Source organism: Methanoculleus thermophilus (genome assembly GCF_001571405.1).
GTDB lineage: Archaea > Halobacteriota > Methanomicrobia > Methanomicrobiales > Methanoculleaceae > Methanoculleus > Methanoculleus thermophilus.
On the sequence record NZ_BCNX01000006.1, the window covers coordinates 1 to 113,572 of the forward strand.

General features: G+C 60.9%; 105 protein-coding genes, 1 pseudogene and 1 CRISPR repeat array (1 of these 107 cut by a window edge). Of the genes and pseudogenes, 45 read left to right on the forward strand and 61 right to left on the reverse strand.

The genetic code is table 11. The features are described from left to right. The 8 genes and pseudogenes from MCUTH_RS03235 to MCUTH_RS03270 form a co-directional block, all read right to left on the reverse strand. Positions 1-463, reverse strand: a pseudogene (locus tag MCUTH_RS03235) (hypothetical protein); the annotation flags it as partial. A 7-nt stretch (positions 464-470) separates the two neighbouring features. After that, positions 471-1,934 (reverse strand): nucleotide sugar dehydrogenase, encoded by a 1,464-nt coding sequence (locus tag MCUTH_RS03240; RefSeq protein ID WP_066956864.1) that lies wholly within the window; start codon positions 1,932-1,934, stop codon positions 471-473. Between the two features lie 11 nt (positions 1,935-1,945). Continuing rightward, positions 1,946-3,001, reverse strand: coding sequence for a non-hydrolyzing UDP-N-acetylglucosamine 2-epimerase (gene wecB / locus MCUTH_RS03245; RefSeq protein ID WP_066955500.1), 1,056 nt, complete (start codon positions 2,999-3,001; stop codon positions 1,946-1,948). Further along, positions 2,998-3,912 carry a Gfo/Idh/MocA family protein gene (locus tag MCUTH_RS03250; protein ID WP_066955502.1) on the reverse strand — a complete coding sequence of 305 codons (915 nt, stop codon included), beginning with the start codon at positions 3,910-3,912 and terminating at the stop codon, positions 2,998-3,000. The genes wecB (MCUTH_RS03245) and MCUTH_RS03250 overlap by 4 nt, the downstream gene beginning before the upstream one ends. 2 nt (positions 3,913-3,914) lie before the next feature. Beyond that, on the reverse strand, positions 3,915-4,997 hold the full coding sequence (locus tag MCUTH_RS03255) for a DegT/DnrJ/EryC1/StrS family aminotransferase (protein ID WP_066955504.1): 1,083 nt from the start codon (positions 4,995-4,997) through the stop codon (positions 3,915-3,917). Between the two features lie 437 nt (positions 4,998-5,434). Then, positions 5,435-6,439, reverse strand: coding sequence for a glycosyltransferase family 2 protein (locus tag MCUTH_RS03260; RefSeq protein WP_083524747.1), 1,005 nt, complete (start codon positions 6,437-6,439; stop codon positions 5,435-5,437). A gap of 4 nt (positions 6,440-6,443) precedes the next feature. Beyond that, complete coding sequence (locus tag MCUTH_RS03265) at positions 6,444-7,700, reverse strand: polysaccharide pyruvyl transferase family protein (protein WP_066956867.1); 1,257 nt, start codon at positions 7,698-7,700, stop codon at positions 6,444-6,446. Further along, positions 7,693-9,012, reverse strand: a complete 1,320-nt coding sequence (locus MCUTH_RS03270; RefSeq protein ID WP_150468757.1) for a Coenzyme F420 hydrogenase/dehydrogenase, beta subunit C-terminal domain — start codon at positions 9,010-9,012, stop codon at positions 7,693-7,695. The genes MCUTH_RS03265 and MCUTH_RS03270 overlap by 8 nt, the downstream gene beginning before the upstream one ends. 84 nt (positions 9,013-9,096) lie before the next feature. On the opposite strand from MCUTH_RS03270, the gene MCUTH_RS03275 reads away from it, so the two are divergent. The 6 genes from MCUTH_RS03275 (at position 9,097) to MCUTH_RS03300 (ending at position 14,389) form a co-directional block, all read left to right on the forward strand. Further along, positions 9,097-10,671 (forward strand): lipopolysaccharide biosynthesis protein, encoded by a 1,575-nt coding sequence (locus MCUTH_RS03275; protein WP_150468756.1) that lies wholly within the window; start codon positions 9,097-9,099, stop codon positions 10,669-10,671. 11 nt (positions 10,672-10,682) lie between these two features. Further along, positions 10,683-11,786, forward strand: coding sequence for a glycosyltransferase family 2 protein (locus MCUTH_RS03280; protein ID WP_150468755.1), 1,104 nt, complete (start codon positions 10,683-10,685; stop codon positions 11,784-11,786). A 43-nt stretch (positions 11,787-11,829) separates the two neighbouring features. Next, positions 11,830-13,050: a BaiN/RdsA family NAD(P)/FAD-dependent oxidoreductase gene (locus MCUTH_RS03285; protein WP_150468754.1), complete on the forward strand. Its 1,221-nt coding sequence runs from the start codon at positions 11,830-11,832 to the stop codon at positions 13,048-13,050. 135 nt (positions 13,051-13,185) lie between these two features. Next, positions 13,186-13,734 (forward strand): transglutaminase-like domain-containing protein, encoded by a 549-nt coding sequence (locus MCUTH_RS03290; RefSeq protein ID WP_066955518.1) that lies wholly within the window; start codon positions 13,186-13,188, stop codon positions 13,732-13,734. A 46-nt stretch (positions 13,735-13,780) separates the two neighbouring features. Further along, positions 13,781-14,056 (forward strand): pro-sigmaK processing inhibitor BofA family protein, encoded by a 276-nt coding sequence (locus tag MCUTH_RS03295; protein WP_066955521.1) that lies wholly within the window; start codon positions 13,781-13,783, stop codon positions 14,054-14,056. A gap of 153 nt (positions 14,057-14,209) precedes the next feature. Further along, positions 14,210-14,389 carry a hypothetical protein gene (locus MCUTH_RS03300; RefSeq protein WP_066955523.1) on the forward strand — a complete coding sequence of 60 codons (180 nt, stop codon included), beginning with the start codon at positions 14,210-14,212 and terminating at the stop codon, positions 14,387-14,389. A gap of 1 nt (position 14,390) precedes the next feature. On the opposite strand, the gene MCUTH_RS03305 is transcribed toward MCUTH_RS03300, so the two are convergent. Beyond that, positions 14,391-15,332 (reverse strand): ketopantoate reductase family protein, encoded by a 942-nt coding sequence (locus MCUTH_RS03305; RefSeq protein ID WP_066956870.1) that lies wholly within the window; start codon positions 15,330-15,332, stop codon positions 14,391-14,393. A gap of 55 nt (positions 15,333-15,387) precedes the next feature. Between MCUTH_RS03305 and MCUTH_RS03310 the strand changes: the two genes are divergently transcribed. Further along, the gene (locus MCUTH_RS03310) at positions 15,388-16,281 is read left to right on the forward strand and encodes an ATP cone domain-containing protein (protein ID WP_224732839.1); all 894 of its coding nucleotides are present in this window, start codon (positions 15,388-15,390) and stop codon (positions 16,279-16,281) included. Here MCUTH_RS03310 and MCUTH_RS03315 read toward each other — a convergent pair. Genes MCUTH_RS03315 through MCUTH_RS03325 form a run of 3 tightly spaced genes read right to left on the reverse strand, consistent with a single transcriptional unit; the run spans position 16,261 to position 19,318 of the window. Beyond that, positions 16,261-17,631, reverse strand: a complete 1,371-nt coding sequence (locus MCUTH_RS03315; RefSeq protein WP_066955526.1) for an MFS transporter — start codon at positions 17,629-17,631, stop codon at positions 16,261-16,263. The two genes, MCUTH_RS03310 and MCUTH_RS03315, sit on opposite strands and share 21 nt — an antisense overlap. A 26-nt stretch (positions 17,632-17,657) precedes the next feature. Continuing rightward, entirely contained in the window at positions 17,658-18,590 is a 933-nt protein-coding gene (locus MCUTH_RS03320; RefSeq protein WP_224732838.1) for a metallophosphoesterase, read from the reverse strand. 59 nt (positions 18,591-18,649) lie between these two features. Next, complete coding sequence (locus MCUTH_RS03325; RefSeq protein ID WP_066955532.1) at positions 18,650-19,318, reverse strand: hypothetical protein; 669 nt, start codon at positions 19,316-19,318, stop codon at positions 18,650-18,652. Here MCUTH_RS03325 and MCUTH_RS03330 point away from each other — a divergent pair. Then, entirely contained in the window at positions 19,317-19,502 is a 186-nt protein-coding gene (locus MCUTH_RS03330) for a hypothetical protein (protein ID WP_066955534.1), read from the forward strand. The two genes, MCUTH_RS03325 and MCUTH_RS03330, sit on opposite strands and share 2 nt — an antisense overlap. Before the next feature lie 70 nt (positions 19,503-19,572). Further along, on the forward strand, positions 19,573-19,902 hold the full coding sequence (gene eif1A / locus MCUTH_RS03335; protein WP_083524748.1) for a translation initiation factor eIF-1A: 330 nt from the start codon (positions 19,573-19,575) through the stop codon (positions 19,900-19,902). Between the two features lie 117 nt (positions 19,903-20,019). Here eif1A and MCUTH_RS03340 read toward each other — a convergent pair whose 3' ends face one another. Genes MCUTH_RS03340 through MCUTH_RS03365 form a run of 6 tightly spaced genes read right to left on the reverse strand, consistent with a single transcriptional unit; the run spans position 20,020 to position 23,692 of the window. Continuing rightward, positions 20,020-20,769: a DUF7289 family protein gene (locus MCUTH_RS03340; protein WP_066955540.1), complete on the reverse strand. Its 750-nt coding sequence runs from the start codon at positions 20,767-20,769 to the stop codon at positions 20,020-20,022. Positions 20,770-20,784: 15 nt separating this feature from the next. Then, positions 20,785-21,207, reverse strand: a complete 423-nt coding sequence (locus MCUTH_RS03345; protein WP_066955544.1) for a hypothetical protein — start codon at positions 21,205-21,207, stop codon at positions 20,785-20,787. Between the two features lie 4 nt (positions 21,208-21,211). Next, positions 21,212-21,595 (reverse strand): hypothetical protein, encoded by a 384-nt coding sequence (locus tag MCUTH_RS03350; RefSeq protein ID WP_066955547.1) that lies wholly within the window; start codon positions 21,593-21,595, stop codon positions 21,212-21,214. Then, a complete protein-coding gene (locus MCUTH_RS03355; protein WP_066955550.1) occupies positions 21,583-22,101 on the reverse strand; it encodes a DUF7288 family protein in 519 nt (172 codons plus the stop codon). Before MCUTH_RS03355 ends, MCUTH_RS03350 begins: the two co-directional genes overlap by 13 nt. Next, positions 22,095-23,126 carry a hypothetical protein gene (locus MCUTH_RS03360; protein ID WP_169795895.1) on the reverse strand — a complete coding sequence of 344 codons (1,032 nt, stop codon included), beginning with the start codon at positions 23,124-23,126 and terminating at the stop codon, positions 22,095-22,097. Before MCUTH_RS03360 ends, MCUTH_RS03355 begins: the two co-directional genes overlap by 7 nt. Then, positions 23,123-23,692: a beta/alpha barrel domain-containing protein gene (locus MCUTH_RS03365; RefSeq protein ID WP_066955556.1), complete on the reverse strand. Its 570-nt coding sequence runs from the start codon at positions 23,690-23,692 to the stop codon at positions 23,123-23,125. Before MCUTH_RS03365 ends, MCUTH_RS03360 begins: the two co-directional genes overlap by 4 nt. Positions 23,693-23,900: 208 nt before the next feature. On the opposite strand from MCUTH_RS03365, the gene MCUTH_RS03370 reads away from it, so the two are divergent. Then, a complete protein-coding gene (locus MCUTH_RS03370) occupies positions 23,901-24,542 on the forward strand; it encodes an FmdE family protein (RefSeq protein WP_066955559.1) in 642 nt (213 codons plus the stop codon). 173 nt (positions 24,543-24,715) lie between these two features. On the opposite strand, the gene MCUTH_RS03375 is transcribed toward MCUTH_RS03370, so the two are convergent. Then, positions 24,716-25,981 carry a DUF1015 domain-containing protein gene (locus tag MCUTH_RS03375; protein WP_066955560.1) on the reverse strand — a complete coding sequence of 422 codons (1,266 nt, stop codon included), beginning with the start codon at positions 25,979-25,981 and terminating at the stop codon, positions 24,716-24,718. A gap of 88 nt (positions 25,982-26,069) precedes the next feature. Here MCUTH_RS03375 and rimI point away from each other — a divergent pair, with 88 nt between their 5' ends. Further along, positions 26,070-26,534, forward strand: coding sequence for a ribosomal protein S18-alanine N-acetyltransferase (gene rimI / locus MCUTH_RS03380; protein ID WP_066955563.1), 465 nt, complete (start codon positions 26,070-26,072; stop codon positions 26,532-26,534). Positions 26,535-26,719: 185 nt separating this feature from the next. On the opposite strand, the gene hmgA is transcribed toward rimI, so the two are convergent. Beyond that, positions 26,720-27,928, reverse strand: coding sequence for a hydroxymethylglutaryl-CoA reductase (NADPH) (gene hmgA, locus MCUTH_RS03385; protein ID WP_066955566.1), 1,209 nt, complete (start codon positions 27,926-27,928; stop codon positions 26,720-26,722). On the opposite strand from hmgA, the gene MCUTH_RS03390 reads away from it, so the two are divergent. After that, complete coding sequence (locus MCUTH_RS03390; RefSeq protein ID WP_236707430.1) at positions 27,927-28,886, forward strand: class I SAM-dependent methyltransferase; 960 nt, start codon at positions 27,927-27,929, stop codon at positions 28,884-28,886. The two genes, hmgA and MCUTH_RS03390, sit on opposite strands and share 2 nt — an antisense overlap. A 532-nt stretch (positions 28,887-29,418) precedes the next feature. Here MCUTH_RS03390 and MCUTH_RS03395 read toward each other — a convergent pair. From MCUTH_RS03395 to MCUTH_RS03410, 4 genes are read right to left on the reverse strand one after another with little or no spacing between them, the layout of a single operon-like run. Then, entirely contained in the window at positions 29,419-29,811 is a 393-nt protein-coding gene (locus MCUTH_RS03395) for a Zn-ribbon domain-containing OB-fold protein (RefSeq protein ID WP_066955569.1), read from the reverse strand. Positions 29,812-29,813: 2 nt separating this feature from the next. Then, positions 29,814-30,974, reverse strand: coding sequence for a thiolase domain-containing protein (locus MCUTH_RS03400; RefSeq protein ID WP_066955572.1), 1,161 nt, complete (start codon positions 30,972-30,974; stop codon positions 29,814-29,816). Beyond that, positions 30,971-32,023, reverse strand: coding sequence for a hydroxymethylglutaryl-CoA synthase (locus tag MCUTH_RS03405; RefSeq protein WP_066955575.1), 1,053 nt, complete (start codon positions 32,021-32,023; stop codon positions 30,971-30,973). The genes MCUTH_RS03400 and MCUTH_RS03405 overlap by 4 nt, the downstream gene beginning before the upstream one ends. Beyond that, entirely contained in the window at positions 32,017-32,727 is a 711-nt protein-coding gene (locus MCUTH_RS03410) for a helix-turn-helix domain-containing protein (protein ID WP_066955578.1), read from the reverse strand. The genes MCUTH_RS03405 and MCUTH_RS03410 overlap by 7 nt, the downstream gene beginning before the upstream one ends. Positions 32,728-32,848: 121 nt before the next feature. On the opposite strand from MCUTH_RS03410, the gene MCUTH_RS03415 reads away from it, so the two are divergent. The 3 genes from MCUTH_RS03415 to MCUTH_RS03425 all read left to right on the forward strand — a co-directional run bounded on the left by MCUTH_RS03415 (position 32,849) and on the right by MCUTH_RS03425 (position 34,996). Further along, entirely contained in the window at positions 32,849-33,517 is a 669-nt protein-coding gene (locus MCUTH_RS03415; RefSeq protein ID WP_066956879.1) for a DUF120 domain-containing protein, read from the forward strand. After that, the gene (gene ribB, locus MCUTH_RS03420) at positions 33,510-34,187 is read left to right on the forward strand and encodes a 3,4-dihydroxy-2-butanone-4-phosphate synthase (RefSeq protein ID WP_066955580.1); all 678 of its coding nucleotides are present in this window, start codon (positions 33,510-33,512) and stop codon (positions 34,185-34,187) included. The genes MCUTH_RS03415 and ribB overlap by 8 nt, the downstream gene beginning before the upstream one ends. A gap of 170 nt (positions 34,188-34,357) precedes the next feature. Next, complete coding sequence (locus MCUTH_RS03425) at positions 34,358-34,996, forward strand: recombinase family protein (protein WP_066955583.1); 639 nt, start codon at positions 34,358-34,360, stop codon at positions 34,994-34,996. Positions 34,997-35,011: 15 nt separating this feature from the next. Here MCUTH_RS03425 and MCUTH_RS03430 read toward each other — a convergent pair whose 3' ends face one another. Then, positions 35,012-36,292, reverse strand: a complete 1,281-nt coding sequence (locus tag MCUTH_RS03430) for an erythromycin esterase family protein (protein ID WP_066955586.1) — start codon at positions 36,290-36,292, stop codon at positions 35,012-35,014. 935 nt (positions 36,293-37,227) lie between these two features. On the opposite strand from MCUTH_RS03430, the gene MCUTH_RS03435 reads away from it, so the two are divergent. After that, entirely contained in the window at positions 37,228-37,659 is a 432-nt protein-coding gene (locus MCUTH_RS03435; RefSeq protein WP_150468753.1) for a hypothetical protein, read from the forward strand. Between the two features lie 87 nt (positions 37,660-37,746). Here MCUTH_RS03435 and MCUTH_RS03440 read toward each other — a convergent pair whose 3' ends face one another. Together MCUTH_RS03440 and MCUTH_RS03445 are read right to left on the reverse strand one after the other, a co-directional pair. Further along, positions 37,747-38,313 (reverse strand): RPA family protein, encoded by a 567-nt coding sequence (locus MCUTH_RS03440; protein ID WP_066955593.1) that lies wholly within the window; start codon positions 38,311-38,313, stop codon positions 37,747-37,749. Then, positions 38,310-39,536: a nucleotide-binding protein gene (locus MCUTH_RS03445; protein WP_066955596.1), complete on the reverse strand. Its 1,227-nt coding sequence runs from the start codon at positions 39,534-39,536 to the stop codon at positions 38,310-38,312. Before MCUTH_RS03445 ends, MCUTH_RS03440 begins: the two co-directional genes overlap by 4 nt. A gap of 338 nt (positions 39,537-39,874) precedes the next feature. Here MCUTH_RS03445 and MCUTH_RS03450 point away from each other — a divergent pair, with 338 nt between their 5' ends. Beyond that, a complete protein-coding gene (locus MCUTH_RS03450) occupies positions 39,875-40,069 on the forward strand; it encodes a DUF1858 domain-containing protein (RefSeq protein WP_066955599.1) in 195 nt (64 codons plus the stop codon). A gap of 2 nt (positions 40,070-40,071) precedes the next feature. Here MCUTH_RS03450 and MCUTH_RS03455 read toward each other — a convergent pair whose 3' ends face one another. From MCUTH_RS03455 to MCUTH_RS03475, 5 genes are all read right to left on the reverse strand, one after another. Beyond that, positions 40,072-40,962 (reverse strand): adenosylcobinamide amidohydrolase, encoded by an 891-nt coding sequence (locus tag MCUTH_RS03455; protein WP_066955602.1) that lies wholly within the window; start codon positions 40,960-40,962, stop codon positions 40,072-40,074. Then, entirely contained in the window at positions 40,959-41,321 is a 363-nt protein-coding gene (gene nrdD, locus MCUTH_RS03460; RefSeq protein WP_066955605.1) for an anaerobic ribonucleoside-triphosphate reductase, read from the reverse strand. Before nrdD ends, MCUTH_RS03455 begins: the two co-directional genes overlap by 4 nt. Before the next feature lie 115 nt (positions 41,322-41,436). Continuing rightward, positions 41,437-42,072 (reverse strand): orotidine-5'-phosphate decarboxylase, encoded by a 636-nt coding sequence (gene pyrF / locus MCUTH_RS03465; RefSeq protein ID WP_066955608.1) that lies wholly within the window; start codon positions 42,070-42,072, stop codon positions 41,437-41,439. Continuing rightward, positions 42,069-43,004, reverse strand: coding sequence for a deoxyhypusine synthase (locus MCUTH_RS03470; protein WP_066955612.1), 936 nt, complete (start codon positions 43,002-43,004; stop codon positions 42,069-42,071). Before MCUTH_RS03470 ends, pyrF begins: the two co-directional genes overlap by 4 nt. 482 nt (positions 43,005-43,486) lie before the next feature. Continuing rightward, positions 43,487-44,746: a tRNA(Ile)(2)-agmatinylcytidine synthase gene (locus MCUTH_RS03475; protein WP_066955614.1), complete on the reverse strand. Its 1,260-nt coding sequence runs from the start codon at positions 44,744-44,746 to the stop codon at positions 43,487-43,489. Between the two features lie 48 nt (positions 44,747-44,794). On the opposite strand from MCUTH_RS03475, the gene MCUTH_RS03480 reads away from it, so the two are divergent. The 5 genes from MCUTH_RS03480 (at position 44,795) to MCUTH_RS03500 (ending at position 53,547) form a co-directional block, all read left to right on the forward strand. Beyond that, positions 44,795-45,712: a transcriptional regulator gene (locus tag MCUTH_RS03480; RefSeq protein ID WP_066955617.1), complete on the forward strand. Its 918-nt coding sequence runs from the start codon at positions 44,795-44,797 to the stop codon at positions 45,710-45,712. Positions 45,713-45,766: 54 nt separating this feature from the next. Beyond that, the gene (thsA, locus tag MCUTH_RS03485) at positions 45,767-47,416 is read left to right on the forward strand and encodes a thermosome subunit alpha (RefSeq protein ID WP_066955620.1); all 1,650 of its coding nucleotides are present in this window, start codon (positions 45,767-45,769) and stop codon (positions 47,414-47,416) included. A 268-nt stretch (positions 47,417-47,684) separates the two neighbouring features. Further along, on the forward strand, positions 47,685-49,577 hold the full coding sequence (locus tag MCUTH_RS03490) for a sensor histidine kinase (RefSeq protein ID WP_066955623.1): 1,893 nt from the start codon (positions 47,685-47,687) through the stop codon (positions 49,575-49,577). Further along, the gene (locus MCUTH_RS03495) at positions 49,574-51,460 is read left to right on the forward strand and encodes a sensor histidine kinase (protein ID WP_066955627.1); all 1,887 of its coding nucleotides are present in this window, start codon (positions 49,574-49,576) and stop codon (positions 51,458-51,460) included. Before MCUTH_RS03490 ends, MCUTH_RS03495 begins: the two co-directional genes overlap by 4 nt. Positions 51,461-51,687: 227 nt before the next feature. Next, positions 51,688-53,547: a sensor histidine kinase gene (locus MCUTH_RS03500; protein ID WP_236707431.1), complete on the forward strand. Its 1,860-nt coding sequence runs from the start codon at positions 51,688-51,690 to the stop codon at positions 53,545-53,547. Between the two features lie 2 nt (positions 53,548-53,549). Here MCUTH_RS03500 and MCUTH_RS03505 read toward each other — a convergent pair whose 3' ends face one another. After that, on the reverse strand, positions 53,550-53,744 hold the full coding sequence (locus tag MCUTH_RS03505) for a YwbE family protein (protein ID WP_066955633.1): 195 nt from the start codon (positions 53,742-53,744) through the stop codon (positions 53,550-53,552). 16 nt (positions 53,745-53,760) lie between these two features. Then, positions 53,761-55,287: a lysine--tRNA ligase gene (lysS, locus tag MCUTH_RS03510; RefSeq protein WP_066955636.1), complete on the reverse strand. Its 1,527-nt coding sequence runs from the start codon at positions 55,285-55,287 to the stop codon at positions 53,761-53,763. A 252-nt stretch (positions 55,288-55,539) separates the two neighbouring features. Between lysS and udg the strand changes: the two genes are divergently transcribed. Together udg and MCUTH_RS03520 are read left to right on the forward strand one after the other, a co-directional pair. Beyond that, positions 55,540-56,157, forward strand: coding sequence for a type-4 uracil-DNA glycosylase (gene udg / locus MCUTH_RS03515; RefSeq protein WP_224732836.1), 618 nt, complete (start codon positions 55,540-55,542; stop codon positions 56,155-56,157). Positions 56,158-56,164: 7 nt separating this feature from the next. Beyond that, on the forward strand, positions 56,165-56,596 hold the full coding sequence (locus tag MCUTH_RS03520; protein ID WP_066955643.1) for a bis(5'-nucleosyl)-tetraphosphatase: 432 nt from the start codon (positions 56,165-56,167) through the stop codon (positions 56,594-56,596). A 5-nt stretch (positions 56,597-56,601) separates the two neighbouring features. Here MCUTH_RS03520 and MCUTH_RS03525 read toward each other — a convergent pair whose 3' ends face one another. The 4 genes from MCUTH_RS03525 to MCUTH_RS03540 are packed head-to-tail and all read right to left on the reverse strand — an operon-like array spanning position 56,602 to position 60,030. Then, the gene (locus tag MCUTH_RS03525; protein WP_066955646.1) at positions 56,602-56,934 is read right to left on the reverse strand and encodes a DUF1622 domain-containing protein; all 333 of its coding nucleotides are present in this window, start codon (positions 56,932-56,934) and stop codon (positions 56,602-56,604) included. 29 nt (positions 56,935-56,963) lie between these two features. Beyond that, a complete protein-coding gene (locus tag MCUTH_RS03530; RefSeq protein WP_066955649.1) occupies positions 56,964-57,740 on the reverse strand; it encodes an ABC transporter ATP-binding protein in 777 nt (258 codons plus the stop codon). After that, positions 57,737-58,849 (reverse strand): FecCD family ABC transporter permease, encoded by a 1,113-nt coding sequence (locus tag MCUTH_RS03535; RefSeq protein ID WP_066955652.1) that lies wholly within the window; start codon positions 58,847-58,849, stop codon positions 57,737-57,739. Before MCUTH_RS03535 ends, MCUTH_RS03530 begins: the two co-directional genes overlap by 4 nt. A gap of 26 nt (positions 58,850-58,875) precedes the next feature. Next, positions 58,876-60,030: an iron ABC transporter substrate-binding protein gene (locus MCUTH_RS03540; protein ID WP_066955655.1), complete on the reverse strand. Its 1,155-nt coding sequence runs from the start codon at positions 60,028-60,030 to the stop codon at positions 58,876-58,878. A 254-nt stretch (positions 60,031-60,284) separates the two neighbouring features. Here MCUTH_RS03540 and MCUTH_RS03545 point away from each other — a divergent pair, with 254 nt between their 5' ends. Together MCUTH_RS03545 and MCUTH_RS03550 are read left to right on the forward strand one after the other, a co-directional pair. Further along, positions 60,285-62,381: an acetate--CoA ligase family protein gene (locus tag MCUTH_RS03545; RefSeq protein ID WP_066955658.1), complete on the forward strand. Its 2,097-nt coding sequence runs from the start codon at positions 60,285-60,287 to the stop codon at positions 62,379-62,381. Between the two features lie 90 nt (positions 62,382-62,471). After that, positions 62,472-63,878, forward strand: coding sequence for an MBL fold metallo-hydrolase (locus MCUTH_RS03550; protein WP_236707432.1), 1,407 nt, complete (start codon positions 62,472-62,474; stop codon positions 63,876-63,878). An 81-nt stretch (positions 63,879-63,959) separates the two neighbouring features. Here MCUTH_RS03550 and MCUTH_RS03555 read toward each other — a convergent pair whose 3' ends face one another. Then, entirely contained in the window at positions 63,960-64,229 is a 270-nt protein-coding gene (locus tag MCUTH_RS03555; RefSeq protein ID WP_224732835.1) for a HepT-like ribonuclease domain-containing protein, read from the reverse strand. Positions 64,230-64,286: 57 nt separating this feature from the next. Beyond that, positions 64,287-64,589 (reverse strand): nucleotidyltransferase family protein, encoded by a 303-nt coding sequence (locus MCUTH_RS03560; protein ID WP_066955660.1) that lies wholly within the window; start codon positions 64,587-64,589, stop codon positions 64,287-64,289. A gap of 200 nt (positions 64,590-64,789) precedes the next feature. On the opposite strand from MCUTH_RS03560, the gene cas3 reads away from it, so the two are divergent. The 7 genes from cas3 to cas2 are packed head-to-tail and all read left to right on the forward strand — an operon-like array spanning position 64,790 to position 72,464. Further along, the gene (gene cas3 / locus MCUTH_RS03565) at positions 64,790-66,982 is read left to right on the forward strand and encodes a CRISPR-associated helicase Cas3' (RefSeq protein ID WP_224732834.1); all 2,193 of its coding nucleotides are present in this window, start codon (positions 64,790-64,792) and stop codon (positions 66,980-66,982) included. Between the two features lie 7 nt (positions 66,983-66,989). Continuing rightward, complete coding sequence (gene cas5c / locus MCUTH_RS03570; protein WP_083524751.1) at positions 66,990-67,655, forward strand: type I-C CRISPR-associated protein Cas5c; 666 nt, start codon at positions 66,990-66,992, stop codon at positions 67,653-67,655. Beyond that, a complete protein-coding gene (gene cas8c / locus MCUTH_RS03575; RefSeq protein ID WP_066955667.1) occupies positions 67,652-69,535 on the forward strand; it encodes a type I-C CRISPR-associated protein Cas8c/Csd1 in 1,884 nt (627 codons plus the stop codon). Before cas5c ends, cas8c begins: the two co-directional genes overlap by 4 nt. Then, positions 69,528-70,394, forward strand: coding sequence for a type I-C CRISPR-associated protein Cas7/Csd2 (gene cas7c / locus MCUTH_RS03580; protein WP_066955670.1), 867 nt, complete (start codon positions 69,528-69,530; stop codon positions 70,392-70,394). The genes cas8c and cas7c overlap by 8 nt, the downstream gene beginning before the upstream one ends. Continuing rightward, entirely contained in the window at positions 70,391-71,077 is a 687-nt protein-coding gene (gene cas4, locus MCUTH_RS03585) for a CRISPR-associated protein Cas4 (protein WP_201784936.1), read from the forward strand. The genes cas7c and cas4 overlap by 4 nt, the downstream gene beginning before the upstream one ends. Before the next feature lie 53 nt (positions 71,078-71,130). Then, positions 71,131-72,162, forward strand: coding sequence for a type I-C CRISPR-associated endonuclease Cas1c (gene cas1c, locus MCUTH_RS03590; RefSeq protein ID WP_066955673.1), 1,032 nt, complete (start codon positions 71,131-71,133; stop codon positions 72,160-72,162). Between the two features lie 11 nt (positions 72,163-72,173). Then, on the forward strand, positions 72,174-72,464 hold the full coding sequence (gene cas2, locus MCUTH_RS03595; RefSeq protein WP_066955676.1) for a CRISPR-associated endonuclease Cas2: 291 nt from the start codon (positions 72,174-72,176) through the stop codon (positions 72,462-72,464). Between the two features lie 293 nt (positions 72,465-72,757). Next, positions 72,758-78,072: direct repeats of the CRISPR family, unit length 32 nt; unit sequence GTCGCACCCTTCACGGGTGCGTGGATTGAAAT. Between the two features lie 135 nt (positions 78,073-78,207). Here the strand turns inward: cas2 and MCUTH_RS03600 are convergent. The 3 genes from MCUTH_RS03600 to MCUTH_RS03610 all read right to left on the reverse strand — a co-directional run bounded on the left by MCUTH_RS03600 (position 78,208) and on the right by MCUTH_RS03610 (position 81,359). Next, positions 78,208-78,729, reverse strand: coding sequence for an OsmC family protein (locus MCUTH_RS03600; RefSeq protein WP_066955679.1), 522 nt, complete (start codon positions 78,727-78,729; stop codon positions 78,208-78,210). Between the two features lie 15 nt (positions 78,730-78,744). Further along, positions 78,745-80,901, reverse strand: coding sequence for a thioredoxin domain-containing protein (locus MCUTH_RS03605; protein ID WP_066955682.1), 2,157 nt, complete (start codon positions 80,899-80,901; stop codon positions 78,745-78,747). Positions 80,902-81,056: 155 nt separating this feature from the next. Further along, on the reverse strand, positions 81,057-81,359 hold the full coding sequence (locus tag MCUTH_RS03610) for an Hsp20/alpha crystallin family protein (protein ID WP_066955685.1): 303 nt from the start codon (positions 81,357-81,359) through the stop codon (positions 81,057-81,059). Positions 81,360-81,518: 159 nt separating this feature from the next. Between MCUTH_RS03610 and MCUTH_RS03615 the strand changes: the two genes are divergently transcribed. Then, complete coding sequence (locus MCUTH_RS03615; RefSeq protein ID WP_066955688.1) at positions 81,519-81,953, forward strand: hypothetical protein; 435 nt, start codon at positions 81,519-81,521, stop codon at positions 81,951-81,953. Here the strand turns inward: MCUTH_RS03615 and MCUTH_RS03620 are convergent. The 6 genes from MCUTH_RS03620 to MCUTH_RS03645 all read right to left on the reverse strand — a co-directional run bounded on the left by MCUTH_RS03620 (position 81,928) and on the right by MCUTH_RS03645 (position 86,537). Beyond that, on the reverse strand, positions 81,928-82,173 hold the full coding sequence (locus MCUTH_RS03620; RefSeq protein WP_066955691.1) for a 4Fe-4S binding protein: 246 nt from the start codon (positions 82,171-82,173) through the stop codon (positions 81,928-81,930). The two genes, MCUTH_RS03615 and MCUTH_RS03620, sit on opposite strands and share 26 nt — an antisense overlap. Continuing rightward, the gene (locus tag MCUTH_RS03625; protein ID WP_066955694.1) at positions 82,170-82,697 is read right to left on the reverse strand and encodes a 2-oxoacid:acceptor oxidoreductase family protein; all 528 of its coding nucleotides are present in this window, start codon (positions 82,695-82,697) and stop codon (positions 82,170-82,172) included. The genes MCUTH_RS03620 and MCUTH_RS03625 overlap by 4 nt, the downstream gene beginning before the upstream one ends. Beyond that, positions 82,690-83,802 (reverse strand): transketolase C-terminal domain-containing protein, encoded by a 1,113-nt coding sequence (locus tag MCUTH_RS03630; protein WP_066955697.1) that lies wholly within the window; start codon positions 83,800-83,802, stop codon positions 82,690-82,692. The genes MCUTH_RS03625 and MCUTH_RS03630 overlap by 8 nt, the downstream gene beginning before the upstream one ends. Further along, complete coding sequence (locus tag MCUTH_RS03635; RefSeq protein ID WP_066955700.1) at positions 83,796-84,677, reverse strand: thiamine pyrophosphate-dependent enzyme; 882 nt, start codon at positions 84,675-84,677, stop codon at positions 83,796-83,798. Before MCUTH_RS03635 ends, MCUTH_RS03630 begins: the two co-directional genes overlap by 7 nt. A gap of 166 nt (positions 84,678-84,843) precedes the next feature. Then, positions 84,844-85,023 carry a hypothetical protein gene (locus tag MCUTH_RS03640; RefSeq protein ID WP_201784937.1) on the reverse strand — a complete coding sequence of 60 codons (180 nt, stop codon included), beginning with the start codon at positions 85,021-85,023 and terminating at the stop codon, positions 84,844-84,846. 95 nt (positions 85,024-85,118) lie between these two features. Beyond that, on the reverse strand, positions 85,119-86,537 hold the full coding sequence (locus MCUTH_RS03645; RefSeq protein WP_224732710.1) for a phenylacetate--CoA ligase family protein: 1,419 nt from the start codon (positions 86,535-86,537) through the stop codon (positions 85,119-85,121). 446 nt (positions 86,538-86,983) lie between these two features. Between MCUTH_RS03645 and MCUTH_RS03655 the strand changes: the two genes are divergently transcribed. After that, positions 86,984-88,000, forward strand: coding sequence for a GNAT family N-acetyltransferase (locus tag MCUTH_RS03655; RefSeq protein WP_066955710.1), 1,017 nt, complete (start codon positions 86,984-86,986; stop codon positions 87,998-88,000). A 146-nt stretch (positions 88,001-88,146) separates the two neighbouring features. Here the strand turns inward: MCUTH_RS03655 and MCUTH_RS03660 are convergent, their stop codons facing one another. Both MCUTH_RS03660 and MCUTH_RS03665 read right to left on the reverse strand, forming a co-directional pair. Next, complete coding sequence (locus MCUTH_RS03660; RefSeq protein ID WP_066955713.1) at positions 88,147-89,535, reverse strand: phenylacetate--CoA ligase family protein; 1,389 nt, start codon at positions 89,533-89,535, stop codon at positions 88,147-88,149. Positions 89,536-89,550: 15 nt separating this feature from the next. Then, positions 89,551-90,978 (reverse strand): phenylacetate--CoA ligase family protein, encoded by a 1,428-nt coding sequence (locus MCUTH_RS03665; protein ID WP_066955716.1) that lies wholly within the window; start codon positions 90,976-90,978, stop codon positions 89,551-89,553. Between the two features lie 589 nt (positions 90,979-91,567). Here MCUTH_RS03665 and MCUTH_RS03670 point away from each other — a divergent pair. Continuing rightward, on the forward strand, positions 91,568-92,650 hold the full coding sequence (locus MCUTH_RS03670; RefSeq protein ID WP_161937567.1) for an archaeosine biosynthesis radical SAM protein RaSEA: 1,083 nt from the start codon (positions 91,568-91,570) through the stop codon (positions 92,648-92,650). A 298-nt stretch (positions 92,651-92,948) separates the two neighbouring features. Here the strand turns inward: MCUTH_RS03670 and MCUTH_RS03675 are convergent, their stop codons facing one another. The 8 genes from MCUTH_RS03675 to MCUTH_RS03710 form a co-directional block, all read right to left on the reverse strand. Beyond that, a complete protein-coding gene (locus MCUTH_RS03675) occupies positions 92,949-95,096 on the reverse strand; it encodes a bi-domain-containing oxidoreductase (RefSeq protein ID WP_066955719.1) in 2,148 nt (715 codons plus the stop codon). Then, a complete protein-coding gene (locus tag MCUTH_RS03680) occupies positions 95,093-96,283 on the reverse strand; it encodes a prenyltransferase/squalene oxidase repeat-containing protein (RefSeq protein WP_066955723.1) in 1,191 nt (396 codons plus the stop codon). Before MCUTH_RS03680 ends, MCUTH_RS03675 begins: the two co-directional genes overlap by 4 nt. Continuing rightward, positions 96,268-97,476 (reverse strand): glycosyltransferase family 4 protein, encoded by a 1,209-nt coding sequence (locus MCUTH_RS03685; protein WP_066955725.1) that lies wholly within the window; start codon positions 97,474-97,476, stop codon positions 96,268-96,270. The genes MCUTH_RS03680 and MCUTH_RS03685 overlap by 16 nt, the downstream gene beginning before the upstream one ends. A gap of 73 nt (positions 97,477-97,549) precedes the next feature. Continuing rightward, positions 97,550-98,923, reverse strand: a complete 1,374-nt coding sequence (locus MCUTH_RS03690; RefSeq protein WP_066955728.1) for a nucleotide sugar dehydrogenase — start codon at positions 98,921-98,923, stop codon at positions 97,550-97,552. Positions 98,924-98,942: 19 nt separating this feature from the next. Next, the gene (gene wecB / locus MCUTH_RS03695; RefSeq protein ID WP_066955732.1) at positions 98,943-100,022 is read right to left on the reverse strand and encodes a non-hydrolyzing UDP-N-acetylglucosamine 2-epimerase; all 1,080 of its coding nucleotides are present in this window, start codon (positions 100,020-100,022) and stop codon (positions 98,943-98,945) included. Positions 100,023-100,059: 37 nt separating this feature from the next. Continuing rightward, a complete protein-coding gene (locus tag MCUTH_RS03700) occupies positions 100,060-101,103 on the reverse strand; it encodes a glycosyltransferase family 2 protein (protein WP_224732711.1) in 1,044 nt (347 codons plus the stop codon). A gap of 589 nt (positions 101,104-101,692) precedes the next feature. Continuing rightward, positions 101,693-102,487 (reverse strand): tRNA pseudouridine(38-40) synthase TruA, encoded by a 795-nt coding sequence (gene truA, locus MCUTH_RS03705; RefSeq protein WP_066955735.1) that lies wholly within the window; start codon positions 102,485-102,487, stop codon positions 101,693-101,695. Beyond that, positions 102,484-103,176 carry a CehA/McbA family metallohydrolase gene (locus tag MCUTH_RS03710; RefSeq protein ID WP_066955738.1) on the reverse strand — a complete coding sequence of 231 codons (693 nt, stop codon included), beginning with the start codon at positions 103,174-103,176 and terminating at the stop codon, positions 102,484-102,486. The genes truA and MCUTH_RS03710 overlap by 4 nt, the downstream gene beginning before the upstream one ends. Before the next feature lie 43 nt (positions 103,177-103,219). Here MCUTH_RS03710 and MCUTH_RS03715 point away from each other — a divergent pair, with 43 nt between their 5' ends. From MCUTH_RS03715 to MCUTH_RS03740, 6 genes are all read left to right on the forward strand, one after another. After that, positions 103,220-104,644: a dihydropteroate synthase-like protein gene (locus MCUTH_RS03715; protein WP_066955741.1), complete on the forward strand. Its 1,425-nt coding sequence runs from the start codon at positions 103,220-103,222 to the stop codon at positions 104,642-104,644. Between the two features lie 239 nt (positions 104,645-104,883). After that, entirely contained in the window at positions 104,884-106,083 is a 1,200-nt protein-coding gene (locus tag MCUTH_RS03720) for a fasciclin domain-containing protein (protein ID WP_083524752.1), read from the forward strand. 94 nt (positions 106,084-106,177) lie between these two features. After that, on the forward strand, positions 106,178-106,549 hold the full coding sequence (locus tag MCUTH_RS03725) for a Mov34/MPN/PAD-1 family protein (protein WP_066955743.1): 372 nt from the start codon (positions 106,178-106,180) through the stop codon (positions 106,547-106,549). Beyond that, positions 106,546-106,998: an adenylyltransferase/cytidyltransferase family protein gene (locus MCUTH_RS03730; protein ID WP_066955746.1), complete on the forward strand. Its 453-nt coding sequence runs from the start codon at positions 106,546-106,548 to the stop codon at positions 106,996-106,998. Before MCUTH_RS03725 ends, MCUTH_RS03730 begins: the two co-directional genes overlap by 4 nt. 33 nt (positions 106,999-107,031) lie before the next feature. After that, positions 107,032-107,703, forward strand: a complete 672-nt coding sequence (locus tag MCUTH_RS03735; protein WP_066955748.1) for a small multi-drug export protein — start codon at positions 107,032-107,034, stop codon at positions 107,701-107,703. 186 nt (positions 107,704-107,889) lie between these two features. Further along, positions 107,890-109,497, forward strand: coding sequence for a PAS domain-containing protein (locus tag MCUTH_RS03740; protein ID WP_066955751.1), 1,608 nt, complete (start codon positions 107,890-107,892; stop codon positions 109,495-109,497). Here the strand turns inward: MCUTH_RS03740 and MCUTH_RS03745 are convergent, their stop codons facing one another. Next, positions 109,498-110,178, reverse strand: coding sequence for a M48 family metallopeptidase (locus tag MCUTH_RS03745; protein ID WP_066955754.1), 681 nt, complete (start codon positions 110,176-110,178; stop codon positions 109,498-109,500). It lies immediately after the preceding gene. Between the two features lie 126 nt (positions 110,179-110,304). On the opposite strand from MCUTH_RS03745, the gene MCUTH_RS03750 reads away from it, so the two are divergent. After that, positions 110,305-110,883, forward strand: a complete 579-nt coding sequence (locus MCUTH_RS03750; RefSeq protein WP_066955757.1) for a hypothetical protein — start codon at positions 110,305-110,307, stop codon at positions 110,881-110,883. Positions 110,884-111,254: 371 nt separating this feature from the next. Here MCUTH_RS03750 and MCUTH_RS03755 read toward each other — a convergent pair whose 3' ends face one another. Next, on the reverse strand, positions 111,255-111,686 hold the full coding sequence (locus MCUTH_RS03755; protein WP_066955760.1) for a DUF61 family protein: 432 nt from the start codon (positions 111,684-111,686) through the stop codon (positions 111,255-111,257). 182 nt (positions 111,687-111,868) lie between these two features. Between MCUTH_RS03755 and MCUTH_RS03760 the strand changes: the two genes are divergently transcribed. Both MCUTH_RS03760 and MCUTH_RS03765 read left to right on the forward strand, forming a co-directional pair. Next, positions 111,869-112,849 (forward strand): M28 family metallopeptidase, encoded by a 981-nt coding sequence (locus MCUTH_RS03760; RefSeq protein WP_083524753.1) that lies wholly within the window; start codon positions 111,869-111,871, stop codon positions 112,847-112,849. Positions 112,850-112,855: 6 nt separating this feature from the next. Next, positions 112,856-113,572, forward strand: the 5' portion of a protein-coding gene (locus tag MCUTH_RS03765) for a M28 family metallopeptidase (RefSeq protein ID WP_066955766.1). 333 nt of this gene lie beyond the right edge of the window; 717 of the gene's 1,050 nt are visible here — the first part of the coding sequence; the start codon lies at positions 112,856-112,858; the stop codon falls past the right edge of the window.

Below are 113,572 nucleotides of genomic sequence, written 5' to 3' on the forward strand. Positions count from 1 at the left end.
ATCCTGACCCTGGTCCATGACCATCACCTGAAGGTCGCCGGAGCGGAGCGCGAGGGGGCCCAGACCCGGGAACCCCGCTACCGGGGGAGGCGGATCGCCGTGGTGGTCCCGGCGTACAACGAGGAAGCTTTGACCGGATCTCCCTGGCGCTCGCGAGGGCCTTTGCGAAGTCCCCGTTCTTTAAAGAGGAGAGGGTAGCGTACCCCTTGTAGAGAATGGATCGGTAGACCCAATCGACATCGTGGGTGAGGCAGACGGCGAAGGGCTGGCCGTCAGGGTACTCGGGGCGATAGCCCTGCTCGACGAGGTACCGGGAGGCCCGGGGCACAAAGGGCTCCCGGTGCCTGCTCATGTAGTGGGGAAACCGGTCGTAGCCGTCCCTGAACGTCTCTTCGTACTCCTCTGCGCAGGTGAAAAGGCGCCAGATCTCCGGGTCCCGCTGGAGGATCTCGTGCATCTGCATGGTTGCCTTAAGATGTCATTGGAGGCGTCGGTTTAAGATCGTGTCCATTCTTATCCCCTCTCCCAATCCCCCGGTACGCAAAACCCGCCTCGATCCACGCATCCGGGTCCACGAGGTTGCGCCCGTCCACGATTGCCGGGTGTGCACACCGCGAGAGCTCCTTCACCCGTGCGGGGGAAAGCCCGCGGTACTCCTTGTGCCCGGTAAAGATCACCACCGCGTCCGCGCCGGAAAGAACTCCTTCTAAGTCCCGCGAGAGCCCCGGCGGCGCGTCCGGCGATGTCGCCGGGTCCACCCAGGGGTCGTGGACGGAAACCTCCGCCCCGGCGGCGAGCGCCGCGTCGCGGAACGGCTCTGCCGGCGTGTTTCGCGCGTCGTCGGAGTCGTTGATGAACGCCCAGCCAAGCAACGCGATCTTTGAGCCCGAGAGACTCTTCCCGACCTGCACGAGCGCCGACTCGGTCAGGCGCAGCATGTGCTTTGGCATGAAGTCGTTGATGCCGCGGGCCAGGGTGTAGAGCGACTCCCGGCCGGGAGGATAGTCCAGTTCCCCGCCGATAACCTGCACCCCGCGCTCCAGGTGGTAGGTGTCCTTGGTCAGGCAGTGGCCGCCGACCCCGGCGCCCGGCCAGAGGATCGCCCGGGTGATTCCCTCGCCCTTGAGCGACGCAATACCTGCCCGGACGTCGTAGACGTTGACCCCCATCGCCTCGCAGTAGAGGGCGAGCTGGTTCGCGGCCGCGATCTGCAGATCGCGGAAGGTGTTCTCGGCGGTCTTTGTCACCTCGGCCGCGGTTGCGGTCATCGGGATCACGCGCCCGGTCGTGAGCACCGGCGAGTAGAGTTCCACCGCACGTCTCGTTGAGACCTCGTCGATCCCGCCGACGACCCGGTCGTGCTCCCGGATATTTCGAAGCAGCCGCCCGACCATCACCCGCTCGGGGGCGTGCGCAAGAGCGAAGTCCCTCCCGGCAACAAGCCCGGACTCCTCCTCGAGGATCTCGCGGGCCATCCCGGTCGTCGTCCCCGGGGTGATCGTCGACTCGAGCACCACGAGCATCCCGGGTGTCAGGTGCCGCCCGACGTTCCGGAGGCCCTCCACGAGCGGCGTAAAGTCCGGGAGGAGGTCTTTTTTGTCCTTAAACGGCGTCTGGATCGCAAGAGTCACCGCGTCGCACTCTGCGATCTTTGAAAAATCCGCAGTACATGTAAACTTCCCGGCGCTCACGATCTTTTTCAGTAACTCGGGAAGCCCCGGCTCCTCGCCCTTGAGCGGCGACTCCCCGCGGTTGAGCATTGCGATCTTGTATCCCGATGTGGGCGAGTCCCGCTGGAAGCCGTAGACATGCTTAAAGTGCGGCACGTCCGCAAAGAGCGCGGCCGCCGGGATGCCGACGTAGCCCATCCCGATGACCCCGACCGTCCGGATCGGGCCGCGTCTATCGATGAGTGCTGCAAGGTTCTCGGTCATTGTCTTCATCTCTATTGGTTTTCAGATTCATATTCACTGATGATCGTGGCAATCCGCTCCGCAGCGCGCCCGTCGCCGAACCGGGCCGCATGGCGGCCGCCGCAGCCCCTCGCGGCCGCGGCAACGATTCGATCTGCATCCGTGCCGACGAGGACGTTCCAGCTGTCCTCCAGGGTCTCGACCCACTCGGTGTTCTCCCGCAGGGTCACGCACGGCACTTTGAGGATGTAGGCCTCCTTCTGGACGCCGCCGGAGTCGGTCAGAACCGCCCGGGCGCCGGCGAGGGCGGCAAGCATGTCAAAGTAGGGGAGCGGCTCGATCACCTGGACATTCTCTGCAGGCACAATCCCGTACTCGGCAAGTTTCTTTCTCGTCCGGGGATGGACCGGAAAGATCACCGGTCCGTCCAGGCGCGAAAACGCGCTCATGATCGCCCGAAGTGCCGCAGGATCGTCGGTATTCCCCGCACGATGGACCGTGGCGAGATAGTACCCGCCCCGGGGGAGGTTCCAGCTCGAGCGCTCTTTTGCAAGAGCGAGGTTCTCCTCGAGGGCATCGACCATCACGTCCCCGGTGAGGCGGACGCCCCTCGTGATCCCCTCGGCCGCGAGGTTCTGCACAGCCGTCGCCGTCGGGCAGAAGAGGAGGTCCGATACGTGATCAGTGAGCACCCGGTTCACCTCTTCAGGCATCCGGCGGTCGAAACTCCTAAGCCCCGCCTCGACGTGCGCCACCGGTACGTGCATCTTTGCCGCCGCGAGAGCCCCGGCCAGGGTGGAGTTTGTGTCCCCGTAGACGAGAACGATCCCCGGCTCCTCTTTTGCGATCACCTCCTCGATCGCAGCAAGCATCCGGCCGGTCTGGACCCCGTGGCTCCCCGACCCGATCTCGAGGTGGTAGTCGGGCTCCGGGATCCCGAGATCCTTAAAGAAGACCTCAGAGAGGAGGTAGTCGTAGTGCTGCCCGGTGTGAACCAGGACTTCCTCGTGTCTTTTCCGGATCTCCCGCGAGACCGGGGCGCACTTGATGAACTGGGGCCGGGCCCCGACAACTGAGAGGACCTTCATGCCGCGAGCCTCTTGCAGATCTCCTCGCAGGCCCGGACGTTCGAGTAGCCCTCCTCCGGCGTCACCGGGAAGGGCTTTCCATCACGGGCGGCCCGGACGAATGTCGCTAACTCAATCTTCAAGGGCTCGACCTTGTTCACCAGGAGTTTCTCGATGATGTTCTCCTGGCGGTAGAGCCCGTTCTCCTGCCTGTAAGCCCCGGGTTTCCAGTAGACGTAGACCTCCTGGGTCATGAAGTCGCCCTCGATCGTCCGCTCCTCCTCCTCGATGTAGATCGAACGGATCTTCTTGGAGGCCTTGCGGGAGGTCGAGAGGTAGACCGGAGTCTGCCCGAAGGTCGCGAGCGCCGCAGCGACATCGCCGGTCCCGCTCGCACGGATCGTGCACTCCTGCCCCGGGAAGAGGACGTTGAACGCGACGTCGATGTCGTGGATCATGAGGTCCTCGACGACCGAGGACCCGGTCACCCGTGCCGATGCCGGGTTGTGCCGGTGGAAAGAGACGTAGAGCGGTTCCTTCACGATCCGTGCAATCTCCGTCACGACCGGGTTGAACCGCTCGATGTGCCCGACGCCGACCGTGAGATCCTCCGGGATGAGCCCGATCAACTCCTCGCACTCGGCGGCGGTGAGGCAGAGCGGCTTCTCGATCAGGGTATGCACCCCGGCGGCGACGACCTCTTTTGCTATCTTGAAGTGATATGGGGTCGGGACCACGACCGAGGCGCACTCCACTTTTTCGAGGAACTCCTCCATCGAGCGGCAGACCTCCGCCCCGGTGGCCGCGGCGACCTCCTCGGCGGCTTTGGTATTTAGATCGTAGACGTAGGTCGTCCCGACCTCCTTGAGCTCGGTGTAGACCCGGACGTGGTTCCTGCCCATCATCCCGGTGCCGATGACGCCTGCATCCATGCTCAGATCACCCCGTTGATCGTATCAGCAACATATGCCCGTCCCTCCTCCGTGACCCCCGGATGTACCGGGATCGAGACGACCGAGGCCGCGAGCGACTCCGCGATCGGGCAGGTCGCGGCCCCGGCGTAGAAGGGCTGCCGGGAGAGGGCGATCGGATAATGGACAGCGCAGCCGATCCCGTGCTCGCGGAGGTACGCCATGAACTCGTCCCGGGAGAGCGGGAAGTCTCCGGTGAGCCGGAGGGAATACTGGTGCCAGACGTGGGTCCGTCCGGACGCGACGGATGGGTGCACGAGTCCCGGGGCTGTGATGTGGCTGTTGTAATACGCAGCGTTCTCCTGCCGCCTGCGGTTGAAGCCGTCGAGTTTTGCTAGCTGCACCCGGCCGATCGCCGCGGCGATATCGGTCATGCGGTAGTTGTAGCCGAGTTCGGTATGGAGGTACTTCTCGCTCTGGCCGTGGTTGATGATCCGGCGGAGACGCTCATCGTACTCGTCCGAAGTCGTCGTCACCATCCCCCCTTCCCCTGTCGCCATGTTCTTTGTCGCGTAGAAGGAGAAGCAGGCGAGGTCGCCGAGCGCCCCCGTCCGTCTCCCACGGTACTCCGCCCCGTGGGCCTGGGCGGCGTCCTCGATGAAGACGAGCCCCTTATCGATGCAGATCTCGCGGATTGCCCCGGCGTCGCAGGGCTGGCCGTAGAGGTGGACGCCGATGATGGCCTTGGTCTTTGGGCCGACTTTTTCGAGGACATCGGCCGGGTCGATCGTGGCGGTCACCGGATCGACGTCGGCAAAGATGGGCCGGGCGCCGCACATCGAGACCGAGGAGGCGGTCGCGAAGAACGTAAACGCCGGGACGATCACCTCGTCCCCCGGCCCGACCCCGGCGGCGAGGAGCGCCGCGTGGAGGGCGGCGGTCCCGTTGTTGACGGCAACGGCGTGGGGGACGCCGCAGTAGGCAGCAAACTCCTCTTCGAAGGCGGCAGTGACCGGACCCTGTGCGATCGTGCCGGAGGCGAGGACGGCGAGAACCGCGGCACTTTCTTCGTTTCCAAGCGATGGCTGGGCGATGGGGATGTGCATGTCTCTCACATCACTATTTTCTTGGGTTTGATATACGGGTTTGCTTTTTAAACTGAATGATTTGGTGAAAATCCTTAACACAACCCGCATAAAGGCTGGATTGAGGATACATGAGCCGGTGTTTGGTGATGTTGGAATATCACTGACCCGGTGGTGAGATTGTCGATAATGACGTCGTAATCGCCTGTTAGGGTGTCTGCAAGGTTCGATCCGATGAAACTGACCCCCGGTGACGATGTAGCGCAGAAATGGTTATGGCGGTGGGGCGGTTTAGGGGTTCTGAATGGAATTTAGAAGCTTGGTGTGAGTCTCTCGAGATGCCCCTTTGAGGCTCTCCTTCCGATTTCTAAAATATTCATTGATATTTTCGCTGTTTTCCGAATCAATTCATCAGGAACCGCGAGCACTATACCGCAAAGGTGAGCCACCTGACCTTCTCACCCCTCCCTCCCCCGGGTGGCGGAGCGATCCAGCCCCCGCACCCTCTCCCGCCAGCCGTTATACCACTCGATCATCCCCTGGGGCTCAAGCGCCCTATAAGCGCCCGGGGGCAGGTAGGCCCAGAGGAGGGCCCAGTACTTCAGCTTCCAGAGCCGGCGCGTCCGACACCCCTTCAGGTTTGCCCGGGCGAGATCGGGTCTCCCCGCCTCCAGGTTCCGGAACGCTGTCTGGATCGATCGCGACGCAACGTACTCAAGCAGGTCCTCCCGCAGCGCCGGCGGCACCTCCCCGCCCTCTATCGCCCTCTTCGCCGTGGCCACAAAGACATGCTCCTCGATCGGCTCCCTCCTGCTGCAGGCCCGGTTTAAAGCCTCCTTGTGGTAGACCGCCGTGATCTTTCGGCTGAGGGCGACCGGGTAACGGAGGGCGATCCTGCCCCAGAGATCGACGTCCTCCCCGTACCACGCGGCGGTATTGAACCCCCCTAACTCCACGAGAACCTGCCGGGGGACGGCAACCGCCGATGTCATCACCGGCGGGTCCCCCCGGATCGCGGCCAGGAAGTAGTTCCGGATCAGTCCATCCCGGGGCGCCGGCGGGATCTCCGGGGAGAGCGACGCGACCCGGGTCTTCGATCCCTCCCTGATAGTGTAGCCCGTCGCGTACAGACCGGCGCAGGGATACCTCTCCCGGAGTCCCAGGATGACCTCAAGGTGCCGGGGCATCCACTCGTCGTCGGCGTCGAGGAACGCGACGAGATCGGATGACGCGGCCTCGATCCCGGCGTTTCGGGCGGCGGAGGCCCCCCGCCTTCCAGCGTGGATCATCCGTATCCGGGGGTCCCGAAACCCCCGGACAACCTCCGGGCCCTCGTCGGTCGAGCCCCCCTCGACGACGATGACCTCAACGTCCTCGACGGTCTGGGCGAGGACCGACCGGAGGGTTCCCCCGATGTGCGGACCCTTATTGAAGAGGGGGATGACGACGGAGACCGCGGGCATCTCCTCACACCTCCCCTATCCGGTGCCGAAGGAGCCGCCCGGCCTCGAGCGCCGCGGCCCTGATCCCGGGGAGCCTCTTTTGGAGCTCGTGCTCCACATCTTCCCGTCTCTCAAGAAGGGCCGAGATCTTCTCTACCGGGGCGCTCGTATCGTGCTCCTCGAACGTATGGACATACGACTCATGCCCGAAGATATCCCGGTTGATCCCCCGGGCCTTGATGCTGTAGGCAAAGCTCAAGGTAGGGACGCCCGAGGAGAGGGCCGCGATCGTTGCGTGGGTCCGTGCCCCGGCAAAGACTGCCATCCTGCCGATGATCCACTTCGTCTCTGCGGCGTTGTAGATCGGGGAGATCAGGGTGATATCCTTCTTCCTATCCTCGATCAGCGAGAGCACCCGCTGCATGAATGCATGGTCGTCGGTGTGGGGAATCGGAATTGTGACGTGCGGGATGAGGTAGATGGGGAGATCCGTCCTCTCCGCCACCTCGGCGATGATCCCGGCCGCCATCTTCGCCCATGCCTCGATATCTCCGCCTGTTGTGTACCTTGCCATAAGGGGACTGAGGTTTATCCCGATCGCCTCCCCGTCGATCCCGGGGTCGTTTCGGGGTTTTACGGGGTCCATCAGAAACGCCGGGTCTGCGACTGGATGGACGTTCTCGACAACTCCGATCCGGTTGAGGTACTCGACCGTCATCGACTCCCGGGCGAAGATCCCGGTGACTTCTCGAAGATGGCTGCTCATGTAGCGTTCATACTCGGGGATCGCACTGAACGGGCCGACCGAGGCACCCCAGATGATGATCGGTTTGTTCTTTCGGAGCACGACGTCGTCGAGGTCCGTATACCGCGTCGGGATCCCGTAATCGAGCGAGTAGTTGTCCCCGCCGACGGAGAGGACTGCGTCTGCATCGCCTAGGTAGGGGAGCATCTGCCGGTAGAGCCGGTACTTCAGGGCGTCGGGGCGAAAGATGCGGTCGCAGGCGTAGCCCCAGCAGGAGGGCCGCCAGATATTCTTGATAAACTCCGCCTTCGTCATCCGCCGGTAGGCGTGCAGGTGCGTGATCGCCCCGTCGGTCTCCTGGAGCGACTGCCTGCGGAAGAGTTCCCCATCCGGAAAGAAACTGAAGCAGACGAAACGGGGGTTGTTGAAGTGCTCCCGGAGGATCTTCGTCGTCCCCCGCACGATCGCCTCGCACCCCCGGTTCTCGTAGGGCCCGTTCCCGGCCAGGATGAAGAGGGGCCGCCCGTCGTCATCCACGCCGACCACCCCGGAGGGATTGTAGAGCACGGACCGGAACCCTGATCGCCCGCAAAGCCGCAAGCCGCGCAAGGTCCGGGCCCATTGCGGCCCGGAAGTCCGCCCAGCATCCCTCGAATTCGCGGCTGAACTCCTGCATCCGGTCTTTTGCGGCGATCTCCTGCCGGAGGATGGGGTTTTTCGGGCGTGCCGGTACAACCCGTTTTTCTGGCGCCCGCTCCCCGTTGAGGTGGAGCCGGTACGCCAGGTGCTCCCGCTTGACCGCGACGACCCCGGCCTGGCTCTGGATCAGGCGCTCGACCGGGATGGGTGCGAGAGCGATCCCCTCTTTGAGCGCCTCCCGGACCAGCGGTGATCGCACCAGCACAAGGCTCGTCCCCCGGCTGTCCTCTACGTACTCCGGGAGCCAGGCATCCATGCAGGTTGCATCCGCGCACTCGGCAAAGACGTCGTCGCAGTAGTTGCAGGCCTTGGGCGTGAACCACCGGTTCCCCCAGGCCTCGCCAATCCCCTCTCTCCAGAAGATCTTATGCTCTTCACCGTCTCTGGTCGCAAAAGAGAAGTAGAAGTTGCTCGCCGGCTGGTCCGGGCTCTTTCCCCGGTAGCGGACCCCCACCACCTCCCCCCGCACCCCGGCGAGAGCGGCGGCGTACTCCGTAAACCGCCTGCTCTTTAACTGCCCGCAGACGAGGCCGAGCGTGACGGCGACCCGCTCCCGGAGTTTCTTGTTCTGCTGCTGGGCTAGCCTTATCGCCTTGATAAAGCACGGGAGACCGGTGACGGCATACCGCCCCGGGACCGCGAGGACCTCCCGGATGACCCCCGAGAGCTCCACCGGGTAGTAGGCCGATCCGGCCCCGGTGCGGACCTCTTCGGGGCTCTCAAAGATCCGGAAAGCAAAGATCCTCTCCGGATCTCCGGTGGGGGCGACGCAGATGACGCGGTCGACGATCCCCTCTGAAAGCAGTCTCTCGAGGATCCAGGTCGCAACACCGCCCGAGGCGCTCCTTTGCCGGTGCTCCTCCGAGTAGCCGACGTACGAGGCGAGGTAGTAGCCGGTCTCGGGACGGTGCCGGATCCCCGGGATCGCCCCGTACAGCCGCTCCCCGAGCGTATCCTCGTTCTCCCCGGACCCCGCGAACGGACAGACCTTTGCGCAGAGGCCGCACCCTGTGGTACAGGGGTCCGCCTCCGCGGGGCTGTACTCGCCGTAGCGGTTCCACGCCATGGAGAGGGCCCTCTCCGGGCAGAGGGCGGCGCAGAGACCGCAGCCGATACAGAGGTTTTTGCCGGTCGTGACGGGAGATCCCATGGATGCGCCCATTATGCGGGCCAGGGGTATTATGCCTTCTGCTCCCCGGAGCCTCTAACCCTATATACGCGGAGGTGGTATCAGGTGCGTGTGTCTCCGGAGTTCGCCCACCCCCCGGATTTCAAGAGAGAGTTCTCGCGAAACCTCACATCGAACTTCGCGCTCTTTGCGGTGAACCTCCTCGTGGGGCTGCTCGTCGTACCGTTCTACATCGATACCCTGGGGTTAGCGGCATACGGGGTCATCCCCCTCGCAACATCCTTTACCAGCTACGTGATGCTGATCCTCGACTCCCTGAACGTGGCGATATCAAGGTATCTCACCATCAATATCCAGCGATCAGATCTCTCCGGCGCCACTCGGACGTTCAACACCGCGCTCGTCACGGTCGGGGCATTCGCCCTCCTCTTTGCCCCGGTCGCCGTCGGGATCGCGACCCTCACACCGGACTTCTTCCGGATCACGGATATCGAGCGGACCAGCGTATTCTTCCTCTTTGCGCTGGTCTTCCTCGGGGCCCTCATCACGGCGCTCCGAAGCCCCTTCTCCGCCGTGATGTATGCACACAACAAGATCCACTACAACAACTACATCTCCATCACCTACACGCTTGCGGCGATCGGGATCATCGTGGCGCTCTTTGCCATCGAGACCCCCTCCCTCTCCTATGTCGGGCTCGCCTATCTCATCGCCGCCCTCCTCTCGCTCATCCTCACCATCATCCTCTCGCGGGCCGTCTACAACCGGATCCCCATATCCGCCTCGCACTTCTCGAAATATGAGTTCTTTCGGATCACCGATCTCGCCCGGTGGATCCTCATTGACCAGATCGGAACCCTCCTTCTCCTCCAGCTCTCCCTCATCATCGTCAACCGCGCTTTCGGGACCGCGGCGGGCGGGGAGTACGCCATGGTGATGATCCTCTTCAACCTTCTCTGGTCGATCACGGGCCTGATCACCTCGGTCTTAAGCCCGGTCTACTACACCTACTACGCCCGGCGCTCGTTTGCCACAATCCACGACCTCTCGGTCGTCTCGGTCAAGTGCGTCGGTCTAGCGATGGCTCTTCCCATCGGGCTCATGTCGCTCTTCTCCCCCCAGATCCTCACCATCTGGGTGGGCGAAGAGTTCGCGCACCTCTCGCTCTTGATCTGGACGCTGCTTCTCCCATTGACAGCGATCGTCGCCGTCCGGCCGCTCATCATCAGTTATGCGGCCTACAACCGGGTCCGGGTCCCCGCACTCGTCACGATCGCCGCCGGGCTCCTCAACCTCGTCCTCGCCCTCGTTCTGCCGCGGATCTATGGCCTCGGCATGTACGGTGTGGCGATCGCCTTCATCCTCGCGCTCTGGCTGCGCAACGCCGTCTTCGTTCCCTGGTATGCGGCAAAGGTCCAGGGGGTCCCGGCGGCTGCGTTTTATATGCCGACTATCCCTGGGTTCCTCGGATACGCGGCGCTGGTCGCCGCTGGGTATCCCCTCATATCCATCCTCTCGGTCCCGGCCTCGATCGCCGATATCGCGCTCGTCTCCGCCGCGATATCGATCGTCTACCTCGCGGTAGTCGCCCGGGTCGTCCTCACCGGGCCGGAACGCGACCTCATTCGCTCGGTCCTCCCGTCCCCCATCTCACGGAGGGTCCCGTCCTGGCTCCTCTGACGGGGCGATGGGTGAGGCTTAATTACTCCCGCGATATACCAACCGACCGCTCCATGCGATCGTTTGAGGAGGGAAGGGTCAGCGTCCTTACCCCCTGCTACAACGGCGAAGCGTACCTCGACCGGTACTTCACCTCGCTCTCCCGGCAGACCTACGACGACCTGGAGATCATCGTCGTCAACGACGGCAGCACCGACGATACCGAGGCGGTCTGCCTCTCCTGGAAGGATGAACTCGAGGCGCGGGGGTATGCGTTCCGCTACATCCCGCTCGCGGCCAACCGGGGTGCGGCGGGGGCGATCAATGCGGGGCTCCCGTATGTCACCGGGGAGTACCTCATCTGGCCGGACTGCGACGATGCCCTGATGCCGACCTCCGTAGCAAAGCGGGTCGAGTTCCTGGAGAGCCACCCTGATTACGCGATGGTCCGCTCCGATTACGCGGCGGTCCGCGAGGAGAACCCCGGTGTGGTCGTACGCTATGGGTCTGAGGGGGCTGTTGTTCATAACGAGGATATCTTTGAGGACCTCCTCTTTGAGCGGACCTACTGCACGTCGGGGTGCTACATGGTCCGCTCTGCGGTCCTCTTTGAGCGGATCCCCGCATGCGGGATCTACTGGCAGAACCGGGCCGGGCAGAACTGGCAGCTGCTGATTCCTTGCGCCTACAGGAACAAAACAGGGTACATCGATGAACCGCTCTACATCTACTACATCCGCCCCGAGAGCCACTCGCACCGGATCGAGGGGGAGGAGTACTCCGGCCTGAGAGAGAGGACGTTCCTCCACCAGGAGCTCCAGCGCGAGGTCATCTCCGCCTTCTACCTTCTTGCCGAGGACGAGAAGGCCTGGTACCTCGCCCGGATCGATCGCAGGTACAGTATGAAGAGGCTCAAGTTCGCGCTCCGGTATAACCGGTTTGAGGATGCGACCGCGGAACTTCGGGCACTCAGGCGCCTGGGCGCCGACCCCGGCGCCGTATGGAGGGTGCTCTACCGGCTATGCCGCTTCGGTGCATCTGGAGCGGTCCTTCGGGGCCACTCGCTCCTCTATAGCCTCGCGGACCGTCTCCGCCAGCGGTCCCGGGGAGGAATCCTTTGCCCTGACGACCGGTAGCCCCACCCCAACGCTGATGCCTCCGGGGAATGCACGGTATAAGGTGGAGAGCACCGTCGTCATCATCGGAGGAGGGCCCGCCGGGCTCTTCTGCGGCCTGCAGGCGGCAGGAGTGGGCCGGAAGGTGATTGTTTTAGAAAAAAAGCCGCGACCAGGACGAAAACTCCTGATCACGGGCTCGGGCCAGTGCAACATCACCCACGACGGCGAGATCGCCGACTTCCTCTCCCGTTACGGTGACAACGGGAGGTTCCTCCGGCCCGCGCTGATGAACTTCACGAACCGCGATCTCATCAACTTCTTTGCCGGGCAGGGGCTCGGGATGGAGACCGAGCCCGGAGGAAAGGTCTTCCCGGAGACCCGGAGGGCTGCCGACGTCCTCTCGGTCCTCCTTGCCGGGTGCGCCTCCCGGGGTGTCGAGATCCGGTCCGGCGAACCCGTTCTCTCCGTCGAGCGCGAGGCCGACGTGTTCACCGTCACGACAGCGGCGGGCTCCATCCGGGCAGACATCCTGGTCATCGCGACCGGCGGGGCCTCCTACCCCGCGACCGGCTCGACCGGGGACGGCTACACCTTCGCCTGCTCCCTCGGCCAGCCGACAACGGAGATCGCCCCGGCGCTCGCCCCGGTCTACCCCGAAAACCACCCGTTCGCCGATCTCGCCGGGATATCGTTTGAGAACCTCACGTTCACGGTCTACCGCGACGGCAGGCGGGTCTCCCAGAGGGTCGGCGACCTCCTCTTTACCCATACCGGGCTCTCGGGCCCGGGGGTGCTCGATCTCTCGCGCTCCATCCGGCCCGGAGACGTCGTCCGGGTGACCTTCCTCCCGAACTCGACCGCAGAGGCGGCACGGGAGCGGGTCGTCGCGGCGCTCGCCGCCGGCGGGGCCCGGCAGGTCAAGACCGTTCTATCCGCCCTCCCCCTTCCCGAGCGGTTCGTCAGGCGGCTCCTCGACCTTGCCGGGATCCCGCCGCCGGAGACCTGCGCCCACCTCAAAAAGGATCTCCGAAAGACCGTCGCCGCCTCGATAGCGGAGTTCCCGTTCACCGTCGCCCGGCTCGGGGGATTTAACGAGGCGATGGCGACACGCGGGGGCGTTGCGCTCACCGGGGTCAACCCAAAGACCATGGAGTCAAAGACGATAAAGAACCTCTTCTTCATCGGTGAAGTCCTCGATATCGACGGCGATACCGGGGGCTACAACCTCCAGGCGGCTTTCTCCACCGCGGCCCTCGCGGCCCGGCATATCGCGACCAGGTAATCTCGCGTTGTGCGCTCCATCCCCCCACTTCCTGATGAGGTCGGTTTGAATATTATATCCAGCCTCTACATTTTTTGATTCAAATAGAAATTCTATTATATTGCACACATCATTCAAATTTATTGAGATAATAACGTGGTTTGGAGCACGATTTGCACGATCCTTCTCCTCTCCGTCATCGCATCCGAGGGAGACCTCATCTACGATGGCGGATGGTCCGGCGACGCCGGCGCGACCGACTTTGAGGCTCCGGTCGACCGGATCGCCGCGTTTGCACAACCCCCCGAGACCCCCTCCGATGAGGACTTCGTCGATCGGGTGAACAGGATGACGGTCTCAAGCGTCGACGGCGCCCCCCGCTTCTTCCCGGTCGGGCTCGACGCCACCCTGGCCTACGGGGTGGGCGACTGCACCGACCTTGCGCTCCTCCGGACCGAGATCCTCCGTCGAAACGGCATCGCCGCCCGTCCGGTCCACGGGATCATGATCTGGGATACGAAGACGTTTCGGACCAACGCCCTCCACGTCACGATCTTCGGCAAGGGCATCGCCGTCCACGACTGGGTCGAGCTCGAGGACGGCCGGACGATGGGGGCCTACGAGGGTGTTCCCGGGATCCGATGCATCAAGACCGGAAACGGGGTCTGCCTCCAGCCGGTCTTTAAGGTGATGGGCTACCTCTGATCGGGGCTGCGGGAAGGTTCAATATCGGGTGCGTCAAACGACCAGTATGAGCTTGCTTGCGGGGCTTCTTGTCCTGATCCTGGTGATCGTCGTCGCGTACCTCCTCTACAAGGTCGTCAAGAGCGTCTCCACCCTCATCATCAACGCCGTCGTGGGGGTGATCCTGCTCTGGCTCATCAACCTCCTCAATCTGATGAGCCTCTTCGGCAGGCCGGATGTCCCGATCAACATCCTCACCGTTCTGATCTGCGCCATCGGCGGATTATTCGGGGTCGTCCTGACTGTGGTGCTCCACCTCCTCGGGATACCGCTGACGATCTAGGCCCATTGTGCGATTGTCCGGGTGAGATCCTCGACCGCCGGGCTGAATCGCATCCCCTATTCTTTCGGGAACCCGTCGGGCAACCGTTATGGCACTTCATCCCCACGAGCGCTGAGAGGAACGTTCATATCCCCGGCAAAAAAACCTCTGGTCATGCATGAGTACGGCCCCGGCATCGTCGGCGAGGTCCGGTTCGCCCGCCTGGAGGGGGGTTACTATGTCCAGCTCTACGACCGGGAAGGCAACCCCGTCGGAAAGACCGGGCTCTGGAGGACCGAGGCGAAGGCCCGCGAGGCGGCCCGGAAACTCGCGGAGAAACTGGCCAGGAAGTGACTCACCGTTCCCGGGGGTGCCTTTCTGCGTAGCGGACGAACCCGGCGATGCACCGGTTGTACGGCGTCGCGATCCCGTGGCGCTCCCCGAGCCGGGCGATATACCCGTTGAGGAGATCGATCTCCGTCCGGCGGCCCCGCTCAAGGTCGTAGTACATCGAGGGGTAGACCGCGGCGAAGTCCGGCACCTGCACGGAGAAGAGGTACTCGAGGTAGTCGTCGGCGGTCGCCCAGGGGAGCCTGACCCCCTCTGCCGCGGCGACGGCGTAGGTCTCGCGGACGAGCCCGATCACGGTCTTCCGGATATCCGCATCGGCCGCCACCCCGACCGGGGCGTGAAGGAGGGCAGAGATCGGGTTTACGGCGATGTTTAAGAGGGCTTTCGCCCACTTGCCCGAGCGGATCTCGGGATCGGGCTCGACCGTGATCCCGGCGGTTCGGACGATCCCGATCAGGCGGTCGAGGGCGGCGCCGTCGCCGGACCAGATCCCAAAGCGCATCGGGGCGCTCTCGCTTAAGACCCGGACGTGTCCGGGGGCGACGACCGAGAAGTTCGTCGTCACGGTCCCGCCGATGACGGTCCCGGTGTACTCCGCGATGATCTCCTCGTTTCCTATCCCGTTCTGGAGGCTTGCCACCGGCAGGCCCCGGATCACGCGAGCGTACTCCTCGCAGATCGACCGGGTATCGGTGCCCTTTGCAGTGACGATGACGAGATCGACCTCGGTCGTGATCTCATCCGGTCCCGTGACGGGGATGATCCCCTCGACGGCCCCGTTCCCCCAGATCCCCTCCATCAGAAGACCCCGGTCCCGGATCGCATTGGCATGCACCGGCCGGCAGGCCGCATAGACCGTCGCGACGCGGGCAAGCCTCCCGGCGAGCGCAAGGCCGACCGCCCCCGCGCCGAGGACCAGGATGGTCGGGCGTTGTAACGATTCCATCTGCTCGTTGTCCATATTGGGTGTTTGGACTGATAATGGTGCGGCAGATGACAACTTGCGAACGCTTTTTGTCCCGGGAACCGAGATCCCCTACCGGATGAAGTACGTCACGAAGGCCGACGGCAGCCGGCAGCCCTTCGACCGGAAGAGAGTGCGGCGGACGCTTGAGAACTTCGGACTCGATCCGGAGGACGCCGACCGGATCGCCGATGATATCGAGGAGGCGGTCCCGGACGGCATCCGGACCGCGGCGGTCCTTCGGATGATCCGGACCCGTGCCCGGGCCGTCCGCCCCGCCGTCGCGCATCGGACAAACCTCCGGAGAGCCCTCGCCCTTCTCCGCCCAAAACCTGATTTTGAGGAGTTTGTGCGGATCCTCCTCCGGGAGCACGGCTACCGGGTCAAGGCCGGGTGCGTCCTTGCCGGGCGGTGCGGGGAGCACGAGGTGGATGCCATCGCGCAGAAAGACGGCACCACCCTCTTTGTCGAGGTAAAACACCACGTGAGTTACCACCGGATGACCGGGCTTGACGAAGGACGGATCGCCCGGGCGATCGTCGAGGACCTCCAGGAGGGGTTCCGCTCCGGGCGGTGCATCGTCTCGATCGACGGCGCCCTGATCGTCTGCAACACCAAGCTCTCCGAGCACGCAAAACGCTACGCGACCTGCCGGGGGATCGAGCATATCGGGTGGGACTACCCGGTGGAGAGGAACCTCCGGACGATGATCGAGGAGACGCAGTCCTACCCGGTGACGATCGTCTCCGGGGTGACCCGGTCAGTCACCGCGAAGCTCGCCGCCGCCGGGATCCTCACGGCCAAAGCGGTCGCCTACGGCGATGCGGCGACGATTGCCCACGATAGCGGGATCCCGCTCCAGGAGGTCCTCCTGATCGCCGAAAGGGCGAGAAAGATCCTTGAGCCGGAACTACGCCGCCCGCCCGGCTAGCCAGATCACCAGAAGGCTTGCCACAGAGAGGCAGAAGTAGATGGAAAAGAGCGCCTGCAGACTTGTGAGGAGCAGAGGGACGGTCTCTTCGGTGATCGCCATCCCGCCAAAGTTGAGGGCGAAGGCGACGATGGCGACTGCCATGCTCGCGGTCATCCCAAGAAGGCGCATCGTCTCGACGAGCCCCGACGCCACCCCGTACATCGCCCGTTCGGCCGCCCCGATGACGAGTGTGTAGACCGGGGGCTGGAAGAACGCGATCCCCACTACAATGAGCACCAGTGCCAGGACCGGGACGGCTACGGGCGTTGCCGGACCGATGAAGGAGAGGGCGGCAAAGCCGGCAATCGTCATAGCAGCACCGGCCATCGCGACCAGGTGCGGACTTATCCGATCCGAGAGCCGGCCGGTATACCCGACCAGGGATGCCGTGACCAGGCTTGTGACGAGGAAGATGCTCCCGGCCAGCCGGGCATCGAACTCCCGGACGTACTGGAAGTACAGGCTGAAGAGGTAGACGTATGCGGATCCCGCCGTGCTATAGACCAGGACGGCGGCGTTTGCAAGAGCGAGCGGCCGGTTGCGAAGGAGGGTGCGGATATCAAGGAGCGGATCGGCTGTCTTGGTCTCGTGGACGATGAAGGTGCCGAGCGATGCGAGGCCGGCGGCAAGAGCCGCGGCGCCCTGCACCGCTGGCAGGAGGGAGAGCCCGACCATGAGAAGGAGGATCGTCGTCGTGGAAAGAGCGATGCCGAAGAGATCCGGGCGCGTCCCGCGTGATAGAGCGCACTCGCCCCTCAGGTGGCGCCGGATGATCCCGGCGGAGAGCAGGGCGACGGGCGGCGGCACGAGAAAGAGCGCCCGCCAGGTGCTGTAGTAGGCAAGGAGACCGCCCGCAAGGAACCCCAGCGCGAACCCGCCGAAGCTCGCGGCGATGTTGATCCCGAGAGCCGCCCCCCGCTCGTCTTCCGGGAGGATAAGCCCAAGCAGGGCAAACGACGTTGCAAAGACCATCGCAGCCCCGACTCCGGCAAGAAATCTGGCGCCGATGAGGATGGGTGCCGTTGGAGCGAGGGCGGCGGCGAGGGCGGCGATGAAGTATACGGCAAGGCCTAGGGAGAAGATCCGTTTCCCCCCGTAGATATCGGCGTTCCTCCCGAACGGGATGAGAAACATTGCTGCGGCAAGGAAGAAGGCGGTCGGGATCCAGCCCAGGATCACCGGGTCTGCCGCAAACTCCTCCCCGACGGCCGGGATTGCCACGAAGAGCCCGGCGACCATGAACGGTGCAAGCGAGGACCCGAGCGCGACTGCGAAGGTGGTATACCGCCGCTCAACGGGAGACAGCATCCCCGGAGAATAGGCGGAAGGGGTAATTAACCTGCGGGAGCGGACCCGCCGATAGCCCGGAGCTGCTCTTCTGTCGGGTTGATGAGGACGATCTCGGGCTGGCAGTTGAACCGGAGGTCCACTCCGGCAAGGTTTGAGCTGCAGATCCCGCGGGAGATATACGTCGGTGTCCTCCCGTCGGCGTCAAACATTCCGGCAAGCTCGACGACGCCGAGGTCGTTTAACTGCGCAATGACCGGGAAGAGGAACTGGCCGCCGTGAGTGTGCCCGGCGAGGATGAGGTCGGCGTCCCAGTCGGCCCGGCAGGAGGGCTCGTGGATGAGGTAGAGGGTGAAGGCGTCCGTCTCCGGCACCTCCGGCGGGTCAGCCATCCCGGCCCAGCCGTCGTCGACCCCGACGATGACGATCTCCTCATCCCCGACCGGGACTAGGACGAACTCGTTCCTGAGAACGTGGACCCCGTTCTCCTCAAGAGCTGCGGCGAGTCCGTCGGCAAACGCGGTATCGGCGGAGCCGTCGCTCAAGCCCGAGACGTCGTAGCCGGCGGTGGTGACGTTCGCCGATGTAGAGACGGCAAGCATCCTTTCGACGCCCCCTGTGCCGTCGATCCCCACCCGGTAGTCATGGTTCCCGAGGACCGCGTACGCCGGTGCATCAAGCGACCGCCAGACCTCCTGGGCGGCGAAGTCCTCTTCCTCGCCGGTGACGAAGTCCCCGCCGATCAGGACGAGCGAGGGGTTCAAGCGGTTGATCTCGGCGATGACGCTGCGGACGTGGTCGATGTTCGATGGCTGGACATGGGGGTCGGTGATATAGACGATGCCTTCGGGAGCCCCCTCGATATTGAGGACGGTCACCTCGACGGCCCGCGCCTCCCAGGCCATGTAGCCGGTCATGGACGGGAGAAGAACGAGCATGAATACTGCAAGATATCGTACGTCTGGAGCCTTCAGATTCACTGCCTTTTATTCATCACTCATGAATAATATATGATCCGCCTCTCAGGGATTGGGGCGGATCACCGACTTCGGGCCAGTTCGGCCGGTTCGGGCGAGATATCGGCCGGCTCGAGTTTGGAGGACGGGTCGGCGAAGAGCCGGATAAACTGGTGCCTCTCTTCCTTTGCGAGGGTGATCGCGGCGACCCCGGCGGCGATCACGGCGCCGATGAGGTCCATGACGAAGTCCATCATGGTGTCCGTGTTCCCGTGCTGAAGATCGGTGCCAAAGATCTGGTCGGCTGCAAATTCGTAGATCTCCCATATCGCTCCTGCAGCGAGGGTTGAGACCAGGATGAAGACGATGATCGCCGTTCTATTCAGCCGGATGTCCCCCCGGTATTCGGCAAGGATCGCGAGGAAGAAGGCGATGAGCCCGACGGTTGCCGAGGAGATGAGGTGGGTCAGTTTGTCGTAGTAGGGCGCGAGGGTGACGTAGTACTCGCCGACATGCCCCATGACGTGGAGGTAGAGGGAGAGGGCGATAAGGAGGTTGACCTCCCAGGGGAAGCAGAGGCGCAGGTTCCGGGTCACCAGGGTGGGCGCCATCGTGAGAAGGAAGGCGATCCCCGAGGCGAACCCGAGGAAGTACTCCCCCGCCATGATGCTGGAAGCTACGGCAAGGAGGATGAGCCCCTGGATGAAGTAGGTCAGGTATACCCCGCGCGACGGGGACGGGCAGGAGGTCATGGGTGTGCTGAGTTACTGGTCGGGCAGATACATAATCGTCCCGGTGGCCGTCTCGCGTGACTGGTGCATCGCTCCCCGGCCGGTCGGGGTGGCTGCCCCATGGACCTCTGCCGGGCAGGGCAACGGCTCAACCGGCGCGGGTCTGCCGGCTGTTGAGGTTGCCCGTTCGTTTCCAGGAGAATAGTTGATAAGCTAGCAGGTCTATAAATTGGACACACAAGTGACCAAACATTCTGGACCACGGGGTTGATGAACTGACAGAATCTACAAAGCGTAAACCCGAATTCGAGGATGAGGACGGGGAAGGAGGAGAAGTAATCCGCGTCCGCCTGCCCAACAAGAGGAATCGGGAGATGTTTGGGAGCGCCGAACTGATGCTGGGCGCGAACCATATCAGGATCCGCTGTATCGATGGTGTGACGCGCACCGGGCGGATCAAGGGTAAGATAAAGAAGAAAGTCTGGATCCGGGAAGGCGATGTCCTGATCGTCGTCCCCTGGAACTTCCAGGATGAAAAGTGCGATATCATCTACCGCTACACGAAACCCCAGGTGGAGTGGCTCCGGAAGAACCGGTACCTCTGATATCCTCTTTTTTCTCTCTTTGCGCCTGTTCCCCTCCCTCTACGGCCGGGGACGTACGAAGTCCCCGCGGGTCGCAATACCAAGCCTTGGTACCCGAGGCGGGGAGATCCACCGGGGTCAGATCCCGAGGATCTGGATGGTATACTCTTTTATGACGAGTTTATCCACCCCCGAGAGGGTATAGGTATCGCCGCCAGCGTTCTGCATCCCGACGTTCGAGGTGAGGTAGTTCCTCCAGGCGGTCGAGTGATCCCTTGATGGGTCGTTGTTGTACGTAACCAGGACGGTGGTGTCAGGACTCGATACGGGGATGACGGTTGTATTCGCTAGGTTCATCCTCACCGTCGCCATCCCGGACCTGGCCATCGGTTTGTCGGTAACAATCTTCATGATATAGGCGACGAACGTTCCCGTGGAGTTATCGTAGAACCACCGCGGCTCCGCAAGCATCGCCGAGCCTGCCGTCCCCTCCTGGCGTGTCACCACCGCCCCGTTCTCGAGGGTGATCACCTCGCTGCCGCGGTCGGAGTGAAAGATCATGGCGCCGAGGAAGTACTCTCCAACGGGGACCCCGTTCGCCAATATCTCGATGGATACCGGGTAGTCGCTTGCATTGATCACCTCAAGCGTTCCCCCGGTCACCTGGAGCGACGACTCCTTGTAGGGGACGTTCTTGAAACAGAGACTCTTTTGGTCGTTCTGGAGGACGATCATCGCCCGCTCCATGTTCTTTATGTCGGTGCTGCTCTGTTCTTTAATGAGCACCGGGTAGCCGTAGAGCGTGACGAGCCCGATCCCGGTGATGACGATCCCAAGTATCAGGATGAACCCGACCGCCTCTGAGACCGCCTCCTCATTCACCTTCATGGTTCTCTTCCTCCCCTAAAATCCTCTGGAGTCGTACCGGATCATGTTCCACCCCGCGCCGGTGGTGTTGCCGGCAACACCCTTCGTCGCCCCGACCCCGGCGATTGCAACCCTGCTCTTGATGCTCCCGCCCTGGACCTCGATCGCCTGGCTTGCGCCCTCCATCGCGACGTTCACGAAGTAGTCGCGCCCCGCAACCTCGTCGGGGATGTCGAACCTCGTCTCGATCGTCCCGTTTCCGGGCGCGATGACGTAGAGGTCCACAACCCGGGTGCTGACCCCGTTCCCGATATCCACGAAGGCGTGGTAGCGGAGCCTGTCGGCCGGCCCCTCCATCAGGACGGCGTTGACGACGAAGATCATCACGATCATCAGGACGAGCAGCACCCCGGTGATGATGATGTACTCCATCAGCCGGGTGACGCCTTCCTCGTTCATCGGTTCAGTAATACACCCTCTCATCGTACTTCGTCACCCCGTTGTTGTAGTGAATGGTCACCGGGTAGAGCAGGCGGCCGGAGATGTTCTGTGGGCTCTCCACGTCAAAGTCGACCACGGCATTCTTCCGTTCGAGGGAGATCGCGATGATGTCCTGGCGAACCGCCTGACTGCTGTGATTGTTAGCATTGCCAAAACGGTCGACGTAGTCGAAGATCGCCTCCCGCAGGTCTCTGATATCGTTCTTCGGGAACTCAAGCACCCCCTCCGCGGTCGTCTGCCCTACAAGCGCCGACTGGTTGATGATCAGCGCAAGGAAGAAGATCCCGACCGCGACGAGGAGGCCCATCAGGACGATCCACTGCCCCTCCTCATTCATGCACGCCATAGAAGCACCTCCACGAGGACGGCTTTCGGGCGGTCGTTTGGCATATCTGTGGGCATGCCGGCGGGCCTCGTTGTTGGCAGCTGCACCCACCGGGTCACCCGCACCGTGTTCTCGCGCCCGGTCCAGGTATTGTCGTCGGGCGCAACAAACTGGTGTTCTCGGATCTCGCCCCCTGAGCGGTAGACGACGACGGCGCTCATATGCAGGTTATCGAGGTCACCGCTCGTCGTTGCGTTGCAGTAACTCAGGAACATCTTCTTGAATTCGTCGCCGTTGTTCGTATTGACGAAGTTCTCCAGATCGCTCTTTGAGTCTCCTGCAGTGTCCGGCGTATCCATCATCGCGAGGACGTCGCTCCCGAGCTGCTCAAGTTGCATATCCGGGATGTGCGTGTCGCCGGTCGTGTAGATCCCCGTCGTGCTGACGGCGATGTATGCCGCAAGGAGCATGATGATCCCGGCCGCGACCCCCTCCATCGTGTAGAGCTGCCCCTCCTCGCTCACCATATCGCCACCTCCAGGACGGCGGGCTTGAGGGGCGGCGGGGTGGCGTTCTCGTAGTTGTAGAGGTACGTCCCGCCGATGTTTGTCTTGTTATCAAAGGTGAACCGGATATCCAGGATGCTGTTCTGGTCAAGGGTGAACCGCGATATCGCCTCCGGCTTTAATACGAACGAGATGCTTGAGGTGACCGGTCTGTTTGGCGTGAGGTTGCACCCCTCACCATCAATTCGCAGGGTGTAGATGTTCGGATCCATCGCTTCATACGAGAACGGGATCAGGGTGAACCTCGGGTTCGGCCTTGCCGTATCCATCTTCCAGAACCTCACGCTCGTTAGTGTGGCGTCGGATGCGGTTCCATTGAGATATGCATCGAAATCCCTGATCGTCACGCTCACCGGCTCCGTCCGCGGGTCGATCCGGTAGGCCGGGCCGATCGACGGGTCGAGCAGTTCCCGAAGATCCAGCCGGACGGTGAACTCCCGGGTGGTGGTGTTCTGCCGTTCCGCTACCGGGATGAGGTATCTTGGTGCAAGACTTCCGTCGATCACTGCCGCTCCCGGCTCTTTGATCTTCACCACCCGGCGGATGTAGCCGTGGCCGGGAGGGAGTGGCTCGCCGGTGCTATTCTGGTAGGCCCCGTCAAGGCTCCGGATCGAGATGTTGTAAGAATAGGGGTAATCGCCGAAGATCGCCTTGCTGCGGTAGTCCCCGGCGGTGAAACCTGAGTCGAAGAATCTCTCGATCTTCGTCGAGAGGAGGACGTTCGGGGTCTCTCTTGAGACAGAAAACCCCATCCGCTCGATCTCGTCCGGGTTCCCGGCCATCTCCCAGGGCGGATAGGCCGGCCAGCCCGGATCCTCGGCGAGGATCACCCCCGTCCGGTAGGCGACCGCATCGTAGTCGATGCTGCTGCTCCCAAGCCCCGCAAGCAGCCCGGGGACCATGCTCACCACCATGATCAGCGCGAGCAAAAAGATCGTGAACCCGGCGAGGAAGTCCAGCGACATCACGCCGTCTTCATCCCTCAAGCGATCGCCTCCCCGGTATCGGCCCGGAACGAGAACCTCTCCATCCCGGTATCCGAGCGGACCGTGACGGTGTAGACCTCGCGGGCAAGCGCGATATCGACCGTATCGGCACCGCCCCGCTCCAGTGCTGGGGCGAGCACGCCGCCTCTCTCCGCGAGGAGATCCTCGGGGAGAAGGATCTCGTCGAAGAGGATCTCATCCTCCGGCAGGGGGGCCGCGAGCTTGACCTCCTGCCAGCCTGAGATCCCGAACGTGAGCCAGCGCACCTCCCCGCCGTCCCGAAGACCGAGGATCCAGGCGGAGGCCCGACCGTCGAGGTCCACCCCGGTCCCGATCACCTGGTGCAGCGTCGTGTTGGTGAGGTTCAGCCTGCCCTCGGCAAGGAGAAGATCGAGGTCCGCAAGAGCCCCGGTGAGGGTCCTGGGCCCCTGCGGTTCGGCCTCATTTACGGGCGTGATCCCTTCACCGCCGTCATCGGGCGGCGGAGACGGACCTAGACAACCGCACGCGGTGCAGAAGATACAGATCGCGGCAAACAGGGCCAGGAAGCCCCAGGGGACTCTCATCTAAAGCAGATATACTCAATGATATATAAATAACCATCCTTCTTGTTTTTCAAAAATTTGCCTCAAAAAATGGATATTAGGAACAAGAAGTCGATATTTGTCAAAAATATTTCATTCAATCCCATAATTCGCAGCCCCTTAAAGGGCCGGGAGGCTATCATAATATTTATTTTCCGTTTTGTAGCAATCTATCACTCAAGGTAAGCATATGTGTAATACCAAACCCTCCGGGAGATCAGGAGAAGCGCATGACCGGTTCGCCGAGGCAGCCGCATTCCACGGCCACATCTGCCCCGGCCTTGCAACGGGCTACCGGGCGGCGGAGGTCGCCCTTGAGCGCCTCCGGTCCGGCCGCTCAGAGGACGAAGAGCTCGTCGTCATCACCGAGACCGATGCCTGCGGCGTCGACGCCATCCAGGTGATCACCGGCTGCACCGTCGGCAAAGGAAACCTCTTCTTCAAAGACCACGGCAAACATGCCTTCACGTTCATCAACCGAAAGACCGGCGAGGCCGTTCGGGTGGCGGCAAACCCCTCGTTCGATATCGACGCGCTCGATCCCGATCTCGCACCGCTCAGGGCCCGGGTGATGCAGGGCCAGGCAACCGAGGCGGAGCGCGCCGAGTTCCACGAACGAATCCGCCGGGTCGTCGACGCAATCCTTGAGACACCTGCAGAGACCCTCTTTACGATCCGAAACGTCGATGTCGAGATCCCCGAGCGGGCACGGATATTTCGGTCGATCCCGTGCGCAAAGTGCGGCGAGATGACTGCTGAGTCCCGAATCCGGGTCGAGGACGGAGAGCTCGTCTGCTACGCCTGCTCGCGGGAGTACACCCGCCGCTGGTGAGGCGAAAACCTCTCACCGCACAATTTTTGCGAAAGGGATCTTGGGGATATCCTCAAGCCCCCGCGGCCTTGAGCTGCGGATGAGCGCGTTCACGAGCCCTTTCCGGACACCGATCGTGGGCTTCCTCATCGGCGATGATCGGGCAAAAAAGAGGGTTAAAAAGTGATCCGGATTTATTCGTCGATGGTGTGGATGACCAGCCCTGAGAGGAGTTTCGGCTCGAACCAGGTGGACTTCGGGGGCATGACCCCGTCCGCATCGGCGATTGCAAGCACCGTCTCGACGCGGACCGGCTGCATCGCTATCGCGAGGGCGTACTCGCCGGAATCCACGAGCCGCTCGAGGGAGGAGAGGGGTTTCGCCCCGCCCATGTAGTGGAGACGGGGGTCTCCCCGGGGGTCGGCGATCCCGAGCATCCCCTCAAGGATCTCCTTCTGCAGCACCGAGACGTCAAGCGACCCGATCAGGTCGTCCGGGTCGGCGACGGGCTTTGAGACCTCATACCAGGTTCCTTTGATGTAGAAGTGCATCACATGCATCGGTGCATCATTGGCGGCGAGCGGCGGGATCTGGTAACCGGAGGCGTCGACCTTCCCGTAGGGCCGGACGTCCCAGCCTGCATTCAAGAGTGCGTCGACAAGACCGGGGAAGGTGTAGTTGCCGAGATCGGTGACGAGCCGGCTGTAGCCGTGGATGCGGACCCGGTCGTGGGCGAAGAGGACCACCATGAACTTCCCGGCCTCTTCGGTGAACCGGCCGGAGTCCCGGCGGCGTTCGGCCACGTTGACCGCCGACTTGGCCCGGTGGTGGCCGTCTGCAATATAGAGCGCGGGGACGGCCGAAAAGAGGTCTTCAAGGCGGGAGAGCGTCTCATCGTCGGTGACCCGGTAGATCTCGTGGAGTACACCTGATGCGGTCGTGGTGCTCCCGTCGGGCTCTGCAGCCTCCGTGATGGAATGGACGCAAGACGCGATCTCCCCCGGGTCGCGGTAGAGCAGGAAGACGAGCCCGGTGTTCGCACCGACGACATCGATATGCCGGGTCCGATCCTCTTCCTTATCGTACCGGGTGAGTTCGTGCCGCCGGATCGTCCGGTTCTCGTAGTCCTCCGTTGCCACGCAGCAGACCAGCCCGACGAACTCCTCGCCGTCCTGGACGGCCCGGTAGACGTACATCCCGGGCTCTGCGTCCCGCTGGAACTTGCCGTCTGAAAGCATCTCATCAAAGATCTCCCGGGCCCGCTGGTAGACCCGGTCGTCGTTCGGGGGGAGGTCGGGGAGCTCGGCATCGGGCCGGCTGACCCGGAGGAAACTGAGGGGGTTCTTCTCGATACACTCCCGCGCCTCGGCCGCCGTCACCACGTCGTAGGGGACGGAGGGGATATCCTGGGAGTATTGCCGCTCAGGGCGGACAGCTGCGAAACGATATATCTGGACCATGAATACCGCCACTCGTATGTGCCTACTATTTTGGTGCCTGACACTATATTAGGTAGGGCGCTCCACATGAGAACGCCCGTTGTTCACTATGATGTCGCTGCAGGTCAATATTCGGCGAGCACAACCCACTGATATTCCAGAGATCTGCGCACTCGAGAGGGTATCGTTCGTCGATCCCTGGGATGAGAGGACGTTCCGGGAGGCGCTTGCAGCCTACCCCGAGACGTTCTTTGTGGCGAGGAATAATGGAGACCTCGCTGGGTTTGTCTCCGGGGGTATCGAGGATACCGGAGAAGAGGTTTACGGACATGTTATGAACCTCGCGGTCGCCCCGGAATACCGCCGCAAGGGGATCGGGTGGCAACTCATCCGCCGCCTGGAGCGGGAGTACGTCATCCTCGGTGCGAGCGGGGTGCAGCTCGAGGTCAGGATCTCCAATACCGGGGCGCAGGAGTTCTACCGTCGCCTCGGCTACCGGGAGGTCTTCCAGATCGCCGCCTACTATGCAAACGATGAGGATGCCCTGGTGATGATGAAGTGGTTCAGGTTCTAGGGCTCGGCGGTTCGTAGAACCGGAGCATGGGAGCCGGAACGGCGTGAAGGTGAGTGATCAGAGGGCAGGAGCGGGAGTTCTCGCTCCAGGCTCTCTCTACTCCCGGATCTGGCTATTTGGTCTTGCGGCCCTCTTATAGAGGCTGCGTTTTCGTCCCCTTAAATGGTATCGTGGGCCCGGTCCCGTCACCCCCGCCCGTGCTCCTGGTGGGCCCGTGCGAGGTGTTGGGCCGCGAGGGCGCCGAGGAGGGAGAGTTCTCCGGCGAGGACCCCGGCGGCGACGATCTCGGCAAACGCCTTTGCGTTGGTCCCCGGCGGATCCCCGCCCCCGGCGACCCCGAGCATCGCGAGGCACTCCTGCTGGGTATCGACCCCGGTGCCGCCGCCGACCGTCCCGACGGGGAGGGAGGGGAGGGTGACCGAGACGTAGACCCCGCCGTCCACCCGGTCGACGGTGGTGATCGCGGTGCTCCCCTCGACGACGTGGGCGGGGTCCTGCCCGCAGGCGATGAACGTGGCGGCGACGACGTTCGCCGCATGGGCGTTGAACCCGAACGAGCCCGCCCGGGCCGAGCCGACGAGGTTCTTCCTGTAGTTCGCCTCAATGAGCGTCTCCGTATCGGTCTTTAAGAGGTCGGCGACCATCGCGTCGGTGAGCCGCACCCCCGCGACCACGGTCTTGCCCCGGCCGCGGATCAGGTTGATCGCGGCCGGTTTTTTGTCGGTGCACATATTCCCGGACGTGGCGATGAGCCGTGCGCCCGTCTCCCGCTCGATCAGTTCGCCGACCTTCTGGCCTGCGATCGTTGCCATGTTCATCCCCATGGCGTCCTTGGTGTCGAACTCGAGCCGGACGAAGACGCTTGTCCCGGCAACGTAAGTGACGACCTCGGAGAGTTTCCCGTGCTTTGTGGTGCTCTCCGCAGCCTCGCGGATCTCTTCGGTGTGGCTCTCCACCCAGGCCATCACCTCGCGGGCGTGGACGACGTCGCGGGCGGCAAAGACCGGCGCCCGGGTCATCCCGTCTCGCACGATCCGCACGTCCGCACCCCCGGCCCGGGTGATGAGCGAGCAGCCGCGGTTCACCGAGGCGACGAGCGCCCCCTCAGTCGTCGCGAGGGGGAGGTAGTAGGACCCGTCGGCGTACTCCCCCTTCACCCGGAGCGGCCCCGCGACCCCGAGCGGCACCTGGACCGTCCCGATCATGTTCTCGATGTTGCGCTTCACGACCCGGTCGATCCCGATGGAGAACGACCCGACCTTGGCGAGGGAGGTGCCGGTCTCGGCCTCGATGAACGCCCGCCGCACCCGGACCGCCTCCTCCGGCGGGAGCTCTTTTTCGAGTGCATAGAGTTTGAGGGAGCCCTCTCTCAGTCTCCCGATGTAATCATCCATGAATAGTATGAGATTCCATATCTATAGATGGCTGGTGGTCAGCGTGCGAGGGAGACAGTGGTGCCTTGCGGTACCGAAACGAGAGGCTGAAGCGACACGGCGCCGCCTGCTTGAGGAGGGGATCCTCGACCGGCGCTACAAGCCGCGCCCGGAGGGAGACGCCATCCTGCTCCCGGTGGCGGAGGAGATCCCCGGGGCCGTCCTCTGCGAGGTCGAGGCCGTGCCGGAACGCCTCGACCTCCCGCGTCACGAGCTCGTCGGCGGGATCGCTATTTTGCAGGAGAACGATCCCGAGGGCGCCGAGCGGCTGCTCTCCTCCCGGCCCTCGGTCACGACGGTCCTCTTCCCCGAGACGCCCGTCGAGGGGGAGTACCGCACCCGCCGGTTCTCGGTTCTCGCCGGGACCCCGACCACCCGGACCCGGGTGACGGAGTATGGGCTCCGTTTTGACGTGGACCTCGCCCACGCCTACTTCTCGGCCCGGCTCTCGACCGAGCGGCAGCGGGTCCTCGGGATGATGGAGGAAGGGGAGTGGGTGCTCGATATGTTCGCCGGCGTCGGGCCGTTTGCGATCACCCTCGCCCAGAAGGCCGCCCTCGTCGTCGCCGCGGACCTCAACCCCGCCGCCGTCCACCTCATGGTCGAAAATATCGCGCTCAACCGCGCAAAGAACGTCATCCCGATGCTCGCCGATGCCGCCCACCTCCCCCGACTTGGATTCAAACCCTTCGACCGGATCATCATGAACCTCCCCTTCGCCGCGGCGGAGTTCCTCCCGGCGGCCGTCGCCCTCTGCCGGGACGGCGGGACGATCCACCTCTACGCGCTCGAGGAGCGCGAGGGCGAGTTCCTCCCCCGGATCCGGGAGGTCACCGGCGGCGAGGTCGTCGAGCGGCAGGTTCGGACCTACTCCCCGGGGAAGTGGCACGCGGTGTATGATGTTGTGGTGGAGAAGTAAGAGGGCTGGGTGGGGGGTTTGGCCTACAATAGGGACCGGGGGACTGGTTACGTCCACAGGTTCCGTGGGGATTGTGCACCATTGGAGCGCTCGAACGTCAATTGCTCCAATCTTTGAATGCTGTGCTCGAGTTTCTGCTCTTCTTGGTCTGCTTTCCTTGTGACTACACTTGGCATGGATTCCCACTGGGCATCGCATTGCAGGGGGGAGGGGACAGGGGCCCCACCCCCCAAGTGCGATACCCCCACGGTCCAGTGTACCGGATTTTTCCATCATGAGGATTGTTTTCCGTCTGCAATTTGGTGGGTCCGGGTCGGTCCGGGGAGTAGTATGTTTGAAGAACAGCCCTCTGGAGCCCTTCTTTCCCGATACCTCCCCACAGATCTTCACATCACGAAAAATAGGGGGTATAGAGCGTGATCGGACCTCCGGCGCTCGGCGCCGGAGACCCAGTCAACTCACACGGGGGTTGTGTTTGGAGTTACAATGGGGGGTTAGGGTTTGGAGTTACAAAGGGGGTTTTTGTTTGGAGTTACTCCACCGGCACGAACTTCGTGCCGTAGTGGATGACGCCGCTCTCGCCGTCGGCCGTCACCCGGCGGAAGACGCTTTTTACGCGCATCCCGATCTTTACTTCCTCGGGGTTGCAGGCGATCTGGGTCGTGAGCCGCGGGCCCTCGTCGAGCTCGACGATCGCGAGGACGTAGGGGGTCGTGTGCTCGAACTGGTCGCTTGCCGACCGGATCACCGTGTAGGTGACGACCGTTCCTTCGCCCTTGAACTTGTGGTCGACGATCTTGCCGCTCCGCCGGCAGTCGGGGCAGAGTGACCGCGGCGGGAAGAAATACCGCCCGCAGGTCGTACACTGCGTCCCGACCAGGTTATACCGCTGCGGAATCTTTCTCCAGAACCGTGATACCGACATTCTTACGCCCCCAGGATGTGCACGACGACCGTCGCGCCGGTGCCGCCGACGTTGTGAGCCATGCCGATCTCCGCATCCACCTGCCGTGCGCCGGCCTCACCGCGCAGCTGCGTGACGACCTCGCAGATCTGCTTGATCCCCGTCGCACCGACCGGGTGGCCGCAGGCCTTCAGGCCGCCGCTCGTGTTTACCGGAATCTCCCCGCCGAGGGCCGTTGCCCCTTCCTCGGTGAGCCTCCCCGCCTCGCCCTTCTTGCAGAAGCCGAGGTCCTCGATCGCGCAGATCTCGGCGATCGTGAAGCAGTCGTGGACCTCGAGCATATCGATATCCTTCGGGGTGAGCTTTGCCTGGGCAAACGCCCGCTTGCCTGCCGCCACGGTGGCGTCCAGGGTCGAGATGTCCCGCCGGTCGTGGAGCGCGATGGTGTCGCTCGCCTGGGCGCTCGCAAGCACCTTGACCGGCGAATCGGTGAACTCGTGGGCACGCTCAAGCGGCACCACGACGACCGCCGCCGCACCGTCGGTGATCGGCGAGCAGTCGAAGAGCCTCAAGGGGTCGGCCACGAGCGAGGAGGAGAGGACCGTGTCGACCGTGATCCGGTTCTTGAACTGGGCGATCGGGTTCCTTGCGCCGTTCTCGTGGTTCTTCACCGCAACCATGGCAAGCTGCTCGCGAGTGAGGGGATAGCGGTGCATGTAGTCGTTTGCGATCATTGCATACAGGCCGGGGAAGGTCGCTCCCACGAACCCCTCCCACTCGCGGTCCGCGGCGCTCGCGAGCATATCCACGCTCGCCCCGGTCCCGACATCGGTCATCTTCTCGACGCCTGCCGCGACCACGACATCCTCCATACCGCTTGCGACCGCGATCACCGCCTGCCGGAAGGCAAGCCCGCCGGAGGCGCAGGCCGCCTCAACCCTGGTCGAGGGGATGTTCTTCGTTGCGAGGCCCGCATAGTCCGCGATCAGGGCCCCGATGTGCTCCTGCTCCACGAACCGCCCGGCGCTCATATTCCCTACATAGAGTGCGTCGATCTCTTCGCCGGAGATCCCGGCGTCCTCAAGTGCCAGCGTCCCGGCCTTCACAAAGAGGTCGCGGAACGAGGTGCTCCAGTGCTCCCCGAACTCCGTGCACCCAATGCCGATTACTGCTACGTCTCTCATCTCTGCATCACGATCTTTCCTTTGTGTTTGGCATACAGTGCATAGTCCAGGTAGGTCGGGTTGGCGAGCAGCTGCTCGACGGTCGGCGCCGCCGCGCGGTTGAACGCCTCCGACTCGATCACGTCGGTGACGGTGATATCGAATGCGTCGCTCCCGGCCCCGGACCCGAACGAGGTCACGAAGATCCGGTCACCCGGTTTTGCCACATCCAGCGTCGCCGCAAGCCCGATCATCGATGCCCCCGAGTAGGTGTTCCCGAGCCTCGGGACAACGAGGCCCGGCTTGATCTGCTCGTCCGTGAACCCGAGCAGCTTTGCCACCCGCTGCGGGAACTTGGCGTTCGGCTGGTGGAAGACGGCGTAGTCGTAGTCCTTCGGGCTTGTCCCCGCCCGCTCGAACATCAGCCGGGCGGCGCCCTGGACGTGCTTGAAGTAGCCGGGATCACCCGTGAACCGTCCGCCGTGGCGGGGGTAGCTCTGCCCCTCCCGGCGCCAGAAGTCGGGCGTGTCGGTGGTGAACGAGCAGGTCTGGTTGATCTCGGCGATGGTCTCCCCCTCGCCGATGACGAACGCAGCCCCGCCGGCCGCCGCCGTGTACTCGAGCGCGTCCCCGGGAGCACCCTGGGCCACGTCCGCACCTATCGCGATCCCGAACGGGATCATGCCGCTCTTCACAAGCCCCATACAGGTCTGGATACCGGCGGTTCCTGCCTTGCACGCGAACTCGTAGTCGGCGGCGGTCATGTTCGGGGTCGCCCCGATCGCCTCGCCGACTGTACAGGCCGTCGGCTTGACCGCGTAGGGGTGAGACTCGCTGCCCACGTAGATGGCGCCGACTGCCTCCGTGTCGATGGTTCTCCTCCGGAGCGCGGCACGGGCCGCCTCGACGGCGATGGTCGCGGTATCTTCATCGAGATCGGGGACGGACTTCTCAAAGACGCCAAGACCCCGCATGATATCGTCTGCGTTGGCGCCCCAGATCCGCGCGATCTCCTGGACTTTAATCCGGTAGCGCGGGATGTAGACGCCGTATGAGTAAATGCCTACCATAACTTTCCTCGTAGTGAACTGATGATCGTCTCAACATCCATCGTGGTACAGAGCACCGTGATCCGGTCCCGCTCCGCAAGACCGGGTATCAGCGGGTGCACCTCTTCCGGGGTGATGCCCTGCAGCACCACGCAACGGGGCTTGAAGGGGGTGACCCGGATCGCCACCATGGGAGACTTCCCGGTCGAGACCTCGGTGAAGATGAGAGCACGCTCCGTGCTCCAGCCGTAGATGCGGTTGAACTCGCTTGAAGAGAGTTGAAGGATCGCATTGAGGCTGTTTATCACCGTATACCCGTAGATGGTCTGGTCCATCGGGCCGCAGAGTGTGACGGCGCCGATAACTTCGGCAAACTCCGGGAGGCCTATCGGAGAGGCGTACTCGTGGATGTCGTAGATGACATCTTCGTCGAAATCGGTGTACAGGATTTTTGCAAATTTGTTGATGTATCGGCCACCGTTGTCCTCGTCGATCGAGAGGATCGCATCGACAATCTTGCCGACGATGGCTGTTCCCGGACTCTTTCGCCGTCCGCTCTCGTAGTCACTGATAACTGAGGGCGAGACCTCGAGACGCTCGGCGAGCACCCCCGGAGGGATGTTGAAACTCTGCCGCCACTTCTTCAAGGCCTGACCCGGTGAGTCCGAAAGTGTGATCTCCCCTGCCATTTTCTCGGCAAGTTGATGCCGCACTCCGGATTTCATGCAGGTACTGTTATCACTCCGGCTTAAAAAATTAGCGTATTGGATTTCGACATTTCACGAAAATCGTCGGACAGCGATCGCTGCATAATCCATATATAGTATGCATCTCAATTCTGATATGATGGTTGAAGCGGAAGACCTGCAGTCCCTAAAGACGATCGCCCTCCTCGGGGGGTGCCGGGGCCCGATCTGGCTCTCGTCGCAGTCGCTTGGAAATGAACTGGGCATCAGCCCCCAGACCGCCTCGCGGCGGCTGATCGCGCTTGAGCGGCAGCAGTTTGTCATCCGGTCCATGAAGCCAGACGGCCAGTACGTCGCCATCACCCGTGAGGGCGAGCAGGTGCTGAGGCGTGAGTATGCTGATTACGTGAGGATCTTCAATCCCGAGCAGAGACAGTACGTCCTCGCCGGGACGGTGATCAGCGGCCTTGGCGAAGGCCGCTACTACATGAGTCTCCCTCACTACAAGGAGCACTTCGGCAAGTATCTGGGGTTCGAACCCTTCCCCGGGACCCTGAATATCAAACTCGATGCGACGAGCACCGAAGTCCGCAAGCACCTTGACCATGTCGGGTGGATCGTGGTCCCCGGGTTTACGGCCGATGAACGGACCTTCGGCGGTGCCCGGCTCCTCCCCTGCCGGATCCGCGGTCACAAATGCGCGATCGTCGAACCCTCCCGCACTCACTACCCAAGTGACATCATCGAGGTGATTGCCGCGTGCCAGCTCCGCAAAGCCCTGAACCTGAACGATAACGATACGATCGAGGTGGAGATAACCCATGATTGATGCAGCCATACAGGCCCTCGCAAGGGGCGAGTTCATCCTGCTCTACGACTTTGACAACCGCGAACGCGAGACCGACTTCGCGATCCGGTCCGATGCGGTCACACCTGCCCATATCCGGCAGATGCGCAAAGACGGCGGCGGGTTGATCTGCACCGCGATCCACCCTGAGGCCGCAAAGCGGCTCGGCCTGCCGTTCGCCTACGACGTCCTGCGGTCCTGCAGCCTCGTCGAGAAGGACGGCGAGGTCCCCTATGATCCCAAGAACCACTCGTCGTTCTCGCTCTGGGTGAACCACCGGGATACCTACACCGGGATCACCGATCGGGACCGCGCCCTGACGGTCACGGCCATCGCAGAGGAGGTGAGGAAGTCGCTCAACGGCGGCGGGCACAACTTTGCCGCACACTTCCGGACGCCTGGGCATATGGCGCTTCTCCGGGCCGCCGATCGGCTGCTTGATGAGCGGCACGGCCAGACCGAACTCTCGATCGCGCTTGCGTGCATGGCGGGGATCACCCCGGCGGTCACGATCTGCGAGATGCTGGACGACGAGACGGGGTTTGCCCTCTCCAAGGAGGGTGCAAAGGCCTACGCCGAGAAGCATGGGCTCGTCTTCGTCGAGGGCCAGGAGGTCCTCGACCGGTGGGAGTCGTGGAAGTCGGGGAAATGAACACTTCTTTCGATCTCCGATACCCGCATACATAATCTGTCGCGCCGACCATTTTTACACATCGGCGGCAGGTAGCAAAAATCCACACAAACTCTTTTGCTCTGCCGGGAAATAGCATTCCTTGCACTTTTTCAAAAACAATATATACGATTATACGGCACCATAAACGGATGAAAAAAGATGCCGTGGCATACTTGAATACGAAAAAAAAGGGAGATCTGGCAGCGCAGACGGCGGAGGTTGAGAGTTATTGTAAATACCGCTTTCGGATCGTCCGTCTCTTCCACGATCACCGGGCAAATGCAACGCCCCCTGAGAAACGGAAGGGATTTACGGAGATGCTGGAGTTCTGCGCCGCCAATAACTGCTCCCATATTATCATCTACGATCTTGCAAGCCTTGCCCGGGACATGGACACGGGGCTGGCAACCCTCAGGGCGTTGAACGACCAGTACACCGTCTACTGCGTGAATAACGACTTTATTGGGTTCCGGGACGAGCCAGAACTCCGCCGGGAGGCCATCGGCAACTTCATCGAGTATATGGACCAGTACCGGGAGAACGCTAAAAAAGCCGCTCCTCCTGCCTCGAAGAAGACGAAGGCTGCCGGTAAGCGGCCGATAGGGAGGCCGAGAGCCCTCAATGATGGTCAGGTCGAGGCGCTCCTCGCGCTGCGGCAGGCCGGGACGAGCATCAGCCAGATCTGCCGGATGTTCGATGTCAGCAGGAGCACGGTCAGCAAGATCCTCGCCGACTTCCCTGAACTGAAAGGGGAGTGGAAAGGGGGACAGCGGAAGTCGGAAGAGTAACTCCCTTCTTTTTTGTTAGGTCGTATTGTACTCCGGGAGCGGCGGCCCTCCCCGGGCATACCCCGTCGAGTCGAGGACCGCGAGCCAGTCGAACTCGACGAGACTCTGCGGGGTGAGCGGGAAGTAGCCTGGATTCTTCTTGCTGCCCGAACGGGTGGGGAGAGTCGCGACTGCCCCGGCGGGCAGTCCCTCGCCCCGGTGTGTCGGGATGAACCGTCCCGGCCCCGGGGCGGCGGTGAGAAGGTCCTCAAGTGTGCCGGGCTCGGGCCGGCCGATGCCGTTTGCGTCCGAGACCCCCACACCCGACCCGATGAGGGCGTAGCGCGGCCCGAGGATCGCATCGAGGTGCGCTCCCGCCGGGGACCACCTCCAGAGGTTGGCGCCCCATCGCCACTCCGCCTTCCCTCGCCGGAGGTGCTCGTTATGCGCGAAGGCGAGCACCTTTCCTTCCCGGCCGCGTTCGCGGGAGAGGATGTAGGCGAGGTTCTCCGCCATCATCGCGTCGCGCATCCCTAGAAGCCTTGAGACCCGGTCGTCCGACGTATCGGCGAGCCCGGCGTGGTAGGAAAGCAGCCACCGTGCGGACGCCGCATAGTGCATCACCTCCCGGAAGCGGTCGCTTCCGGCGAGCGCCACGAGATCGGGGCGGCGTCTCTGGAGGTCCGCGATGAGGTCTTCGGTTGCGACCCGGAGCTCCTTCGCTGCCAAAGATCGGCCGATCGACTTTGTCGGGTCAAAGACCGTCGCGGGGTCTTCCCAGTCGGCATCCCGGCCGATGAGAGGCTCGATCCGATCGCGGAATGCTCTGCCTGCGGCGCTATCGACCGAGGTCAGGTAATCGAGGACGAACTCCAGGAGCTGGCGCGGGCTATCGCTGCCGCCGAACTCGGTCGGCGTATCAAAGCCGTAGAACCGGAGTTTCGTACGGTGGGCTGGATCGGCGTTGTAGGCCCGCATCCACTCGACGAGGTCCCGGTTCGCGTCGAGCCGGCCGAAGCCGTGGCTGAACCCCTCTTCCATTACATCCTCATAGGATGCCGGGCCGCGGCCGGCCACGTAGTCGTCCACCAGCCGCCCCCGGGGGAAGCTGCTCTCGACGGCGATGGCGGTATACCCGTGCGCCTCCACGAGCCGCATAAAGAGCCGGTTGCGGAGGACGAGGAGGTCCACGGAGCCGCCGAGCGCGGCCATCATCCTATCGACGGCGGCATTGAAGGAGTCTGACGGATCAAGGGAGAACGGGGCCGCTTCGCGGGCGATCCAGTCGGTGAGGGTTGCGTGGGTCGGGTACGGCATGGGGGTGCTCCTCCGGTGGGGTTTCGTGTTGCTATGAGCGTGGGTGGTGGGGGTATTTTTAGGTTGGTGGGTGGGGATGGTGCTTTGGGCCGGGGCCGTGTCGTTGGTGATCGGCACCTTTCGTTCTTGGGTTCTCCTCCCGGGAGAGGTGTTCAGGGGCGACCTTCTGTTCACAATAACGCTGTTAACACTGTAAACCGAGATGAGACCCATGCACGGATTCCCACTGGGCATCGCGTCTGGGGGGAGGGGGCAAGCCCCCTCGCACCTACCGGTGCTCGAGCTCCGGTCCTGCGGAACGTCGCAACTCGCACCTACCGGTGCTCGAGCTCCGGTCCTGCGGAACGTCGCAACTCGCACCTACCGGTGCTCGAGCTCCGGTCCTGCGGAACGTCGCAACTCGCACCTACCGGTGCTCGAACTCAGGGCGTTCCGCCCTTCGTTCCTCGAAACTCTTCGAGTTTCTCAAGCTCCTGACCTCCGGTCAGTCGCACTCCCCGTCAGCCCCACCCCCCTAACTCGATATCCCCATGGAATCCGTGCCAGGTGTATCCACAGGGTACCAGCACGTTTCAAGATGTTCTGAAAGGACGGACCGTTTGAGGCGCGAGTGAAAGCGAACGCGAGCACTACCCTACGCGAGATGCGGAAAACTTCACAGAACGCGGACCTAGGCTCCCGTATTCCTCCTTTGCCTTCCGGGAGTCCTCGGTCGTTCCGAAGGAGGCGTCGAGCCGGAGTCTCGCGGTCCACGACCGCGATCGACTCCACGCGGACTGAAACCAGGCAGGCCCCGTCCGGGGACACAGTACGGGAACCTGATCTTTAGCGAGGACGGGCAGGGCACTGTAGACTTCCTCTGTTACGAAAACCTGCCTTTCTTCGCGTACGAGCGGGTGCCGTGGTATGCGACCAGGCCGTTCACCGACGGGGTGATGAATGTTGGCCTTGCGATTCTCCTGACGGCTCTCGTCTGGCCGCTCATGGCCGTATTCCGGGGAGTCTACGGTGTTGCCCGGGATGAACGCGATACTGGCCTCCCCGTGTATGCCCGCCTGGTTGCCGGAGCGGCCGCCCTGCTCTTCGTCGTCTTCGTGCTCGTCCTCCTCCCCGGGGTGATGGCCGATGCGGCGCTTATCGATTCGTACATGCATGACCGGACGGTTCCTCTGGCCCTGAGTGCAGTCATGACCTTCCCGGTCATTGCTGTGATCTTATCGGCTGTGGCCGCCGCCCTTGCCGTCCCGGTCTGGAGACGGCGCTACTGGTCCGTATGGCACCGGGTGCACTACAGCCTTGTCGTCATCGGGCTTATCATGCTGACGTGGTGGGTCAACTTCTGGAACCTCTTCGTCTTCAGGCTGTAAGCGAAGAGAGTCCATCTTTTTTGGATACCGGGAACAGATGCGGGCGGTCCCGCAAAAAAAAGGATTGTTCGGAGGTAGAGCGTGCCTCTACAGTTGAACCTGTGTGAGGGCGTCGTAGACGATCTTTCTATAGTGATCCGGCTGGGTCCCGTATTCTTCCTGGGCTTTCCGGGAGTCCTCGGTCGTTCCGAAGGCATCAAGCCGGTCCAGGGTCTCGCGGGCGGTATCCAGGACCCAGAGGTCGCGGGTCTCGCGGTCCACGACCGCGATCGACTCCACACGGACCGAGACCAGGCAGGCCCCGTCCGGGGTCGTGTAGAGGTTCGGTTTTCCGACGACGGCAACGAACGCGGGCGGCTCGATCCGGGCGAGCTGCTGCATCGCCTCGGGCTGGTAGGACCCGGCCATGATGAAGAAGGTGCCTGTCGGGTCGACCACCCGCCCGCGGTAGTAGATGTTCTGGTCTCCCTGCCGCTGCTTCTCCGTGAGGGTTCCGACGATGAAGATCCGGTTGCTCCGGATGCCGGTCGGGAGGATGACGTAGGTTGGGCTCTTCTCGTCGTCCCCGTCCTTGAACTGGTAGCGGGTCTCGCGGAGCTCGGATGCAAAGACCCTGCGGGCCGGTTCGCGCTCGAATGCGCTCTGGGGCTTCATGCTGCCTCACCCCCGGCGCGGTTCAAAAGTGCAGCCAGTTCCGCGGGCTCGAACCGCATCGGGGTGCAGGAGTTCACAAGCAGCCTGCCGCCGAACTCGTTCCCCGTGCAGGTGTAATAGCGTCCAAGAACCGCATTTCTGATCCGGTAAAAGATCTCGTCCATGCCGAGCGGGTTCGTCTCGGCGATCCTGATGGCTTCTTCAAGGGTGATCCCCGTGAGGGCCTCGACGATCTCGCGCTGCATCAGGACGTTTCGAGCGCGGATACCGTCGTCCAGGACTCCCTTCAGGCGGAGGTCGTAGCGGAATTCGGGCTGGATCTCGTGGACCGGACAGTAGTTCTGCCGGGAGAGGGTCCGGTTGCACCCCTCGACCGGGCAGCGCTTGATTAAGCCCGAGCCGGGAGCGATATGGACGAGGGCCCCCAGGATCTCGGTCTCGTTTCGTCCGACCTCGATATCGCCTTCGTCGGTGATGTACATCGCGGTGTTTAAGGTGAGGGAGAGCCTGCCGTTGTACTCGTCGACGGTGGCGTAGAAGATGTTGTAGACGGCATCGAGATCAAGTTTCTCTTTGCCTTCTTCCTTCCAGACGACGAACTTGATGGTCCCGGTCTCATCGCCAAGAAGCCCCGTCTGGAGCATCCGGTCGTGGGTGACTTCCCAGTCCTGGACGACCTTGGCCCGCACGCTCCCGACGCCGGGCTTCAGCTCGGCGATGGGTGTGATTGAGGGGAGGAGCGGAGCATCCTTCTCCATCCGGGTGATCGTGGTGCCCGAGTGGATCTTCAGGTTCGGGGCACCTTTGTACTCATCGACGACCGCGGATTCGATCCGGTACCAGTGACCGTACTCCATCGCGGGTGCGTTCGCTCGAGACCAGGTGATGAAACGAATGGCGCCGCTCGAGTCGGCAATGATCCCCGTCTGGGCGATCGAGGGGGATAGCGGCGGGGTCAGGGCAACGATCTTCCCCTCGAGTGTCACCCACTCACCGGGGACGATCTCGTTTATCGGGCGGAGCTCTGAAGAGTTGCTCCCGATACCGGTGACGTTGTGTTCACGGGCGAGATCGGCCGTCACCGTCCGTTCGGCCTCGGCGATGTTGACGCCGAACTCCTCGACGAGGCGGCGGAGGCGTGACTCGATCTTTTGTCGATCGGGGTGTGCGCCTTTTGCTTCAAGTTTCTGGGAGATTCTCTCTGTAACTTCGGAAAGATTCATTCCTTACATCTCCAGTCTGTACTTTCGCCTCCCGGGTGTATTAAGTATCGGTGCGTGGTGTGAAAATGAACGTCACCCCGGTACCATCGCCCTGGAGGTGCCCGCGAGCGGGCGAAAGCGCAAGGTGTGGCGGTCAATCTGAAATACTGCATCATGCGTGCAGCCGGTCTACGGGAAACCCGGGTTGTTATCGAACGATTGGGTTATCCGGGGCACAGGTGGATTGCTATTCCCGGCCAGGGTCTTTAAGCGTGTCACTCAACAGCACGCGGGCGAATTGATGGATCTTTTCGCCCGCTCTTTAACGTATAAATAGGGGCAGGGACAACATCAGCTGCATGGCATTGAATGCGGACAGTACAATCGCGGACCTCCTTCGGGAGAAGCCCGATGCAGCACAGGTTCTCTTCCGGTTCGGAATGGGTTGCCTTGGCTGTGCCATCGCAAACAACGAGACGATCCGGGAGGCTGCCCAGGCGCACGGTGTCCCTCTCGAAGAGATGCTCTCCGCTCTCGGCATCGCCGAGTCGTAAAATTATATTTTTTCCCGGAGGCGCTTGAGTTCAGCGAGAGTGGCCTCGGGATTTCTTCTCACATAGTCTGCGATCTCGGGCTGGTGCAGGAGCGTGCATCGTGTGCACGCCCAGACGTTACCGCCGCTCAAACTCTCGACCCATTCCCCGAGTTCTTCGTCCCTGCAGGGGTAGCACGGACAGTAGCAGTAGTCGCACCGCTGGCCCGCAAAATGACAGGGATAGTAGGGACAGTCCTCTTTTTTCCACTCCACCCAGTGCTCCCCGCCGTAGCGGCTGTAGATGAAGAACGACGGCCCGCTCCGCCGGACCTTCCCCTGCTGCCGCGCGAGAGCCTCGGGAAGACCGTAGAGGACGGCCGCATGGACCCGCCGGCCGACCTCGGTCAGGGTCCCGGCATAGGTATGGGTGATTGCGGCATCGCGCTCGCAGGCGACGACGACCGCATCCGTCGTGGTCCCCGGGAAGTCATGGCCCAGGTTGTGGAGCGCCTGGGCCTTCGCCCCGGTCGCGGTGATGATCGATTCAAGGAGCGTCGCATCCCGCATCCCCTCCTGACTGTAGACGATGATATTGATGGTGTGGGGGGTTTTCGGGTCATCGTTCAGCGTCGGGTTCGTTATCCCGGCGGTGATGAAGACCGTGATGAAGTCGTACTGGAGCACACAGAGGTGGCGCATATCGACGGCGGTCAGGAGACCGAAGAAGTCATTAAAGATACCGTGCCGGGCGGCGAGGAGTTCGAGGTGACGCGACGGATCACCCTCGAAGTTGTGCGGCACAGTGTGGTTTACGATCGTCGTGACGTCGGCCAGCCCCCCGTTGACCCCGGTGCTCGCTGCCCGGAACCGGCCGCGGATAAAAAGAGTATTGTTCTCGAGAAAGTATCTCATGCGACGGTGTAGCGGACGCGGTCTTTTAATTCCTGCTGTTTGCCCGCGTTCCAGCCCGCAACGTCCTGGAGATATCCGGTGACTCTGCTGATCTGGACGACGTCGTGGCTCCCGCACTCCGGGCAGACGGCATGGCCGCAGAGCGGGCAGTAATCAATGCTCTCGACGATCGAGTGGTGGCAGTCACAGTGGTCGAGCGGGCACATGATCTCAAGTGCCGTCTCGCCGCAGTGGGGACATGGCGTCTCGTCCACGACGAAGTGGCATGTGTGGCACTTGTATCGCCGCTCCTTCTCCGGGATTTCTGCGAGGCTATGGTATTTTTCAACTAATTTGAGTTGCTCAGGGCTCCAGTCCATGAGATCAGTATCTGCAGGAGAATATATAGCCCTTTAGATGCGGGGCGGCCCGCATCCGCCTCAGGCCACTCATAGGGTTCGTCATCTCCCCAAAGGGATCAGAACGGAGAGCTCATCACCGGCGGATGCGGGAGAGACGCTCGGCTTCGGCCGCCGGGTCCTCTGCCGCGTAGATGCTCCTCCCCACGATGATCCCGTCGACCAGCCGGGCCACCGCGTCGGGGTCGCCGCCCTGGGCCCCCACGCCAGGGGAGTAGATTGTCTTTTTGCCGATGATCTCGCGGAGCCGGACGATCCGCTCGGGGCGGGTTGCGGGAGCGATGATCCCGTCGGCCCGGACGGCGACGGCAAGTTCCGCGATCCGCTCGGCCACCCCGCCGTGGAAGAACTCGGTCGCCCCGGGGTGACTCATCTCCGCGACGATATAGGCGGCCCCGCCGTGGCTGTGCGCCACCTCGACACAGGTCCGTGCCGCATCGGGCCCCACGAACCCGTGGGCGATCACGGCGTCGAACCCGGCCGAAAAGACCGCTTCGCAGATGAGGCGGTTGGTGTTCGGAATATCCGCGACCTTGAAGTCGGCGATGAGCGGGAGGCCGAGGTCGGCGAGATCCCGAACGATCGAGAGTCCGGTCGCGAGGACGAGGGGGTAGCCGACCTTGATCGCGTCGATATAGGGTGCACAGGACTTCGCGATCGCGCACGCCTCGGTTTTGTCGAGGACGTCGAGGGAGAGGATGAGTTCGGTCATCCTTCCAGCCTCTCGAGGGTTGCGGCCACGAGGAGCGGCAGGGTGATTGTCGCATCCCCATAAACCGTGACCGCGGTCGCCTCTCTGGTGAGTTTGCCCCAGGACCGTGCTTCATCGAGCGTTGCGCCCGAGAGGCCGCCGAGGTCCGGCCGGTCGCCGGTGAGCTGGACCGCGTAGTCAAATCCGCTCTCGGTCATCAGTTTGCTCTGCAGGATGTAGTTCTTCGGGACCCCGCCGCCGACGAGGATTGCGCCTGCCCGCTTGGCCTCAAAGCACCGGTCAAGCAGTCCCGGCATATCGGCGAACGCACTGACAGTGACCTTGTGCGTCTGGGAAAAGAGCCAGTACTGCAGCCCGATCATCGAGTCCTGGATCGCCGGGCAGTAGACCGGCACTCCGGCCTTTGCCGCCTCGGCAAGGATCCCGGTCTTGAGCCGGCTCCCGATCAGTCTAAGGAGGTCGGTGATGGAGATCGTTGAGCCCTCCGGGATGGAAGAGTAGGTCTCCTGCAGAAACTCCTCAAACCTGATGAATGCCTCGTTCGGGAGGAATATATCATAGATCCGGTTGACTCCCTCCTCGCAGAGCTCGGTGTCGGAGACGTCGGCGGTCCCGTGGTAGTGGTGGCAGCCGATCGCCTCGATGACGTCGTGGGTGAGGTTTGCTCCCGTCGAGACCAGGATATCGATATGCCCCCGTCTGATGAGGTCGGCGACGATCCCGCCCATCCCCCCGGGCACCATCGCGCCCGAGAGACCGAAGAACTTCAGTGCTTCGTCGTCGCGAAGCATCCGCTCGTAGATGTTGACCGCCTGCCACAGGGATCCCCCGTTGTAGGCTCCGGCTTTCCCGAGTTCGTTGACAAGTTCCCCGACTGTCATGCCGGGGCGGACCCGCGCCTGTTGTACTGCATCCCCATACTTGAAGGTCATGATACTGTTACACCAGTCTTATGAGATTGTTGGCGGTCATGCACGATAATAGATCGTCTTTCGGAGTCCGGTCCTGGTTCGCGGGGGGAGTTAAAAATAGATAGTTTACGGGAACCCGTGGCACCGGGTTTTCACCGCCAGACAGGGGATGACTGGTTGTTCGACACGGGATGATCCCATTCGTCCTACCGTGTCAGGGTCCGGTCTTCCCGGGCCCTCTAGAGCGGACTTTCGGGCCGGAAACGAAATGAGCATCCAGGGGGCTACTTTCGTCTTCGTTCCGTGCGTACTTGGCTACGAACCCGTACAGCCTGTTTCTGGATCCTGCCTGCCATGGGTGGCACCGTGATCGGCGGACAGGCCAGAGGACGTACATATTCGCCGCAAATAGTCGGCACGGGATCACCAGAGATTAGTTAATTCACAAACGTTATAAATCTTTTTTTGTAAAGTTTGTTTAGTTGACTAACCCCCTCTACCGGTCACCTGCACTCCTGGCCGGCCTGAAGATAGGCCTCCTCCCATGCGGGGATTCCACGCACCAGCGGCCGGGCAAGGTGCCGGCGTGCAGTGGGCGGGACCTCATACCACCCCGGCCGGAGGCTTCGCTCAAGGTGCTCGACCTCGGGCTCCCTGCTCCGGGCCCCACAGATGCGGCACTTGTAACCCTTCCCGGTACCTGCGCTCGTCATTCGTTTTTCACAGGCCGGACAGACCGGCGGGTGGATCCTGACCGCCTCGGCGAGACAGGCGATCCCGAGTTTCTCAAGGTTGATGCTTCCGCCCTTGTAACTCCCGGCCACGGCCACTACATCTCCGGGAACGAGCTGCCGCACAACGTTCCGGAACCCCTTGGTCGGCTCGTAGGCCATGCAGCGGACCTCGCCGCTACTATCGGCAAGGAGGAAGGAGACATGGCCGCCGGGACCGGTCGTCGGATTCCCGGCGACCGTCCCCCGTACCAGGTAGGACCGCCCCTCCCGGAGGGCCCCGATCACCTCCGGGATCAGGTGGGCGTCCGTCCCCTGGTTGGTGGCATAGACCTGCTCGCAGGCCGTCTCCTCCGACCGGATGAACGATCGGGCTTCCCTGACCCATGCCGGGCTCTCCCCGCGGATCCCGAAGAGGACCGGGTCGGGGGTGTGGGGCACGCCGACCACCACGGCATTCTCCCGGTCCACCGTGTCCCAGGTATGGGGGTACGTCCGCTCCTCGGCGTAGAAGAGGCTTTGGCGGTCGACCTTTCGGGGCGTCCCCCACGCCTCCCGTCTCCGATACGCGAGGAGTTCGTAGGTGAGATCGGAAAGATCGCTTGCAATCGCGGCCGTTGCACCGATGAGTCCGCGCCGGTTCTTGTAGCCTCGGTAACGGGCTCCGACCGACTCGAGGACCTCGATCGCCTCCTCAACGGTGCAGTAGTCCCGGAGCGCCGCGTAGTAGAAGTCCGGCGGCGGCCGGACGCGAGAGACCACCACCCCGGGATTGGTCCTTGGGTCGTCGAACTCCGCAAGCGCTTCAACGCAAGCGCAGGTGAGGGCGAAGGCCTCCTCCGGGTCACCATCGACCTCGATGGCGATCGCCGCGTTCCCGCGGGTCTTGTGGATGACGTTCGGATTTAACCGGATCAGCCGGGTGTTGCGGACGCGCATCCCTCTCTCTTTGAGCCGCCGCACGAGAACCGCCCCGATGTAGGTGGTGCACATTCCGGCGGGAGAATCCGTATCGTCGATCCCGATCCACATAACCCTACAATTTATATCATTCTCCGGCTATATCGATTCTTAAGGGTTATGTCGCAGGATCGCCTCCCTCAGATGGTCATCAGCATCATGCTCCTTGCGGGCTTCGACGTCTCGGAGCGATGCAACATTCGTCCACGGAGCTTTGACCTTATCGCGAAGAAAGGCGACACCCTCGTCATCATCAAAGTGGCCCCTCACATCGACAGCGTCACCGCCGATATCGCCTGGGATCTGGACGTGATCGCCACGCACCTCGGGGCGACCCCGCTCATCGTCGGGGAGCGGGCGCGTGATTCCGAACTTGAGCGGGGCGTCATCTACATCCGTTACGGCCTCTATGCCATCAGCCCCGCGACGCTCTACGACTACTTCACGGAAGGTATCGCCCCGATGGTCTATGCCTCCCCCGGCGGCCTCTACGTGAAGATCAATGGCGACCTCCTGCGCGAGGTGCGGGAGCGCTCCCAGATGTCGCTTGGAGACCTCGCCTCCCACCTCGGCGTCTCCCGTCGGACCATCAGCAAGTATGAGAGCGGTATGGGGACGACGCTCGATGTCGCAATACGGCTTGAGGAACTCTTCAGCGCCCCGCTCGTCGAGGCGATCGATCTTGTCGGTTACCGGTCCGCGGAACCCGAGAAACGACAGGAATCCCCGACCGGCGCCGTTCTTTCCGACCTTGAACGCATGGGCATGGAGATCCACGCGATGCGGCAGGCTCCTTTCCAGGCGCTGGCGATATTTGAACGGCACAAGATCCTGACGGCATACGGCACCTCGCAGAAAGTCGTCAAGCGCGCTTCTCTTATCGGGAATATCTCCCAGATCACGGAGACATTTGCGATGTGCGTCGTCACTGATTACAAAAAGCAGAAAAAAATCGGCAGAACTCTCCTTATCGGGGAAGAGCATCTCCGCACCCTCGAAGACGGCTCAGAACTCATAGATATGATTGGTATGCAATAAAATATATATAGAACTACAAACCTACCTTTCTATCGCTTAACAACGGTGATACCTATGTCAAGTCTTGGAGGACAACCAATCCTTATTCTGAAAGAGGGTAGCCAGCGTACCCGCGGCCGTGACGCACAGTCCGGCAACATCGCTGCCGCAAAGGCTGTTGCAAGCGCTGTACGGACGACTCTCGGTCCCAAGGGTATGGACAAGATGCTCGTCGACACCATCGGTGATGTCGTCATCACAAACGACGGTGTGACCATCTTAAAGGAGATGGATATCGAGCACCCCGCCGCGAAGATGATGGTCGAGATCGCCAAGACCCAGGACGACGAGGTCGGCGATGGGACCACGTCTGCCGTGGTGATCGCTGGTGAGCTCCTGAAGCGGGCCGAGGACCTCCTTGACCAGGACGTGCACCCCACGGTCATCGCTCACGGTTACCGGATCGCAGCCGACAAGGCGCAGGATATCCTTAACGAGATCGCCATCGACATCAAGCCCGACGATATTGAGATGCTCAAGAAGCTCGCCGAGACCGCCATGACCGGCAAGGGCGCCGAGGCTGCAAAGGAGAAGCTCACCGAGCTCGTCGTCAAGGCGGTCACGATGGTCGCCGACGCCGACGGCACTGTTGACACCGAGTATGTGAAGGTCGAGAAGAGGGTCGGCGGGTCCATCGAGGACTCCGAGATCGTCGAGGGCATGATCATCGACAAGGAGCGTGTCCACCCCGCGATGCCCCGCATCGTCAAGGACGCAAAGATCCTGCTCCTGAACGCCGCCGTCGAGTTCAAGAAGACCGAGGTCGACGCCGAGATCAGCATCACGAGCCCCGACCAGCTCCAGATGTTCCTCGACGAAGAGGAGCGCATGATCCGGGGTATCGTCGACAAGATCGTTGCCTCCGGTGCAAACGTCCTCTTCTGCCAGAAGGGCATCGACGACATCGCCCAGCACTACCTCGCCAAGGCTGGCATCCTCGCCGTCCGGCGCGTCAAGAAGAGCGACATGGAGAAGCTCGCCCGTGCCACCGGTGCGGCAATCGTCAGCTCCATCGACGCCATCGCCCCCGAGGAACTCGGTAAGGCCGGCACCGTCGAGGAGAAGAAGGTATCCGGCGAAGAGATGATCTTCGTCACCGAGTGCGAGAACCCGAAGGCCGTCTCGATCATCATCCGCGGCGGCACCGAGCACGTCGTCGACGAGCTTGACCGTGCCATTGAGGATGCCCTCCGGGTCGTCAGTGTTGCCGTTGAAGACAAGAAGTTCGTCGCCGGCGGCGGTGCACCCGAGATCGAGCTCTCGCTGCGGCTCCGCGAGTACGCCGCGACCGTCGGCGGCCGTGCCCAGCTCGCCATCGAGGCATTTGCAAACGCGCTCGAGATCATCCCGAGGACGCTTGCCGAGAACGCGGGTCTCGACCCGATCGACATGCTTGTCGCACTCCGCGCATCCCACGAGAAGGGCGGCGCGAACGCGAAGTACATGGGACTTGACGTCTTCAACGCCGCCTCTGGCGACATGCTCAAGGCCGGCGTCGTCGAACCCCTGCGGGTGAAGACTCAGGCAGTCTCGAGCGCTGCCGAGGCCGCCATTATGATCCTCCGGATCGACGACGTCATCGCCGCATCCAAGTCCTCTGCACCCGCTCCGGGAGCGGAGGATATGGGTGACATGGGTGGCATGGGCGGCATGCCCCCGATGTAACCTACCCTACCATCCCGCACGATATCGCCCCGGCCGGGATCCGGCCCCGGGGTCCTCTCTTTTTTGCCCGGTTTGTTCATTCTTTCTCGACGCCATTCCGCCTGATATCCTAGTATCTCACCTAAGAGAGATTCTATGGCGAAATAAGTCCATAAAAAATGCCCATTTGTAGAAAAAATCGGTTATGCTAAATACCTGAAGGTGTACTTCTCTGTTCTGACAATTCTGGTTCAGGCGATCGGACAATGAGGAGCGGAGGGAGGATCTGATGGCGAGAGAGGGGGTGAAGTGGCCAGCACTCCCGCTCAGCGTCTATCTGCTGCTCGCCATCCTTCTCGTGACGGCTCCCGTCGTCTGCCTGATCTCGGTCGTCGATTATGTGGGGACCGCCCGGGAACTTGAAGAGAACGCGGACGAGTTCCAGGATCAGGCCGAGACCGGTATCGTCCTCTCGATGGCCCTGGTGGATACGGGGTTAAAACTCTTCGATAACACCCTTGACCGCCGGCTGGAGGAAGGGTTCGGCCCGGTCCTTGCGGAGTACGAGCGGGCCAAAAGAGATCCCGGGGCGATGGATCTCTCCCGGGTCAGGGAGGAACTCGGCGGGGAGATGGATATCTACATCATCAACGCATCAGGCGTCATCGAGGAGACCACCTACCCGCCTGATCTCGGTCTGGATTTCCGGGGGATCCCGTACTTCTACGACCGGTTAACGGAGATCCGGCTCGGCGACGCCTTCGTGGCGGACCGGGTCGTCGCGGAGATCTCCACCGGAAAACTCCGCAAGTACGCCTACATGCCCTCCCCCGACCACCGCTACGTCTTCGAGCTCGGGCTTGCGGAGCCCGGGTTCCGGGAGGACCGCACGGCGCTACGGTACGGGGATGCGGTCCGGGAATTGGTGAACCTGGACCCGGCGATCCGGGAGATCCGGATCTTCGACTGCCTGGGCACCCTGATCTCCGGCGAGGCGCGTCCCGACGACGACCGCCGGCTGGAGATGGTCCGGCAGGCCTACCGGGAGAAGACGACGCTTGAGGTGGAGAACGCTACCGCAGGCAAACTCGTCCGGTACATCTTCGTCGATATGGGGGACGGCAGTTACCCCTCGGATATGAGCCTGGTCATCGAGTTGACCTATAGCACGAAGGTCGCGGAAGCGAAACTTGCCGGGATGCTCGGCCAGCACATGAACGTCCTCCTTATCGCGATCCTCTGCATCGGCTCCCTCTCGTTTCTCGCCGCGCGCTCCCTGACGCGGCCGATACGCACCCTCGTCGAGGACGTCGATGCCGTCGCCCGCGGCGACCTGGACCGCCCGATCCGTGTCGGCGGGGATGAGGAGTTCGTCCAGCTCGGCGAGAGCATATCGTCGATGGTCGGGTCCCTCAAAGAGACGATGCAGAGGCTCCGGGAATCGGAGAAGGAGATCATCCGGCACAGCCATACCCTTGAAGAGCAGGTCCGGGAACGGACGGCCGCCCTTGAGGAGTCGAACCGGATGACAACCCTCTTTCTCGACATCATGGGGCATGATATCAGCAACGCAAACAATGCGGCAAACCTCTACGCGGAACTGCTTCTTGCCGACCTTGACGGGGAGCCTGAGGCCGAGTACCTTCGGAAGGCGAAGATCGGGCTTGCAAAGAGCATTGAGATCGTCCGGAACGTCAACACCATCCAGCATATCCAGGGATGCGTCCAGCCGCTTCTCGCGATCGACCTTGACGGGGCCATCCGGCGCGAGATCGAGCACTCCCCCGATTCCCGGATCACCTACGCCGGCACCACGGCCACGGTCCTCGCCGACAACCTTCTCCCGGAGGTCTTTGCGAACCTCATCGGGAACGCGAAGAAGTTCGGCGGACCGGCGGTCGAGATCACCGTCCGGGTCGAGGATCGCGGGGATGAGGTGGAGGTCTCGATCGAGGATACCGGCCCCGGTATCCCCGATGCGGTAAAGCCGCACCTCTTCGAGCGGCTGACCCGGGGCCCTCACCGGGCGGCGGGGACGGGGCTCGGGCTCTACATCTGCCGGGTGCTCGTCGAACGCTACGGCGGGAGGATCCGGGCGGACGACCGCATACCGGGCTCTCCGGAATGCGGCGCGGCCATCCGGTTCACGCTCCGAAAGGCTGGATCCGGAGGCAGCCCATGACGGCGGCGGCAGGCAGCGGCAGGAGACTCCGCCGCTTTGGCACACACCTCATGCTCGTCATGATCCTGATCACGCTCCCGGTGATCGGGCTGATCTCGTTCCTGGACTACCAGGAGGTCGAGCAGAGGCTGATTGCCGAGGAGACCCTGCTCCGGGAACAGACGGAGAAGAGCGTCGTTGAGATGATAACCCTTGTGGACGCGGGCCTGAACCTCTTCGATGAGACGCTCGATCACCGGATGGAGGAGGGGTTCGGCCCGGTCCTTGCGGAGTATGAGCGGGCCAAAAGAGATCCCGGGAAGATGGATCTCTCCCGGGTCAGGAAGGAACTCGGCGGGGAGATGGATATCTACATCATCAACGCATCAGGCGTCATCGAGGAGACCACCTACCCGCCTGATCTCGGTCTGGATTTCCGGGGGATCCCGTACTTCTACGACCGGTTAACGGAGATCCGGCTCGGCGACGCCTTCGTGGCGGACCGGGTCGTCGCGGAGCCGGCAAGCGGAGTGTTGCGCAAATACGCCTACATGCCCTCTCCCGACCACCGCTACGTCCTGGAACTCGGGCTCGTCTGCAGTGCGGCTGAGGTTGACCGGTTCGACCCGAAGTACCAGACCCTCAAGGAGGACCTGATGCGGCTGAACCCGGCGCTCGAAGGGATCCGGATCTATGACGGTTACGGGAGGGTCGTCAACATGACCGAGTCGGAGAGCCCGGCCGATCCTGCCGCTATCAACCCCGTAGCCCGGGCGGTCTTTGAGGAGAAGCAGGACCGGACGCTGACCGACGCGGCTGCCGGGCGGTTCACCCGCTACATCCTCGTCGACCTCTCCGCCCCCGACACCCCTTCGGACACGAGCCGTGTCGTCGAGCTGACCTACAGCACCGCCCCTCTCGATGCCCGGCTCTCCGGCATCCGGTTCAGCCACATCATCCTCGCGGTCTTTGCGAGTCTTGCCGCCTGCTGTATCGCGGTCCCGGTCTCACGGCAGGTCACCCGCCCGATACGAAAGATCGTCGAGGACGTCGAGATCATCGCCCGCGGTGACCTCGACCACCGGATCCGGGTATCCCCCGAGACCGAGCTGACCCGCCTCTCGGAGAGCATCGGGACCATGGTCGACTCCCTCAAAGAGAACATCGAGCGCCTCCGCGCCTCGGAGGCGACGTCACGGCAGTACGGCACCCATCTTGAGGACCTGGTCCGGGAACGGACGGCCGCGCTGGAGGCGTCCAACCAGACGGCAACGCTCTACCTCGACATCATGGTCCACGACATCAACAACGCAAACACCATCGCCATAGGATACACCCAGGTCCTGGTCGAGATGCTCGAGGGAGAGCGGCGGGAGACGGCGCGAAGGATGCTCTCCCGGCTCGAGCGGAGTGCCGAGATTATCACCCGCGTCGCGGCCCTCCGGAGGGCCCGGGAGACCCGGGCGGCACCGGTCCGGGTGGACCTCGACCGGGTGATCCGGGCGGAGGCGGCCGATCACCCTGCGGCCCGGATCCGGTACGAGGGCCGGCCGGTCACCGTCCTCGCGGACGACCTCCTCTCGGAGGTCTTCGCGAACCTCATCGGGAACGCCGTGAAGTTCGGCGGACCGGATGTCGAGATCACCATCCGGGTCGAGGAGCACGGCGAGGAGGTCGTGGTCTCGGTCGAGGATACCGGGCCGGGCATCCCCGACAAGAGCGGGGTTTTCCGCCGGTTCGGGAAGGGAAAGGGGTCGCTTGCCGGCGCGGGGCTCGGGCTCTACATCTGCCGGATGCTCATTGAGCGCTACGGCGGAAGCATCCGCGTGGATGACCGGGTCGAAGGCCGGCCGGAGGAGGGGGTTGCCATCCACTTCTCGCTTCCAAAGGCCCCGGAGGAGTAGCGGTCGCCCGCTGCCCTTCTCTCTCCTTCTTTCTCCAACCCTCCCCCGGATCCCGGCTTTGCGAAGGTTTAGGTGGGAGGAGATCCACTAAGAGCCGTTGAGATGCACCTCCCGTTCCCCGGGGTGAAGACGATCCGGGGCAGGCGGCCCGGCCGAGCGGCAGAGACGGTTCGGCCGGCCGCGCGCCCCGTCCTCCTGGACCACCGTGACCAATGACGAGCGACCGCATGCCTCTTCCGCAAGAGTGGCCCTTTGCGTATACCCTCATCGTAGCCATCCTCCTCATCGTCATCTCGACCATCGGCCTCCTCTCGGTCTATGACTACCTGCAGGCGGAAGAGCGGATGACCTCCGACCTCAACACCCTGCAGAGCGTCACCGAGAAGAGCATCCGGGAGTCGATCGTGGATGTAGACACCGGCCTGAAGCTCTTCGACGATTCCCTCAACCTGCGGCTCCAGAGAGGGTTTTCGCTCTTTCTTGAGGAGTATGAACGGTCAGGCTGGGATCCGGGCGAGATGGATCTTGCTGCGCTCAAAACAGAACTCGGCGGGGATATGGATCTTTACGTCATCAACGAGACCGGTGTGATCGTATACACGACCTACTCTCCCGACCTCGGCCTTGACTTTAAGGAGATCCCGGACTTCTACGACGAGATCACCCGGATGCGCCTTGGGGATGCGTTCTCTCCCGACCGGGTGGTGCACGATCCCGAGACCGGGCAGATCCGGAAGTACGCCTATATGCCCACCCCGGACCACCGCTACCTGCTCGAGATCGGGCTCATCCCTGATGCGCTCGTGGAGGAGCGCAACCAGCTGCGGTCGCAGGAGAGCACGCAGGAGTTCGTCACGTTAAACCCCTACCTCGACTCGATCGCCGTCTACGATATCTTTGCAAACCCCGTCAACGAGTCCGACAAGCCGCCCGACCCGGCGACCCGGGCGCTCCTCACCGAGACGATCATCCCCGGTCGGACCGATTACGAGGTGCGGGAGGACGGAAAACAGGTCCGGTACCTCTTCATCGACCTCAAAGACCCGGATTATCCCTCCGACCCGAGCGTCGTCGTCGAACTGACTTACAACACGGCGCTCATCCAGAGCCAGCTCGACCGGATGCTCTACTACCGTGCCGCTGTTGGACTCCTCGCGATCGTCCTCTCGAGCGCGGTCATCTTCCTTGTAGCCCGCCGCCTCACGCGCCCGATTGAGGAGATCATCGACGACGTCGACGTGATTGCCCGAGGGGATCTCGACCATACGATCCGGGTCGCGGCAAGCCGCGAGGTGATGCGGCTTGAGCGGAGCATCAACACGATGGTCGCGAGCCTCAAAGCCGCCATAAGCCGGCTCCGGGAGTCGGAGGAGACGATCCGCGAGTACAGCGAGCACCTGGAAGAGCAGGTCGAGGCGCGCACGGCCGAACTGCAGGAGTCGACCGGGAGGGCGAACCTCTACCTGGACATCATGACGCACGATATCAAGAACGCCACCAACACCGCGAGCCTGTATGCGGACCTCCTGATGGAGGAACTTGAGGGGGAGCCGCGGAGTTACACCGAGAAGGTGCAGAAAAGCCTCGGAAAGAGCGTCGAGATCATCCGGAACGTCAACACCATCCGCCAGATCCAGGAAGAGGCCACTGTCCTTCGGCCGGTCGCGCTCGATCCCGTCATCCGGGCGGAGATCGAGCATTACCCGGACGTGCCGATAGCCTACGCCGGCACCACGGCGAGTGTCCTTGCCGACGACCTCCTGCCGGAGGTCTTCACGAACCTCATCGGGAACGCGGAGAAGTTCAGCGATCCTGGAGGGCGGATCACCGTCCGGGTCGAGGAGCACGGGGACGAGGTCGAGGTCTCGGTCGAGGACAACGGTCCGGGGATCCCCGACGAGCAGAAACCGCACCTCTTTGCCCGCTTCAGCGGCGGTGACGGCGCAAAGAGCGGCCGGGGCCTCGGGCTCTACATCTGCCGGATGCTCATCGAGCGTTACGGCGGGAGGATCCGGGCGGATGACCGGGTCAGCGGCCGGCCGGAGGAGGGGGCCGCCATCCGGTTCACCCTCAAAAGGGCTGCCTGACGTTACTCGACGATCTCCTGCACCCGCCCGACCTGGCCGTCGCGGAGCCGGACCTTGATCCCGTGGGGGTGGAAGGACGAGTTTGTCAGGATCTCGGCAACGACGCCCCGGGTGCGCTTGCCGGTCCCCTGGTCGCGCTTGAGCACGATATCCACCGTCATCCCGGGATGGATGGCGGCTCTCTGCTGTCCGTTCATGGCAAAAAAGTGGGGGTCATTCCTCGCCGCTCTTCTCTTCCGGCTCCGACCCGTTCGGGCCCGGGACGGCGGTCTTCATCTGCGGGAAGAGGAGGACCTCCTTGATCGAGTCCTTGCCGGTGATAAGCATCACCAGCCGGTCGATCCCGATACCGACACCGCCTGTCGGGGGCATCCCGTAGCCGAGCGCGTTGATGAAGTCGTAGTCGATCATCTGCGCCTCAAGATCGCCCCTCCGGCGTTTTGCGTCCTGCAGTTCGAGCCGGCCCTTCTGGTCGAGGGGATCGTTTAACTCCGAGAAGCCGTTTGCCATCTCCATCCCGGCGATGAAGAGTTCGAACCGCTCCGTAAAGCCCTCCTTTGAGCGGTGCTTCTTTGCAAGAGGCGAGTTCTCGATGGGGAAGTCGTAGACGAACGTAGGCTGGATGAGTTCCTTCTCGCAGAAGTGCTCGAAGAAGAGGACCAGATACTCGCCCCGGGTCGTGGCGCTCTCGCAGCCCTCGACGCAGTGCTCAAGGCCGAACGCACGCAGTTCCTCAAGGCTCATGGTCATGACGTCGATCCCGGCGTACTCCCGGACGGCCTCCTCCATCGTGAGGCGGCGCCAAGGACGGGTGAAGTCTAGGTCGTATCCTGCAAACGAGCATGTGGTCTTGCCGTGGACCTCCGTCACAAGGTACGTGATGAGTTCCTCTGTCAGGTTCATCATGTCGTTGTAGTCCCGGTAGGCCTCGTAGATCTCCACCATCGAGAACTCGGGGTTGTGGTTGGTATCGATGTCCTCGTTCCTGAAGTTCTTTGCGATCTCAAAGACCTTCTCGAACCCGCCGACGACCAGGCGCTTGAGGTAGAGTTCCGGCGCGATCCGGAGGTAGAGTTTCTGGTTGAGGGCGTGGTGGTGGGTGGTGAACGGCCGGGCGTTTGCGCCGCCGTAGATCGGCTGCAGGGTCGGGGTCTCGAACTCCAGGTAGTCCCGTGTAAAGAGGTACTGCCGGAGGAGCGATATGATCCTGCTCCGGGTCCGGAAGGTCTCGCGGCTCTCGTCGTTCATGATCAGGTCGAGGTAGCGCTGCCGGTAGCGGGTCTCGACGTTCTTGAGCCCGTGGAACTTCTCGGGAAGCGGGCAGATCGACTTCGTGAGGAACTCGAACCGGTCGACCCAGATCGTGATCTCACCCATCTTCGTCCGGAAGACGTGGCCGACAACGCCGATGATATCCCCGGCATCGACGTACTGGCGGAAGAGGTTGAACTGCTCCTCGCCGAGATCGTTCTTGCGCAGGTAGAGCTGTATCCTGCCTTCGGAGTCCCCGAGATCCGCGAAGATCGTCTTTCCGTGCTCGCGGACGACGTAGATGCGCCCGGCGGTCTTGACCTCTTCTTCGCTCTTTTCGTGTCCGATCTCTCTAAACCGCTCCTTGATCTCCGAGATGGTCTCTTTCCGCTCAAACGTATAGGGATATACCGTCACGCCGCGCTCGCGCAGTTCCTGCAGTTTATTGATCTTTGTCGTATCAAAACAGAGTTGATCTATATCGCTCATGGTGTAAACCGCTCCATTCATCCTGCGGCCGTATACCCGGTTCGCCGCTCTACCGGGGCGATCGGGCCGCATGCTCACAGATAAATCCTATATATGGTTTCCCTCCGGTGGTCTTAATCTTTGAGGGAGGTCCAGTCCGAACCATCAGATCCTCAGGATACCGTGGGGGCGCCCGGCCGCTCCAAAAACTCCCGCCGGCGGCAAAACGCAATGCATAAGAAGGTTATACGAGTTATCGTCAATACTGAGGGCATGGTGCAGGTGACGGAGAGAGAGGTGGCGATAGAAAGACTTGCCACCGTCATCAACGAATGCCGAAAATGCCCGCTCTGGGAGAATACACATCATGCGGTTCCGGGGGACGGATCGTCCCGGGCCGACCTCATGCTCATCGGCGAAGCGCCGGGCAAGCAGGAAGACCTCACCGGGAAGCCTTTCGTCGGCCGGGCGGGGAAACTCCTCGAAGGTCTCCTTTCGGGGATCGGTCTATCCCGCACGGATGTCTTCATTGCAAACATCGTGAAGCACCGGCCGCCCGGGAACCGTGATCCCCGGGACGAGGAGATCCGGGCCTGCACCCCCTACCTTGAGGAGCAGATCCGGATCATCGCGCCGAAGGTGATCGTGATGCTGGGCCGGCATTCGAGCAGGTACATCCTCTCCCTCCTCTCGGTAGAGTTCGACCGGATCACGGATATCCGGGGAAAGGTCTATGAGGGTACCCTCTTCGGCCATCCGGTCCGCCTCATCCCCACCCTCCACCCTGCCGCCGCGCTCTACAACCCGGGATACCGGGAGGCCCTGGAAGAGGATTTCCAGGCCGTGGGCCGCGAACTTGCGCGGGTTTTGGGATCTGCAAGAGAGGAATGAAGAAAGAATGGCAAAAGAACGATCATACGGGGCGGTTGTCTTCCGGCGGGATACGGATATTCAGTATCTCCTCCTGCAGTACGGGGCGGGGCACTGGGACCTGGTGAAGGGGCACGGCGAGCGCGGCGAGACCGAAGAGGAGACTGTGCTCCGGGAGTTAAAGGAAGAGACCGGGATCACGAGGGCCAGGTTCATCCCCGGGTTCCGTGAAGAGATCCACTACTTCTTCCAGCGCCGGGGGCAAACAGTCTATAAAGAGGTCGTCTACTACCTCATCGAGACTCCTGAGGAGGAGGTGAGGCTCTCGGACGAGCATATCGCCTATCAGTGGCTCCCATACGGTGAGGCGCTGCGGGTGATCACCTTCGGGAACTCGAAACGGGTTGTCGGTGAGGCGCACGAATTTTTGACGGTGCATAAGAGCGAGAGAGAGCGGTGAGTCGGTCACATCTTCCGGTCTTCCGGGAGATCCTGGACCTCTTTTCCAAGGAAGTAACTCACGACGGTCCTGATGGTGACAAGCCCTCCGAGCATGATCAGGTCCTGGAAGGTCGGCTCGAGGATCGTCTTTAGGACATCGGCGGCGACGAAGAACTCAAGGCCGATCAGGATGCGGGTGGTGAACGTCCACCGGATATCGCGGTAACTCTTCTTGCGAAGGCGCGTCTCCCGCGCCAGGAGTTCGATGATCGCGATCACCGCCCCGTAGACGATGAAGAGCGCACCGAATCCCCCGAGGATCGTCTCGGCGATCTCGATGAACTGCTCAAGCACCATACCCGGTGCGCATATGGGCGATGGTGGACTTATACGTTATCGGGGTTCTCTGGCGCCAGGGGGACGACAATACGATACCCGTTGTAGCGCTCGACCGCAACCGAGACGCCGTAGACCGCCTTGATGCTCTCCGGGGTCACGACCTCGGGCCCGCCGGCGGCGTGGATAATCCCGTCTTTTAAGAGGATGAACCGGTCGGCGTAGCGGAGCGCCATGTTTAAGTCGTGCATCGTCATCACCGCGGCGACATTGTGGTCCGCCGCGACGCGCCGGACGATCCCGAGGATCTCGAGCTGGTTTCGAAGATCCAGGCTGCTTGTGGGTTCGTCGAGGAGAAGGACCCGCGGCTCCTGCACGAGGGCCCGTGCAATGCTCACCTTCTGGAGTTCCCCGCCGCTCATCTCGTCGATGTAGCGAAGCGAAAGGTCCTCAAGACGGAGCCTCCGGATCGCCGCCTCGACGATCCGGATGTCTCTCTCCGTTACGCTCCACCCGATATGCGGCCGGCGACCGAGGAGGACGGCGTCAAAGACGGTCATCCGGCCCGCCTCGCACCGTTGCGGAACGTAGCCGACCTTCCGTGCAATCTCCATCCGATCCGCCGTGAGGAGATCCGCCCCCTCGACGAGGACGGATCCGGCCTTCGGCTTTAAGATGGCGTTCATGCACTTCAAGAGGGTCGTCTTTCCAACACCGTTCGGGCCAAGGATCGCGAGGACCTGGTGGGATTGCAGGCTGAACGTGACATCGCGGATGACCGGAATGCTCCGGTAGGTGAACGCCACCCCGTCGACGTCGAGGATCATCGCTGATACCCCCGAAGCAGCAGGTAGATGAAGACCGGTGCGCCCAGGAACGCCGTCAGCACGGCAACCGGGAGGACGTAGGGCGCCACGATGATACGTGCGACGGTATCGGAGGCGAGGAGGAGGATCCCGCCCATCACGCAGGAGCCGGGGATGAGGTAGCGCTGGTCGTCGCCGATGAGCCTCCTTACCATGTGGGGGCAGACGAGCCCGACAAACCCGATCACTCCGAGGAACGAGACGATGACGGCGGTGACAAGCGCCGCAACGACCATGCCTGCGTCCCGGACCCGTTCGACGCTGACACCGAGACCTTTCGCGGTCTCGTCGCCGGCATCGATCGCGTTGTAGTTCCAGCGGTTCGCGATGAAGTAGAGCGAGGCCGCGAGCACTACGACGGTCATGATCCCGAGCTCCTCCCAGCTCGCCCGCCCGACATCGCCAAACGTCCAGAAGACGACGGCGGCAAGCTGGGTGTCGCTTGCGAAGTACTGCAGAAACATCGTCCCGGCGGTAAAGAGCGAGGAGAGGGCGACCCCGGCAAGCACCATCACCTCCGGGGAGGCTCCGCGCAGACGGGAGATGGAGAGGATGATCATCGTGGCAAGGAGACAGAAGAAGAACGCCACGACCGTCGTGAGGTAGGGGTTGTGTATGGTGACGGCGTCGGCGACCGTGGAGTGCATCTCTCCCGCGCCGAGGAGGATGACCGAGACGGCAGCCCCGAACGCGCCGGCGTTCGAGATGCCGAGCGTGAACGGCGAGCCGATCGGGTTACGGAGGATCGACTGCATGGCAACCCCGGCTACCGAGAGCCCGACACCGGCGACGATTGCGGCGAGCGCCTGGGGGAGCCGGATGTTCCAGACGATCCGGTCGGTGCTTGTGATCTCAAAGGTGCTCTCCGGGTGGAGGAGGGCGGCGATCCGGTCGGCGATGCCGTTCACGATCGAGGAAAAGACCTCGGAGGGCGGGATGCCGACCGCACCGACCGATATGGAGACGACCAGGAGGATACCGAGGAGGACGGCCCCCCCGAGTATCCAGAGGCTCTTTCGCCGCACATACCCGAGATAGTCCTCGGGGATAACCCCGTCTGCAAAGTGCATCTCGCTCGATCCTCCAGTTCTGGGGCTTACAGCGGGATCTTTCCAAACCCGAGGTCTCGGTACTGGCTGTTGTGCTCGCTAAAGACCGGCTTTCCGATGAAGAAGGTATAGATCTCGTCCGCCTTCTCCTTTGGGTCGATATCCTCGAACCGGTCGGGGTAGAGGGTCTTTCCGATGAAGTAGGCGTTGGCAAGCACGGTCTCGTAGTTTGTGCTGTAGAAGTTGTACGGGAGGACGCCGTAGACCCGGCCTTCCTTTGCGGCGGTGAGGCCCTGCAGCGCGGGATCGTTCTTCAGTTCGCCGATTGCCCCGCCGCCGTCCATCTGGGTCGTGCCGACGTCGATGAAGAGATACTCGGGGTCCCAGTCGACGAGGGCCTCTTTTGCAACGTCGGCATGTGCCGTGCCGAGGCCGGCCGCGACGTTCTCTGCGTTCACCCAGAGAAACGGCGGGTAGGCGGGCTCTGTCGAGATGATCCCGTGGGCGCCGGCATAGGAGACCCCGCCGACATAGACAGTCTTTCGTTCATCCTCGGGGATGTCGCCGGTCCGGGTTTCGAGGTCGGCGATCGTCGCTTCGATGTAGGCGATCACCTCTTCCGCCCGCTCTTCCTTCCCGATGACCCTGCCCATCACCCGGAGCCCTTCGTACATCTCTGCCTTCTCGGCGTCGTTTCGGAGCGAGCCGTATGCGAACGCCACGACCGGGATCCCGGTCCTCTCTTGGAGTTTGTCGGCCTCGGCGGCACTTGTGGCGTATGCCGTCCCGGAAGACCCGGTCTTGAAGATGACCTCCGGCCCGATCCCCAGGATCTTTTCGGGGTCGTCCTTGCCCCGGAACTCGCCGATCAGGGGAAGACCCTTGAACTGTGCGCCGTAAGCGAGGGCGTAGGGGCGGCCTTCGATGGCCTGATCTTTCTTCTCGATATCATCGACGCCGACGACGAGGTCCTGGCCCTGCAGGTAGACGAGGTAGCGCAGGCACCCGGAGCCAGAGCAGACGACGCTCTCTGGTGGCGACGGGACGGCGACGGTCCGGCCGAAGCCATCGGTGACCGTGTTCGTCTCCCCGACGCCGCTTTGTGCGGCCTCGGTGCCGGTGCACCCGGCGGTGAAGGTCGCAAGAACGAGGGCCGCGAGCACCGCGGCCGCGAGAGATCCAGCGTAATGGGATTTTGACATACAGAGATCAATAGTTGTAACACAGTTTATTATAACTTGTGAATTTGGTTCTATCAGGTGTAATTTATTTTAAATTTGTAATACTCTACCGACCTATCCTGATCTCGAGCCGATCTCCGGGCCCAGATCTGCTGGAAGCCGCTTCTTTCGCGCCGTCCGGCAGAGACCGGCGAACCATTATGAGCGGGCCCGTCAATCCGGGGATAGAAGAGCCGGCCGTGCAACCCCCGGTCGGCAGATAGTGAGGAATCCTGATGCCAGGGAGGATGCTAACCGAATCTGAGGGCTACCGTCTGCTGGACTCGTGCGGGATACCCGTGCCCCCCCACCACCTCTCCGCCAGCGCTGCCGATGCCCGGGCAGCCGCGGATCGGATCGGCTACCCCGTCGTCATGAAGGTCATATCGCCCGAGATCATCCACAAAAGCGACGTCGGCGGGGTGATCACCGGAATTCGAGGGCCCGACGAGGCCGAGGAGGCGTATCGGACCATCATGGCAAACAGCGCGGCCCGGGCCCCCGGTGCCGCGATAACCGGGATCATCGTCGAGAAGGAGATGCCGCCTGGGCTTGAGGTCCTCGTCGGCGGGAAGACCGATCCCGCGTTTGGCAAGATCATCACGTTCGGGCTTGGCGGGAAACTCGTGGAGCTCCTGGAGGATGTCGCTATCCGGGTGCTGCCCGTGGATGATGACGAGATCCGGTCCATGATCCGCGAGATCGAGGGTTACCGGCTCATCCGGGGATATCGCGGGGAGGCGCCGAAGGACGAGAAAGCGCTCGTCCGGATCATCGCGAAGATGGCCCGCCTCTTTGCCGAGAGCCCGGATATCCGGGAGTTCGACCTAAACCCGGTCATCCTCTACGAGGAGGGGGCGAGCGTCGTCGATGCACGGATCATCGTCGGGGATACCGTCGGGGCCGGGAGCGCCCGCCTCAGCATCCGTGCTCCCCCGGACCTCTTCTACCCGAAGTCCATCGCGGTGATCGGGGCGTCGGCGACCCCGACGAAGGTGGGCTACTCGGTCCTCCGAAACCTTCTTTCGTTTCCCGGCGACCTCTACCCGGTCAACCCGGGGAGATCGGAACTCTTCGGGCGGAAGGCATACCCCTCCGTTCTCGAGATCCCCGGCCCGGTGGACTGGGCGGTCGTCGCGGTGCCCGCCCATCTCGTCCCCGGGGTGATGGAGGAGTGCGGGAAGAAGGGGGTGAGGCTTGCCATCATCGTCACCGCGGGGTTCCGGGAGACCGGGGAGGATGGCGCCGCTCTTGAGGAGGCGGTTGTTGCGATCGCGAGAAGGCACGGGATCCGGGTCGTCGGCCCGAACTGCCTTGGGGTGATGATGCCCCATATGGGGATCAACGCCACGTTCGACCCGGTCTCGCCGAGGCCCGGGGACGTCGCCTTCATCTCCCAGAGCGGGGCGATCATCACCACAGTCGTCGACTGGAGCCTCCCTGCGGAGTTCGGGTTCTCGAGCGTCATCAGCGTCGGCAACCAGGCGGATCTCGGGTTCGAGCACTACCTCCGGTTCGCCGAGCAGGACGAGATGACCCGGTCTATCACCCTCTACGTCGAGGAAATCCAGGACGGACGGGGGTTTATGCAGATCGTCGGCGACGTCGCGAGGAATAAGCCGGTCGTCGCGGTCAAGTCCGGGTCGTCGCAAAAAGGCCGGGCTGCGGCATCGTCCCACACGGGATCGCTTGCCGGAAGCTACGACGTCTACGTTGCGGCCTTCCGCCAGGCCGGGGTGATCCCGGTCCGGAGCCTGCGGGACGCCTTCAACCTTGCAGAACTCCTGGCCTCCGAGGGCTACCCGCAGGGGAAGAGGGCGATCGCCGTCACCAGCGCGGGGGGGTTTGCCGTCCTCGCCTCGGATTACGCCGAGGCCTACGGCGTCGATATGGTCGACCTGCCCGACGATGTGCTGCGTGAGTTAAACGAGTTCCTCCCGCCGATCTGGAACCATGCAAACCCCATGGATATCATCGGGGACGCCGACGCCGCCAGGTTTGCTGCTCTCTTTGACGTCCTGATCCGGCACCAGGACTTCTGGGATATCGCGTTCGTGATTGCCGTGCCGACGACGCTCGTCGACCCGGCGCATGTTGCAAACGAGATCGTCCGGTTCTCCCGGAACACCGAGAAGATGGTGGTGGGCTGCATGCTCGGCGGCGATAGCATGCGCAGCGGTCTAAGAATTTTACGCGGCTGCCGGATCCCGAATTTTGAGGAATTAGAGGACGCATTCAAAGCGGTGGGAAGCGTTCTATCCGTCCCGAAGGCGCGGGGAGCGGGGCAGCGGCGCCCGCCCCGCGACGATCGGTGTCCGGGGGGCGAGGGGTGATGCCTTCCCGGATTCCCGGAAACCTTTTATATCCCTCTTCCACATCTCGGTCTGTCGGAACGGAGACAAACCCGTTCTCCGGGGAGATGGATGGGGATGCTGTTTGAGAAGATAAGATCCGAGATCCTTGCCCACAACTCGTATGTGGTTGGGGCGGAGGGGGAGGCGGTGGTCATCGATCCGAGGCGGGACTGCCAGATCTACGCGGAGATCGCCGAGAGCAACGACTTTAAGATCACAACGATCTTTGAGACGCACAAGAACGAGGACTACGTCATCGGGTCCCGCGACCTTGCCCGCATAACAGGGGCCGAGATCCTGCACGGGGCGCGGGAGAACTTCAGGTTCGGGACCAGCGTCCACGAGGGGGATACCTTCAGGCTCGGCCCCCTCGAGCTTGAGGTCATCGAGACCCCCGGACATACGGTCGAGAGCATATCGATACTGCTGCGCGACCGATCCGTCTCCGCCGACCCGCTGATGATCTTTACCGGTGATGCGCTCTTTGCAGGCGACGTCGGGAGGACCGATCTTGCCGGGGAGAGCAAGCGCCGGGAGATGTCCGAGATGCTCTATGCAAGCCTGCACGAGAAGATCCTCCCGCTCCCGGACGGCGTGATCGTCTGCCCCGCTCACGGCGCGGGCTCCGTCTGCGGCGGCAACATCAGCGACCGGGAGTATACGACGATTGGGTTTGAGAAGGCGGCAAATCCCATCCTCTCGATGAGCAAGGAGGAGTTCGTCGAGTACAAGATGAACGAGAAGATCTACGAGCCGCCGTACTTCGAGATGATGCGAAGACTCAACCGGGAGGGCCCGCCCCTTCTCTACAGCCTGCCGCACCTCTCGGCCTATTCCGCCCGGGAACTTCGCTCTCTCCTCGACGGAAAGGCCCAGATCATAGATATCCGGTCCCCGACGAGTTTCGCCGGAGGGCATATCCCGGGGACGCTCAATATCTGGCGGGACGGTCTTCCGATCTACATGGGCTACTACCTGAACTACGACGACCCGATCGTCCTCGTCGACGACTTCAACCTGGACCTGGACCGCGTGGTCCGCTACTGTGTGAGGCTTGGCTACGACAACATCGCGGGATACCTCGCCGACGGGTTTGCGGCCTGGTTCAAGCAGGGCGAAGAGATCGAGCGGACCGGGACCTGGTCCCCGTCCGATCTCGCGGAGCACCTGGACGACCCTTCGGTCTATATCCTCGATGTCCGCAAGATCGGCCAGCGGGAGGAGAAGGGCTACATCCAGGGCTCCCACCACATCTACGTCGGGCACCTCGAGGAGCACCTTTCGGAGATCCCGGAGGATAAGCGGATCGTCGTCCACTGCGATGTCGGGTACAAGGGAAGCATCGCAGCAAGCATCCTCCAGAAGCACGGGTTCTCAAACGTCATAAACCTCCTTGGAGGCACGATCGGGTGGGAGGCGGCGAACTACCCGATGATCAAAGAAGAGGAGGAACTTTACGCCGCGCCGGCGGCGTAGGGGTGGGGGCCCGGGATGACTCCCTATTCTTCATTTTTGTGCAAAAGCCCGGGGAATACGTGTGGTTCAGGACCCCTGCGATCAAGCGTCCCCGTCATCAAGCATCTGCCTGACTGCAACCTGTAGTTCAGGGATCTTGTTCTTGATAGCGTCCCACAGGATCTCGTTATGAATGCCGAAGTATGCGTGAATGAGGATATCCCGCATCCCTGCAATCTTTCTCCAGGGGATATTGGGGTATTGGCATTTCAACGGTTCGGGGATGAGTATCACGGCCTCGCCGATGACCATGAGGTTCCGGATCACTCCGTCCTGCACCAGGTCGTTTGCCAAAAAATCTTCGTAGTCCATTCCCGGGTATACCGCTCAATTCTCTCGATGGCCTCGAGGATATCCCGGAGGTAGAGGTTATAATCCCGGGACATACCGGACGCTCCTGAGTATATACGGCTCGAGAGCCGGTTTTATGGTGTCGCGGTCGACGAGGTCGACCCTTCTCCCGAAGAGATCTTCGAGGAAGAACTTGAGGTCCATGTACGTGTCGAAGGAGCGCCTCCCTTCCTCGAACTCGATGAGGATATCGATATCGCTCTCTTCACGCTCCTCGCCCCGGACAAACGACCCAAAGACCCCGATCCGCCGGACCCCCAGGCTCCTGATCCGTTCCCGGTGTTTTGCGAGCGCATCGAGGATGCCATCGGCTGTAAGCATATCATACTCCTGTTACCCGCCCGTCAGGATAACGCTTTTCTTCCTGCTACGATGATCGTAACCACAATTTCTGGAGTGCGCAGGAATTGACGCAAATAGCCTTGGTGTAAGATAATCCCGTTGACAATCAGTCGTTCTCCATCCCTGCAGCCGGACGTAAACGACTAAGTTTATCCATCTTCTATCGAATTGTTAGATCGGTGGTCTGCCCCATGTACTACGCCCATTCCACAAACAATTCCGATAAACAGAATTGGCAGTTGCTCAGAGTTCACCTCAAGAACGTTGCCGATATTGCGTCGCAGTTTGCTGGGGATTTTAATGCCGGTAAACTTGCTTACGCCGGAGGGTTGCTGCATGACATCGGGAAGTATTCGGCAGAGTTCCAGAGGCGCCTTGAGGGAGCAAACATTCGGGTCGACCACTCGACCGCCGGGGCACTGGAGGCAAGGGCACTGTACCCAAAACAGTTCAGCCGTATCCTTGAGTACATCATCACCGGGCACCATGGAGGTCTATTGAACTATGGCAGCGAGGCGAGCGGGCTTGAAGAGCGCTTGGGAAACAGGTTTTTACCGGATTACTCGGCGTACCGGGACGAGATCCAGGCCCCTGATCTTAAGGGGTTCCGCCCGGTTCTGCAGCCGGTCCGAAACGGGATCGGATTTACGGTGGCCTTCTATACGCGCATGCTCTACTCGTGCCTCGTCGATGCGGATTCTCTCGATACTGAAGCGTTCGCAGATCCCGGGGCATACTCCGTCCGGGGGCGATACGACTCGTTTGAGACCCTCTCCCGGAGGTTCGATGAGTATATGGCCGTCCTCCTCTCGGGTGCCGACGAAACTCTGATCAACAAGCAGAGAAGGGAGATCTACGAACAGTGCCGGGAGGCGGCATCCCTCCCACCGCAGGTCTTTACCCTGACTGTCCCGACCGGCGGGGGGAAGACACTCTCATCGATGGCATTTGCGCTTGAGCACCTAAAACGCCACAATCTAAAGAGGATATTTTATGTCATCCCCTATACAAGCATCATCGAGCAGAACGCCGCAATATTCAGGAAGATCTTCGGGAACCGGAACGTGCTGGAGCACCATAGCAACTTCGACCCGATGACGGTACCCGACGACGATGCTGACCCCGTGAGGTATCTCCTTGAACTCTCGGCCGAAAACTGGGATATGCCAATCATCGTGACGACAAATGTCCAGTTCTTCGAATCGCTCTTCTCAAACAAACGGTCGCGATGCAGAAAGATCCACAACCTTGCCCGGAGTGTGATCATACTCGATGAGGCCCAGATGCTGCCGACGGACTTCCTGCGGCCCTGCCTCCAGGCTCTCTCTGAACTTGTCCGAAACTACGGTTCCACAGTCGTCATCTGCACGGCGACCCAGCCCAGACTCAGTGATCTACTTGATGAAAGCATCAGGCCCGCCGAGATCATGCGTTCGCCTGCAGAACTTTATGAGGTGTTCCGGCGGGTCAACGTGCACGATCTCGGGCCAATGAGCGACGAGGAACTCACCGCCAGGCTGCAGAAGCACCACCAAGTTCTCTGTATCGTCAATACCAGAGCCCACGCCCAGCACCTGCACGCCTCACTCTCGGAACACGGCCGGTGCTTCCACCTGAGCGCCAGAATGTGCCCCATCCACCGGAGGAAGCAACTGAAGGAGATCAAGGATCTGATTAAAGCGGGTGCAGAGTGCCGTGTCGTCTCGACCCAGCTGATCGAGGCCGGCGTGGATATCGACTTCCCTATTGTCTACCGGGGAGCAACCGGCATCGATTCCGTTGCCCAGGCTGCCGGACGGTGCAACCGTGAGGGAAAGGCAGAGCGGGGAGAGGTCTACGTCTTCCGGTCGACCGAGAGGTATGGTCAGGCTACGAGCTGGCAGCGGCTCACAGCGGAGGTCGGCAGGATGGTCATGGATATATATGGCGATCCACTCTCACTTCGGGCTGTCGAGGCCTACTTCCAGAGACTCTACTCGTATAAGGGTGACAAGGGGCTTGACCGGGAGGGGATACTGGAGTCGTTCGAGAAGAGGGCTCGTGAGTTTGCATTCCCGTTTGAGGATGTCGGGTGGAAGTTCTGCATCATTGAGCAGGGCACAAAGGACCTCATCGTCCCCTATGGCGACGAAGGGAGAGCACTCCTCGACGAACTCCGGGCCAGTGAATCACCGTGGAAGTATGCACGGCATCTGCAAGGGTATACGATCAATATCTACCCTAACGAATTTCGGGAACTCGAACGCGCAGGAAAAATCGACCTCTTCGGCGACAGGTTCTGGATACTGAATGATATGAGCCAATACTCCGAGGAAATTGGACTGATAAATCGAAAAGGTAATGAAGGGGAGGGATCACTACTGATCGTTTAGGGAGGCGATGGCGATAGGCTATGGAGTACGGCTGAAAGTATGGGGAGATTATGCCTGTTTTACCCGACCGGAGATGAAGACGGAGCGGGTGAGTTACGATGTGATGACCCCCTCGGCTGCACGGGGCATCCTTGAGGCAATCTACTGGAAACCTGCCATCCGCTGGAAGGTTGACAAGATCCACGTCTTAAACCCTATAAAGTTTGACAACGTCCGCCGAAACGAGAGGGCGGGTAAGATCCCGGCGACGAAGGTGATGAGCGCACTCCGCGGGAAGGATGTTGCTCTTTTTCAAGACTCTGCCCAGGGAGCCGTCCAGCGAGCATCATTGCTCTTGCGTGATGTCTGTTATGGTATCGAAGCGCACTTCGAGTTGACCGACCAGGCGGGCCCCGATGATACCGCCGAGAAACACTACAACATCGCGCTCCGCAGAATGCGGAAGGGGCAGTGCTTCTACCAGCCTTATTTCGGCTGCCGTGAGTTCCCGGTCCGGTTCGAACTCGTGGAGGGAGAGATGCCGAAGTCCTGCTACACGGGAGAGAAGGATCTCGGATTCATGCTCTACGACATCGATTTTGACGATGGCATGAAGGCCATCTTTTACCGGGCGGTCATGGTGGACGGCGTCATCGATGTACAGCGGTGCTTAGAGTTCGGGGGCGTCTCATGATCATCCAGTCTCTCTGCCGGTATTATGACATCCTCGCGGAGGATGAGAGAGCAAAAATAGCTCGATTTGGATACGGTCCCGTTGACGTTTCCTTTGCCCTTGTTATTTCGGATGATGGTGAGATATCATACATTGTTGATCTCAGGAGTGACAATAAGAAACCAAGACCGAGAACTGAGGTTGTGCCACTGCACATGGGTCGCTCAGGGACGCAACCCCCGGCGTATTTCTTATGTGATAAGGCCAAGTATTTCTTTGGCGTGGAGAAGAAGAAAAAGGGTGCTATTTCTGCCGCAGACGACAATCAAGAAGTCATCATTCTAGAAAAAGGAGAAAAAGAGGATCTCTTGATTACAAAACATTCCCGAGATTGTTTTGAAGATTTCAAACGCCTTCATCGTAAGATCCTGGAGGATGTAGACGATCCATGTGTAAAGAGATTCTTGAAATTCCTTGATCGATGGAAGCCTGAATCGTTCCTTGACAACACGAAACTTCTAGAGTATAAAGATGAGATCCTCAACGACAGCAATTTAGTGATTGGTTGTGGAGGAATATATCTTCACGAGAACGATGCTGTCAGAGCTGCTTGGGAAAAGCACTTATCGCAGGGTATAGAAAAGAAGCAAACAAGTGCCCAATGCCTTGTAAGTGGACGGTCGGCTTCTGTAGCGCGGTTACATAATAAGGTTGTTGGAGTCGCTGGCACGCATTCCTCAGGTGCTCCGCTCGTCGCGTTCAATGATGATTCTTTCTGCTCCTATGGTAAAAAGCAGGGCCTCAACGCCCCGGTCAGCGAGTTGGCGATGTTTAAGTATACCACCGCTCTGAACTATCTCCTTGCACGCCCGGAGTATCACATGCGCATTGCCGATACAACGGTCGTCTTCTGGGCGGAGACAAGCGGGACGGCCTGCGAGGATCTTGCGCTTCTCTTCTTCGATCCTCGTGAAGAGGCCGATGAGGACAGTGAAGCAGAATCCTCTGGTCCGGCGAGGATTCAGGACTGGAAGAGAATCGAACTGATCTCCGATATCCTCGATAAGGTTCGGAGGGGCCAGAAGGTCCATACCGAGGATATCGGGGCAGACCCTGAGGCGAACTTCTACATACTTGGCCTCTCTCCCAACAACGCGAGACTTGCGGTCCGGTTCTGGCACGTTGATACCTTTGGCAACTTTATCGCAAGAGCCGCACGGCATCACCTGGACATGGAGATCGTCAGGGGCGATTACGATCCGCGGTATGTCTCGATGTATCGTTTGTTGAGAGAGACGGTTGCGCCGAGTTCGGATAGCAAGGCCGCTTCCCCGCTCCTTGGCGGCCTTGTTATGCGGTCGATCCTGAACGGTGGACCATACCCTGTTCAGATGTACAGCGCGATCCTCAATCGGGCGAAGGTGGATCAGCCAATCAACTCGATCCGGGCGGGCTTCATCAAAGCCTACCTGCTCCGCCTTGCGAGAGCCGGTCTGACTAATTTAAGGGAGGATATGATTAGCGTGAGTCTAAACGAGGAGAATCAGAACGTGCCGTACCGCCTTGGGAGGCTCTTTGCAGTCCTCGAGAAGGTACAGGCCGATACGAACAGAGAGATGCAGAGCACGATCACCAGCAAGTACTTCAGCAGTGCGTCGACGACGCCGGCGGTGGTCTTCCCGGTTCTGCTGAAACTTGCACAGCACCATATCGCAAAGTCCGATTGGGGATTCAAGACGGTGCAGGCGATCGAAGAGACGCTGGAAGGTGTTGATGAGTTCCCGGCATACTTGAGCCTGGAGGAGCAGGGGATGTTCATGCTCGGCTACTACCACCAGCGTAAGGCGCTTTACACGAAGAAAGAGGGAAAAGAGGATTTGCAGGTGAGGGATCATGAGTGAGCCTATTAAAAACCGGTATGAGTTTGTCCTGTTGTTTGATGTCGAGAATGGAAATCCGAATGGTGACCCGGATATGGGGAATATGCCACGGATCGATCCGCAGACGGGACATGGTATCGTAACAGATGTTTGCCTCAAGAGAAAAGTCAGAGATTATATCGACCTTGTTAAATCGGATGATTCTGGCCGCAATGTACCAGGATATAACATATATGTCAAGTCGGGTGTGGTTTTAAATGATTTACATGCAATGGCGTATAAAAGCATAAACCGCCCCCCTAAAGGCAAGAAAGAACTGGCAGATCCCGCTGCTACCCAATTTATGTGCGAGAATTTTTATGATATCAGAACTTTTGGTGCTGTAATGTCAACGGGTGTTAATTGCGGACAGGTCAGAGGACCGGTGCAGCTCAACTTTTCCCGTAGCATTGACCCGATCTTCCAGCAGGAGGTCACCATCACCCGTCTGGCAGTCACAACCGAGGGGGACCGTGAGAAAGGCCGGACGATGGGGAAGAAGCAGATCGTCCCCTACGCGCTCTATCGCACCGAAGGCTACGTCTCCGCCCATCTCGCTCAGAAGACGGGGTTCTCCGATGACGATCTGGAACTCTTCTGGGAAAGCCTTGTCAATATGTTCGAGCACGACCACTCGGCCTCGAGGGGCAAGTTGTCTGCCCGGAAACTGATCGTCTTCAAGCACGACACGGCCCTGGGATGCTGCCAGTCACACCTCCTCTTCGACAAGGTCAGGGTTGAACGCATCTCCGGGGATCTGCCTCCGCGATCGTTTGGGGACTATCGTGTCACCGTCGATCGGGACGTGCCTGCCGGGGTCGAGATCATCGAGAAGTTGTGAGTACGGTGCGGTATACTGACGAAGAGCTGCTCGCGTTGTCGGGCATCCAGCACTTCTGTTTTTGCCGGCGTCAGTGGGCCCTCATCCACGTCGAGCGCCAGTGGGAGGAGAACCTCCAGACGGTGGAAGGCCACCTGGTCCATCAGAGGGTGGACGACCCGTTCTTCATGGAGAGCCGCGGCGATGTCATCATATCGCGGGCTGTCCCGATTGTCTCATACACCCTTGGCCTCTATGGCGTGGCCGACGTGGTCGAGTACATCCGCTCGGAAGATGGTATTTCCCTTCCGGGCCACGAAGGCCTCTGGACGGTAAGACCGGTGGAGTACAAGCGGGGGAGACCCAAGATTGACGAGCGCGATGAGGTCCAGCTATGCGCCCAGGCGATCTGTCTGGAAGAGGTGTTTAATTCCCGTATCAGCCGGGGCGACTTCTATTACAACGAGATCCGGCGAAGAGTGCCGCTGCTCCTCTCTGATGGGTTACGAGAGCGGGTTTATCGGTTGTCGGAGGAGATGCATGAACTCTTCGCCAGAGGTGTCACACCCCCTGCTGAAGTCTCGCGGAAGTGCGGCCTCTGTTCCCTCCAGAATGTCTGTATGCCGAAACTGACGAAAAAGCCCCAGTCTGTTCGCAAATATATACGCAAACACATCAAAGAGGCCTGTGTGGAGGATGTCTGAATACATGAGGTGGGTGGCAGCATGTTGGACCTGTTTGCCCGGGGGCACTGTGGATGAGGAAACTCCTGAACACACTCTACGTAACCACGCCGGAGTCCTACCTGGCCCGCGACGGTGAGAACGTCGTTGTCAGGGTCGAGAACGAGGAGAAGTTCCGTATTCCTATCCATAATCTTGAGGCCATTGTCTGTTTCGGCTACATGGGGGCCAGTCCTCAACTGATGCAGCTCTGCACCGAGAATAATGTCAGCCTCTCATTTTTATCGCCGTCTGGAAGGTTTCTGGGACGGGTCAGCGGCCGGGTGCGCGGCAATGTTTTGCTGCGGCGGACTCAGTACCTGCGAGCGGACAATCGCGAGGAGTCTCTGGAAATAGCAAAGGCTTTCATCATTGGTAAACTCGTGAACTGCCGAACAGTCCTCGGGAGAGGTATTCGCGATCACGGGGCGGTCATCGATTGCGATAAGGTTCGAGCGGCGGATGCTCTGCTGATCGAGAACCTCTTAAAGATCGAGGATTGCACCTCTGCAGATATGCTCCGGGGGATCGAGGGGAACTGCGCTAAATTCTACTTCGTCACTCTTGATGAGTTGATCCTCAAGCAGAAGGATGATTTTTACCTGGTTGAACGAAACCGGAGGCCGCCGCTGGACAATATGAATGCGCTGCTCTCTTTTCTGTATACGCTCCTTGCCCACGATCTTGAGTCCGCCCTGGAGACTGTGGGGCTCGATCCTTACGTTGGGTTCTTCCACACCGACAGGCCCGGGCGGCCGAGCCTGGCGCTCGATATGATGGAGGAGCTTCGCCCGTTCATGGCTGACCGTCTGGCGCTGAACCTTGTGAATATGAAGCAGATCAGCGGCAGGGATTTCATGAAGAAAGAGAATGGTGGGGTCATTCTGACCGACGATGGGCGTAAGGCGGTGATTGCTGCCTGGCAAAAGCGCAAACGGGAGATGATCACGCACCCGTATCTGAACGAGAAGATACCCATCGGACTGCTACCGTACGTGCAGGCGATGCTGATGGCCCGTTTCCTGCGGGGTGATATTGACGGCTATCCGCCGTTCTTCATGAACTGAGGTGTTTCGCAATGATGGTTCTGATCACGTACGATGTCAATACTGAGACTGAAGAGGGAAAAAAGCGCCTTCGCAAGGTGGCAAAGGAGTGTGTGAACTATGGTCAACGGGTTCAGAACTCAGTCTTTGAGTGTCTGGTCGATCCTGCCCAGTTTGCGAAACTTAAACATACCCTCTGTGAAATAATTGACGAAGAGAAAGACAGCCTCCGGTTCTACTACCTGGGTAAGAACTGGAAGAACCGGGTGGAGCACTACGGTGCAAAAGCGGGGTACGATCCAGAAGGTTTATTAATTACGTAACCCTGCGAACCTCAAGCGAACAGTATATCCCTGGAGGGTTCGCGGAGAAAATTCTCTGATATTATATTATTTTTGTGGTGCGGCTGCTCGGGTCTGTGTGTTGTGTGTTCGCCCTGTCGGAGGGATTGTTTTGAAGTAAATATATGATATAAATTATATTTTTAGTTTCATTATGGTTGGATCGTCAAATTTGTTAAAAGGAACATTTATCTACCCGCGGATTGAATACCAACTAAACCCCGATCGTCCTCTCTCATGAATGGGTGGGGTGGATGATCCGGGTTGTCTTTGCAGTCGCACCCTTCACGGGTGCGTGGATTGAAATTCGACCCACTCGTCGATAAGAGAGGCGGGATCAGGGTCGCACCCTTCACGGGTGCGTGGATTGAAATCAGATGGTTCCTCCGGTCGAAACAGAAACTTATTGTCGCACCCTTCACGGGTGCGTGGATTGAAATTCCCAGACCTCGACGGCACCGGCTGCCGGGGCGAGGTCGCACCCTTCACGGGTGCGTGGATTGAAATTGATTCTTGGAGCAATCATGGTCGCCGGGGCCATGTCGCACCCTTCACGGGTGCGTGGATTGAAATGTGACCCCGGCCCCGCTTTCCCCTTTGGGGGAGGAGTCGCACCCTTCACGGGTGCGTGGATTGAAATTCATACAGAAACCTCCAAACTTGTTGCTCGGAGGCAGTCGCACCCTTCACGGGTGCGTGGATTGAAATGCGGTTTATACAAGCGCAAACCGTTAATGGAACAAGTCGCACCCTTCACGGGTGCGTGGATTGAAATACTATCCAGGTATCCTGGACTCGTCGCATAGACGGTCGCACCCTTCACGGGTGCGTGGATTGAAATATCGCTGAGCGGGTTCTCGGCCCGGACTCCCTCCGTCGCACCCTTCACGGGTGCGTGGATTGAAATGTGATTGATTTCTGCGGGCTCACCGGCGACGTGGTCGTCGCACCCTTCACGGGTGCGTGGATTGAAATCACCTGCTCGCCTCGTCCACGAACGGGAAGTCCCGTCGCACCCTTCACGGGTGCGTGGATTGAAATCCGGTCGGGACCGGCGTCGTCCGGTTCAAGATCCGGTCGCACCCTTCACGGGTGCGTGGATTGAAATAAGGAGAGATGAGGAATGAGCGTTACGGAACGTCAAAGTCGCACCCTTCACGGGTGCGTGGATTGAAATACTCGCCCCTTGGTCATCCGATCATGCCTCCGGGAGTCGCACCCTTCACGGGTGCGTGGATTGAAATCCCCTCCTGATGGGGGTCGCGATGGAGCAGGTCATGTCGCACCCTTCACGGGTGCGTGGATTGAAATACCCCTACCGAGGTCATCCTCGGTGCCACTGTCCCGTCGCACCCTTCACGGGTGCGTGGATTGAAATACGATAAATGGATACGCACAAAAGAAGAGCAGTGGTCGCACCCTTCACGGGTGCGTGGATTGAAATCTCAGCGGCGGTCAGCGCCAAGGGCGGCGGCCGCAGTCGCACCCTTCACGGGTGCGTGGATTGAAATTCTCAGAGAGTGAGCAAGACCCCCGGTACGGAACGTCGCACCCTTCACGGGTGCGTGGATTGAAATTCTTTAAACGTGCCGTAGAACAGGATCGGCTCGCGTCGCACCCTTCACGGGTGCGTGGATTGAAATCACTCGTAGAGGGTGATTGTGCTCCTGGTGACCTCCGTCGCACCCTTCACGGGTGCGTGGATTGAAATTACGGCGATTTTATCATGGAGATCTACGGCGCCGTGTCGCACCCTTCACGGGTGCGTGGATTGAAATAGCATCATACGACTCTCACCCTGTCTCCTCTCTGAGTCGCACCCTTCACGGGTGCGTGGATTGAAATATTCCGGCCAATCTCGACGACAACCCTGCGCTGACGTCGCACCCTTCACGGGTGCGTGGATTGAAATTGCTCATAGTAGGATTGTATATCGGGCATCGATACGTCGCACCCTTCACGGGTGCGTGGATTGAAATACCGGCGTGGTAGACACTACGAAACCGGCAGGGGGTCGCACCCTTCACGGGTGCGTGGATTGAAATTGCGAGAACGATGCGGCGCTGACGCTGTCGGTGCCGTCGCACCCTTCACGGGTGCGTGGATTGAAATTTCACCGAGGAGGTCTGGAACTGCTCCGCCTGCATGTCGCACCCTTCACGGGTGCGTGGATTGAAATAGATTCGAAAAGCACGTCTATACCGGGTCCACAGAGGTCGCACCCTTCACGGGTGCGTGGATTGAAATTAGGTCGTAGGTGACTTCGCCCGGCGCGCTCGAAGTCGCACCCTTCACGGGTGCGTGGATTGAAATATTGGACCGACGACGCGGAAGAAGTGCGCCGGGGTCGCACCCTTCACGGGTGCGTGGATTGAAATTCGTTGCAAATCGACCTGTAGGCTCGCCATCAGATCGTCGCACCCTTCACGGGTGCGTGGATTGAAATCAGGGTATACCGGACGCCACTATCACCTCCGTTTCGTCGCACCCTTCACGGGTGCGTGGATTGAAATAACCCCACAAGTTAACTTTCCCGGCGCCTTCAGCAGTCGCACCCTTCACGGGTGCGTGGATTGAAATTACAACATGAAATATCGCTACTATGCTGAATCCACGTCGCACCCTTCACGGGTGCGTGGATTGAAATAATCCCGATACTTTAAAGGTAAATGGTCGCGCTCCGTCGCACCCTTCACGGGTGCGTGGATTGAAATGATGTCCCCGTCGAATTTATAAGAGACAACACCAGCGTCGCACCCTTCACGGGTGCGTGGATTGAAATCTGATGGGCGAAGACGGCCTCGTCGTGATGCTGCTGTCGCACCCTTCACGGGTGCGTGGATTGAAATCCGTTCGGCCGCCTGCCGCCGTACAAACTCCGCGAGTCGCACCCTTCACGGGTGCGTGGATTGAAATTTACCCATGCCGTAGAGGATCGCCATGATCTGCTCGTCGCACCCTTCACGGGTGCGTGGATTGAAATTCCCGGCCGGTCGCAAAGATGTCGCATTCAGACCGTCGCACCCTTCACGGGTGCGTGGATTGAAATCGCTCTGCAACCACTTGTACACCACCTCTCGGTTGTCGCACCCTTCACGGGTGCGTGGATTGAAATCAGGCGTCCCGGATAATACAGTACACCTGCAACCGTCGCACCCTTCACGGGTGCGTGGATTGAAATTACATGCGTGGCGGCGGGGTGCCCGCCCCGTACGTCGCACCCTTCACGGGTGCGTGGATTGAAATCTGGCGAGACTCTCCCGGCTCTCGCCCCTGATGCGTCGCACCCTTCACGGGTGCGTGGATTGAAATCGGAGGCGCGAGTCTGCAACCGTTCGCCTGATACCGTCGCACCCTTCACGGGTGCGTGGATTGAAATACGGTCGTCCGGAGGGTCTCATTGCGCTCCGGGAAGTCGCACCCTTCACGGGTGCGTGGATTGAAATATCGAGTGCGGGCCGGATGTGCGGCCGGGCGGCCGTCGCACCCTTCACGGGTGCGTGGATTGAAATTCCCACCGATCGATGATCACCTGACAATACTGCGGTCGCACCCTTCACGGGTGCGTGGATTGAAATTCGGGGTAGAACCCTATGCGCAGGATCTCCTTACGTCGCACCCTTCACGGGTGCGTGGATTGAAATACAATGGAGGGAGGCCATATCCTACAACAAGTTCGAGTCGCACCCTTCACGGGTGCGTGGATTGAAATAGGGAGAGATACCGCGCCTGACCTACTCCCTTCGGCCGTCGCACCCTTCACGGGTGCGTGGATTGAAATGAGTATGTCGCGCTCAAGAAGGTCGCAATGAAGATGTCGCACCCTTCACGGGTGCGTGGATTGAAATCAAAGGGATCTGTTTCCCATGAGACAAATGCATATGTCGCACCCTTCACGGGTGCGTGGATTGAAATAAGTGCGGGGTGATTGCCGCCCACCCTTTCTCCCAGGTCGCACCCTTCACGGGTGCGTGGATTGAAATAAATCCGTGGGGTCCTGCCGCGACATCTGGCGGGGTCGCACCCTTCACGGGTGCGTGGATTGAAATCTCTCATCGCCCTGGTGCTCCTCGCGGCCGTGCTCGTCGCACCCTTCACGGGTGCGTGGATTGAAATCGTTCACCATCTGCATCCTGTGCGCCAACTCTCTGTCGCACCCTTCACGGGTGCGTGGATTGAAATCCAATAGTCGGCTCTGACGATCGCCTGACCGTCCCTGTCGCACCCTTCACGGGTGCGTGGATTGAAATCGCGCACATCGCGTACGCGCAGTCTCGGCAGATCGTCGCACCCTTCACGGGTGCGTGGATTGAAATTTCCCAAGTTTGTACACCAGATTTCGAGGTGTCGAGTCGCACCCTTCACGGGTGCGTGGATTGAAATAAGCGGAACCGGGAGGAGCCCCTTGCGGTGCTCCGGGTCGCACCCTTCACGGGTGCGTGGATTGAAATAAGAGGCGCTTGAAATTGCAGAAGAGTTTTACAGTCGCACCCTTCACGGGTGCGTGGATTGAAATGTGTATCCACCACTATCTCCGGCTGAATTTCAAGCTGTCGCACCCTTCACGGGTGCGTGGATTGAAATACCGCTTTGACCTCAAAGCCTCTAATCGTCGTGCCGTCGCACCCTTCACGGGTGCGTGGATTGAAATCCTCGCGGGATATGGCGAAAATCCAGACAGCCATAGTCGCACCCTTCACGGGTGCGTGGATTGAAATGTGATCACCTGAGCCTGGAGCGAGGCGTCCGCTTGTCGCACCCTTCACGGGTGCGTGGATTGAAATACGGACCCGCAGGTATCGCCGGGAATCCCGATGAAGTCGCACCCTTCACGGGTGCGTGGATTGAAATGTCTCCGTCACGCCTCTACCTCCATCATCCGCGCCTCGTCGCACCCTTCACGGGTGCGTGGATTGAAATACCGATGTCCATCGCGAGCATTGAGAACTCGAGGTGTCGCACCCTTCACGGGTGCGTGGATTGAAATACCGATGTCCATCGCGAGCATTGAGAACTCGAGGTGTCGCACCCTTCACGGGTGCGTGGATTGAAATTGGTGGCTGGCCCCACTCCCCTGCAGCGGGCCGCGTCGCACCCTTCACGGGTGCGTGGATTGAAATCAACATATTCGCGCGCCAAAACTAACGGCATCGTTGGAGTCGCACCCTTCACGGGTGCGTGGATTGAAATCAACACGTCGGTATAGTCATCTGCGACCGACATCGTCGCACCCTTCACGGGTGCGTGGATTGAAATTCCAGGTTGGGACGCTAAAGGGGGTGCTCCCCATGTCGCACCCTTCACGGGTGCGTGGATTGAAATTCAAGCAGTCTAGGACTGAGTAAACACATTAAAAAGTCGCACCCTTCACGGGTGCGTGGATTGAAATCGTTCCAGTTCGTCGTTAATCAGCCTCTCCATCGCCGTCGCACCCTTCACGGGTGCGTGGATTGAAATTCGCGGCCTCGAAGGATTCCCTGGAGGCAAAGATGTCGCACCCTTCACGGGTGCGTGGATTGAAATTAAACCGGCTTGCTCCATCCTCGAACAAAATGAGGGTCGCACCCTTCACGGGTGCGTGAGTTGAAATCGCCGGACCACGGGCAGGTCCGGGCCGAGGGTGTGTGGATTGAGGTATCCCCCTCCGTTCATCCTGCCCAACTCAAAGATTGTCGCACCCTTCACAAGCGCACGGATATGATCCATGCTTCTGGCGGGACGTCCCTCACTCCGCCCTCGTCTCCTCCCACCCGATACAGACCCTGATCGGGACCCTCTCCGCAAGCGCCGCCGCGACCGGCGAGCGCCGGTAGGCCCGGTTCACGAGGTCCTCGATCGTCTCCCGCGGTGCGTCGGCATCCACCCGGACGGTCAGGCGGACCTCGTCAAGGCCCGGCCGGGTGTTGCCGATCTCAAAAAAGCCCGCGAGGTCGAGGTCGCCCGCAACATCGATCTCGATCAGGTCGACCTCGATCCCCTCCTCCGCGGCGCTGTAGGCGATAGAAGCCGCGATGCAGGCCGAAAGCCCCGTCAGCACCAGTTCCGTCGGGCTTGGGCCCCGGTTGCTCCCGCCGAGCATCGCCGGCTCGTCGGCCGGGACGGCGAAGTCCCGGACGATCGTCGTCGTGTGCGCACCCCCGTTCCAGGTTGTGAGGGCGGAGAGGGTCCTCTCGCCCGCTGCAGGATCCCTTGTTATCCGCTCCACGAGGGCGTTTGCCCGCTCCATATCGAGCCCGTTTTTCATCATACGCAAGACTCCGCATCAGACGATCGGCTCGGGCGGCCTCTCTTTTGAGCCCATGAGCCGCAGCATCTCCTCGATATCGGTCGTCGGGATGTCGCAGGCGTAGTTCGTGCAGACGTATGCCGTCGCCTTCTCCCCGACCATCACGATGTCCCGGGTGTACCCGGCAATCCTGGTGATCTCCGGGTTCTCCTCCTCGGCGGGGCGGAAGATTATGAGGGCGTCGGGGTTGTAGTGCGATCGGATGGCCCGGAGCATCGCGGTCGTATCCTCTGCGCCCGTAACCCCGGTGACGATCACCTCATGGTTCGGCCCCAGCATGAACTCCAGGCCCGTGAGGAACTGGGCGTGAGCGGCCGGAGCCTTGAGAACGGCATCTGAAAAGACAACCCTCATCCGGTCGGCCATCCTCTCGAACTCGAGGTCTGCCGTTATCCGCCCGAGGGCAAAGAGGCTCAGCATCGCCACGCCATTCCCGGAGGGGATCGCCCCGTTGGAGACCGGTTTCTGCCGGACGGGAATATCGAGGTCGTCCGGGGTGAAGTAGAACCCGCCGTTCTCACAGTCCCAGTAATGGGCGACCATATCCCGGGCGAGTTCTGTGGCGGTCACAAGGTAGCCGGGGGAGAAGGTGGCCTCGTAGAGTTCGATGAGCGCCCAGACCATGAACGCATAGTCGTCGAGGGTCGCAGCGAGCCCCGCCTCCCCGTCCCGGTAGCGGTGGAGGAGCCGCCCGTCCTGCCTGCGGAGGTTTTCGAGGATGAACGCGGTCGCCTTCTCTGCCGCCTCAAGGTAACCTGGGTCGTCGAAGGTCCGGGCGGCTTTTGCGAGCGCGGCGATCATCAGGGCGTTCCAGTCGGTCAGGATCTTATCGTCCCTTGCCGGGCGGACCCGCCTCTCCCGGGCCGCAAAGAGCCTCTGCCGGGCGCCCTCCACGAACCACGCGAGGTCCTCTTCGGTCGTCGAGAACTCGTGGGCCCAGGAGACCAGCGGGCGGCGGAGACGGAGTATGTTCCTGCCGGTCCTCTTTCCGCCGGGCTGCTCGATGTAGTTTCCCGGCTCCACGACCCCAAAGATCCGGGAGAACCGCTCCCCGTCCTCCTCCCCGAGAACCGAGAGGATCTCCTCCTTCGTCCAGAGGTAGAACTTCCCTTCCTTGCCCTCGCTGTCGGCGTCCTCGGCCGAGTAGAATCCGCCGGCGGGATCGGTCATATCCCGCAGGACGTAGGCGATCGTCTCGCGGGCGGTTCGGGCAAACTCCTCCCTCCCGGTCGCGAGGTATGCCTCGGTATACGCCATGGCAAGGAGCGCCTGGTCGTAGAGCATCTTCTCAAAGTGCGGGACGAACCACTCCGCATCCGTCGAGTAGCGGTGGAACCCGTAGCCGATCTGGTCGAAGATCCCGCCCTGCCGCATCGCATGCAGGGTCTTTTCGACCATCTGGTATGCCGGCGCCTTCCCGGTCCGGTAACCGTGGCGGAGCAGGAAGATGAGGTTGTGCGGGGTCGGGAACTTGGGTGCGTCGCCAAACCCGCCGTTCTCCCCGTCAAAGACCCGGTAGAATGTCTGGTAGGCCTCGTCGAGGGTCGATTCGGAGAGCTCGCTTGAGCCTGGAGGGTTGCGGGCAGCGTTTCGCAGCGCCTCGATCACCTGGTCGCCGGCGCTCTCGAGGTCCTGGCGCTGGCTCTGCCAGATCTTGCTGATCCGGGGGATGAGGTCCAGGAGCCCGGTCATCCCGTACCGGCTCTCTTTCGGGATGTAACTTGCGGCAAAGAAGGGCTTTTTGTCAGGTGTCATAATGATCGTGAGCGGCCAGCCCCCGGCCCCGGTCAGCACGTGAGCGGCCGTCATGTAGATCTGGTCGATATCCGGCCGCTCTTCGCGATCCACCTTGATGCAGACGAAGACGTCGTTTAGGAGTTTTGCGACCTGCGGGTCTGCAAACGACTCCTTCTCCATGACGTGGCACCAGTGGCAGGTCGAGTAGCCGATCGAGAGAAGGATCGGTTTGCCTTCCTCTTTCGCCCGCCGGAATGCTTCTTCTCCCCAGGGATACCAGTCGACGGGGTTATGAGCGTGCTGGAGCAGGTACGGACTCTTCTCGTGGATAAGCCGGTTCGGCGGTGGTATCTCTCGCACCGGTGCTTTCGGGTCATCTCCGCGTGCCGGGTTCATATGTCTCTCGTGCGGATGCAGGCTAATAAAGGTGACTCATCCCGGCGGAAGGGGAGCTTTTCGGAGCGGGCCCGTTCGCCCATCCACCGCCGGGATCAAGAGCGCCTGACGGCGGCCCGGGTGAAAAAGGGCGGGTATCCGGGCCGCGGTCCTCCTCACTCTGCGATTGGGATCTCTTTCGTCTCCTCCGCGGTCGGCCGGACGTAGGGGACGTCTACAGTCAAAAGACCATTTTTAAATGTTGCTTTCGCCCGATTGGGATCGACGGGGCAGCCGATCGCGTAGGTCCCGACGTAGCGGACGTCGCCGCGGGGTGCGTCGATGGAGAAACTCGTCTCCTGCATCTTGAAGGTGATATCCTTCTTGTCGACGCCGGGGAGTTCGATCTCGATGTGAAGGTTCTCTTCGTTCTCATCCGAGTAGGCACAGACATAGGGTGCGACTCTCAATGCAGCCATCTCAATAACCTCCTAGACGGCAACAGGAGTGCGGGTGTGCTATATAACGTTTACCTCCAGTTCGGCACCACGCAGGTGCGGCTGATTGCGGGCAACCGGGTCATGCAGAGCGAAGGCCCCACTTCCACGGAGGTTTTATCGTGAGGGCGCTAAGGTCTCATGCATGACCGAGCGGTTCATCTTCACCCGGAATCGCACCTTGCGGTGCTCACACTCAGGTTCTACCCAACCTTCGTGCACCGGACCCGCTGCTACCACTGCGGCAAAGAGGCCGACCAGATCGTAAAGGCGGTATCAGCACAGGCGCAGGTGATCTGCTCTGCCTGTGCCGCGACCCGGATCTTCGTCCCGCGGTTTGAGAACAGCAGGGGGCCCGGAGTCTGCACACCGATCGGGTGCTACGACGTATGGACGATCGAGGCCGACGGCCGATGCAAAAAATGTGGGGTCGAGGGGTCGCACGGCCTTGTCATCGGGTGCAACCACTTCACGACCCGGTGCCGCAACTGCGATATGCACTTTTACCGGTTCAATCTCGAGTATACGGCGACCTCTCCCATCGAGGACGTCAACGCTCCTCGCGGACCATCTTGATGGCCCCTTTCGGGCACTCGTTTGAGCAGATGCCGCACCCCTTGCAGTAATCGAGGTCGATCTCGAGTTCTTCGTCGATGACCCCGTCGGGGCAGTACTGGGCGCAGAGCCCGCAGGCGTTGCACGTCTCCTTATCGACCACGGGCCGGAACGTCCGCCAGGACCCGGTCTTTCCCGATGAGGCCTCTTTGGGCCTGCTGAGCGCAAGTCTCTCTCTCATGCCTTCAACTCCTCGTATGCCGCCTCAGCAGCCTTCACGTTCCGCTCGTCGGAAAACATCTCCCGGATCGCCGTCCGTGCCGACGGTAGGGTGACGATGCCCATCTTTGCAAGCGCCCCGAGGACCGGGGTATTCAGGATGGGGCTTCCGGCAACCACCAGGTTCTCGGCAAGCGCGATCCCGGTCAGGTCGACGTGGTGGCAGGTCCCGTTGCACCCGGCAATCGGGTGAGGGCTGTTTAAGAGGACTTCCCCGTTGGGCTTTAGGCCCTGGAGGACGTCCACCACGTCCATGATGCTCGTATCAAGCACGATCACGAGATCGGGCTCGTGGATCTGGCTGTAGATCTTGATCGGCTCATCGTCGATCCGGACGAACGAGACGACCGGCGCCCCGCGCCTCTCCGCCCCGTAGAACGGGCAGGCCGTTGCATGCTTGCCGTCCCTGAATGCCGCTAGAGCTATGAGCTTTGCGGCGGTGACGCCGCCCTGCCCGCCCCGGGAGTGAATCCGTATCTCATACATGCTCGCTCACCCCAAACCACATCTCCTCGCCGGGACGCCGGTTGCGGACGAAGTCGGCGATATCGTTGTAGGTGACCTCCTGGCCGCCGAGCCCGGCGATGACGTTGTAGGGTTCGACGCCGGTCTTTGACTTGATGGAGTGCGCCACAACACCTCCAAACCCGAAGGAGTAGTCGCGGTCGATCACGACGACCTCCCGGCCGGCGAGATCGAGGTCCGGGAAGGGCCTGAACCAGCGCAAGCGCATCGACCCGGCCTTTATTCCCTCGTCGCGGAGGCGGTCGACCGCGACTTCAGCCTCTTTGCCGAGCGTTCCCATCGCGACGACGACGACATCGGCGTCCTCGCACCGGTAGTCCTCGGTGGGGCCGTAGGACCGGCCGAACCGCTCTGCAAACTCGCGCTCGACCTCCTCGATTACGCCCCGTGCGTCGCGCATCGAGCGCTCGATATCCCAGCGGAACTTGTAGTATTCGTCCGGTCCGGTCATCGGGCCGTAGACGCAGGGGTTCTCCGGGTCGATGGCGTGCGGGAGGTGGTAGGGTGGGATGAAGTCGCCGGGGTCGACGGTCTCAAGCGACTGGGTGATGTGGCTGAGCGAAAACCCGTCGAGGTTGACCATCACCGGAAGGAGGACCCGCTCGTCCTCGGCGATCCTAAACGCCATCAGGGTGGCGTCGTAGGCCTCCTGGACCGTGCCCACAAAGACCTGCAGCCAGCCCGTGTCGCGCTGGGAGAAGGCGTCGGTGTGCTCCGCCCAGGTGTTCCACCCGGGTCCGAGAGCGCGGTTGACGTTCACCATCACGATCGGGAGGCGCGCGCCCGCCGCCCAGTGGATCATCTCGTGCATGTAGAGGAGGCCGTGGGAACTCGTCGCCGTGAAGGTCCGGACCCCGCCTGCGCTCGCTCCGATGCAGGCGGCCATCGCCGAGTGCTCGCTCTCCACCGGGATGTACCGGCTCTCAAGCTCGCCGGAAGTCACGTACTCGGCGATCTGCTCCACGATCTCGGTCTGGGGGGTGATCGGGTATGCGGCGATGACGCCGGGTTTCGCGGCCTTCACCGCGTCGGCGATCGCCTTGTTGCCGGTTGCAATCGTTAGCATTGGCCTTCCTCCTCGCGGGCGAACCGCTGGATGTTCTGCTCCACCTGCTGTCGCATCAGGTCGAGGATCTCCGGTTTTAAGTTCTTGAACCTGCCCTGACCCTTGATGTATTCCTCGAGCGGCGCGGGCTTCTTCATTGCCGCCTTCGACGGGCCGCTGATCGAGAGTTTCCCGTACTCGCGCTCATACAGGATCCAGGTCCCAGTCTTCACCGCGAGTTTGCCCATCTCAATCGTCTTCTCCGTCGGGTAGCGCCACCCCGGCGGGCACGGCGCAAGGATATGGATGAACTTGGGCCCCGGGATCGAGAGCGCCTTCTTCACCTTCTTGTAGAGATCAAGGGGATACGCACTGCAGGCGGTCGCCATGTAGGGCGGGTTATGCGCCTCGACGATCCGGTCGAGGTCCTTCTTCGCCGTCGGCTTGCCGCCGGGGGTTGTCGTGGTGCGCGCCCCGAGCGGCGTTGCGCCCGACCGCTGCATCCCGGTGTTGCCGTAGGCCTCGTTGTCGTAGCAGATGTAGAGGAAATCGGTCCCACGCTCAAAAGCGCCCGAGAGCGCCTGTATCCCGATATCAACCGTTCCACCGTCCCCTGCATAGACGATGACGTTGGTATCCTTCCCGCGCGCCCTAAGCGCGTTGCTGAGACCTGAGGCGCAGGCAGCGGCCGCTGCGAAGGCTATATTGTATACCGGCACGCTCATCGCTGTGCCGGGGTAGATCCCCTGGATGACGCTGGTGCAGCAGGCCGGCACGACGAGAACGGTATCGGGGCCGGCCGCTTTGAGCACGTAGCGCAGACAGAGGGAAGAGCTGCACCCCGCACAGGCCGACGTGCACTTATAGAGATACTCCTCCTTAGGAATCGTTGACAAAGCGTTTACACTCCTCTTACTATAATTGTCATCAATTGTAATGATAGTTTTGTGGTCTCGATCCCGGGATCTTGAAGGGTTTTTGGGGAAAGATGGCTGAAATTCCACGAGATTTGAGGATAAGGGAAAAATTATCCCGGGGCCGGGTTTGGCCCCGGGTACCTAATCAGATCTCGGCGTCGCTTCCAGGCATGCGCCTTCGTTTGGCCTCTTCCGGGCCAAACGCCAGTCGGATCAGACCAGCATAGAACTTCAGGCAGAACGGCCTGAAGAAACGGACACCCATCTCCAGAAGAGGGAGGAGACCCTTGCGGCGTATCCGATACTGGCCACTCTCGTGGTCCATCTTCATGTAGACCGGCGCGATCTCCCCAAACGGGTATCTGTTGTCTGCCGCCCGTACCCAGGTATCACCAACACCTGACAGTCAGATCTCGTTTTTTATACCATCTCACATTCATGGTAGCCCCATCGATCCAGCGGCAGTTTCTGTATCAGAAACTGGTATTTCCCGCGCCGCGTGCGGGGAATTTTTCCGACAAAGCGGATAGTCACATCTACGTCGCCTTCAAACTTCTCTTCGAGTTCGCGGAGTATCTGCTCCGTGTCGCGTCCGGTATACCCCGGTCTTTTCACGATCCGCATCAGAACCTCCCCGACCTTCTCCTGGTAGAACTGGAACTGCGCAACGTTGTCAAAGACGCCCGAGTGCATGTTCACCGACGTCATCGGTATGAGCCGGTGGTCCTTGGTTACGATGAACTCCTGGAGCCTCCCCTCCACTTTCTCGAGCAGCGGATAGGCACGGCCACAGGAACACGAACCGTCTCCGAGGACTGCGGCATCCATCGTCCGGTACCGGATGAGAGGGCAGATGTAGTTGGTGAGGCCCGTTGTGACCACCTCACCCATCACCCCCGGGGTCGTTATGGGCCTGCCGTCTCTCCCGATCAGTTCAACGATGCTGTACTCGGGGAAGATGTGGTAGTGCGTGCTCTCCTCGCACTCCCCGGCAAGCACCGTCTGCTCGGAGTTCCCGTACCAGGAGAATACCCGGCACCCGAAGGCCTTGGTGAGCAGGTCCCGCTGCCAGGGGTAGAGGTTCTCGGACCCGCAGAGGATTGCCTTGACGGTTGGAAACCGCGGGACGTCATGCTCCACCATGTATCGAGCGAGGATCACGGCCGCTGAGGGGTAAGCCTGGATGAACCGGGGCCGGAACCGCCGGATCCGGTCGATGTAGGCCGGGAGGGTCTCTTCGGTCATGTGATGGGAGGACATCAGCAGCCACCGGCCAAAGAGCGCTTTCTTCCAGTAGGTGCCGTTTGAGGCCGTCTCCACCGCATGGCCCCGAAGGATGACGCAGCGGTCGCGAAACCGGTAGCCGACACGATCCCACTGGGTCTTCATGAAGGCCCACTCCCGGGCCCGAGAGGCTCCTTTCTCGTAGTAGAACCCGACCGGGATGCCGGTGGACCCCCCGGTGGTGACGTACTCGAATGCCGACTCCGGGTAATTCCTGGCCTTCAGGTCGGGGAGGTTGGCCTGGACAATCTCCTTTGTCAGGAAGGGAAGAAGTTCGAGGTCTGCCGGGCTCGCGATGTCCTCCGGGACAAGTCTCCGCTCCCGGAAGACTCGACGGTAGTAGGGGACGTTTTCATAGGCGTGATCAAGCAGATGCGAGAGCGCCTCCATCTGATATGCCTCGAGTTTCTCCCGGCTCCACGTACGGGACCGGCGGAGGAACTCATAGGTCTTTCTGTAGACTGAGTATGCAGGTAGGATGTGAAGCGCCCGCATTGTCACTGAATGTTCGGGCAGGAGATCCTTCAATCCCCAACGAGTCATCCGCACACCCATCGGGACTGCTCATATCAGTACTCAGCATTAAACGTTTTGCTTATGTGATAGCAATATCGCAAAATTGCTGGTGAGGTCCGTTGAGATTTAACACGCTTAAACGAACTCTCTTAGAAGAAATCCTTAGAATATGGTATATTCACCTGATCCTGTCCAGTAGTCTGATAGAAATGCTTTAAAAACTCGGGAAATAGGCTCTTTTCCGAAAAAATGACCCATATGTCGCTGCATGTATTTGTATTATTGCCTTCCAATGACTGAAACGAGATATCATCCAGGGCATGAAGGCGGAGCGCGACCATGCCCCTACCTCCCGTGTTTGGATATATAGATATTACGGCTGGTCCGCTGTGAGTTCTCCAGGCGGCCTGAAGAAAGGTATATAGGCCTGTGGGGTGATTGGAGGTCGCCGAATGACGAACGCGATAGCGAGACGTGGTGATTGAATGACCGTGAGTAAAATTGACGACAAGGATACCTGGGACACCTTCATCGACGAGAGCCCCTCCGGGCTCCTCTTTCATAAGTGGGATTACCTCCACCTGACGGCAAAACATACTGGGAGTACACTCCTTCCCTACGCGGTCTACAATGGGGATGAGATAATCTCCCTATTCCCGCTCTTCTATCGGCGGATACATGGCATTAATGCAATCTTCTCCCCGCCCCCTCTCACTGTGATACCCCATCTTGGGTGCGTAACGAGCAGAGAGTTTCAGGGATTCAAGCAGAGCAAGAAGGAGTTCCTGCTTGGGATGATGGCAAAAGAGATTCGGGAAGAAATCCAGGGACTTTCGCCGAATTACCTCTCGATAGCCTTTGTCCCGGAGTTTCGTGATATACGCCATTACCTCTGGGACCAGTGCAGCCCTATGGTCCGGTACACGTACACCATCAACCTCGAGCGCCCCCTTGAGGAGATCTGGAAGAATTTCCACTCCCTACTCCGAAAAAAACTAAAAAAAGAAGAAAAGGCCGGTCTAAGGCTGGAGAGAAGCAACGATACCGCAACACTCCACCGGCTCATCTCCGATCGCTACCGTGACCCATCGCTTGCGATTCCGCCGATAAAGCGAGAGTACCTCGACGACCTTGTTCGTGCCTATCCTGACAGGATCAGCGTCTATACACTTTACGATGCAGAGGATGAGATCACAGCCGTGGTGGCGGCCCAGGAGTACAAGCGGTTCCTGCTCTGGGTAGGTGCGCCGAAGATCGAGACTTCTCATGACGGAAACGCGTATCTCCAGTGGCTGCTTATTCAGCGTGCACAGGCCGAAGGCTACCGGACCTTCGAGAACATGGGTGCCAACAACCCGGATCTCATCTTCTTCAAGTCGAAGTTCAACCCCGATCTCCGGACGTACTTCGAGATCGTGAAGAAAGATACCCTTGGTGCATTCTCCGAATGGGCGTATCTCTCCTTTGCCAAGCGGTTGATGATGACGACCGGCAGGATCTAAGAGGACTGCGGACTCTCGATTGGACCGGGGTACAGGGTCATAGGCCCGTCCCGGTCGGCACACTCCATATACTCGCCGAACGCATCCGGCGAAAAGATCCTCCCACCGTCCGCAGACACCGGCTGAAACACCGGTTCGCCTCCTGTCTAAAGATCCCCGAGCGTTATTGGGAGTTTCTGGATGAGGTAGCGGAACTTCCCACCCTCGGTGCGCGGGATCTCGTCGACGAAGTGAACATGGACGTTCACATCATCCCCAAGTTGCCACCGGAGCTCCTGGGTCAACTGCAGGGTATCCTTCTCGGTGTAGGTCGGCTTTCTGACGATCTTCATGATCAGTTCGCCGATCTCTTCCTGGTACATCTGGAACTGTTTGATGTTCTCAAAGGCTCCTGACTCGTAGTTGATTGGGGTGACGGAGATCAGGTGCCCTCCCCGGGTCACGATGAACTCCTGAAGCCTTCCTTCCACTTTCTCAAGCAGCGGATACTCCCTTCCGCACGAGCAGCGCTTCTCCGTCGCAACCGCGACATCCATGGTGCGGTAACGGATGAGGGGGCAGACGTAGTTCGTGAGGTTCGTGGTGACCACTTCCCCCATCGCCCCCGAACCCCTGACTGGCCTGCCGTCTCTCCCGATCAGTTCAACGATGCTGTACTCGGGGAAGATGTGGTAGTGCGTGCTCTCCTCGCATTCCCCGGCAAGCACCGTCTGCTCGGAGTTCCCGTACCAGGAGAAGACCCGGCACCCGAAGACCTCGGTGAGCAGACTCCGCTGCCAGGGATAGAGGTTCTCGGATCCGCAGAGGATTGCTTTGACGGTCGGGAACGGTTTAATCTCGTGTTCTCGCATGTATCGGGCGAGGATCACGGCCGTCGATGGATAGGCGTGGATGAACCGGGGCCGGAACCTCCGGATCCGGTCGATGTAGGCCGGGAGGGTCTCTTCGGTCATGTGATGGGAGGACATGACCAGCCACCGGCCAAAGAGTGCTTTCTTCCAGTAGATCCCGTTTGAGGCCGTCTCCACCACATGGCCCCGGAGGATGACGCAGCGATCGGTGAACCGGTAGCCGATGCGGTCCCATTGGGTCTTCATGAAGGCCCACTCCCGGGCCCGGGAGGCGCCTTTCTCGTAGTAAAAACCCATGGGAGTCCCGGTGGACCCGGATGTACGCACGTACTCGAATGCCGACTCGGGGTAGTTTCTGGCCTTCAGGTCGGGGAGGTTGGCCTGGACAATCTCCTTTGTCAGGAAGGGAAGAAGTTCGAGGTCTGACAGGGTGGCGATATCCTCGGGGACAAGCCCCCGCTCCCGGAAGACCCGACGGTAGTAGGGGACGTTCTCGTAGGCGTGATCAAGCAGACGCGAGAGCGCCTCCATCTGGTAGGCCTCAAGTTCCTCCCGGCTCCACCACTGGGACTCCTGGAGGAACGTATACAGTTTGCGGTATGCATGGTAGGATGGCACCAGGCTGAGCGCTTTCATGGTGAGTGGGTTTGCACGCAGTGCCGCTGTTATGAAATCAGCCTTCATTGCGCACCTCCGGCGTTAAGCCACGATATTCGGGGATATGTGCTCAAACTTGGCCATCTCCTCTTCGCCAAAACGCACAGGAAGGTTCTGGACGAAGTAGCGGTGCTTCCCCCGGGCGGTAAGTGGGATATGCTCAACGTATCGTATGGTGATGGTGACGTCGCTTCCGCAGCTTCGGCTCACTTCCTGGTAGAGGTACTCTGCATCCTGGCTGTTGAATCCGGGCTTTCTCACGATGTTCAGGATGACCTCCCCGACCTTCTCCTGGTAGAACTGGAACTGTTTAACATTATCGAAGGCGTCGGTATCGATGTTCATGGTAACCCCTGAGAGGAGTTCACCTCTGCAGGTCACGATGAAGTCCTGAACCCTCCCGTCAACCCGTTCGAGCAGTTGATATGAGCGGCCGCAGGTACAGGGTCCTTCGGCCTCCGTTGCAAGGTCCATTGTCCGGTAACGGATGAGGGGGCAGATGTAGTTGGTGAGGCCCGTTGTGACCACCTCACCCATCACCCCCGGTCTCGTTACAGGCCGACCGTCTCTCCCGATCAGTTCAACGATCCCGTACTCGGGGAAGATGTGGTAGTGCGTGCTCTCCTCGCACTCTCCGGCAAGCACCGTCTGCTCGGAGTTCCCGTACCAGGAGAAGACCCGGCATCCGAATGCCTCGGAAAGCAGGCTTCGCTGCCAGGGATAGAGGTTCTCGGACCCGCAGAGGATTGCTTTGAGGGTCGGGAACGGCTTGATCTCGTGCTCCATCATGTATCGGGCGAGGATCACGGCCGTCGAGGGATAGGCCTGAATGAACCGGGGCCGGAACCTTCGGATCTCATCGATGTAGGCCGGGAGGGTCTCTTCGGTCATGTGATGGGAGGACATGACCAGCCACCGGCCAAAGAGCGTCTTCTTCCAGTAGATCTTGTCTTCCGGCGAGCCGACGATGTAGCCCCGGAGAATGACGCAGCGGTCGATGAACCGGTAGCCGACACGGTCCCAGAGGGTCTTCATGAAGGCCCACTCCCGGGCCCGGGAGGCTCCTTTTTCGTAGTAGAACCCGACCGGGATGCCGGTGGACCCCCCGGTGGTGACGTACTCAAAGGCCGACTCGGGGTAGTTTTTAGCCTTCAGGTCGGGGAGATTGTTCTGCAGGTCTTCCCGGGTCAGGAATGGGAGGAGTTTGAGGTCATTTAAGGTGGCGATATCCTCGGGGACAAGTTCCCGCTCCCGAAAGACCCGGCGGTAGTAGGGGACGTTCTCGTAAGCGTGGTCGAGCAGGCGTCCGAGCGCCTCTACCTGGTAGGCCTCGATCTCCTCCCGGTTCCATGTGCGGGACTGGCAAAGAAGCGCATAGGTCTTTTTATACTCATTATAGAATGGGAGGATGCTGAGAGCCCTTGTTGTGAATGAATCCCGGGTGCAGTTCATCGATCCAGAGTATACCATTGCTTATCTCCTCTTTTCGGGCACTCTGTCCATACGCACCGGTACGGCACCCCAATCCCCCCGGCCCGCCAGCGAGCTGTCATGCTTCCCCCGAATATCGATTGCCGGGCGATGCACCTCGCTTGAGTGGTCCGGGGTTCGGTCCTGAGTGCATCGGGGTTTGTATACTCCCAAATGAGGTATAAATAAATTATGATGGCACACCTCCCACTACTCCAGGTTCGGGGTCTTGTGAGTGCACCGGAAGCCCCGGCGGGAGTTCTTAGTGGAGTTCAAATTTGGCTCTGTTTTTCAAATTGCCAGATTCCCTGCCTTTTCGATCTCAGAATACCTTTGGGCAAACCCAATCTCGTGGTGGACGTATCTGGATAAACTATAAATATCCACAGCCCTATGGGCATATGTCTCGGTGAGATAAGGCGACGATCGCCGGGCTCTTGTCTCCGTCGGAGTCATGTGTGCCCGGGTTGGGGGGGAGATAATTATTCTAGAGAAGGCTATTCCAGATACCAGTAGCAGTGCGGACGTCTTTACGGGTGTCCCAAGTGAACATGATGTCCTAAATGAAGTCCGAGCACTGGCCGGAGAGTTGCGCAGACAGAACGGGGTCGCTCCACAGGATCTCGATTTTACAATTCCCATCGGTTGGGAAGAGCGGGTAGGTTACCTCGATGGTCAGCCGGTTCGACGGCTGATTATCTTTCTCCGATCCACTGGTTGTGAATGGGTCGAGAAGACCGGGGGCTGCACGATGTGCGGGTTTTACTGTGCGACGTCCCGGGGCAGAGCGGTCTCTGCGGAGGAGTATATCGCGCAGTTCGAGTACGTGATGGACGCCGTCGATCTCGGAGATTACCCGATCATCTCGATCTACAACGACGGGAATCTCTTCAACGAGCACGAGATGCCGGTCGCAGCCATCGAGAAGATCTGCTCATACATCAACAATTATCAAAACATCAAGAAGGTGGTCGTCGAATCAAGGATCGATTACTCGCCGGACGAACATGTGCTGAGGATGAAGAAGGCATTAGGAGGCCGGCAGCTCGAGGTGGCGTTCGGGTTTGAGTCCGCAAACCCCCTGGTGATGAACCTCTGCATCAACAAGGGGTTCTCTACGAACAACTTCGATCACTTCCACTCAAGGATGCAGAGTATGGGTGTGCTGACAAAACCGCTTCTGCTCGTTAAACCGCCGTTCCTCACCGAGGCGGAGGCGGTACGTGATATCGTCGAGACCGTCGCCTACTGTGTATCAAAGGGTATCGATTACGTGGATCTTGAGGTGACGACGGTCGAGAAGAACACCGTCGTGCACGAACTCTGGAAGAACAACCTTTACCGCCCGTCGTGGCTCTGGAGCCTCGTCGACATCCTGCAGCAGTGCCGGGAGCGGTTCGGGGACCGTGCTCATGTCTACGTCAGCCCCTGGACCTACTCGGTCGAGTCGCTCGACTGGGCCAGGAACTGCGGGAAATGCGATGACGAGGTCATCAGGGCAATCGACCGCTACAACTGCCGCTTTGATGTAACGGAGTTCGATGGGCTGGACTGCTCGTGCCGCGACAGTGAGTGGAAAGAAGCCGTCACAAAGGCGGATCCCCGCAAGATCCCGGAGAGGATCCGCGAGCAGCTGGCGTATGTCCGTAGTACCCGGATCTCATCACTGTAACTACTTTTTCCATATCGACTGTGAACTGAGAACCCCATCCTAGGCTTTTTTCACCGGTTTCGCACTTCGCACCTCGCGGTGCGTCTGAGGAGGCCGAAGGCCGGGTGGGGTGCGACGGACGGGACGTCCGAAGTTTGAGAAGATCGAAGGTCTTCGAGAGGGGCTACAGACAGCAACCTATGAGCCAAGGATAGTGGGGAACTGGGATGAGGGTTCCCCTCCTGATAGCGGCTTTTTGAAACGTCCATGTATCAAGATCTTAAACGACCTCTAGCCCTCATAAAGATCGGTTTAAACGTCACAACCCGACCCGCCCAAGATCGATCGTCCGGGGTGTTCCGGTATCGATCGAGTCCCACGCCGCAAACGTCGCAAGCGTCGTTGCGACGCTCGCCGGGAAGTCGGGCTCTTCGCCCTTCACGAACGCCAGGAGTTCCTCGAAAAACCCCTTCTCCTGGGTAAGCCACCGCCTCTCACGCGATGCCTTCCCGTCCCGCCGGAGTTCAAGGTCGCGAAAGTCGGTGATCCGCCCGACGGCGTTGCCGCAGAAGACCTCGATCATCTCTTTTGGGTAGGACCGATCCCCGAGGGTCGTGTAGGTGACTGTCCCGACCGACCCGTCGTCGAAGGCCAGGGTCGCCTGGAAATTGTCGTACTTTGGAAGATCCCCGGTCGGCTCGATAGCCCGGGCATAGACCTGGACCGGCCGCGCACCGGTGATGTACTGCATAAAGTCGATGAAGTGGCAGCACTCCGAGATCAGCATCCCGCCGCCCTGCTCGCCGTCATGCACCCAGTGCCCGGACGGGATCTGCCCGGCGTTGACGCGGTAGTGCAGGACGGTCGGCGTCGTCCGGTTCGAAAAGAACTCCTTCATCCTCCGGGCAAGAGGGGAGTAGCGCCGATTGAACCCGACCATCAGCCGCTGCCCGGACTCGTTCCATGCGGAAACGACCTCCTTAAGTTCCTCGATGCTGGTGGCAAGAGGCTTCTCCACGAAGACATCTTTTCCGGCACGGAGAGCCTCGGCCGCAAGGCTAGCATGCAGGTCGTTGCGGGTCGCGATCAGCACCGCATCGATCGCAGGATCGCTTAGAATCTCGCGGTAGTCGGTGGTGCAGTAGGAGAATCCGTACTTCTTCGCGACCGATTGCGCCGAGAGCCCCGTCGCGGTCGCGACCGCCGCAAGGTCCGCCGGGAGTGCCGAAAGATGCGGGTAGAGAGAGGAGAGGGCGTGAACTCCGGCGCCGATGCACCCTATTCTTCGAAGACCGGTGGAAGCCTTCCGCGGCTGCCTCCCGGACTCCGGGAGGCGAACGACGGTGCCGGAAGGGCCTGCACCGTTCGGGCTGTACTGGAGGAGGACCCCGATGAACCGTTCTCTACCTGTGCTGATGAGGTTGTAGGCCTCCGGTGCATCGTCAAGAGGGAAGGTGTGGGTGATCAGGGGAGCGAGATCGATCTTCTTCTGCTGTATCAGAGAGAGGAACGCCTCCATGTTCCTTCGCTCGGTCCAGCGGACGTATATCGGGTAATCGAGCCCCTTCTCCTCGTAGTTTCGATCGTAGCGTCCAGGGCCGTAGGACCGGGAGACGACGACCTCCGCCTCTTTCGCGTAGAAGACATCCCGGGGCAGGTTCATCCCCACATTCCCGACGACCACGACCCTGCCCTGTTCCCGAACGAGGTGCCCGGCGGCCTCGACGGGGGCGCTTGACCGTGTGGCCGCGGTGATGATGACCGCGTCCGCCCCGAACGGCGAGAGGCTCTTCACCCTCTCGACGAGGCCGTCGTAGTTCGAGACGAGATCGGCCCCGAGTTTTTGAGCGAGCGAAAGCTTTCCCGGATCAATATCGATCCCGATCACCCGGCACCCGGCGGCCTTGAGGATCTGGACGGATAGCAGCCCGATCAGCCCTAGCCCTATTACTGCGACGTTCTCGCCGACCGTGACCTTCGCGTTCCGGACTCCGTGCATCGCGATCGATCCGACGGTCGTAAACGCTGCTTCTCTGAGGCTGACGCCGTCCGGAACCTTGACACAGAGGTTTCGCGGTACCGCGACGTACTCCGCGTGCACCGCATACCCCGCTCCGCCGCAGGCGACACGGTCGCCGACCTCAAACTCATCGGACGCGGTCTGGACCACCGTGCCTGCACAACTGTAGCCGAGCGGCTCCGGCTTTGAGAGACGACCCATCGCCTGCCGGTACGCCGAGAGGGGGCCGTCGGTGCCGATTTTCTGGAGAATTCTCTTCACGTCGTCGGGGCGTGCCTTCGCCTTGCCGACGAGCGACTGCTGTGCGAGGTTGATCAGCGACGACTCCGTGCCGGCGCTGATGAGGGAGTAAGCGTTCTCGACGACCACCCCCCGTGTTACGGTGGGAACGGGAACGTTCTCCACCCGGATAGACCCTGACTGCAAGTCGAGCAGTACCTGTTTCATAAATCTCCACCCCAGATTTGTGCTTGAGTGAGACAATCGAGAATTTCTGATGTCATGAAGAGATCGGGGAAGTTCTTCGACGGTTCCACGGTCGAGGACCGGATCCCGAGCAGTCGACGGAGGACCTCAAACGACCGGGTCTCCGCGGTCTTTGCATAGCGCCTGCGGGCAAGCTCGCGGTAGACCGCGTAGCCGAACCGGAACGTTCGATGCCGCAACGGATAGTCCCCGAGCGCTGCCGTCTTCGCCGCCGCCCTGACCGATGGGACGAGATCGGCCCACCGGCCCGGCTCCCACCTGGGGGCGATTCCTACCACGTTCTCTGCAAGCCACGCAAGAGCGAGATCGGCGTTCTCCCGGTAGCGGTCGTCCATCCTGGCCGCATAGGCAAAGGACGCGTGGGCGAAGGCGTAGGCGCCCGAGAGGCAGTATGCGAATGGAAGGCCGCTCCTCGACCAGTCGAACCGCCCGTCGGGGTATTGAGCGGCGGCGAGCCACCGTGCCCCCCGATCGATGCTCTCGTCGATCCGCTCGTCGCAGAGCACCTCGTTTGCCTTGGCGAGGTAATAGATCGTCACCCCCTGGTAGTGCACGCAAGGGATGTCGAAGACGAACGGGTACGTCCCCTTATCGACCGCATAGGGGTAGACGCCGTCTGGGCGCTGGTGGCGGACGACGTTCTCCGCCGCCCGGAGAGCGGCCGCCCGGGCAACCGGATCGTCGTAGCGCTCCGCGTACCGGGCAAGAAACGCTCCGCACGAGGCATCGACGTTCAGGTGGTCGGCGGTGTAGCCCGAGGACTTCAGGAAGTAGCCGGGCCGTTTTTCGGCCTCGATGACGTAGTCGCGGGCCCATTGGAGATTCTCCTCGTGCGGATACCGGTCCGCCGCCTCAAGGAGCGCATCGCCGACAAAAGCCGTGATCAGGGCCGAGGGCTGGTTGTAGTTGACGTGGATCTCGTTGTAGGAGCCGTCGGGGTTCTGGCAAGCCGTAACGTACTCGAGGATAGGGCCCACGAGGGGATCGCCGCCGGACCGGAGCATCGCCTTTGTGACCTCGGCGTGGACGCGGTTGCGGACGATCGGAAAGACCGGGTCACGGATGTACGCAATCCCGCCGTCGACGACCGCAAGATCCCGGACCGCCCTGAGAGTCCGGGAGAGGAGCGATTTTATGGCTCCGTCCATGCCATCATCTCGATATGTTGCTTCAGTTTCTGAGCGATTGAGCGCCGGTCGTAGTGTTTCACGACATACTCGCGTCCACGCCGTCCCATCTCCTCTCTCCTCTCCGGGTCCTCAAGGAGCGATATGAGCGCCGCAGCGATCGCCTCCGGGGTATTCTCCGCAATGATCCCCGCACCCGACTTCTCGGCGAGATGGGCGATCTCGCCGCTTCCGCAGCCGACGAAGGGTATCCCGCAGGCCATATACTCGTATGCCTTGGTGGGTGCTGCGTACTCGAGGTTCTCGAGTTTCTTTAAGGGTGCCACACCGATCAGGGACTCGGAGAGGAGCCGGGGAATCTCTTCACGTGGGAGGATGCCCGTGAAGATGACCGAGTCACTTATACTCTCAGCCTTCACGAGGTCTTTGAGGCGCTCCTCGATATCGCCGTCGCCGACGATGAGAAACTTCAGGTTGTATGTGCCGTTCATCGACTTGACGGCAAGGGCAACCTTATCAAGATCCTGGGCATGCCCGACGTTGCCGGCATAGATGATCTGCTGCTTCTTTCCGTTGCCCCTTGGAGAGAAGAAGTCCGTGTTGACACCGTTTGGCATCAACTCCATCGGGGCCGTGACCCGGTAGCGCGACGAGATCCTCCGCCCGAGTTCTTCTGTCGTGACCCCGACGAGATCGGCGCGCAGAAGGCACATCTGCTCGAACCTGCGGCTCAACCTCTCAAAAAGACTCCCCTCCCTAAGGAAGCCGAGGCTTATCGATGCATCGATCCAGAGGTCGCGGATATCGAGGATCCATTTCACCCGGCTTGTCCGCTTCAGGATGTAGCCCGGGATCCCGGTAAAGAGGGGCGGTGCCGAGGTCATGATCGCATCGAACCGGTTCCGGGCGAGCAGGAGCCAGAGTGCGGCATGGATGGGGAAGATCAGGTAATACCCCATCCTGCTTGCGAACCCCGGGTCCCTGGTGACCGGTTGCCACGTCCAGAGCCGCACGACCCGGACACCGTCGATCTCCTGCACGTCCGACCGCTTCCAGGTGCGGCGAAACGATCCTGTGGGGAACGTGGGGTGAGGCGCAATCACGGTCACGTCGAGGCCGAGCCGTGCAAGGTGCACGGCGGTGTCGTATATCCGTGATGCGTTTCCCGACTTTTCTGGCGGATAATGTTGTGATACGATACAGACCCGTTTCATGGAACTCCTCATGCAGTTCGAGTGCAGCCGTCGACGATGATCGATCCTCCCCGTGTTACGCCGTCATTGGGGACTAGATAAAGCCCTCCCGCCCGTTCTGGGTGAGCAGGGTGAGTGACGGCGGCGATGTGGGCGCGATTGATTGTGCAGTATCTGTAGGATAGACGCTTGCCGGTGGAACGATCTCACCTGTGGGCACCGGTTGCACCGATGAACCGTCTCCGAGAACCCGGACGGCAAAACCCTGGTTGGCCCACCTCTCGTGGTCGAGAATGTTTCTGGTATCGATGACGAGCCTGGTTCTCACCTGGAGTCCCGCGGGCTCGAGCGTGCGAAACGCGTCATGGTCGGCGAGTACGACGATGCAGTCGCTTCCTGCGGCCGCGTCCGCCGCATCCATGAGGGGGTACGGGAACTCGCTCACGTAAGGGTCGTGGCACCGGATGGCATACCCTTCATTCTCAGCAAGCTGGATAAACTTGAATGCCGGGCTCTCCCGGGTATCCCCGACGTTGCCTTTGTAGGCAACGCCAAAGATGCTGATTACCGGGTCTCTCACGCTGGCAAGCAGACCACGGACGATGTGCAGGAGATAATTCGGCATGGAGTCGTTGACTTCCCGCGCCGTAGAGACCATCCTGCACCGTGTCGAGTTCTCGGTCAGGAACCAGGGATCGATGGCGATGCAGTGTCCTCCCACACCAGGACCGGGGTTGAGGATAGAGACACGGGGATGCTTGTTTGCGAGGGTGATCGCCTCCCAGACGTTGATCCCGCACTCCTCGGCGAGCTGGGCGAACTCGTTTGCAAGCGCGATGTTTACGTCACGGCAGGTGTTCTCCATCAACTTGACGAACTCCGCCGTCCGTATATCGGTCTGGTAGATCTGGCCGCGGACGAAGGTCTGGTAGATCGATGTCGCCCTGTCGATAGAGTCCCGGTCGTATCCGCCAATGATACGGGAGTTTTCTGACATCTCCTGTATTGTGTGTCCGGGGATTGCTCGTTCGGGGCAATGGGCATACAGGAATTCCCCGATCCTGACGCCGCTCTTCTCGAGTCTTGGGATGACGACCCGTTCGCTCGTTCCGGGCGGGACGGTCGATTCAAGAATGACAAGATTTCCTTTGCGAAGGTGGGGAACGATCGCGTCGGCGGCCGATTTGACGTATGTGAGGTTCGAGACCTTGGTTGCCGGATCCAGGGGCGTCGGGACGGCCATCAGAAATACATCTGCGGGTTCAGGCTCAATGCTTGCGGTAAATCGGTCTTTCGCCTCGCGATACAGATCCTCGATCCCGGGCTCCTTGAACGGGAGGTTCCCATGGTTTAAGCAGTCTACCACATCCTGCTTCACATCGACACCCACGACATCTGCTCCATGGGCGGCAAAGAGCAGCGCGGTCGGCAGTCCAATATATCCTAATCCCAGTACACAGATCTTCATGCGCATTCTCCTCGTAGGGTTATCGGGACCGTGCGGCGGCGCAGACCATCACGATCATCTTTCCGGCGATTCCATCGCCGTAAGGGTTCATCCAGCCGGATTCCCTGGTTGCTGCGGCGCGAACCCCGGCAAGGATACTCGTCGAGTCGGCACCGACCAGAATGTTCGAGCCGACATCCAGCGTCTCCGGGCGCTCCGTGTCATACCGCATCGTGGCGCACGGAACGCCGAGAATACATGTCTCCTCCTGAACACCGCCGGAGTCGGTCAGCACGAGTCTTGCCTGGGACTCCAGCTGCAGGAACTCTAAAAATCCGAATGGTTTGGTGAGATTCAGTCCGTTGACCCCGATGCCCAGTTCCTTGATCCTCTTTTCAGTCCTCGGATGAACCGGGAAGACGACCGGCATGGAGAACTCCTTCTGGACGCTCTCAAGACCCTTGAGGATTTCTTTGAGCCGTCCCCGGTTGTCCACGTTCTCCTGACGGTGAGCGGTGACGAGGAAGTATTCCCGGGGCTTGAGGTCGAGATCTTTTAAGACGTTGACTTTCCTCTTCGAGATCTCGAGATTCTGGTACACCGCATCGACGATGGTGTTGCCGGTCGTGCAGATCTTAGAGCCTTCAATCCCCTCGGATATGAGGTTCTTTCTGGCATTCTCCGTCGGGGCAAAGAGGTAGTCTGAGATATGGTCGATGAGCACCCTGTTGATCTCCTCCGGCATCTGTCGATTGAAACTCCGAAGGCCAGCCTCGATATGGCCCACCCGCACATGGAGTTTCGATGCTGCGAGAGCCCCGGCCATAGCAGTGTTTGTATCCCCTTGCACCAGAACGATCTCGGGAGACTCCTTCATCAGGACGTCCTCGACGCCGGTCATGATCTTCGCTGTCTGGCTGGCATGGGTCCCGGGACCCACGTCGAGGTTGTAGTCCGGATCTGGCAGTTCAAGTTCCTCAAAGAAGACCCGGTCCATCTCGGGGGAATAATGCTGCCCGGTATGGAGGATGAAATAGTCCAGACCTCTGCGTTCACATTCCCGGATGACGGGAGACATCTTGATGATCTCCGGCCGCGTACCAAGTATGATTCCAATCATTCTACGCTCCATCTCGTTGTTGTGCCCCTCATCCCTCTCACTCCTGCATTCTTGCAATAAGAGCGAGGGCTAGACCCAGTATGAGTGCAATTGTCCCCGGGATCAGGAAGAGCGACGCGAGCATACCCAGCTCGACCGGGACAAGACCCGTCGCACTGAAGTCCCAAAAGAACTGGAGCAGGACGAAGACGCCTGCGAAGATCGCGACGAGCCCGGGAAGACCAATACACAGGAGAGGTTTTCTCTCGATTGTGAGCCAGAATATCGACCCAAGTACCTCTATTCCATGGGATAGGGGGTTTTTCGTGGATGTGTGAAGGTCGTCACCATACTTACAGTTGATCGGTGTCTCTCCAACCCGCAGGTGCTTTTCCTGCGCGATCCGGAGCATCTCTGATTCGGTTGAGAAATCATCTTTTCGTAACGTATCAAGCATCGACTCCATTGTCTTCCGGTTCAGCGCCCGAAATCCGCACTGCGAGTCGGTGATCGAACTCCCGTTGCTGGTGGCCAGATCGAGCACAGCCCGCCCAAGCCTCCGATACAGGGGCATCTGGCCGAAGGTTCGAAACCCTATGACGATGTCAGCAGTATCGGCGAGGATCGGTTCGGTCAGGAGAGGTATCTCCCTCGGGTTATGCTGACCGTCTCCATCCATGAAGACCAGACAGTCGTAACCGTGTTCGATTGCGTATCTGAGAGCGTTCTTGATGCCCCGTCCTTTCCCCATCCGGCGGCCATGCGAGATGACGGTCGCACCGGCTTCCCGGGCGACCTTTGCGGTGCTGTCCGTACACCCATCATCGATCACCAGAACTTCGTCTGCATACAATCGGGCCGTCAGAACAACCGAGCCGATTGCAATCTCCTCATTAAAACAGGGGATAGCGACAAGCGTTCTTATCCGGCCCGATCTTTTGGAGGGGAGGACTGCAGTCTCTGTGGTCTCGCTCACTATCCGCCAATGCTCCCTGGCTGTCGGCGTTCTCAATGGGGTAATCTGCTCCTGGACCTCGCAGTGGAGGGCAGGGATCTCGATCTGGCTCTCTTGCCCGACAAACCGGGGTGTATGTTCTTCCAACAATCTCTTATTCTGCGTATCTGTGTACTGCGGCGATGGTACCGTTGTTGCTTCGGTGAACCACCCCTCCAGGTGAGCGGGTGGACCCACCTGAACTGGATCCTTGTTGTACATCCACTTTCCCCCCTTGACGTACTGAAACGGGACTGTTCTGGCATATATTAATAAGTTATTATTAATGATAATGATTTAACAAATACAATCTGTTAATGTTAATATGTTGATTTTGGTGACCTTAAAATAGTATCTGGCTAATTAAGCATTTCGGTTGAAGGGTAGAAGCGTACTAATTCCCCAAATAGATGGCAGGATTGTCTGAATATCCGGATTTGTCCAGGACTTGATCCCCTCGGGGATCGTTGTCCGAAATGATTATATGTTGTGTTCTTGACAGATGAGCAATATGGCTGATTTTTCTTGCCGCACCATCTTTGGCAGATCTATTGCTCGTGGTCGGATCCTTTTAAATCGGCGATAATATGAGAGACCTGTTTTTCCGATCATATCTTTACCCGATTGCCGCATAAGGTATATTTATATCTATGTTCCGTCTATCCCCTGGCTTTGCCTGATGGGGGACAGGAACCGCTTATATCTCTCCTGGCGTAAGGCGTGCAGAGATCTCTGCCATGATGGCGTGGCGGCGGTGGCGATCTGCAATGTATCGGCGGCTTTTTTCATCGATCTGGACCGGCGTGAAGGTAATTCCATAATCAATGTCCCAGAGGACAAGCCCCTCTGGAGGAGCGGCGGGGACCCTCTGGCCCGCTGGCTTCGCAAGGAGACGGGCGATATCTCCGGATCCTGCCTCTCCTCTCCCCACACGCTCGAGTGCTGTCGCCATGCACCGTACCATATTCCAGAGGAAACTCTCTCCTGTCACCTCAAAGACGGCGAACGGTCCGTCCTCAAAGACTCGTGCCGCAAGAATCCTCCGCACCGGGCTTCGGTCGCTAGGGCGGGAAAACGCCGAGAAGTTGTGCTCCCCGATGAACTCCTGTGCAGCATCATGCATGGAGGGAACATCCTCCGGAGCGGGGAAGAAGTAGTAGCGGTAGGTCCTTGATAGCGCTCCATACCGGGGATTGAACTCGTCCGGCACGCTCGCCCACCCGGTACACCAGATGTCGGCCGGGAGGAGATGGTTCAGTGCAGAGACTGCCCGGTCGGGTGCCTCGGTTCGAAACGAGCAGACCTGGTTTCGGGCGTGCACCCCGCGGTCGGTGCGGCCGGCGGTGACAAAATGCGCCTCCCGCCAGTCGTCGAAGACCTGGAGGCGTCTGCAGGCCTCAATGAATTCGCCTTCCACGGTCCGAAGCCCCGGCTGCATCTGTGAGCCGTAGAAACGGTCTCCAAAGTACGAGAAACGGATTGCTAGGTTCATAGACCCCGTCCAGGCGGGAAGATTGGCCGGTGCATCGTTCGCCGTATCCTGCGCAGAGCACCTTTGATTGACTGGCGCGTGTAGGTGTGCAGCGGCGTCATCCTGCCCCCCGCCATCGTTCGTCCCTCCCGGATCGCGGAGAGGATCGAGTCTACATCCGGCTCGGCCGTGACGTAGGTGACTCCGAACCCGACATACCGGGCGTTATGAGCGTCGCTCCCGGCAACACCGGGTTTTCCGAACTTTCGCGCAATGACTGCGGCCTTCCGGTTCGCCGACCCGGTGATGTAGCGGCTGTTGAAGACCTCCACAGCGTCCACCGCTTCGATACCCGCGGCAAGCCGTCTCCCGACGCCGTGGCGCCAGCGGTGGTAGGGGTGCGGGAGGATCAGCAGGGCACCCAGATCCCTGGCTAACGCGACGGTCTCAAAGAAGTCCCGACCGGCCGGAATGGGCTCGGTGACCCCGAGAGCGAGCAGGTGACCCTGCTTTGTCGATATCTCAATCCCGGGGATCACGGTCACGGAGGAGTCGCACTCCAGGGCGTAGCGGGCCCCTTCGACCGTGTCGTGGTCGGTGATTGCCACGGCGTCGAGGCCGACGGACTCCGCCCGCCGGAGAATTTCCTCCACGCTGCTCTCCCCGTCTTTGGAGAATCTGGTGTGGACGTGCAGATCGCACCGTAACATGAGATCAGATTATTTGTCATCCTCTGCCTAATAAGTGAAGTGTATGCGCATTCTTCTCCCGACGGGATCGGCAACGGTGGAGATCGTCAAAGCCGTTGCTGAGCGGTTCCGCGACCGCTACACGATAGATGTGGTCGTCACCGGCGAGATCGCCTCGTTTCTTACCCCCGGGGTTCTCCGAAGGCTTCTAGCCGGCGGCAACTACGATATGGCGATCGTCTCTGGGATGTGCACGGCATCTTTCGCGGATGTCGAGCGCGAAACCGGTGTCCCGGTCTACCGTGGCCCGCGGCATGCGGCTGACCTCCCGATTGTCCTCTCGGTGCTCGACCATGTTACCCTCTCAAAGACCGTCCCCGCCGATGAGTTCCTTGCAGAGACCCGGCGTGAGGAGGCCTGCCGGCAGGTGGCGCTCCGGGAGGTGGAGGCAGACGCCGATTTCGTCATACGGGGTGTAAAGATCGGCGGGAACTCGAGGATGAAGGTGCTTGCGGAGATCATGGATGCGCACAGGCGCGACGATCTGGTCTTTGAGGTCGAACGGTTCTTTGCCGACGGGGCCGATATCGTGGACCTGGGATTCGGGTTCGATGCGACCCCTGATGATGTCAAAAGGGTTTTTTCGGTTCTCGAGGGGATTGATGGCCCTCTCGCGGTCGATACACAGGATCCCCGTCTCATCGCTGCGGCGCTCTTTCGCGCCGATCTGGTCCTCTCCCTGCATGAGGAAAACATCCCGGCCGTCGGGAAGGCGGTCGCCGATGCCGGGGCGGCCGCGGTCGTTGTGCCCCGCGAGCGGACGCTTGAAGAGAATATCGCCGCCGCAAGAGAGGCCGGGATCTCCCGCCTCATCGCCGACCCTCTCCTCCAGCCGGTGGGATCGGGGCTCGTCGATTCGCTTGCCAATTTCAAGGCGGCTCCACACCCCCTCTTTTTTGGGGCGGGAAACGTCGTGGAACTGATGGACGCCGATTCGCCCGGGGCGAACGCCCTGCTTGCGGGGATGGCCCACGAGGTCGGTGCCGCCGTCGTCTTCACGAGCGAGCACAGTGATAAGACCAGAGGATCGGTGGCGGAGATGCGGCGTGCGACCGAGATGGTGGCCCTCATGACCGGTCGGCCGTATCCGAAAGATCTGGGGCTCGACCTCCTGATCCTCAAAGAGAAGCGGCGGCGACGCGAACCCCCGCTCGCGTATGAGAGTATCGTTGATGCGCACCCCGCCCCCGACGAGATCGTCTACGATCCTCTCGGGTGCATCCGTATCGGGATCGAGGACGACTGGATCGTCGCGGTTCACCGGGGCCGGGCCGTGCGGGGAAGATCCTGGGAAGACGTCTTTTATACGCTTCTCTCAAACGGGAGTCTCTCCCGGCTCGACCACGCCGCATACCTCGGCAAAGAACTCTTCAAGGCGGAACTCGCCATCCGGCATAAGAGAAGTTTTGAGCAGGACGGGCCATTCTGAGCGGTCTGTTTTGGTAGATCGTCATGCTCACGGGGGGCGGCTCCCGTCTGGAACTTCACTCCTCACAAATTATAATAATATTTATATATTCATAATATTATTTCTCATGCCCGTGGCAGCGGCGAGTAGTGCCTGACCCTCCTGGTGAGTATCCCGATACCATGGACTGCTGGAAACTGGAAGGCTGTTTGGAATTTTGACTCCTCTCCCTGCCTGGACGCAAATTGTGGTGAGACTGCATGAGGATGAATCCAATCATCGGGTTTGCCGTGATCCTGGCCGTCGGTCTGGTCGCCTTGCCGGCCCTCGCGGCGACCGCCGAAGTTGAGATACGTGGTGGGGCGTACCATCCCGCCGCGCTCACGGTCGAGAGCAACACGACGGTAACCTGGACAAATTATGACGGGGTGAGCCATTCCGTCACCAGCGCGGGAGGGCTCTTTGACTCCGGGCCGATAGAGCAGAACGAGACGTTCGACTACACCTTCATCGATCCGGGGACGTACCCGTACGGGTGCACGATCAATGCTTCAACGCAACGGACACCCATGCAGGGCGTCGTCATCGTCGTCCCGGAGGGTATGGCCGTCGAACCCGGGGAGAATGTGACCGGGAACATGACGCTCGCCGATCTGGTCGGAGAGAATGAGAATCTGACCACCTTCGCGGGGCTTGTCGAGACGGCCGGGCTTACGGAGACGGTGCTCTCCACCGGTGGGCCGTATACGGTCTTTGCTCCCAGCGATGCTGCCTTTGAGGGCCTTGACGAAGGCCTCTTTAATCTGGTTTCAAATGATACCGAGATGCTTGACGCTCTCCTGATGCACCATGTGGTGAGAGGGAATTATACCGTGGAAGACCTGAATGCTGCCGGAAACGAGACGGCTCTTGAGACGCTCTCCGGGGAGAACCTCACGGTTGAGGCGGCCGACGGCAGCCTCGCGGTGGAGAACGCCACCATCGCGGTATCCGATCTGGTAGCCGAGAACGGCGTCATCCATATCATCGATGTGGTCCTTCTCCCGCCGGGTCTTGCCCCGCCGGCCGGTGAGGTGAACGTCACGATCATTGAGCCCATGGAGGGCGCCGGCGTCCCCGCCGGGAACGTCACGGTGAGCGTGAATGTGACAAACTTCACGCTGGTCGAACCGACCGGGCAGCCGAACGCGCCGGGCGAGGGACATCTGCACTACTACCTGGACGCCCCGATACCGACGAATGAGAGCGTTCCGGCCATCCCGCCGACCGGCGGTTACGTCGTCTCCACAAACCTCACCCACACCTGGGGGAACGTGACGGCGGGCGAGCACAACCTCTCGGTCCAGGTGGTCAACAACGACCACACACCGCTCATTCCGCTCGTCTTTGATACGGTGAATATCACCGTCGAGGGGAACGAGACGTCCGGAGAGGCACTGGAAGCACGGGTCATCCCCTGAAGACCCCATTTTTTTCCGTTGCGGGATCTCGGAGGTCCGGCATACATGCCGGACGCGAGGGCTTATGTCCCCTCCTCTCCTACTATTCAGGAGAATGGCCATACGCGGGATCAGCAGGGATCTACTTACGATGCTCTTTGAACTCGGGCGGGAGCATCATCCAAACGAGTTTGTTGCCGTATTGCGCGAGAGAGACGGCATCATCCAGGACCTCGACCTGGTGCCGGGCACCGTCGTCGGGGAAGAGAGCGCCTCATTCTTCGTCGATATGCTCCCGCTGGATATCCACCAGGCCGGCAGCGCCCATAGCCACCCGAACGGCGTCCTCTCGCCGTCTTCAGCGGATCTGCGGTTCTTCCCCGGCGTGGGCCGCTACCACATCATCATCGGTTATCCCTACGGGGAGCGGGACTGGCGATGCTACCGGGCGGACGGCAGCCCGGTGCACCTTGAGGTGGTCGAATGACCCGCGTGGTCGCGACGGGAACGTTCGATATCCTCCACCCCGGGCACCTCTACTACCTGGAAGAGTCCCGGAACCTCGGTGACGAACTCTATGTGATCGTGGCCCGGGACGTGAACGTGAAGCACAAACCAAGGCCCATCCTCCCGGAGGAGCAGAGGCTCCGGATGGTCCGGGCTCTGCGTCCGGTCGACCACGCGCTTCTCGGCGACCTGGATGATATGTTCAGGCCGATCGAGGAGATCCGGCCCGATATCATCACGCTCGGGTTCAACCAGCACTTCAACGAGGAGGACCTCCGCCAAAAACTCCGCGATCGCGGGCTTGATATTGACGTCGTCAGGATCCCCGGATATCCCGGCCCGCTTGCCAGTTCATCGAAGATCGTCGAGCATATCTTGAAGACCCGGGGTCCCCACCGTCTCGTTGGCCGTGCCGGAGAGGGGGAGTGATCCCGGGGACGCATCCGCGGGTGACGGCGGTTCATGCAGCAGACGGATGAATGGGGCGGCGACGGAACCAGCAGCTGGCTGAAGGTCTCGTTCCCGTTCCTGCTCTGCGGGTTTTATCTTGCTGCTGTATGGTTCGTCCTGCCCCCGGAACAGTGGCTCCTCCTCTTCGGGGCGATGGTCGCCTACATCGTCCCGCCGCTTGGCCGGGAGACGATCATCCCGGCCTGCATCCTTCTCGGGATTCCCTGGTGGCTGACTGCGTTCACCCTGGCGTTCCTCGATTTCGCCGGCGGGCTATTTATGGCCTGGAACTTCCCGCTGCTCCTGCGGATCCCCCGTCTAGGTCCCTGGGTCCGGCGGTTCATGGAGGCCGGCAGGACCTTCCTCGACCGGCGGCCGTGGCTTGAGCGGCTCTACTTCGTCGGCCTCATTGCTTTTGTGGCCCTCCCCTTTGACGGGTCGGGGAGCATCGTCGGTTCCATCATCGGAAGAATGCTCGGGATGACAAAGGCCGAGGTCCTCTCCTGCATCACCATCGGCGGCATCATCGGCAGTTTCTCGATCGCTCTCGGCATCGACTACGTCACCCACCTCATCCCGGCTGAGGCCGGGCTCTGGATCTCGGTCATAATTCTCCTCGTGATCGGCACCGCTCTCGCTGTGGCGTACCGGGCCCATTCCTGGAGAAAGGAGTCGAATGCCTGATCTCTTTCCCAATCCCCTATTCTGAGGCCCGGGACGGGACGGTTGATGCACGCGGGTCCGGCACCGCTGCAGTCCAAATGGAAAAGGTAATATCGGAACCCGGGGATTGATCAACCAACCGATCGGGTCATCATGGATCTGGATGAGTGTTTGGTGACTCTGCTTGCCCGGGGTGGGCCAGAAGATATGGATCCGCATACAGCAAACGGTTCGCCAAAGGATGCGCCTGCACAGCAGCCTGGCGGCCGTCGGGACTGCGAGAGAGGAGCGGATGCTCTCACCAGCGCGACTGGATCCGTCCTCCCGGGTCTGACTGCTACGATGCTATGGGAGGTGATCAAGACCTCGCTCTCCGGGATCTGCATTGCCGACGGGGAGGGACGTATCGTATTCGTCAACGCTTCGCTGCTTGGCATGTGGGGATATGGCCGGCAGGAGATGATCGGAAGGCCTCTCGACCACCTCTGGTCCACCCCGGGCGAAGGTCTCGACTGCATCGGCCGCGCCCTCTCAGCCGGGCAGTGGAGCGGGCGGATTACAGCCCGACGAAGAGACTCAACCGTCTTTGATGCCCGGATCTCGATCAGCACCTTCCAGGATCCAGGGACAGCCGCTCCCTGGCTTATCATCTCATGCCTTGACGTCTCCGCGCGACGGGTTCCGCACCGTCAGCGGAGCCTTGAGGAGGCCCTTGCGGCGATGCCCGAGCGTTTCCTTGACCTCAAAGAGATGGATAGGGCCATAGAGCAGTCACTCGAGGACCTTGGCCGCGGGTGCGGGGCATGCAGGGCCTACCTCTCCCTCTTCAACAGTTCGAGGACACTGCTTGGCACGACGCACGAGTGGCGTACACCCGAACAGAGGTCCCGGCGCGGAGAGTTCCAGAAGTTCCTCTCAACCGATCTCCCCTGGTGGGTCGAGCAGATTCTGGACGGCGAGACCGTGCACCTGGGTGAGGCGGCCGGAAGGAGGCGGTCGGGAAGGGATGAGCGGGATCTCCTGAAACGGAGCGGTGCGACGGAGATACTGATGATCCCGATCCTGCTGAGAGAGGCGGTCGTCGGCTTTGTCGGGTTCGACCGGAACACTGAGAATGTCAGGTTTACCGACGATGAGATCCTGCTCCTCACTGCGGCCGCCCATCTGATCGCGAGCGCGCTTGACCGAAAACAGTCGGAGTACACGTTCCGTGAGTCGGAGGGTCTCTACCAGATTGTCCTGGACTCCATCACCGATACCGTCACCGTCGTCGATACCGGGCTTACTCTTCTCCTTGCAAACGAGGCTTTCATCGCCTGGTGCGAGGATCTCGGTCTCTCGACGGATGTCGTCGGTAGAAACCTCTTTGATGTCCTGCCGTTCCTCCCTCCCTCCGCAAGGCAGCAATACGAGCGGGTTATACGGACCGGGCGACCGCTGACGTCGGAACGGTCTCTCACCCTCAACGGCCAGGTTGTGGTCCTCCGGGAGATGCGGATCCCGATCTTCGAGGAGGGCGAGGTCGCTATGGTCATCACGATCACAAGGGACATTACCGCTCAGAAGGAGGTCGAAGAACTCAAATCAAAGGCGTACGGTCAGATCGAGCGGAATATGGAACAGTTTGCCCTGCTCGCCGACCATATCAGAAACCCTCTCCAGGCGATCATGGGGCGTGCGGAGTTGCTCGACGATGCCGAGACGACCGAGAAGATCCGCCAGCAGGTGCAGCGGATCAACGCGATCATCGACCAGCTCGATGAGCGGTGGGCGGAATCGAGGAAACTCTCGATGTTCTGGCGGAAGTACTCGTGATTATACCTTCGCAAGTTCGCTCCAGACCCGGTTTCGCTCGATGATGACCCAGTAGCGTCGGAGTTCGGCCTCCGCCGCCCGGTGTTCGGGATACGATCTGCTCACGAGGCGCCAGAACCGCTCCGAGTGGTTCAATTCCTGGAGATGAGCGGCCTCGTGGACGATGACGTACTCCCGCAGGGGTTTTGGGAGGGCCACGATGCGCAGGTTGAAGTTCAGGTTCCCGCGCACAGAGCAGCTTCCCCACCTGGTCCTCTGCAGTCTCACCGTAGTCCGCCCGGACCAATTACGGGCAAGGTCCGGGTATGCTTCCAGGCGGTCTCTGATCTCCTCCTTGAGCAGCTGGGAGAGGTTTCTCCGAAGAGCCGGGGCGGATGGATAGGCGACGGTTTTGCGCGCCTCATCAACCGTAAACCGGGTGCCGGGAACCCTCCGGTAGAAGTTACCGTGCAGGAGGAGCATCTCTTCTTTTCCGCGCCCTTCGGCGGCGAGGCTATCGAGGACCCTGCGCCGCTTCTCGATCCAGGCTGCGTTGCGCTGCAGGAACCCCCTGACATCGAAGGACGGCGGGGCGACCACCCGCAGAGTCCCGTCCGGCCTCACCTGGAGCCTGGCGGAACGAACGGCCTTGCGGATGACGGTCGTTTCGGCCAGGAGCCTGCTTGTCTCTCCCTGGTCCATCTATACTATTTACTAGGGTGACGGAGAGAAAAATTACATGATCCGGCACGAACCTATACCCGATGGCAACAGAGAAGTACGGCAAGGCTCCTCTTTGGGGGTCTCCCCGGGTGCAGTGGTGGTCCCATGAAGGATAAAGAGCTCAAGATCGGCGATATCGCAAGCCTCACCGGGATCTCCGAACGAGATGTCCGGAGACTCGTCCAGACCTATGACAGCCTCTTCACCTACCGGACCGTCGGCCCGGTGAAACTCTTCCCGCCGAAGGCGGTCGATATAGTCAGGGAACTCATAGAACTCTCTGGGAAAGATCTCACGCCCGAAGAGGTCGCTGAAGAGATCCGCTCCGGCAAAAAACCTGAGCCACAGGGGGAGCCTGCGGAGGCGATCGAGAGAGCCGCCGCCCCGCTCCCGCCGGAGGTGGTGTTCGAGATCAGAGCGATGCAGGAGACCCTGGCCCGGCAGGAACGCCAGATTGCTCGTCTGGTGGCTGAACTCGAGCAGGAGCGGGAAGAGAGGCGAGAAGAGGCCGCCAAACTCCAGGAGCGGCTGGATGCACAGCAGAGGGAGCTTGCGGTCGTGGCAGAGTGGGTGGATTACTTCGATCGCCGGATGGACGAGGTCACGCTCCCGGTCTTCGAGCGGGTCCGGCGAACCCTCGGGCGGGGTGACGTGTCCGGTCGGTCGGCCGGCCGTTCCGGGTGACTGGTAGGGTTCTCTCCGGGAACGCATTACGCTCAAGCCAGGTGGGTAGTAATATATATTACGAATATACTACCCGATAACAAATTTTATATGTGATCTTCACCTCCAGGCATCCGAGGTGATAGAATCCATCAGCAGAAAACGGCCACCGTACTGACCCTTGCCATTCAGGCTCTGGTCGTTGGCGGGCTGGTAGCCTGCATAGTCGTTGGAACATCGGATCGGCCGTCTTCCGTCTCGCCAGGCCATGACGCATCGCGTGTCGTTGACCTGCCCGAGAGCGCCTCACCGGCTGCATACGCGATCGTCGCAAATCGGCCGGATCCTTTGGTGATGAGAACTCTGGGTGGGGAGGAACACCCTCTCTCTTTTCACCCCATCATGATCTGCACGGCCGTCGGATAGCGGTTCATGATGGTGTATGCGAGGGGCTTTGATATCCAGAGCCGACCGTTCTGCATCCTCCGGAGAGGGCTGATCTCCTTTAGGATCTGGAGAGCCTGGACTGCGGCCTCGTCCGCGAGGAAGAAACTGCCCGGGACTGTCGAGTCGAAGTAGAAGAGGATCGGAAGCCGGAGTCGGCGCTGCAGGTCCCTCGGCAGGGCTTCCTGCATCCGGAGGAGGACATCACGGTTAAAGTCGTAGCGGTCTCCACCCTTCGTGACGGACGAGGGGTGCTCCTCTGTGAGAAGCCGTGAGAGGCGCTTACGCTCTTCGACAACGCCGTCATTGATCCTGCCGATCTCAAGCCGCATCCATCGCAGGAGGGTCGACTCGTCGCTTGCTGATGGTCGGTTGGACATATCTGTAGTGATCCTTTGCTGGGTACATAGACCAGTCTCTGCCATGTAATATATATCTGGCCCCCATGATCGCCCCGGCAACATCCGGGAGATCCAGAGGGAATGTGCTCTCTGTCTTGCTCGTGGGCTCCATTGGAGCGGGAGAAGGTATATGTATTCTTACTCCATATCAGGCGTTCCCTATGCAACCATTTGAATGCAACTCGACCCGGTATGGCTGCCGACGCTTCTTGGTTCACTACGCTCTCCTGCTCCTTGTCGGCGTTGCAGTCCTCCTTATGATCATCCCGGCGGGCGCCGCCGAGACGTTTGGGATGGACTACGACCCCGCCATCGCCTCGATGATTGCGGAGATCGATGAGTCCGAACTTCGCAACACGACGTCCGATCTTTCGAGCATCCCGACACGTGCCTACGGGTCCGATGGGAACCGGGTGGCGGGCGAGTATATCTTCCAGAGGCTATCCGCCATCCCGGGGCTTGAGGTCGAGTTCCAGGGCGGAGAGGTGAACAACGTCATCGCACGGCTCCCCGGAGCCAACACGTCGTTGAACGAGGTCGTGGTCGTCGGGGCGCACTACGACAGCCTGTCGTCCGATCCTGCCCGTGCGCCCGGTGCTACCGATAACGGGTGCGGGGTCGCGATCGTCCTGGAACTCGCCCGGGTGATGAGCGGCCACTCGTTTGACCGGACCGTCGAGTTCGCGTTCTGGAACGCGGAAGAGGACGGGAGCTACGGCAGCTCCGCCTACGTCGAGAATGCCACCGCTCCGGTCGCGCTCTACTTCAACTACGACTCGGCCTGCTACGACCCTGAAAACTGGTCCGTCCTCGATATCATCTACGACAATCGCTCCCGGGAGGCTGCGGCGCTTCTTGCGGGTTATAACGTCCTCTATGGCACAAACTTCAGCCTGACCCTGAACAACTATCAGACCTGCTCCTCCGACCATATCCCCTTCCAGGCCCGGGGGTATCCGGCCGTGGCGACCCATAGCGATGGGCACGGTCCGGCGCATACCCCGGACGACACCCCCGAGCACGTCTCGTTTGAATACGCAAAGAGAAACGCGGGGCTTGGCCTCTCGCTCATCGCAAAGGTGGCTGGAATTAGGGAAGACGGAAGCGACCTCTTTGTCCAGAAGGCCCGGCCTGCAGGGTGAGCATCCATGCCGTCCCGCAGCTGCCTGCAGGTTGCGTTCCTTGCGGCCTATGGGATCGTTTTCATCCTTGCCCCGGCCGCGGCTGCGCCCTCAGACGCTCCGGGATACGATCCCGGGATTGCGGCGTTGCTTGATGAGGTGGACGGGAGTGAGATCCGAAAGACCGCGTATGACCTGCAGAACTTCTCGACCCGGGCTTACGGGTCCGATGGGAACCGGGAGGCGGGCGAGTATATCTACCAGAGGCTATCCGCCATCCCAGGGCTTGAGGTCGAGTTCCAGGGCGGAGAGGTGCACAATGTCATCGCACGGCTCCCCGGAACCAACGCGTCGTCGGCTGAGATTGTGGTTGTCGGAGCGCACTACGACAGCCGATCGTCTGATCCTGCCCGTGCCCCCGGGGTTACCGATAACGGCTGCGGGGTCGCGGTCGTCCTGGAACTTGCCCGGGTGATGAGCGGCCACTCGTTCGACCGGACGGTCGAGTTCGCATTCTGGAATGCTGAGGAGAACGGGAGGCACGGCAGCCGCAGGTACGTCGAGAACCCGCCGGCCCCGATCGCGCTCTATCTCAATTACGACTCAACCTGCCGCGGGGAAGGGGACCGACCGCGCCTCAACCTCCTCTACGACCAGGGGGCCCGGAGCGCGGCAGAGCTCGTGGTGCACCACAACACCCTCTACGGGACCAACTTCACCCTGACCCGGAGTGCAGCCCCGTTC

Excerpts from the sequence above, each read along its gene's own strand:
- MCUTH_RS03240 (WP_066956864.1), bottom strand. The coding sequence starts at position 1,934 with ATGACCGAGAACCTTGCAGCACTCATCGATAGACGCGGCCCGATCCGG.
- wecB (WP_066955500.1), bottom strand. The coding sequence starts at position 3,001 with ATGAAGGTCCTCTCAGTTGTCGGGGCCCGGCCCCAGTTCATCAAGTGC.
- MCUTH_RS03250 (WP_066955502.1), bottom strand. The coding sequence starts at position 3,912 with ATGGATGCAGGCGTCATCGGCACCGGGATGATGGGCAGGAACCACGTC.
- MCUTH_RS03255 (WP_066955504.1), bottom strand. The coding sequence starts at position 4,997 with ATGCACATCCCCATCGCCCAGCCATCGCTTGGAAACGAAGAAAGTGCC.
- MCUTH_RS03260 (WP_083524747.1), bottom strand. The coding sequence starts at position 6,439 with ATGCCCGCGGTCTCCGTCGTCATCCCCCTCTTCAATAAGGGTCCGCAC.
- MCUTH_RS03270 (WP_150468757.1), bottom strand. The coding sequence starts at position 9,012 with ATGGGATCTCCCGTCACGACCGGCAAAAACCTCTGTATCGGCTGCGGT.
- MCUTH_RS03295 (WP_066955521.1), top strand. The coding sequence starts at position 13,781 with ATGAGCTTGCTTGCGGGGCTTCTTGTCCTGATCCTGGTGATCGTCGTC.
- MCUTH_RS03300 (WP_066955523.1), top strand. The coding sequence starts at position 14,210 with ATGCATGAGTACGGCCCCGGCATCGTCGGCGAGGTCCGGTTCGCCCGC.
- MCUTH_RS03305 (WP_066956870.1), bottom strand. The coding sequence starts at position 15,332 with ATGGAATCGTTACAACGCCCGACCATCCTGGTCCTCGGCGCGGGGGCG.
- MCUTH_RS03315 (WP_066955526.1), bottom strand. The coding sequence starts at position 17,631 with ATGCTGTCTCCCGTTGAGCGGCGGTATACCACCTTCGCAGTCGCGCTC.
- MCUTH_RS03330 (WP_066955534.1), top strand. The coding sequence starts at position 19,317 with ATGGGTGTGCTGAGTTACTGGTCGGGCAGATACATAATCGTCCCGGTG.
- MCUTH_RS03325 (WP_066955532.1), bottom strand. The coding sequence starts at position 19,318 with ATGACCTCCTGCCCGTCCCCGTCGCGCGGGGTATACCTGACCTACTTC.
- MCUTH_RS03340 (WP_066955540.1), bottom strand. The coding sequence starts at position 20,769 with ATGAAGGTGAATGAGGAGGCGGTCTCAGAGGCGGTCGGGTTCATCCTG.
- MCUTH_RS03345 (WP_066955544.1), bottom strand. The coding sequence starts at position 21,207 with ATGAACGAGGAAGGCGTCACCCGGCTGATGGAGTACATCATCATCACC.
- MCUTH_RS03350 (WP_066955547.1), bottom strand. The coding sequence starts at position 21,595 with ATGGCGTGCATGAATGAGGAGGGGCAGTGGATCGTCCTGATGGGCCTC.
- MCUTH_RS03355 (WP_066955550.1), bottom strand. The coding sequence starts at position 22,101 with ATGGTGAGCGAGGAGGGGCAGCTCTACACGATGGAGGGGGTCGCGGCC.
- MCUTH_RS03365 (WP_066955556.1), bottom strand. The coding sequence starts at position 23,692 with ATGAGAGTCCCCTGGGGCTTCCTGGCCCTGTTTGCCGCGATCTGTATC.
- MCUTH_RS03370 (WP_066955559.1), top strand. The coding sequence starts at position 23,901 with ATGTGTAATACCAAACCCTCCGGGAGATCAGGAGAAGCGCATGACCGG.
- MCUTH_RS03375 (WP_066955560.1), bottom strand. The coding sequence starts at position 25,981 with ATGGTCCAGATATATCGTTTCGCAGCTGTCCGCCCTGAGCGGCAATAC.
- rimI (WP_066955563.1), top strand. The coding sequence starts at position 26,070 with ATGATGTCGCTGCAGGTCAATATTCGGCGAGCACAACCCACTGATATT.
- MCUTH_RS03390 (WP_236707430.1), top strand. The coding sequence starts at position 27,927 with ATGAATAGTATGAGATTCCATATCTATAGATGGCTGGTGGTCAGCGTG.
- hmgA (WP_066955566.1), bottom strand. The coding sequence starts at position 27,928 with ATGGATGATTACATCGGGAGACTGAGAGAGGGCTCCCTCAAACTCTAT.
- MCUTH_RS03395 (WP_066955569.1), bottom strand. The coding sequence starts at position 29,811 with ATGTCGGTATCACGGTTCTGGAGAAAGATTCCGCAGCGGTATAACCTG.
- MCUTH_RS03400 (WP_066955572.1), bottom strand. The coding sequence starts at position 30,974 with ATGAGAGACGTAGCAGTAATCGGCATTGGGTGCACGGAGTTCGGGGAG.
- MCUTH_RS03405 (WP_066955575.1), bottom strand. The coding sequence starts at position 32,023 with ATGGTAGGCATTTACTCATACGGCGTCTACATCCCGCGCTACCGGATT.
- MCUTH_RS03410 (WP_066955578.1), bottom strand. The coding sequence starts at position 32,727 with ATGAAATCCGGAGTGCGGCATCAACTTGCCGAGAAAATGGCAGGGGAG.
- MCUTH_RS03415 (WP_066956879.1), top strand. The coding sequence starts at position 32,849 with ATGGTTGAAGCGGAAGACCTGCAGTCCCTAAAGACGATCGCCCTCCTC.
- ribB (WP_066955580.1), top strand. The coding sequence starts at position 33,510 with ATGATTGATGCAGCCATACAGGCCCTCGCAAGGGGCGAGTTCATCCTG.
- MCUTH_RS03425 (WP_066955583.1), top strand. The coding sequence starts at position 34,358 with ATGAAAAAAGATGCCGTGGCATACTTGAATACGAAAAAAAAGGGAGAT.
- MCUTH_RS03430 (WP_066955586.1), bottom strand. The coding sequence starts at position 36,292 with ATGCCGTACCCGACCCACGCAACCCTCACCGACTGGATCGCCCGCGAA.
- MCUTH_RS03435 (WP_150468753.1), top strand. The coding sequence starts at position 37,228 with ATGAATGTTGGCCTTGCGATTCTCCTGACGGCTCTCGTCTGGCCGCTC.
- MCUTH_RS03440 (WP_066955593.1), bottom strand. The coding sequence starts at position 38,313 with ATGAAGCCCCAGAGCGCATTCGAGCGCGAACCGGCCCGCAGGGTCTTT.
- MCUTH_RS03445 (WP_066955596.1), bottom strand. The coding sequence starts at position 39,536 with ATGAATCTTTCCGAAGTTACAGAGAGAATCTCCCAGAAACTTGAAGCA.
- MCUTH_RS03450 (WP_066955599.1), top strand. The coding sequence starts at position 39,875 with ATGGCATTGAATGCGGACAGTACAATCGCGGACCTCCTTCGGGAGAAG.
- MCUTH_RS03455 (WP_066955602.1), bottom strand. The coding sequence starts at position 40,962 with ATGAGATACTTTCTCGAGAACAATACTCTTTTTATCCGCGGCCGGTTC.
- nrdD (WP_066955605.1), bottom strand. The coding sequence starts at position 41,321 with ATGGACTGGAGCCCTGAGCAACTCAAATTAGTTGAAAAATACCATAGC.
- pyrF (WP_066955608.1), bottom strand. The coding sequence starts at position 42,072 with ATGACCGAACTCATCCTCTCCCTCGACGTCCTCGACAAAACCGAGGCG.
- MCUTH_RS03470 (WP_066955612.1), bottom strand. The coding sequence starts at position 43,004 with ATGACCTTCAAGTATGGGGATGCAGTACAACAGGCGCGGGTCCGCCCC.
- MCUTH_RS03475 (WP_066955614.1), bottom strand. The coding sequence starts at position 44,746 with ATGTGGATCGGGATCGACGATACGGATTCTCCCGCCGGAATGTGCACC.
- MCUTH_RS03480 (WP_066955617.1), top strand. The coding sequence starts at position 44,795 with ATGTCGCAGGATCGCCTCCCTCAGATGGTCATCAGCATCATGCTCCTT.
- thsA (WP_066955620.1), top strand. The coding sequence starts at position 45,767 with ATGTCAAGTCTTGGAGGACAACCAATCCTTATTCTGAAAGAGGGTAGC.
- MCUTH_RS03490 (WP_066955623.1), top strand. The coding sequence starts at position 47,685 with ATGGCGAGAGAGGGGGTGAAGTGGCCAGCACTCCCGCTCAGCGTCTAT.
- MCUTH_RS03495 (WP_066955627.1), top strand. The coding sequence starts at position 49,574 with ATGACGGCGGCGGCAGGCAGCGGCAGGAGACTCCGCCGCTTTGGCACA.
- MCUTH_RS03500 (WP_236707431.1), top strand. The coding sequence starts at position 51,688 with ATGCCTCTTCCGCAAGAGTGGCCCTTTGCGTATACCCTCATCGTAGCC.
- MCUTH_RS03505 (WP_066955633.1), bottom strand. The coding sequence starts at position 53,744 with ATGAACGGACAGCAGAGAGCCGCCATCCATCCCGGGATGACGGTGGAT.
- lysS (WP_066955636.1), bottom strand. The coding sequence starts at position 55,287 with ATGAGCGATATAGATCAACTCTGTTTTGATACGACAAAGATCAATAAA.
- udg (WP_224732836.1), top strand. The coding sequence starts at position 55,540 with ATGGTGCAGGTGACGGAGAGAGAGGTGGCGATAGAAAGACTTGCCACC.
- MCUTH_RS03520 (WP_066955643.1), top strand. The coding sequence starts at position 56,165 with ATGGCAAAAGAACGATCATACGGGGCGGTTGTCTTCCGGCGGGATACG.
- MCUTH_RS03525 (WP_066955646.1), bottom strand. The coding sequence starts at position 56,934 with ATGGTGCTTGAGCAGTTCATCGAGATCGCCGAGACGATCCTCGGGGGA.
- MCUTH_RS03530 (WP_066955649.1), bottom strand. The coding sequence starts at position 57,740 with ATGATCCTCGACGTCGACGGGGTGGCGTTCACCTACCGGAGCATTCCG.
- MCUTH_RS03535 (WP_066955652.1), bottom strand. The coding sequence starts at position 58,849 with ATGCACTTTGCAGACGGGGTTATCCCCGAGGACTATCTCGGGTATGTG.
- MCUTH_RS03540 (WP_066955655.1), bottom strand. The coding sequence starts at position 60,030 with ATGTCAAAATCCCATTACGCTGGATCTCTCGCGGCCGCGGTGCTCGCG.
- MCUTH_RS03545 (WP_066955658.1), top strand. The coding sequence starts at position 60,285 with ATGCCAGGGAGGATGCTAACCGAATCTGAGGGCTACCGTCTGCTGGAC.
- MCUTH_RS03550 (WP_236707432.1), top strand. The coding sequence starts at position 62,472 with ATGGGGATGCTGTTTGAGAAGATAAGATCCGAGATCCTTGCCCACAAC.
- MCUTH_RS03555 (WP_224732835.1), bottom strand. The coding sequence starts at position 64,229 with ATGGACTACGAAGATTTTTTGGCAAACGACCTGGTGCAGGACGGAGTG.
- MCUTH_RS03560 (WP_066955660.1), bottom strand. The coding sequence starts at position 64,589 with ATGCTTACAGCCGATGGCATCCTCGATGCGCTCGCAAAACACCGGGAA.
- cas5c (WP_083524751.1), top strand. The coding sequence starts at position 66,990 with ATGGCGATAGGCTATGGAGTACGGCTGAAAGTATGGGGAGATTATGCC.
- cas8c (WP_066955667.1), top strand. The coding sequence starts at position 67,652 with ATGATCATCCAGTCTCTCTGCCGGTATTATGACATCCTCGCGGAGGAT.
- cas7c (WP_066955670.1), top strand. The coding sequence starts at position 69,528 with ATGAGTGAGCCTATTAAAAACCGGTATGAGTTTGTCCTGTTGTTTGAT.
- cas1c (WP_066955673.1), top strand. The coding sequence starts at position 71,131 with ATGAGGAAACTCCTGAACACACTCTACGTAACCACGCCGGAGTCCTAC.
- cas2 (WP_066955676.1), top strand. The coding sequence starts at position 72,174 with ATGATGGTTCTGATCACGTACGATGTCAATACTGAGACTGAAGAGGGA.
- MCUTH_RS03600 (WP_066955679.1), bottom strand. The coding sequence starts at position 78,729 with ATGATGAAAAACGGGCTCGATATGGAGCGGGCAAACGCCCTCGTGGAG.
- MCUTH_RS03605 (WP_066955682.1), bottom strand. The coding sequence starts at position 80,901 with ATGAACCCGGCACGCGGAGATGACCCGAAAGCACCGGTGCGAGAGATA.
- MCUTH_RS03610 (WP_066955685.1), bottom strand. The coding sequence starts at position 81,359 with ATGGCTGCATTGAGAGTCGCACCCTATGTCTGTGCCTACTCGGATGAG.
- MCUTH_RS03615 (WP_066955688.1), top strand. The coding sequence starts at position 81,519 with ATGCATGACCGAGCGGTTCATCTTCACCCGGAATCGCACCTTGCGGTG.
- MCUTH_RS03620 (WP_066955691.1), bottom strand. The coding sequence starts at position 82,173 with ATGAGAGAGAGACTTGCGCTCAGCAGGCCCAAAGAGGCCTCATCGGGA.
- MCUTH_RS03625 (WP_066955694.1), bottom strand. The coding sequence starts at position 82,697 with ATGTATGAGATACGGATTCACTCCCGGGGCGGGCAGGGCGGCGTCACC.
- MCUTH_RS03630 (WP_066955697.1), bottom strand. The coding sequence starts at position 83,802 with ATGCTAACGATTGCAACCGGCAACAAGGCGATCGCCGACGCGGTGAAG.
- MCUTH_RS03640 (WP_201784937.1), bottom strand. The coding sequence starts at position 85,023 with ATGGACCACGAGAGTGGCCAGTATCGGATACGCCGCAAGGGTCTCCTC.
- MCUTH_RS03645 (WP_224732710.1), bottom strand. The coding sequence starts at position 86,537 with ATGGGTGTGCGGATGACTCGTTGGGGATTGAAGGATCTCCTGCCCGAA.
- MCUTH_RS03655 (WP_066955710.1), top strand. The coding sequence starts at position 86,984 with ATGACCGTGAGTAAAATTGACGACAAGGATACCTGGGACACCTTCATC.
- MCUTH_RS03660 (WP_066955713.1), bottom strand. The coding sequence starts at position 89,535 with ATGAAGGCTGATTTCATAACAGCGGCACTGCGTGCAAACCCACTCACC.
- MCUTH_RS03665 (WP_066955716.1), bottom strand. The coding sequence starts at position 90,978 with ATGGTATACTCTGGATCGATGAACTGCACCCGGGATTCATTCACAACA.
- MCUTH_RS03675 (WP_066955719.1), bottom strand. The coding sequence starts at position 95,096 with ATGAAACAGGTACTGCTCGACTTGCAGTCAGGGTCTATCCGGGTGGAG.
- MCUTH_RS03680 (WP_066955723.1), bottom strand. The coding sequence starts at position 96,283 with ATGGACGGAGCCATAAAATCGCTCCTCTCCCGGACTCTCAGGGCGGTC.
- MCUTH_RS03685 (WP_066955725.1), bottom strand. The coding sequence starts at position 97,476 with ATGAAACGGGTCTGTATCGTATCACAACATTATCCGCCAGAAAAGTCG.
- MCUTH_RS03690 (WP_066955728.1), bottom strand. The coding sequence starts at position 98,923 with ATGAAGATCTGTGTACTGGGATTAGGATATATTGGACTGCCGACCGCG.
- wecB (WP_066955732.1), bottom strand. The coding sequence starts at position 100,022 with ATGATTGGAATCATACTTGGTACGCGGCCGGAGATCATCAAGATGTCT.
- truA (WP_066955735.1), bottom strand. The coding sequence starts at position 102,487 with ATGAACCTAGCAATCCGTTTCTCGTACTTTGGAGACCGTTTCTACGGC.
- MCUTH_RS03710 (WP_066955738.1), bottom strand. The coding sequence starts at position 103,176 with ATGTTACGGTGCGATCTGCACGTCCACACCAGATTCTCCAAAGACGGG.
- MCUTH_RS03715 (WP_066955741.1), top strand. The coding sequence starts at position 103,220 with ATGCGCATTCTTCTCCCGACGGGATCGGCAACGGTGGAGATCGTCAAA.
- MCUTH_RS03720 (WP_083524752.1), top strand. The coding sequence starts at position 104,884 with ATGAGGATGAATCCAATCATCGGGTTTGCCGTGATCCTGGCCGTCGGT.
- MCUTH_RS03725 (WP_066955743.1), top strand. The coding sequence starts at position 106,178 with ATGGCCATACGCGGGATCAGCAGGGATCTACTTACGATGCTCTTTGAA.
- MCUTH_RS03730 (WP_066955746.1), top strand. The coding sequence starts at position 106,546 with ATGACCCGCGTGGTCGCGACGGGAACGTTCGATATCCTCCACCCCGGG.
- MCUTH_RS03735 (WP_066955748.1), top strand. The coding sequence starts at position 107,032 with ATGCAGCAGACGGATGAATGGGGCGGCGACGGAACCAGCAGCTGGCTG.
- MCUTH_RS03740 (WP_066955751.1), top strand. The coding sequence starts at position 107,890 with ATGGATCCGCATACAGCAAACGGTTCGCCAAAGGATGCGCCTGCACAG.
- MCUTH_RS03745 (WP_066955754.1), bottom strand. The coding sequence starts at position 110,178 with ATGGACCAGGGAGAGACAAGCAGGCTCCTGGCCGAAACGACCGTCATC.
- MCUTH_RS03750 (WP_066955757.1), top strand. The coding sequence starts at position 110,305 with ATGAAGGATAAAGAGCTCAAGATCGGCGATATCGCAAGCCTCACCGGG.
- MCUTH_RS03755 (WP_066955760.1), bottom strand. The coding sequence starts at position 111,686 with ATGTCCAACCGACCATCAGCAAGCGACGAGTCGACCCTCCTGCGATGG.
- MCUTH_RS03760 (WP_083524753.1), top strand. The coding sequence starts at position 111,869 with ATGCAACCATTTGAATGCAACTCGACCCGGTATGGCTGCCGACGCTTC.